The sequence below is a fragment of the Bradyrhizobium sp. SZCCHNR1051 genome, assembly GCF_032489615.1.
GTDB lineage: Bacteria > Pseudomonadota > Alphaproteobacteria > Rhizobiales > Xanthobacteraceae > Bradyrhizobium.
Genome location: NZ_JAUEYJ010000019.1, coordinates 55896 through 169907, shown reverse-complemented (window position 1 = coordinate 169907; position 114012 = coordinate 55896). Strand labels below are relative to the sequence as shown.

Sequence of the window (114012 nt, the reverse complement as noted above, 5' to 3'; positions counted from 1 at the left end):
GGTGCGGAACAGCGGGTGATCGAAGAAGTGCCGGCCGACGGGAAGATCGCGCACGACGGCAAGCCCCATCGCCTGCAGATCCGCCGCGGGGCCGATCCCCGAGCGCAGCAGGATCGCGGGGCTGTGGATGGCGCCGGCGCACAGGACGACCTCGCGCGCCGCGATCTCCTTGACGCCCTCGCCGTCGATATGGACGCGCACGCCGGTGACCTTGAAGTCGCTGATCAGCAGCCGCTCGACCAGGGCCCGGCCGCGGATCTCCAGGTTCGAACGGCCGCGCGCCGGCTCCAGATAGGCCTCGTTGGTGGAGATGCGACGGCCGTTGCGGCTGTTGATCGGATAGCAGGCGACGCCTTCGCCGTCGGGCCCGTTGAGATCGTCGCACCAGGGATAGCCGCTCGCCAGCGCAGCATCGCGCAAGCCGCGGTCGATCGGGCCCCACTTGTCAGGCGGTGCGCGGTAGACCGGAAGCCGGCCGCCGCGACCGTGCCCCTCGCGATCACCGAATGCGAGATCGTCCTCGATCACCGCGAACAGCGGCATGATGTCCTTGGCCGACCATCCCGTGCAGCCATTGGCCGCCCATTCATCGAACGCATCGGCCACGCCGCGGATCGCGATCTGGCCGTTCATCATCGAGCTGCCGCCCAGCCCCTTTCCGCGCCAGTAGAAGCGCATGTCCTGCCCGGCGACGCGGCGGGACATCAGCTGCGGCCACTGCCATTTCTCCTGGAAGGCGCGATCATGGATGATCGGAATCGGATTGGGCGTCACGATCTCCCACGGCGCGTCGTCCGCGCGCCAGTCGGCGCCGGCTTCCAGCAGCAGGACCCGCGTCTGGGAGTCTTCCGACAGGCGCGCAGCGACGGCCGCTCCCGCCGAGCCGCCGCCGACGACAATGACGTCATACATGGACTCAATTCTCGCTGTTCTCAGGCATCGCAACCATGACCACCAGCTTGCGCTGCCGGGAGCGATCCGTGAAGCCCTCGAAAGCTCAAGCCACCAACATGCCGACGCAGAGCTGCGGCACGTCCTCGGGAACGAGACAGGAAGCGACGGCGATCACCTCGCGCGCCGATTTCCAGGCGCCGCCGCCGCCGGCCGGGCCATTGGTGTAGAGCGTCTCGACCTCGTTGCCGATGCGGACCGCCTCCGCCATCGTCTCGGTCCGCCCGGCCACACGAACGCGCACCTCGTAGGGCTCGGCGACTTGTCCGCGATCGTCGCCATGCAGCGCATTCATCCCAATCAGGTCGCAGCGCAGCTCGCTCGTCGCCACGCCGATGAGTGCGAGGCGCTCACGGACGATATCGAGCGCGAGGCGGCCACGCGCGACTGCGCCAGGGCCGGCATAGGAGATCTGCCCCTCGCCGACATAGCTATCGAGATAGCCCACCGAGGTCTTCAACAGTCCCGTCTTCGGCCGGCCGCGGCCGCCGACCACCCTGACCCGGTCCGGACCAAGCTCCTCGACGGTCACCTGCGAGAAATCCGCCACGACGTCGGGTTGGAAATATTGCTCGGGATCGTGGATCTCATAGAGCAGTTGCTCCTTCACGGTCGCCGGCGTGACGCAGCCGCCGGAGCCCGCGACCTTGGTCACGATCAGTTCGCCATCCTCGCGCACCTCGCCGATCGGAAAGCCGAGCCGGGCGAGATCGGGAACATCCTTCACTCCGGGGTCCGCGAAATAACCGCCGGTGATCTGCCCGGCGCATTCGAGCAGATGACCGACGACGGTGCCCTGCCCGAGCCGGTCCCAATCATCCAGGGCCCAGCCGAACTCGTGGATCAGAGGTCCGAGAAACAGCGCCGGGTCGGCGGCGCGCCCGGTGATCACGACATCCGCGCCGGCCGCGAGCGCCTCCGCGATCGCGCCCGCCCCGACATAGGCGTTGGCCGAGACGACCCGATTGCCGAGGGCCCGGATCGTGTCGCCGGTGTCGAGCACGACATCCGCTGTCTTCAACGGCTCAAGAACATCGTCGCCGGTCACGGCCGCGATCTTCAGCCCCGCCAGTCCAAGCCGGCGCGCGATGGTGCGGGTGGCTTCGGCCGCGGCGACCGGATTGGCCGCACCCATGTTGGTGACGATACGGACGTTGTTGGCGCGGCAGATCGGCAGCACGGCCTGCATGCGCGCCGCCAGCAGCGGATCATAGCCGGCGGCCGGATCCTTCATGCGCGCCTGCTGCGCCAGCGCGATCGTGCGCTCCGCCAGGCACTCGAACACGAGATAGTCGAGGCCGCCCTTCGCCGCGAGCTCCACCGCAGGCTCGATCCGGTCGCCGGAATAGCCCGCTCCGGCGCCGATCCTGATGCTCCGCATCGGCCGCTCCTCCTGACATCGTGCGCCGTTCGTCGGCTTCTGCCGGCCACACTAGCGGCCACGGTCCGAGCTTGCCAGGGTTCGCGTGGGGCGGTCAGGCATGCTGCTAGTCCGCCAGCGCCAGCGTCGGCGCCTCGCTGCTCGCCGTGCATGCGACGGCAACGGCCATGTATTCATCGGCCCAGCACCAACGCTGGCCGCCGGCACGCTTGGCCGCATAGAGCGCGCGATCGGCCTGGTCGAGCAGCGCCTCGGTGTCCGCCTGCCGATCCTCGGTGACCAGGATGCCGGCGCTGGCGCCGATCTGAACGCGCGTTCCAGCCAGCGCGAAGGGTTGCGACAGCGCCGTCACCGCCGCTTGCGCGAACGCGAGAGCGGCGTCACGTCCCACCGCAGGCAGCAGCAGCATGAATTCGTCGCCGCCGAACCGCGCCGCCAGGCCCGTTTCGCCGAGGCAATCCTGCAGACGTGCGCCGACCTGGCACAGCAGCTCGTCACCGGCCTGATGGCCGAACCGGTCGTTGACGAGCTTGAAGCCATCGAGATCGACCGCGATGATGGCGACGGGGCGATCGCACCGGCCGAGCGCGGCGATGAACGCGGCGCGGTTCGGCAGGCCGGTGAGGAAATCGCGCAGCGCCTGCCGCGCCAAGGCCTGCTGCGCCGTGATCCGCTCGGTGAAGGCGGCCGTGAGTCGATACGACGTGCCGCGCAGCGTGATCCAGAACAGCACCACCATGCCGGCGCCCATCCGGTACACCGGCTCGGGCTGCATCAGGCAGGCCACCACGGTCGGAATCAGCAGCACCGCCGAGGAGGTCATGACGATCCATGGGCTGACACGCGACACGATGCCGACGCAGAAGGCCATCGACAGGCCGAAGCACATCCAGATGCCGGGCCCGTCGCCGATCTGAAACGCGCGTGCCGACAACGCACCGACGGCCAGACCGAAGGCGGCGGCGCCGAGGCCGTAGAGGCGTTCCCAGCGAATGATGCCATCGTGATCGAGCCGATCGAAGCGCGCGGCGAACATCCGCAGCTTGATCACACGAAGGGCACCGATCACCAGCAGCACCACCGTGATCGCGGCGTAGCCCGGATCGCGCGCAACCCAGGCCATCACGCTGCCGATCACGACGGCGGCGGCCGAGATCGTCCCGACCAGCGGCATCGAGCTGTACAGCAGATGCGCGAGATCGCGACGAATGTCCGGGTCCAATCGATGCATCGCAATTCCAGTTCGCCAGGCGCGCGCACTCTCGTACCCACGCCTTAACGAAATCTCGCTGCACCCGCGAAGGGCTGCCATGCGCGGCGGATGCTTAAGAGAACCTCACCACGACGACGACAATGCGAATGATGGCAAGCGCACGGCGCGCAAGACCGATGCTGGCGCCGGATCAGCTCGCCCAATTGTCTCGGAATTCGCCGAACAGCGTAATGCCGCCGCACGCATAGATCGTCTGCCCGGTGATGTAGCTCGCCTCGGCCGAGGCGAGAAAGGCGAACACGCCGGCGATCTCTTCCGGGCTCGCCACCCGCCCCATCGGAATATGAGACTCGACCGCGGCGCGCTTCACCGGATCCCCGGTCCAGGCCGCGTTGATCGGCGTGTCGACGGCGCCCGGCCCGACCGAATTGACGCGGATGCCGCGCCCGGCGAATTCGAGCGCCAGGGTCCGCGTGAGGCCCGCCATCGCGCTCTTACTGATCGAATAAGCGAGATAGCCGGGCTTCGGAATGATCTGGTGCACGCTCGACGTATTGATGATGTTGCCGCCGCCGCGCGCGACGAAATGCGCCAGCGCATGGCGCGCGCACAGCACCGCGCCGTTGAGATTGACCTCGAGGATCTTGCGATACGCGTCGACATCGAGCGCATCGCTGGGCGATTCCCGCTGGAAGCCGGCATTGTTGACCAGGCAGTCGAGCCTGGGCCAGCGCGTCAGCACCGTCTCGAACATCTCGGCGATCTCGGCCTCGACGCCGATGTCGGCCTTCACGGCGAAATGATCACGTGCGCCGTGACCGTGAGCGGCGGAGGCCGCCTGCACCAGCGCCAGGGTTTCGTCGCCGGACGGCGACGGACCACCGAAATTGATCGCGACATGCGCTCCCTCCTCGGCAAACCGCACCGCGATCGCGCGGCCGATGCCTTGCGTTGCGCCCGTCACCAGCGCGTAGTGTCCGACGAGACGCGACGCCCGTTCGGCTGGTTGGTCAGATGGCTCCATGTCTCGACTCCTTGAAAATGATCTCGCCTCGGCGCGCTGCGATGACTCGCGTTCGGATGACAAGGCTATCAGGAGTCTGGTATCGCTCCACTCCATATCCGTCATTGCGCACGCAGGCGTGAGGCGTCATGTATCTCGGCATCGATCTTGGAACATCCGCGGTCAAGACGATCATCGTCGATGACGCGCAGCGCGTCGTTGCGAGTCGCAGCCACGCCCTGGCGATGGACGTGCCGCGACCGGGCTGGGCCGAGCAGGACCCCGCCGCGTGGATCGCCGCGGTGTTCATCACGCTCGATGCGCTCAAGGTCGATCATCCCGGCGCGGTGGCGGCGGTGGAAGCCATCGGCCTGTCGGGCCAGATGCATGGCCCGGTACTGCTCGATACCGCCATGAATCCGTTGCGGCCGTGCATTCTCTGGAACGATGGCCGGTCGGAGCGCGAATGTGTCGCGCTGGAGCAGCGCTGGCCCGCTTTGCGCAAGATCACCGGCAACAAGGCGATGCCCGGCTTCGCCGCGCCGAAGCTCATGTGGATCGAGGCGCACGAGCCGGAGATTTTCGCGGCCACGCGGCTGGTTCTGCAGCCGAAGGCCTATGTCCGGCTGGTGCTGTCGGGCGAGGCGATCGAGGACATGTCCGATGCGTCCGGCTCGCTCTGGCTCGATGTCACCAGGCGCGACTGGTCGGACGAGGGCCTTGCCGCCACGCGCCTCACGCGTGCGCAGATGCCGCGCCTCGTCGAAGGCTGCGCACCGGCAGGTCGGTTGCGCAGCGACCTCGCGGAACGCTGGGGCATGACGAAGCGCCCAACCATCGCGGGCGGCGCCGGCGACAACCCGGCCGGCGCCGTCGGCATCGGTGCTGTCAGGCCGGGCGCCACGTTCATCACGCTCGGCACGTCCGGCGCCGTGATCACGGCGGTCGACACCGTCACGGCCAATCCCGAGCGGGTCGTTCACACCTTCTGTCATGCGATCCCAGCGATGTGGCTGCAGGCCGGCGCGATGCTGTCGGCGGCCTCATGCCTCGCCTGGGTCGCGCGGCTGCTCGGCGCGAGCGAGACCGAGCTGCTTGCGCCGCTGGGCACCCGGCCCGCCATGCCATCGCCGGTCAGCTTCCTGCCCTATCTTGCGGGCGAGCGGACGCCGCATGACGATCCCCATGTCCGCGGCCTGCTCGACGGCCTGAGCCATGCCACCGACCGCGACGCCATCGTTCAGGCGGTGCTCGAGGGCGTTGCCTTCGCCCTGGCCGACTGCCGCGACGCGTTGACGGAAACCGGCCTTGTGATTGCCGAGGCGGATGCGATCGGCGGCGGATCGCGCTCCGACCTTTGGCTCGCGATCCTGGCGAATGTCCTCGACATTCCCGTTCATCGGCTGGCCGAGGGCGAGACCGGCGCCGCCTTCGGCGCGGCGCGGCTGGCACGTCTTGCCGTCACCGGCGAGGACATCGGCGCGGTCTGCACGCCGCCGGCGCGCGTGCGGACCTTCGCTCCGGACGTCGCGCTGTCGGCAGCCTATGCCGAGCGGCGGCCGCGCTGGCGACAGCTCTATCGTCGGCCGAGCTGAACGCATCTCCGAGCTGCCGTCGCCGCGACGTGTTGCAGCGGCGTCTCTTTCATATTGTATTCGGCAACAGCCTCTAGTTTAATGGCTTCCCGCGCCAGCGATCAACGAGCCGCGGACGACAAGACGACGTGCATTGGGAGGCACGATGAGCGGTCCGATCCTCGAGATGCGCGGGGTGTCGAAGTCATTCTTCACCATCAAGGCCCTGCACAAGGTCGACCTCACCGTCTACGCCGGCGAAGTCCATGCGCTGATGGGCGAAAACGGTGCCGGCAAATCCACGCTGATGAAGATTCTCTCCGGCGCCTATCGCCCGGATCCCGGCGGTGAGATCCGCATCGAGGGCCGGCCGGTGCGCATCGAAGGGCCGATGGGCGGCCGCAACGCCGGCATTTCGATCATCTACCAAGAGTTGTCGCTGGCGCCGAACCTGACGGTCGCCGAAAACATCTATCTCGGACGCGAGCTGTCGCAGAGCGGCCTACTCGCGCGCGGCACCATGCGCGAGGGCGCTGGACCGATCCTGGACCGGCTCGGCGCCGATTTCACAGCCTCCACCCTGGTGGCCGAGTTGTCGATGGGCCAGCGCCAGCTGGTCGAGATTGCCCGCGCGCTGCATGCACGATCCAAGATCCTGATCATGGACGAGCCGACCACCTCGCTGTCAGCCGGCGAAAGCGAGAAGCTGTTCGCGCTGATCCGCCAGCTCCGCGCCGAAGGGCTCGCCATCATCTACATCTCGCATCGCATGGACGAGGTCTATGCGCTCGGCGACCGCGTCACCGTGCTGCGCGATGGCCGGCTGGTCGGCTCGCTGGACAAGCCGGAGATCCGCGCCGACAGCATCGTCCGCATGATGGTCGGCCGCGACGTGTCATCATTCTACAAGAAAGACCACGACCCGCACGCCAAGCGTGATCGCGCGGTGCTCAGCGCCGTCGATCTCGGCGACGGCCGTCGCGTCAAGAACTGCTCGCTGACCGTTCACGCCGGCGAGGTCGTCGGCCTCGCCGGGCTGATCGGCGCCGGGCGCACCGAGCTCGCGCATCTCATCATCGGGTCTGCGCCGAAGACGACGGGACACATCGAGCTCGACGGAGAGAAAGTCAGCATCGCCACGCCGCGCGATGCGCTCGATACCGGCATCGCCTATCTGACCGAAGACAGGAAGGCGCTCGGGCTGTTCCTCGACATGTCCTGCGCCGACAACATCAACCTTGCCGTGATCGGGCGTGACGCGAAGCTCGGCGGCCTTCTCGACCGCGACAAGGCGCGCGCACGCGCCGACGAGGCGTTCAGCGCGCTGGGCATTCGCGCCCCCAATCCGGGCGTCACCGTCGGCGGCCTGTCGGGCGGCAATCAGCAGAAGGTGCTGCTGTCACGCCTGCTCGCGACCGCGCCGAAGGTCCTGATCCTCGACGAGCCGACCCGCGGCGTCGATGTCGGCGCCAAGTCCGAGATCTACTCGATCATCGACAATCTCGCCAAGTCCGGCACCGCAATCCTGGTGATCTCGTCCGACCTGCCGGAGATTCTCGGCATCTGCGACCGCGTGCTGGTGATGCGCGAGGGACATCTGGTCGGCGACCTGCAGCAGAGCACGACATCACCCATCACCCAGGAAGACATCATGGCGCTGGCCACCGGGACGGAGCACGTCGATGCCTGACAACAGCCAAGCTCAAGTCAAGCCCGCGCCAGCGCAGATCAAGGCCGCGCCGGCACCGAGCCTCGCGGCATCGGACAACAAGCAGCAGCGGCTGCGGCTGATGATCCGCGCCGCCGGCATGCTGCCGGTGCTGCTCATCCTCTGCGTCGGCTTCCATATGCTGTCCGAAGGACGCTTCTTCACCGGACAGAATCTCGGAATCGTGCTGCAGCAGGCCGCGGTGAATACCGTGCTCGCCGCCGGCATGACCTTCGTCATCCTGACCGGCGGCATCGATTTGTCGGTCGGCTCGATCCTCGCCGCGGCTGCAATGGCCGGCCTGACACTGTCGAAGATGCCCGATCTCGGCGCGCTGTGGCTGCCGGCCGCGGTGCTGACGGGCCTCGCCTTCGGCGTCGTCAATGGCGCGCTGATCGCGCTGTTGCGGCTGCCGCCCTTCATCGTGACACTCGGCTCGCTCACGGCGGTGCGCGGTCTCGCCCGCCTGATGGGTGGCGACACCACCGTGTTCAACCCATCGATTCCCTACGCCTTCATCGGCAACGCCTCGCTGACGATCATCCCCGGCGTCGTCTCGATCCCCTGGCTGTCGGTGATTGCGCTGCTGGTGATCCTGGGCTCCTGGCTGATCCTGCGCCGGACCGTGCTCGGCGTGCACATCTATGCCGTCGGCGGCAATGAAAGCGCGGCGCGGCTCGCCGGCATCAAGGTCTGGGCCGTGCTGATCTTCGTCTACGGCATGTCCGGCCTGCTCGCGGGCCTCGGCGGCGGCATGCAGGCGGCGCGGCTCTATGCGGCGAACGGCCTGCAACTCGGCCAGTCCTATGAGCTCGACGCCATCACCGCGGTCATTCTCGGCGGCACGTCCTTCGTCGGCGGCATCGGTTCGATCTGGGGCACCTTGGTCGGCGCCCTCATCATCGCCGTGTTGTCGAACGGGCTCATCCTGGTCGGCGTGTCCGACATCTGGCAATACGTCATCAAGGGCCTCGTGATCATCGGCGCCGTCGCGCTCGACCGCTACCGGCTGCAGGGCTCGGCCCGCACCTGAGACAACATGGCGGGCATCACCAGAGCCCGCCGCAACGAATTCTTCCACGGCCACTGGTCCGCCGTGCGTAGACGAACAGGAAGGACCAGGGAGGAAACACATGGTCAAGTCGATGTTATCAGCCGGTGCCGCGCTGGCGCTCGTGATGAGCTCCGCGCCGTCATCGGCCAAGGAGCTGAAATCGATCGGCGTGTCGCTGGGCTCGCTCGGCAACCCGTTCTTCGTCGCGTTGTCGAAGGGCGCCGAGTTCGAGGCCAAGAAGACCAATCCCAACGTCAAGATCACCGCGGTCGGCTTCGAATATGATCTCGGCAAGCAGGTCACCCAGATCGACAATTTCATCGCCGCCGGCGTCGACATGATCCTGCTCAACCCCGGAGATCCCAAGGCGATCGGCCCCGCCATCAAGAAGGCGCAGGCGGCCGGCATCCTCGTCGTCGCGGTCGACACGGCGGCCGAGGGCGCCGATGCCACCGTGACGACCAACAACGTCCAGGCCGGCGAGATCTCGTGCCAGTACATCGTCGACAAGCTCGGCGGCAAAGGCGACGTCATCATCGAGAACGGGCCGCAGGTGTCGGCGGTGATCGACCGCGTCAACGGCTGCAAGAGCGTGTTCGCCAAGGCTCCCGGCATCAAGGTTCTCTCCAGCGACCAGGACGGCAAGGGCTCGCGCGAGGGCGGCCTCACGGTGACGCAGGGCTATCTCACCCGCTTCCCGAAGATCGACGCCATCTTCGCCATCAACGATCCCCAGGCGATCGGCACTGATCTCGCCGCGCGTCAGCAGCAGCGCACCGGCATCATCATCACCGCGGTCGACGGCGCCCCGGACATCGAAGCCGCGCTGAAGGATCCGGCCTCGCAGCAGATCCAGGCCTCGGCCTCGCAGGACCCGTTCTTCATGGCGCGCCGGGCCGTGCAGATCGGCGTCAACATCCTCAACGGCCAGAAGCCGGCCTCGACCGTCGAACTGCTGCCGTCCAAGCTGATCACGCGCGACAATGTCGGCGAGTACAAGGGCTGGACCTCCGAGCGCAAGGAGTAGAAATCGGCCGCTCCGCTTCTACCAAGCCCCCCGGCAACGCCGCCCTCACGGGCGGCGTTCTTCTTGGAACGAACCGCTGGACGCGCTCTATCAGGTTCTGAACGGCGCAGGCCGTCGTCAAACTCGGCGACGACATCAAGGCCGGAACGACGAACCTGCCCTTGAAAGTCCGTCTCAAGGTCGCCAATGCGGTGAATGCTCGACGAGCCCGGCGCAGAGCGCCTGTTCGGCAAGGGCGACCTGCTGTGCGACCTCGGCCGCGGCCTGGTGCGCGCCCAGGGTCTGTTCATTCCCCAAGCGGAATTCCTCGCCGCGCTCGGCCGCAAATAGGCCCGCGCCGTCCACCGGCGTGTCGCGTTTGCGACAACGACCCGCTGTTTGTTGCTGCTTTTCGCTGGTCCGGAATTTGCGTGAGCCTGCCTGACGGCACCAATCAGCAGGCGATCCCATGGCTTTCACCGCAGTCTGTCCGACAAGCGCCATGACCGAAGGCGGCATGGGCCTGTACCAGGTCGGCAAGAAGAGCGTGCTGCTGCTCTGGCCTCACGGCGGCGAGCTGAAGGCCTATCGCGGCCGCTGCCCGCATGCCGACGTGCCGCTGACCGAGGCGACGTTCGACGGCAAGACCATCACCTGCCCGCACCATCAATGGGGCTTCGACGGCGTGAACGGCAAGTGCGTCACGCATCTCGTCCGCAACGCGCTGCACGGCTACCCGCTGCAGGTCGAAGGCGGCGAGATTCAGGTCGACGTCGGTCCGGTCAAGCAGGCCCGGTCGCCGGCTTGATCGGCCCATCGAAGATGGGAACAAACGCCGGGCACTCCCCTGTCCGCGCTGCGGAGGGAGGCCGTATCGACGAGTTCAGCAGCATGACGAGCGCCGCCGAATGGGTGATCTGGAATGGGTCGATAGGGATCGTCGACACGGTCCGGCTCGGCTCCATCACCGACGGCGCAACGGGACGGCTCGCACGGCTCGCGCCACCCTATGACGTCGTCGGGCCGTTCAGCCTCGACGAATTGGAGACCCACGGCCGCATCGTCTTCGGCTCCTGCCTCGTCATGTCGCAACGACGCTGGCGCGAGGATCAGGATGCGTTGCGGATCGAGGCGCGGGCCGCGCGTCGCGCCCTGTGGGATCGGCTCGCGCGCGACCAGAACGACGACGCCTTTCGCGCAATCCTCGAACTACCCCTGCAGGGTATGCTGACGGCTACACACATCAAAGCTGCGTTCCGCCGGCTGGCCAAGTCCGCGCATCCCGACGCCGGCGGCAGCAATGAACTTTATCGACGCATTTCCGAGGCACGCGATGCGCTGCTGGCGCGGTTGGAGTGACGATCGCGAGCGATGACGTGACCGACAGCCACGAAATGGCCAAGCGGAGCGAACCAGGAGCGGGATCCGAGCCGGCGCCCGAGCCAGCCGGACGCTCTCGTGCGACCGGCTGACATGCAGTCAAAAAGAGCAAGCCGGTCGGGGCGCTCATGCCCGACCGGCCCGGCTCCCAGCCTTTAGAAGAAGCCGAGCTTCTTCGGGCTGTAGCTGACCAGCATGTTCTTGGTCTGCTGGTAGTGGTCGAGCATGACCTTGTGGGTCTCGCGACCGACGCCGGACTGCTTGTAGCCGCCGAACGCCGCATGCGCCGGATAGGCGTGATAGCAATTGGTCCAGACACGCCCCGCCTGGATATTGCGGCCGAAGCGGTAGCAGGTGTTGGCGTCGCGGCTCCACACGCCGGCGCCGAGGCCGTAGAGCGTGTCGTTGGCGATCGCCAGCGCCTCGTCCTCGGTCTTGAAGGTCGTGACCGAGACCACGGGGCCGAAGATCTCCTCCTGGAACACGCGCATCTTGTTGTGCCCCTTGAACACCGTCGGCTTGACGTAGTAGCCGCCGGCGAGATCGCCGCCGAGCACGTTGCGCTCGCCACCGATCAGGAGCTGCGCGCCCTCGTTCTTGCCGATGTCGATGTAGGACAGTATCTTGGACATCTGCTCGGCGGAGGCCTGCGCGCCGATCATGGTCGCCGGATCGAGCGGGCTGCCCTGCACGATCGCGCCGACACGCTGCAGCGCGCGCTCCATGAAGCGCTCATAGATCGATTCGTGGATCAGCGCGCGGCTCGGGCAGGTGCAGACCTCGCCCTGGTTGAGCGCGAACATCACGAAGCCCTCGATCGCCTTGTCGAGGAAGTCGTCGTCCTCGGCGCAGACGTCCTTGAAGAAGATATTGGGCGACTTGCCGCCGAGCTCGAGCGTGACCGGGATCAGGTTCTGCGAGGCGTATTGCATGATCAGCCGCCCCGTCGAGGTCTCACCGGTGAAGGCGATCTTGGCGATGCGGTTGGAGGAGGCCAGCGGCTTGCCCGCCTCTAAGCCGAACCCGTTGACGACGTTGAGCACGCCCGGCGGCAGCAGGTCGCCGACGATCTCCATCAGCACGAGGATCGAGGCCGGGGTCTGCTCGGCCGGCTTGAGCACGACGCAGTTGCCCGCGGCGAGCGCGGGCGCGAGCTTCCACGCCGCCATCAGGATCGGGAAATTCCACGGAATGATCTGGCCGACGACGCCGAGCGGCTCATGGAAGTGATAGGCGATGGTGTCGTGGTCGATCTCGGCGATCGAGCCTTCCTGCGCGCGGATCACGCCGGCGAAATAGCGGAAGTGATCGATGGCGAGCGGGATGTCGGCGGCGGTCGTCTCGCGGATCGGCTTGCCATTGTCCCAGGTCTCGGCGAGCGCCAGCCTGTCGAGATTGGCCTCCATGCGGTCGGCGATCCTGTTGAGGACCATCGCGCGCTCGGTGACGCTGGTGCGCGCCCAGCCGTCCTTGGCGGCATGCGCGGCGTCGAGCGCGGCCTCGATATCGGAGGCATCGGAGCGCGCGATCTCGCACACCGGCTGGCCGGTGATCGGCGAGATGTTGTCGAAATATTTGCCGGCGTTGGGGGCCTTCCAGGCACCGCCGATGAAGTTGTCGTAACGCGCAGCGAAAGGCGGCTTGAACGCCGCATTGACGTCAACCTTGGTCATCTCTCTCTCCCATTCACGCCGATGCACACGGCGTTGGAGAGAGGCTCGATCAAACAGGCGCGACAGACCAGAGGCCGCAACGAGCGCGTCCGAGGAAGTGTCGCAGTTCTGCGACATGTTGGCTGCGATTCGACAGCCGCGGCGCGTTCACCGCTCGAGCCCGAGCCGCTTCATCTTCCGGTGCAGGGTGGCGCGCGACATGTCGAGCTCCTTCGCCGCCTTCGAGACGTTGCCGCCGGCGCGCGCCAGCGCGCGCTTCAGAACGGCACGCTCGGCGGCGTCAATGTCGTCGCCCCCGGTGGTTGCATCCTTGATCAGGTCGCCGGCCGGCACCGGACGCGCCAGCGCGGACGGAGAGAGGTTGAGCGCACGGCGCGCCGCCCGTGTGGCACCGACGACGAGGTCGTTGCGATCGACCGCCAGCAATGAGTTGATCTCGCGCTCGCTGTCCGGCGTGAGCACGATGCGGGCATGCGGAAAGGCCTGGCGGAAATTCTCCGCCTCGATCAGGCGCGCGGCATCCGCGACGGTGGTCGCGATCAGCCGACTGAAGCCTTCGGTCAGATCGGCGCGACAGGAGGAGACGTCGAGCGCGGCCTTGAGCTGGCCGTGCTCGTCGAAGATCGGCGCCGTGGTGCAGAACAGCCGCGCGTTGCGTGACAGGTAGTGCTGATCGCGGTCGATGGTCAGCGGCCGCTTCTCGACCAGGCAGGTGCCGATAGCATTGGTGCCCTCGTGCCGCTCGCTCCACACCGCGCCGGTCCACAGGCCCCAGGATTCGAAGGTGGCGTCGTCCCCGCGGGCGCCGCGGCGCTCGAGCACCGTGCCCTCGGCATCGGCGAGCAGCACCGAGCAGCCGACGCCCCCGACCGCCAGGAACAGCCGGTCGAGGCTCGCCTGCGCGATCGCGAGCAGCCGCCCGAGCCGGGCGCGCGCGTCCGCGATCTCGGCGGCCGTCAGGCGGGCCGGCAGCTTCGGCGTGGCGGGATCGAGCGCATGGAGATAGCCGGAGCGGCGCCATGATGCCGCCAGCGCCGAGACCGCCGGCGCACCTCGGTCGGCTCGGCTATCGGCTCTGCCGTCAGCCTTGGCATCCCCCTTGGCCAAGGCCTCCAGGACGCGATCCGAATGGGCATTCCCGGGCGAACGCCCCATGTCCCTCCTCCCGGCTTTCCCCGCGTTGGCACGGCTTGTTGCTAGACTAGCGCAACTACAGCACCGCGGTTTGACCGGCGTCAAGGAACGCTGACCAAGCTGTCATCGGTCACCCACCTGTCGCGTGACAGTAGCCGCCTGAGGGAGGACGTCGGCAAGTTCCTCAGCTCGGTGCGCGCGAGCTGAGCACCAGCCCACAAAACCGAAAAGGCCGCCTGGACGAACCAGGCGGCCTTGCCGCGTTGCGTGACCGGCGGCGTGGCGTCCGCCGCGGGCCTCAGCGGGCGCCGCGCGACAGCATCTCGAAGCGGTAGTTGACACCGATCATCGCCGTGTGGAGCTGGGTCTTCTGGCTGACGACGTTCGGTCCTCCTGTGATCGCGGCGGCGCCCGGCAGCGTGCCGGTCGCGGTGCCGAAATCGGCGTAGTCATATTCGGCGAAGGCCGACCAGTTGCGGGCGAACATCCACTCGACGCCGGCGCCGACCGTCCAGCCGCTGCGGTTGAACGCCACGCTGGCGGACTGTCCGGTGGCGGTGTTGACGACCGAAACGTTGGTCCGCGTCCACGCCGCGCCACCGCGCACATAGGCCAGGATCTCAGGCGTCACCAGATAGCCTGCGCGCACCGTGGCGGTGTAGAGGTTGCTGGTCCGCGTGTTCATCGTCAGCGCCGGCCCCAGCGGGCTCGACGCGTTGATGATGCCGAGATCGGCCATCGCCTGGATGCCGACGACGAAGCGGTCCATCTGGTAATCGCAACCGAGCTGCAGGCCGCCGACGACGTCGCTGCCATTGCTGGAGACGGCGGTCGGAATCTGCACGGCCGCGACGGGCAGCGGCGCCACGTTGCCGCCGCCGGTCACCGGCGGGTTCTGCGCCGGCGGATTGCCATTGTTGCCCTGCGGCGGCGGGTTCGGCTGGCCGCCGCCATTGTTCGGGGGTGGATTTTTCGGCGGCCAGCCGGGCTTGTCCGGATGATGCGGCCATCCGCCATGATTGTAGTTGCCGCCGTGCTGCTGCTGCCAGTGGTCCTTGTCGGGCTGCTTGTCGCCATAGCCGCCCTTGCCGTCATCATTGTCGTGCGGCTTGCCGCCCCAGCCGTAGCCGCCATGCTTGTCGTCGTTCCGGTCATCCGGCTTCAGCCAGGCGTAGCTGTCACGTTCGCTCTTCAGCGGCTGCTTCGACCACCCGAAGCCAAGCGGCTTGTCGTAGCCGTCGTCCTTCTTCGCGCCCCAGCCGGTGGCCGGCTTGTCATGATCGTTCTGCTGGTCATGTCGCAGCCAAGTATATTTGTCGGAGTAACCGTTCGAATGGAGCTGCGACCAGCCGCTCGACTTGCCATGGTCATCGTCGTGAGGCTTGTCGAACCAGCCGCTGCCATATTTGACGTCGTTGTAGTTGTCGTCCTTGGTCTTGGATGGCGCCGACGGCCAGGAAGACTTGTTGTCGCCGCCTTTCGATCCAACCTGTGGCCAATGATGACCGCCGTCGTGATCGGGCTTGTAGGACGGCTTGTCGTGCGGCCAGCCGTGATCCTTGTCGCCATGATACTGCTTGCCGGGCTGCCACCAGCCCTTGTCGTTGCGCTCACAGATCGGGGGCTTGCCCGGCGGCTTATGCGGCGGCGGCTTCCATCCGCCGTTGTTCCCGCCGGGGTTGTTCGGCGGCGGCGGGTTTGGCGCTGGATTTGCGACCACGGGCGGCTTGACCACAGGCGGGTTGTTTGCATTGCCGACCGGCTGCTGCACAGGCTGAACGGGCGCGGCGGCGGCATTGGCGACCTGGGTCCACGTCTGCTGCTGGCGTGACCAAGCCATCCCGGCGTTCGCGCCGGCATGGCAGCCACTCCACCTGTAGGCGAAGACGTCAGGCGGCGGGAGCGGGGGAGGCAGGGCGAGATCAGTCGCCCAGACCGATGTCGTACTTCCTGCGAAAGTAGATAGGCAAAGGCATACGCCAAATACGCGACGCATCGAACTCACAACTCCTGAACACGTGCCGCAACAAACGGCGGCCGCATCAGGAGGGTGAGATTGTGTCGCGAACTGAATTGAAAAATGTCATTCGGAAGGAATGCAGATCGCGACGCCGACGCGATCGAAGTTCAGCTTTGACTGTTGCACGCAAGATGCAGGATTCCGGCGAAAAGAAGCAGCGCGCGACACGATTGCGACAAACAGCGCAATGCGCGATGCCGCCGCGGCTCATGAGTTCATTAGTAGATGAATGTGCGCACCGAACTCACTGGATGCGCAGCGCGTCGGCGTCGCGCTCGACGGCATGCTTCCTGATCGCTCGCACCTCGCGATCGTCGGCCTTCGCATCGACAACACGCCCTGATTGCATCACGTCGAACATGGCGGCACATCGGCTACACGGCCGCCACCGCCTTCGACGCGCCGACGCTCGGCTGTCCACGCGTGTCGACAACCCCTGCTCTTGGTTTCGCCGTTATCGCGCGGCTTGTGCGACGTCATCGATCGGGAGAGAAAGCGGCGAATGCCGTCGCAATCGCGCTGAATGAGGCCGGGCTTCGTCAACGTTGCGGCAACTCATCGGGATCGCGCGCCGCGAAGCATCCATAATTGCGGCCGGTTGTGTCGTGCTCGCTCGCCGGGCTCGAAGGCCCGACCGTATCCATCGATCCGATCCTGCACTCCGCACAGATGCACCCCATTCCCGTTCGTTCTGGATTGCGATCAGGATGGAACGAAGCTAGGTCACGGCCGATCGCGACCGGAAATACGGATTTGAGCTCGCCGCCAAATCGTCCGGTCATCGGCACAAGCGCCGCCCGCGGCGCGCAGCATCATGGCTGGGCTCGCCTCGGCCACGACGACGGACTGAGGCCCGTCGGGCGGATCAGCGCAGCCTGATCCGCCGCACCGCGCGTCGCGCGTCACGTCATCATCACGGATTGCGCCGGGAGAACGAGATGGCGTAGGCGCCGTTGCGGATGTCGATCATCGGATCATCCGACGCCTCGACGCCGTCGGTGAGCTGGCCGGGCAGGAACAGCAGCTTCTTCTGCGCCCCGTCGCTGTCTTCGACCGCCTTGTCGATCGTCAGCACGCCGAGCTCGACCAGCTTGCGATCGCCAGGCCACGGCTTGGCCGGATCCTTGGTGTCGTCGCCGGCCGCAGCGAGCTGCGCCTTGAAGCGGAACGTCACCGGCCCCTGCTTCAGCCGCGCCGGCAGCTCGGACATCAGGAAGTCCGGCGCGCGTTTCGCCGCGTCCTCCTTGTCGATATGCACGACCTTCTCCGGCAGCATCTGCCAGCGCACCGCCTGCTTTTCGCCGGCCTTGTTGACGAGCACGAAGGCGTTGACGCCGAAATAGGCCTCGTCGGCAAGACTGTCCGGCGTCGCGATGGTACCGAGCGCCGCCGGCACCGAGGGATGGCTGGCGATGAACTGCTCGAGCCTGGTCGGCTTGGCCGCGTTCGGTCCAGAGTCCGCGATCGCCAGGAACAAATCGCGCAGCTCCGCGCCGGTCGAGACGGGGAAGAATTTCAGCGAGTTGATCACGAGGTCCATGTCGCTGCCGTCGGCGAGATGAAACTTCACCGCCATGCCATGCGGATTGGCGTCGCCGGAGCCGTCCGGCAGGTTCGGCACGCCGGTGGAGTCCGAGAACCGCACCGTCACCGGAATCTCGCCGCCGCTGAACAGCGACGCCTTGCTCAAGGTCGCCGCCTCGGCCGACGGCTTGAACTTGCCCTCGACCACGACGCCCTTGGCGTGATTGGCGCGAAAGCCGGCGTGCACGCCGAACACCTTGTTCATTGCATTGACGAGCTGCTCCTCGACCGGCGGTTCCTGCGCGAGGGCAGCGGCGGGCAACGCGAGGGCAATCCCGGCCAGCGCGGCAACGAGCGTGCGTGTCGTCATGAGCGGCGTCCTCCTGTATGAGCGGTGCAGCATAGCAGCATGAATTGACGCGCAAGCGACTTTCGTGCGCGACCGATGGGGCGCCCATCACAGTCGCATGATTCACCTTGCCGTCTGACAGGAGACATTCCGCCCCGTCACCCGCTCCTTGCGGCGAGATGGCGAATGTCTCTATTGTAGCCGCGCGTGCCCGGTCTGCCTCCGCTCCGCGCTGCCGTGCGGATCGGGGGATCGTGCCCCCTCCGACCCTGGCGCTGGACGGCGCGCGCCCACGACGGAGTTTCGACTGTGTCCGCACCGGAAAGCTTCCCCATCGACAAGATCCACGTCCCCGACAGGAAGCGCAAGGCGCTGAAGCAGGACGCGGTCGACGCGCTGGCCGAAAGCATTTTGGAGGTCGGCCAGCGCGAGCCGATCCTCGTCCGCCGCGACAAGGACCATTTTGTCCTGATCGAAGGTCTGCACCGCCTCGAAGCCTGCAAGGCCCTCGGCGAAAGCGCCATCATGGGTCTGCTGATCTCCGCCGAGGAAGCCCGCCAGCGCGAGCTGCCACCGCCGCCCGTCGATCCGGAGCGCGAGAAGATGGAGCGGCTGCGCAAGCTGCGGCTGGAGAAGGAGGAAGCGGAGAAGCTCGCCACGGCGCCGAGAGGCGTCCCGGGCGCCCATGCCGCGACGCATCCGCGCGGGCCGACGGAGACGACGAACCGGAGCAACAGGACTGCCACCGCGAAACCATCGCGCCCCGGACAGGGATCGACGCCCCGAACCCTGTCGGATTGGATCAAGCAACAAGAGCGCAGCGGCGGGCGATACTGACGGTTTCGACGCGCGATTGCCCCCGGCCAAGGTTTGATTGAGCGGCAGTCCGTAGGGCGGATCAGCGCAGCGTGATCCGCCGCCACGCGCCGCATCCGCTGCGCAAATGGCGTGACCGACTGGACGGCGGCGAGGTCGCGATCGCTGGCGGGCACATCTTCATCCCTCCACTCGTCCGGCCGTCAGCACCAGTTTATGCGAGGTCCGCCTTCATCAGGTCGCGCAGCGCTCTCGGTATCGGCTGCGCCCTGCCGCCGCTGATGAACGCGACTCTCACGTCGGCCTTGACGAGCACCTCCTCGCCGCGCCTGACCTCCTGCGCCAGCGTGATCGACGCGCCCTTCACCGCCACGGGCCAGGTGACGACGTCGAGCACGTCGTCCATGCGCGCCGGCCGCAGGAAGTCGAGCGTCATCGAACGCACGACGAAAGCGAAGCCCGGCATCTCGCTTTCTGCCTCTGCGAACAGCGCGTGCTGCTCGGCGCCCATCAGCCGCAGATGATTGGTGCGGCCGCGCTCCATGAAGCGGAGGTAGTTGGCGTGATAGACGATTCCGGAGAACCCCGGATTGGCGCTATCGCTACAGCGCCGCCGCCCCATCTTGATCGGACGATGGAAGCAGGCATTGGCTTAATCCGCCGTGGCCTTCAAGTCTTTGCGTGGCGCAGTACGCCGTTCGCTTTGCTCTCTTTCTTGGTCTGCTCTGTACTGCTGGCGTGCCATCATGCGACCGATGGCTTCCGCCAATATCGACCATGCCTCCTGAAATTCAGGCCGGATGAAGATGTTCTGCGGATCGTCATCCCCGAGCGGCCGGATGATGCCCGTTAATCGCCTTCTTGCGTATCTGCCTCTTGGCATCGAGCACCTTCCTGGTGATCAATGATAATCGCTGATCTTATCGTTTTTCAATAACCCCATTGTAAAACGACAATTTTGACGGAATGTCAATACCTTAGTAGACATCGCGCATGTCGCCAGAACAGTGTCGGGCAGCGCGAGCGTGGTTGAATTGGTCCCAGGAACAACTGGCGGCTAAAGCACAGGTTTCGAGCAGTACGCTGCGAGATTTTGAAGCCGGTCGCCGAGTGCCTATCGCCAACAACTTGGCAGCGATCCGGCGAACACTAGAGGATGCTGGGATCGAATTCTTATCGGGCTCGGAAGGCCGGCCCTTCGGGGTCGGTAAGCGCGACTGACGGGAACACACAAGGGCAGATGATCCAGTGGTCAAGCACTCCCTTGGAGCAGTCCGTCAAACCGACCGCACAGTTTGCTTTGAGGCGAGACAAGAAGCCTACCACTTCTTTCTTGCAGAAGTTGTTATCTATACGTTAGCACCTTCTTGATTTAATTGCGCAGCGGCATTTCCGATGAACCCTACGATACTGCAACTGAGACAGCGCCTCGCACTGCAAACGCGAATGCTGAGGGATGTGGTCAACGAGATAAACCGCGAGCCGCCACCGCCAGGCTACAAGCAGGCGATCCTGGACCTAATCAAAAAACACCCCAATACTCGCCCTCGGAGCCTCGACGCGTCATTCAAGTACGACTGTCATGGACTCACGTTTGCCGCACGAAGAACCAACATCGGCAGCGATCAAGTGAGCTGGATGAGAGACGAAGACGACTACGAAGAGGTCTCTCAGAACAATGTTCTTCCAGGAGACATTGTAATCTACAAATCGCCGAAAGGAGAATTGCACCATTCAGGCATCGTGGTCAGCGAAAACAAGTCGATCGGCGGACCGTGGATCGTAAGCAAATGGGGCGAATGCCATGAGGTTCTACACCTACTCTATGATTGCCCCTACACTCCGAGCACTGTTAACTTCTATAGAGTAAGGCCATGACTTCAGAAAAGTTGGATTTGACCGAAGCTCGGATACATTATGCGGTCGCCAATGGCCCGATTTTTCTCATGGAAAAATTGAAAACCGACCCAACAACTGTCGGCCTATCCAAACGCACCTCGCGCGAACTGATTAAAAGAATTCAAAACGATCTGACCGTCAAACCACGATCGCTTAATCAACTAACTAGGCCGTACGTTCATCTTGTAGCGCTCGGCCTGACCAGAGACATACAGTCGATGCGCAAAGTCGCAAAACTTGGTTCAGAGAATTACAAGTGGTTCTCGACCATAGCCAACATGCTGCTCGACGAGACATCACCAGCAACCATCGTGAAACTCGCGAACGTTAAGCAACCGACTGTAAGGATCGAGACATCCGCAGGTCCAACTTCAGCGAAGCTTCCGTAGGTCATCATGCATGTATCCTTCGTAGTACTTTCCTCGTCCGCATCAATTGATCAAGCGAGCAATCAGCTTAGTATATTTGGTATTCTTGAGGACGTGGGATCAGCTACGTTTCCGGCATTTGTATCAGGCGTACTTTGCGCTCATGTTATTCGCACAAAAGACGAGCCTAACGTTCTACCATTCACAATTTGCGCAGCAATGGAGGGCCAGAACGACATTCTATTCGAGTCGCCAGAAGTGCAGTTGCAATTTTCCGGAATGCTGAAGGCCCGCCTCGTGGCACACTTACCTCCTTTCGCAATACCTCATCCAGGTAAACTCAGCCTTTCTCTAAGAGCAAAGAAGAAGGTAATTGGAACTTGGGAAATGACCGTGAAAACTATCAACACCGATCCAAGGATCGAGGTGAACACGGAAGCAACTTCTCCGCCAAGAAAAATGGGATCGAAGAAGAGCAAGAAGAAGAAAACAAAACAGACCTAGGAGCGCTCCCCAAGTTCCATAGCCTGTCGTAGCGATCTTGGAATTCGCTGCGCTCTGCCGCCCGAAATGAAAGCAACCTTCACACGGGCACGCGCGAGCAATACCTCTCCTCGTCGACATTCCTGCAACAAGCTGATCGACGCTCCACTTACCACTTCTGGGACAGTCTCAACGTCGAGAACGTCATCTAGAATCGCCGGCTTTAGGAAATCGATACTCATCGACCTGACCACAAACGCGAAGCCAGGAACATCGGCGCTCACTGATTGGATTAATGCGCCCTGAGCAGTTCCGAGCAGCCGCATGTAGTTGGTACGACCGCGCTCCATAAAACGAAGATAGCTGGCGTGGTATACAATTTGACCAGCGTCAGTATCCTCGAAATAGACGCGAACCTTCATACGATGCCGTCCACTTTGGATCTGTCCATCCTCAAACATCATGCGTCTCGCCAACCGTTGGTCGATTATGACTTAAAGTAGACAATGTAAATCAAATCCGTGTCCTCGTAGTAGACCCGCACCTGCATGTGGTGGCGGCCGTCGCGGATCTCGCCGTCGAGATGTTGGTGGGTCAAGGGAAGCCCTCGATCGTCGGAAATGGCGATCGTTTCGCCCAGTTCAACGGCCAGCGCAAGAGCAGGCTAGCAAGAGCAGGCTAGCAAGAGCAGGCTACGACGTCACCTCCACAGGTTCCCTGCCGACGGTGACCAGCACGATCTCCGGCGGCATGCCGATCCGGACTGGCATGATGCTGCAGCCGAGGCCGCCGGAAACGATCACGTCGCATTGGGTGCGGATGTGGCCGTAGGCCAGATTGACGCCATTGCGCGCGGGAACGGCCGGCGACCAGCCGAGCACACGAACCTGCCCGCCATGCGTATGCCCGGAGAGCTGCAGCGCCACCCGCGACGGCACCCGGAGCGCAACGTCGGGCTCATGCGCCAGCAGGATCACCGGCGCGCTGTCCGTCACCTTGCGCAGCGTGCCCGCGAGATCATCGATGCCGATCCGCGGCACGGACCGGAAGCGCCTGGCCGGCATGTAGGCCAGCTGATCGCCGAGGCCGGCGAGCCAGAAGGCATGACCATTCTTGCTGAGCCGCACCACATCGTTCTCATAGACGGGAATGCCGGCGGCCTCGAGCGCCTTCTGGGCATACGGCGCGCCGCGGCCATCGCGCTGCACGGTTCGATCATCCCAGTAATCATGATTGCCCAGGATGGCGTGCACGCCCAGCGGCGCCTTGAGGCCGCCGAGCACCGGCGCCCACTCCGAAGCGTCGATGCGTCCGATGTGATGCCGATGACCAGCGACGTAGTCGCCGAGCAGGACGATCAGATCCGGCTGCAGCGCGTTGGTCCGCTGGACGATCCCGTCGATATGCGCCAGCGACATCCAGGGATCGCAAGCGTGGATGTCGGCGATCGCCGCGATCTTCAGTCTTAGACCAGCCGGCCAGTTGTGCGGATGGACGTGATAGTCGGTGACGCCGAGGCGCAGCGGCTCGACGCCGACGCCATAGGTCGCAGTCGAAAAACCGGTCGCGGCAAGACCGCCTGAGAATGACAGAAAGCGACGGCGTGACAGCATGGACGAACTCCTCGCACGCAATCCTTCTTCGATCATTGCAACCGATTTCGGGTGCGTCCGTGCAGATTGTCAGCAGATTCGTTAAGCATCGTCCTCACTGCCGAACAGGCCGAACTGGCTGGGATCGCGGTTCGGCTCGGCCATGCCGAGATGCCGGAACGCATGCGAGGTCAACAGCCGGCCGCGCGGCGTGCGCTGCAGATAGCCGCACTGGATCAGATAGGGCTCGATGATGTCCTCGATCGCGTCGCGCGGCTCCGACAGCGCCGCCGCCATGGTCTCGACGCCGACCGGCCCGCCGCCGTAGTTCAGGGCGATGGTCGAGAGATAGCGCCGGTCCATTGCATCGAGCCCGGCGGCATCGACCTCGAGCGCGCTCAGGGCGTGATCGGCGATGGCGCGATCAATCGCGCTGGCGTTCGCCGCCGAGGCGAAGTCACGCACCCGGCGCAACAGCCGGCCGGCGATGCGCGGAGTGCCGCGGGCGCGGCGCGCGATTTCGTTGGCGCCGTCGGCGGTCATGCCAACGCCGAGCACGCGGGCACCGCGCGTCACGATGCCCTCCAGCTCCTCGACCGTGTAGAAGTTCAGCCGGATCGGGATGCCGAAACGATCACGCAGCGGATTTGTCAGCAGGCCTGCGCGCGTCGTCGCGCCGACCAGCGTGAACTTCGACAAGTCGATCTTCACCGAGCGCGCCGCCGGCCCCTCGCCGATGATGAGATCGAGCTGGAAATCCTCCATCGCGGGATAAAGTACTTCTTCGACCGCCGGGCTGAGACGATGGATCTCGTCGATGAACAACACGTCGCGCTCTTCGAGGTTCGTCAGCAGCGCCGCCAGATCGCCGGCCTTGGCGATGACCGGGCCCGACGTGGCGCGGAAGCCGACGCCGAGCTCGCGCGCGACGATCTGGGCCAAGGTGGTTTTGCCAAGACCGGGAGGACCGACGAACAGCACATGGTCAAGCGCCTCGCCGCGCTTGCGCGCCGCCTCGATGAAGATCGACAGATTGGCGCGCGCCTGCTGCTGGCCGACGAACTCGGAGAGCTGCTGCGGACGCAGCGCAGTGTCACCGACATCGTCGGAGCGCCGCTCAGGACTGACCATGCGCGCAGGCGGCTTCATTCGTTGCCGCGCCTGTATTTGTTCGGCAGCAGCTCGCCGATCGTCACCGCCGCAGGCCCCTTACCGTTCGACGGCACGATGACACGCGCCTTCGCATCGTAGTCATGGATCAGCTCGCGGCAGGTGCCGCAGGGCGAAACCACGGCGACCTCGCCCGGCTCACCCGGCTTGGGATGACGCACCGCGACGATGGTCTCGATGCCGTGATCGCCGTGCTCGGTGATGGCGCGGCCGATCGCGATCGCCTCGGCGCAGACGGCGTTGCGGCCGAGATAGGCGTCGATGTTGACGCCGGTGATGATGCGGCCGTCGCGGGTGCGCATGGCGGCGCCGACCTCCTGCCAGTCGTTGCGGTAGCGGCTCTTGACCGCTGATGCCGCCGCCTCGATCAGCTCCTTGTCCTTCTTGCTCACCATGGGGGAAATGATTGTCCTTCTGCTCGCCCGGCCGAGCGACGATAGCCTATTTCGCCAGCTCCTTGAGGCCGAGGCGGATGAGTTGCGCGGTCTCGGCCTTGTCGCCGGCCGCGCGAGATGCTGCCGCGATCGCGGCGGCCGCCTGCGGCTGGCCATAGCCGAGATTGATGAGTGCGGAGATGGCATCCGCGATGGGCTGCGGCGCGCGCTGCTCCTCGATCGCACCAGACAGCCTGACCACGCCGGGATCGACATCGGCGAAGGCCGGCGCCTTGTCCTTCAGCTCGGTCACGATGCGCTCGGCGACCTTGGGGCCGACGCCCGGCGTGCGCGCCACCGCCGCCTTGTCGCGCAGCGCGATGGCGTTGGCGAGATCGGCCGGCGGCAACGTGCCGAGCACGGCGAGGGCGACCTTGGCGCCGACGCCCTGCACCGTCTGCAAAAGGCGAAACCATTCCCGTTCGACATCCGAGCGAAAACCGAACAGCTTGATCTGGTCCTCGCGCACATAGGTCTCGATCGACAATGTGGCGGCTTCACCCGGCGACGGCAAGGCCTGCAACGTCCGCGCCGAGCAGTGCACCTGATAGCCGACGCCGCCGACGTCGAGGATGACGAAATCCTCGGTGGTGGAATCGATCAGCCCCTTGAGCTTGCCGATCATAGCCCGGCCACCTTCATGCGCAGCGCCTGGCCCTGGCGGTGATGGGCGTGGGTGATGGCGATGGCGAGCGCGTCCGCTGCGTCCGCCGACGGCGGCTCGGCCTTGGGCAGCAGGATCTTCAGCATCACCGCGATCTGGCCCTTGTCGGCATGGCCAGCGCCCACCACGGTCTTCTTGACCTGGTTGGGGGCGTATTCGGCCACCGAAATCCCGAACATGGCCGGCGCCAGCATGGCGATGCCGCGGGCCTGGCCGAGCTTCAGGGTCGCAACACCATCCTTGTTGACGAAGGTCTGCTCGACCGCGGCTTCCATCGGGGCAAAGCGGCCGAGCACGGCCGAAAGCCCCTCATGGATCGCCAGCAGCCGGCTCGCCAGCGGCAGGTCGTCGGGCGGCTCCACCGAGCCGCAACCGACATAGATCAGCCGGTTGCCTTCGCTCTCGATCACCCCCCAGCCGGTGCGGCGGAGGCCGGGATCGATCCCAATGATACGGACGGCTGCGCGAATCGGCTGGGCTTTCATGGGATAGAGATAGCCTTGCGCCACACCGATGGAAACATAAACGGAACGGACGAACGACGTGGTTAAGCGTCCGTCAACCGCCCATCTTCGCCATCAGCGCGTCCGAGATCTCGAAATTGGCATAGACGTTCTGGACGTCGTCGTGCTCGTTCAGCAGATCCATCAGCTTCAGCAGCTTCTCGGCGGTCTCGTCGTCGACCGCCACGGTGTTCTGCGGCTTCCAGGTCAGCGCCGCCTTGCGCGGCTCGCCGAACTTGGCCTCGAGATTCTTGGCGACCTCGCGCAGGCTCTCCGGCGAGGCATAGATCTCGTGCCCCCCCTCGCCCGAGATCACGTCGTCGGCGCCAGCCTCGATGGCGGCGTCCAGCACCGCGTCATCCGAGGCGACGCTGCGGTCGTATTCGATGATGCCGACGCGGTCGAACATGAACGACACCGAGCCGGTCTCGCCGAGATTGCCGCCGGATTTGGTGAAGTAGGAGCGGATGTCGGAGGCGGCGCGGTTGCGGTTGTCGGTCAACGCCTCGACGATGACGGCGACGCCGCCCGGGCCATAGCCCTCGTAGCGGATCTCGTCGTAATTGTCGCCTTCGCCGCCGAGCGCCTTCTTGATGGCGCGCTCGATGTTGTCCTTGGGCATGTTCTCGGCCCGGGCGGCGACCACCGCGGCCCGCAGCCGCGGGTTCATCGCCGGGTCCGGCGTGCCGAGCTTGGCGGCGACGGTGATTTCGCGCGCCAGCTTGCCGAACAGCTTGGACTTCATCGCATCCTGCCGGCCCTTGCGATGCATGATGTTCTTGAATTGGGAATGGCCGGCCATGCGAGGTCTCTTGAAATCGTAGGGGATCAGGTGGGGGAAGCGCGGCCTTATAGGCCGGGAATCGTCAAAATCAAAGATTTGAGGTGGATTCAGGGTGGCCGCCCCCTTCGAAGAGCCGGTTGGCTGCCCTGCACCATAAGCCAAATGTTAACCACGGCTTCACAGTCAAGTGCAACGATGCCGCCCCTCTGCACCTTTTCACCGCACCGGGGCCGCCCCATGGCGTTTGGTTTCCTTGCAAGACGACCCTCTGCGCCCGATCCGGTGGCTGAACCGAAACCGGTGGCCGCGCCGGAGCCGCCGGCGTCGTCGGATGCCGATTCGGCCAAGGCCATCCTCGACCTGCTGGAGCTGGAACTCGGCGGCATGATTCGCCAGCTCGAGCGCGCCGCCGATGCGGTCGCCAGCGGCGCCGAGGCGACGGCGGGGACGCTGACGGACATTCGCCAGCGCGCCGATGCGCTGAGCGGCCGCAGCAGCGCCGCGCAAGGAACGGCGGCGACGTTCGCCCACGCCGCAGAGAAGGTGACCCAGTCCGCCCACGGTATCCGTGCCCAGGTCCAGGACGGCGGCCAGCTCGCCGACCAGGCCAGCGCCGCCGCCACGGAAGCCCGGGCCAACGTCGACCGCCTGCGCGAATCCTCGGCGGCGATCGGCAACGTCGTCAACCTGATCTCCCAGATCGCGCGCCAGACCACCCTGCTCGCGCTCAACTCGACCATCGAGGCCGCTCGCGCCGGCGAAGCCGGCCGCGGCTTCGCGGTGGTGGCGACCGAGGTCAAGGCGCTTGCCGTCCAGACCCAGAACGCGACCGAGGAGATCACCCGCAAGATCGAGGCACTGCAGAAGGACGCCGCCGGCTCGGCCGACGCCGTCCACCGCATCGCCCAGGCGATCGAGGCGATCCGCCCGGTCTTCACCAACGTCAACGGCGCCGTCGCCGAGCAGAACCAGACCACCGGCGAGATGTCGAACAATGCGGCGCAGGCCTCGCAGTTCATATCCTCGGTGGTCGACAGCGCCGCTGACATCAGCAGCGCCACCCAGCAGGCCGAGAGCTATGGCGAGCGCGTCACGAACGCCGGGCGCGCCGTAACCATGTACGCCCAGAAGCTGAAGGCGCGCTGTGCCGTGCTGCTGCGCCAGGGCGATCGGCCCGTACGCAGCGGCAGCGAGCGCCTGCCTTGCCATCTCAAGCTCGAGATCAAATCCGGCGCCCGCACGATCACGGCCGCGGTCTACGAGATTGCCAACGACGGCGTGCTGATCACCGGCCCCGACGCGAGCCGTCTCGCCGTGAACGAGGGGGTCGACGCCGTGCTGGAGGACGTCGGCCCGTGCCGCCTGCGCGTCACCGAGCAGGTGAAGGCCGGCGCCCAGGCGCGGTTCGATGCGCCCAATGCCGAGCTGCGCGAGAAGATCGAGGACAAGCTCTGGGCGCTGCACGAGGAGAACAACGAGTTCGTCACCCGCGCCATGGAAGCCGGCACCGAGCTGAACCGGATGTTCGAAAGCGCCGTCGCGCGCGGCGAGATCACGCTCGAGGACATGTTCGATACCAACTATGTCGAGATCCCCGGCACCAATCCGCAGCAGCACCGCAGCCGGATTCTCGACTGGGCCGAGCGCGTGCTGCCTTCGTTCCAGGAGGCCTTCCTCGCCAAGGACCAGCGCATGGCGTTCTGCGTCGCGATCGATCGCAACGGCTATCTGCCGGTGCACAACCGGATCTATTCGCATCCGCAGCGGCCGGGCGACGCAGCCTTCAACACCGCCAACAGCCGCAACCGCCGCATCTTCAACGATCCGGCCGGGCTCGCCGCGGGCCGCAACCAGCGGCCCTATCTGATCCAGAGCTACGCGCGCGACATGGGCAACGGCAACACCGTCATGATGCGCGAAATCGACGTACCGATCCGGGTCCGCGGCCGGCACTGGGGCGGCTTCCGCACCGCCTACAAATTGTGAGTCGAGCGGTGATTTTCTGATCCTTTCAAGCCCTGGAGCCTGGACATGTCGTTCGCGCAACGCGCCATTCTGGAAAGTCACGACGCGCGCACCGGCGCCGAGCGGCTGATCGACGAGATCGCCGACCGCATCGGCGGCCTCGGCGTCGAGCTTGCCGACGTCGCCGGCAACGTCCAGGAGGTCGCCGCCCGCGTCAGCTACCAGTCGCAGCGGTTCGGGCATCTGCAGGCCACCGCCAAGACCATGGTCGCGGCCAATCACGACATCGCCACCGCCTCGCAGGCGGTGCAATCGGCCACGACCGCCGCAGTGGGCGACATCGCCCAGTCGCGCAGCGTGGTCGACACCGCGGTGCGGCACATCGCCGAATTGGTCGACTCCGTCGAGCGGATCGAGCAGCGGCTCGGCTCGGTCGGCGATGCGCTGTCGCAGGTCGCCAAGGTCTCGGTCGCGATCGAGGCGATCGCCAAGCAGACCAACCTGCTGGCGCTGAACGCCACCATCGAGGCGGCCCGTGCCGGCAGCGCCGGCCGGGGCTTCGCTGTCGTCGCCAGCGAGGTGAAGTCGCTCGCCGAGGCGACTCGCCAGGCCACGCAGCAGATCGGCGACACCCTGCGCGGGCTCGACTCGCAGGTGAAGAGCCTGCTCGGCGAGAGCGGCCAGGCCTCGTCGCGCGCCAAGACCGCGGGTGAAGGCGCCCAGCAGATCGGCGGCATCATCGTCCGCGTCCAGGACGGCTTCACCAGCGTCGGCCAGGAGATCGACGGCGTGGCGAAGGCCGCGACCTCCAACCTCGCGCATTGCGACACGGTCATCACCGAGCTCAACGAGCTCGCCAAGGGCGTCGACCAGTCCTCGGTCGAGCTCAAGCAGGCCGACAGCCGGATCGCCAAGCTGCTCGATCATTCCGAGGCGCTGATCGGGCTGATCGCCGAGAGCGGCGTACAGACCACGGACGCGCCGCTGATCCAGTCCGTCGTCGACACCGCCCGGCAGATCTCGGCGACCTTCGAGGCGGCGATCGACCGCGGCGAGATCACGCTCGCCGACCTGATGGACGAGAGCTATCGCGAGATCCCCGGCACCAATCCCAAGCAGTACATGACGCGCTACGTCGAGTTCACCGACCGCGTCCTGCCGGCGATCCAGGACCCGATCCAGGGCAGCGACCCGCGCATCGTGTTCTGCGTCGCCTGGGCGCGCGGCGGCTATCTGCCGACGCACAATCCGAACTACCGCAAGCCGCAGGGGCCCGATCCGGTCTGGAACAACGCCAACTGCCGCAACCGCCGGCTGTTCGACGACCGCGCGGTGAAGAAGGTGGCCGCCGCCAGCAACAAGCCGTTTCTGCTCCAGACCTACCGCCGCGACATGGGCGGCGGGCAGTTCGTGCTGATGAAGGACCTGTCCGCGCCGATTGTCATCAAGGGCCGCCATTGGGGCGCGTTCCGGATGGGTTTTCGCCTCAAGGCCTGACGCAGGCTCTCATTCTCCCCAGAACGCCGGCCTCGTCTGCGACAGCCGGCCGCCGATGCGCACCGGCGCGACCTTGATCGCAAGCCCGGTGCCGTTGTCGGTCTCGACCGCCACACCGCTCAACGTCGCCTCGCCGGAGGCCGGCTCGAAGCGCGCCGACGGGATGCCCGACTGGAAGCGGCGCAGCGGCTCGTCCTTCTGCATGCCGATAATGGAGTCGTAATCGCCGGTCATGCCGGCATCGGTCATGTAGGCGGTGCCGCCGGGCAGGATCCGGTGATCGGCCGTCGGCACATGCGTATGGGTGCCGACGACGAGGCTGGCGCGGCCGTCGCAAAAATAGCCCAGGCCCTGCTTCTCGCTGGAGGCCTCGCAATGCACGTCGACCACGATCGCATCCGCCGCCTCGCGCAGCGGGCAGGCGCCGAGCTCGCGGCCGACCGCCGCGAACGGATCGTCGAACGGCGTCATGAACACGCGCCCGAGCACGTTGACCACCAGCGCGCGGGCACCGTTCTTGGCGTCGATCAGCGCGGCGCCACGGCCGGGCGTGCCTGCCGGATAGTTCGCAGGGCGCACCAGGCGCGGCGCGCGCTCGATGAACACCAGTGCCTCGCGCTGATCCCAGGAGTGGTTGCCGAGCGTGACCGCGTCGGCGCCGGCATCGACGAGCTCCTGATAGATCGCCTCGGTGATGCCGAATCCGCCGGCCGCGTTCTCGCCATTGACGATGACGAGATCGAGCGCCCAATCGCGGATCAAGCCTGGAAGGTGGTCCGAGACGGCGCTGCGGCCGGCCCGGCCGACGACGTCGCCGACGAAGAGAATTCGCAACTCAATTGCTCCGGAAATCCAAGGTCTCGCGCTCGGTTAGCACATAATCCAGCGCCGCGTCGTGGGCCAAGGCCGGGATGGCCTCGGTTTCCTGAATGGCGAAGCCGAGGCCGACGCCGATGACGTGATGCATCTTCCGCAGGTGCGAAAAGGTGTAGTCGTAGTAGCCCCCGCCGTAACCGATGCGGTGGCCGGTGCGGTCGAAGGCGGCGAGCGGCACCAGCATCACATCGGGCACCAGCTCGGCGGCTGCCGGCGACGGCTCGGGGATGCCGAGCGACCCGAGCGTCAGCCGGTCGCCCGGCGCGAAGGCGCGGAACGAGAGCGAATGGCCGCGCGCCAGCACGACCGGCAGCGCCAGCCGCGCCCCCTGCCCCGCCAGCTCACGCAGCAACGGCATCGGATCGAGCTCGTTGCGGACCGGCGCATAGCCGGAGACGACCGTGCCGGGCTCGAATGCGAAGGGGAGCCCGCGCGCGGCGATCGCCTGCGCGGCCGCGCTCCGCGTCTCGTCGCTCAACGCGTCGCGCGCGACAAGGGCTGCGGCTCGGAGCTGCTGCTTGGTGTGCTGAGCGGCCTTCATCGGCATGCGACGTGACCTCCGTGACGGGCGGGCGGACGCGGGCACGCAAACGTTACAGAAACGCAGCAGGTCGGCAACCGAAGGGGAGAGGAGAGACGGAAAACAAGCGCGAAGCCGCAATCGCCGTTGAAACGCTCGATCCCGGAGTTCCCTACGAAAGTAGGTGGGCACCATATGTCCAGGTCCACAGACCTGGCCAGGGACAGTTCCCTAAAGGATCGATAAGGCCCCGGGGATATGTTGGTTCCGGACGCGCGTCGCAGCCTCGCAGTTGCAATGTAACCATCACGGGATGATTTTGCCAGCGGTGGAAGCGGATCGAGGCGCGACACGGTTGCCAACAGTCGGCGTCGTCGCCCGGCCCGACCGGGCGCGCAGTACGCCGTGACGGCGATGGCGAAGTCGAGGGACCGCGGCGCACACTGCGCCGGCGATGACAGCGATGGGGCGGCGGCAACACAACAGAACATGCCATGGGCTCGCGTCCTCGCGACGCGTTGCGTCCGAGCTGTTGATCTCGATCGCCCCCCTCAAGACAGAGGGCACAGGGAAGGCCGGGCGTCGGCTGACGCCCGTGGCCCGCCTGCTCAAAAAAATGCAGGCGGCAGGTACCACAGGTGCAGCCGGAAACACCCGGCCTTCCCTGCGCGACGGTTTGAACGGCTGCTTCGCGATCTCCTTGGTGCGCCGGGCTTGTTGGCCACCATGCGCGACAACGCGCTTGCGCGCATTGCGCGGGACACCAGCATCGGGGTGTCAGGACCACGCGACTTGACCGTACGTGCATCGCCGTTCGTCCGCGTGAAGTAGCTCACGCTGCGGCAATCCACGCCCATCGCATCCCACTGCCAACGGTCCGTGACGGTCGCGAAACGCCCCTCATGCGGCAGCAGGACGGGCGAAAAGATCGACCTGATTTGCCCGACGAGGCTGGGCAAGAATCCGAATTAGGGGGGTGAGAGGGCTCGGCGCGGTGCAATTTCGAGCCATGACTGCATCATGGTCCAGAATCGGATCAGGGCAAGCGAAACCGCCTCCGATGCGCCCCTCGCTTCGCCGGAAGTGGCATGTAGAGCTGCAAGAGCCCATTCGGCGATGCGGGCGAGGAAGTCGTCGAAGCCGAGAATGTTGAGGGCGCGGGTGAGATTGTAGCAGAGCGCCATGAGGCTCCATTCCCCGCGAACCTTGTCGAAGCCGCGGACAAGGAAGTGCTGATAGCCGGCGCGGCACTTGAGCGTGCCGAACGGGTGCTCGACGATGGCCGAGCGGCGGCGCATCAATTGGCCGGCCTGTTCGCTCGCCATCCTCTGGCGGTGACGATCCAGCACCTCTTCGTGCTCCCATCGAGAGACGCGGCGGCTTTTTTCCTTCGCAGAGAGACAAGACGCCTTGAGGGGGCAGATGCCGCAAGTCGCCACGGAGGCCAGGTAGCGGCGTTCCATCCTGCCGCTCGTATTCTTCCAGAGCTTCTTTGTTGGATGCAGCGCTTGGTCTGCGGGACACTGGTAGGTGTCGGTCGCGGAATTGTAGGTGAAGTCACCTCGCGTGAAGCGACCGTGCTTCTTGCCATTGCCGTGATGCAGCGGGACATAGGCGGTGACGCCGTCATCCTCGCAAGCCTTGATATCCTCGCTGTTGTAATAGCCGACATCTGCCAGTATCTGCAGCGCCTCGACCTGGAGGCCCTCCTTGGCCGCCTTCGCCATCATATGAAGGTGTCCTGTATCGCTGCGATTGACGACCTCGCTGGCGATGATCAGCTTATGCTTGTCGTCGACGACGCTCTGGACATTGTAGCCTGCGATCGTCTGGTCGCCCTTGCTCAGCAGTCGCGCATCGGAATCGGTCTTCGACACCTGTCCCTTGTCGCCCTTGTCCAGGTTCTCCAGATCGGACTGTGCGCGTTCACGCCTGGCCATCAGCTCCTTGATCTTGTCCCCGACATCGCCGCCATCCTTGTTGCCATCCTTGCCGTCGTCGGGCTGCTTGGCTTCCGCCGCGTCGTTGGTGTCGAGAGACTTGCCGTACGCCTCAATCTCCTCATCGAGCTTGGCGATCTGTTTGGCGAGCTTCCCGCGCGTGAAGATGCTGTCCTTGCTGGCATTGCCGTGGAACAGCGCGCCGTCGACCGCGACCAGGGTCCCGCCGATCAACCCGATCTCCTGCAGCAACAGGACGAAGCTACGGTTCGCCGCCTTCAAGGCAGCCCAGTTCTCCTTGCGGAAGTTCGCAATCGTCCGATAGCCGGGCTTCAGGTTCCTCAACAACCAGATCAGCTCCAGATTGCGGCCGGCTTCACGCTCGAGCCGGCGCGACGATCTGATCTGGTTCAGATAACCATAGAGATAAAGCTTCAGCAGGTCCGCCGGATCGTACGGCGGCTGCCCGACACCCGATCCCCTCCGCTTGGCGTGGCGGAAGCCAAGCTTGGCCAGATCGAGAGCGTTGACGTAGCTGTCAATCGCACGAACCGGATTGTCCGGCCCGACATAATCCTCAATCCGAGGCGGAAGCAGGCTCTTTTGATCGCGGCTCTCGCCGCTCTTGAACGGCCGATTCGTCATGCCCCCAAATCTTACCGTGAACACTGAGTTCTTGCCCAGCCTCGACGTGACAAGCCGCGCAGCCTGCGACATCGTAACGCGACGGGCAGTTTGCGCATGATGGATATGTGCGGATTGCCCGTCATGCAGTTTACGACGTGCATCTGCTCGCGTGCCGCCAGCCCAGCATTCCGCCGTCGTCCCGGACTAGCGCGCCCTTGCGCCGAAGCAATCCAGGATCTCTCCGCAGATGCAGTCTTGATTGCTTCGCTGCGCTCGCAATGACGCCGTGGCGATGACGGCGCTCCCGCGGCAGCGCCGTGTCGGCAGCGCATAGTGTCGCCACGATTGGGGCTCATCGGTCGAAGCTGAGGTTGTGGCAGATCATGCCCACATCCCAATGCCGTGTATCGTACATTGGAGTCCTGGCATGCGCTTCGATCTCAAAACTGTCACGGCCGCCTGCGCGCTGCTGATCGCGTCGGCTGCTGCGAGCCTCGCCGCCGACGTCAAGATTCATCGCGTCTCGATCCAGGTCGATCAGAACGATCCGGCGATCATGAATCTGGCGCTGAACAACGTCACCAACATCATGGAGACGTTCAAGGAGAAGGGCGAGGAGGTCGAGATCGAGCTCGTCACCTATGGACCCGGGCTGAACATGCTGCGCGAGGATACCTCGCCGGTGAAGGACCGGCTCAAGCAGATCGCAGAGCTCAGCTTTCCCGCCAAGATCAGGTTCTCCGCCTGCAACATCACCAAACGCGGCATGGAGAAACGCGAAGGACATCCGATTGCGATCGTCGCCGAAGCGAGCCTGGTGCCCTCGGGCGCAGTGAGGCTGATGGAATTGCAGGAGAGCGGCTGGAGCTACCTGAAACCTTAGGTAGTTTTTGCCCCAAAACTGCCAGGTTTAGGGCTCATTGAGATACGATCTTGGATTGATCTGTGTCATCAGTCTGCTCGGGGGAATGGCGAGCAGACGCGATCGGGGACTAGTCACATGCACAGAGTACTCGCCCGGCCAGCGCTGCTGGTGCTGGCAACGCTTTCGGCTGCCTTGCTCACCCCCGTCGGCGCGGTGCGGGCGCAAGAGCAGTCCGCCGCTCCGCTCTCGATCAAGCCTGCGCGCGCGTCCGAACGGCGGGCCGTCCAGCGTCGGGTCTCCGAGACCCGCGCGCCCGAGCCACGGAGCACCTCGGATGAAGCCGCCATCAAGACGCGTATGAACCAATGGACCGTCGGCCTGGCCGCGGGCCTGCCCGACGGCGGCTTCGTCCGCCTCGCCAGCGAGATGGCGCGGACGATGGACGATGGCGACAACATGCGCCTGATCCCGATGGTGACGCGCGGCACCACCTCGAACATCGCCGATCTCCTGTATCTGCGCGGCGTCGACGTCGCCGTCACCTACGCCGATGCGTTCGACTTCTACGCCAAGCAGGCCGGCCTTTCCAACATCAACGACCGCATCCGCTACGTGCTGCGCTTCTTCATCTCCGACGTGCACATCTATGCGCGCGAGGAGTTCAAGTCGCTGCAGGATCTGAAGGGCCAGAAGATCGCGGTTGGAACGGCCGGCGTTGCCGCCGCGCATACGGGGCAGCTGATCTTCCGGCGCCTCGGCATCGACATTGAGCCTGTCGCCATCGGTGGTCCTGTTGCGCTGGAGAAGCTGCACAAGGGCGAGATCGCCGCGATGGTCTATGTCGCCTCCAAGCCCGGCGAGCTGTTCAGCGGCAAGAAGGCGGATCCTGGATTCCACTTCGTGCCGGTGCCGTACACGCAGCAATTCTCGGATTTCTACTATCCGACCAGCATCAAGGCCGACACCTATCCGGGACTGGTCGCACCTGACACCGCCGTGGAAACCATCGCTGTGCCGTCGGTGCTGGCCGTCTACAACTGGAAGCCGGGCAGCGACCGCGCCGACCGCGTCAATCGCTTCGTCGATGCGCTGTTCACCAACCTCGCGCGGCTGCAGCAGCCGCCGTTCCATCCGGGCTGGAAGGATCTCAATCTCGAGGCCCAGGTGCCGGGCTGGCAGCGCTATCCCTATGTCGACGCCGTGCTGGAGCGGATGAAGAACGAGGCCAATGTCGGCCTGCCGCCCGCCGCGACCGGCAGTCTGTCGCAGCAGGAGCGCTTCGAGGCCTTTCTCGAATCGCAGGCCAAGGCGCCGACGTCGAAGGCGGAGAAGGAGGAGCTGTATCGCTCGTTCTTGGACTGGAGCCGCAAGCGGCAGGGGAGGTGAGGCGATCGGGCTCACAGCGATCGCCTCTACGCCGGATGACGTCATTGCGTGGTGGCACGCAGGCTGAGCGGGATCAGCTCAACAACAACGCCATGCCCGGGTCCCCCTTGGCCATGGCGCGCTGATAGGCCGGGCGGGCGCCGATGCGCGCGAGGTAGGCGCGGATGTTCGGGAACGGCGCGAGGTCGTAGGGCAGGAAGTAGCGCATGGTGGTGAGTGAAAACACCGTCATGATGTCGGCGGCGGTAAGCGCGCCGCCTGCCAGATAGTCCGCCTCGCCGCAGCGCGTCTCGACGGCTGCAAAGGCGCGGTCGAGCCGCCCCCTGATAGCGCCGAGCACGGGATTGTCGTCCGGCAGATTGAGCCGGTTGAGGATCATGAGCCGGCCCATCGCGGCTTGCAGGGTGCCGTTGGCGAAATGAAGCCAGTAGAGGAACGGCGCGAAGCTCGGATCGTCCGGCCTGGGCCGCAACCGACCGTGGCCGTATTTGGCGATGATGTACTCGACGACCGCGCCGGACTCGGCGAGCACCAGCTCGCCGTCGGTGATCACGGGCGCCGCGCCGATCGGATGCAGCGCCTTGTACTCGGGCGGCGCCAGCATCGTCCGGGCGTCGCGCGTGTAGCATTTCAGTTCGTACGAAATTTCCAGCTCCTCGCAGAGCCAGACGATACGTTCGGACTGCGACTTGCCGAGGTGATGAACCGTGAGCATGCGCTATTTCACCATCGCGCCATAGACGATGTCCTGCACCTGCTCCCGATAATATTTGCGCAAGTCCCCAGGCGCCGCCGTGCCGACCACCACGACCAACCGCTCCTTGGGATCGCAGAAAAACTGGGTGCCGAAGGCGCCGTTCCAGCTGAACTCGCCGGGATTGCCGGGCACCGCCGACAGGCCCTCGCTGACGCGCACGGCGACGCTGAGGCCGAAGCCGAAGCCGGCGCGATGCGGCTCGACAGTGGCGACGGTGTTCTTGATCTCCGGGCCGAGATGATTGGAGGTCATGTGGTGCACCGTCTTCGGGCTCAGGATCCGCACGCCATCGAGCTCGCCGCCATTGAGCAGCATCTGGCCGAAGCGGACGTAGTCGCCGATCGTGGCGAACGAGCAGGCGCCGCCGCAGTCCGACCTGGTCGGCGTGTCCAGGAGCTTGATCGCCTGCGGCTTGCCGGTCAGCGGATTGTTCGGAAACGGATGCGCCAGCCGCGGGCGTTGTGCGTCGGTCGGCGCGAAGGTCGCGTCCTGCATGCTGAGCGGCTTCCAGACATTGGTTGAAAGATATTCACCGAGCCGCTGCTCGCTGACCTTCTCGATCACGGCTCCGAGCACGTCGATGGAGAAGCCGTATTCGAACTGCGTGCCCGGCTGATGCGCCAGCGGCAGCTTGGTGATGCGCTCGATGAAGGCCTGGGTGTCGCCTTCGATCGCAGGCGCGGTGCCGTCGGGATAGAGCCGCGCCACCGGGCTGGAGCTGTCCGGCCTCCCGCCATACATCAGGCCCGAGGTGTGGCGGTAGAGATCATGGATCAGGATGGGGCGGGCCTGCGGCATCAGCAGCAGCGCGCCGTTCTCCTGGGTGACGCCGACCTTCATGTCGGCGAATGCCGGATAGTAGTCGGCGAGCTTGGCCTGCAGCGGCAGCCGCCCCTGCTCCATCAGCATCAGCCCGCCGACCGCAGTCATCGGCTTGGTCATCGAGGCCAGGGCGAATATCGCGTCGAGCGGCATCGGCGTGCCCTTGACCGGATCGAGCTGGCCGTAGGCCTTGTAATGCACGAGCTTGCCGTCACGCGCGATCGCCACGACCGCGCCGGGCACGCGCTTGGCGGCGATCTCGCGGGCGAAGAAATCGTCCATGCGCGCGAGACCCGCCGGCGAGAAGCCGACCTCGTCGGGCTTGGCTTCCGGCAAGGGCGCGGCAGCGACCGGCGCAATGATCGTTGTGAGCGCGACGGCCGCTGCCGCGAGGATCAGCTTGTTCAAGTGCACCTCCCTGATGTGCGGACGATCCCGCTTATGGCTTGCGAGATTCGATAGCTCCGCGCATCGAGGCTAGGTCAGCCAGCGGAGAACGACAAGCGCTCGCAAAGCGGATCGCATCGCGATGAATTGATCGGCTTCGCTGCTGCACAATGGGCAGTGGTGAGACGTATGAAGAAGGGGACGGGCGAGATCGTGGAGGCTGCGAGGCCACTCATGCTGAGCAAGATCAAGCTCGTCATCCAGATCCTGTGGACCAGCAGCATGCTGATCCTGTGCACCGCAATCGGCGCCAGCTACGGCTTCAGCCAGCACGGCATCAGCGGCGCCATCGCGCTCGGCTTCGTCGGCCTGTGCATCGGCGCGCTGGCAGCGGCAGCGCCGGACGTCGCGCTGGAGATCTTGGTTTCGGGGATCTGGTAGTCCGGTCGTGGAGAGTGGGCAAAGGTGCGCTGGCACGCTGGCTCGGCTTGCACCATTGCTCGGCGCGCCGTGCCCACCATTGCCACCGCGCGTGATAGCGGTGGGCACAGCGCGCGGGAATCTGCGTATGACGCAGCAGCATTGCACGCGCGCCTTTGCCCACCCTACTACTACCGCACCTTATGAAGGAGAATGCGGTTTGATCAAGATCTCACGATCTGGCGCAAATCGATCGCCGGTGGTCATAGTTGGACCATGGGCCTTCAAGTTCGCGCGCAACAAATACGGGCGACGCTGCAATCAGTTCGAAGCGGACTTGTATGCGAGCTGCACCGAACAACAGCGAAGATCGCTGTGCACCGCAGTCTGGGTATCGTCAGGCGGGCTGCTGTTAGTCATGGCTGCAGCCAAACCACTAACTTCGCCACTGTCGCTCTCACAACTCAACGAGCTTTATCGCGATTGGGCTGAATGTCCGTTCGAACCAGGCGCACGGAATTGGGGCATCTACAAGGGTCGACACGTTGCTATCGACTATTCGGCAACCGTCCTCGAAGAGTGAATCAATAAATGCTAAAAAACTCCCACGGCGCTGGTTGAGCACCTCATGGAGTACGCCCTCACCCGATCGCCACACCACCGCCGATGGTGCGGTTGAGCACCTGCGTGGTGCGCTCGATGCGCTCGGCGGCAGCGTTCAGCGCTTTCGCCACCGCGACCTGAGTCGCACGAGCGCGGTCGGCGGACTGGTTGCGCACGTTGCGCAGGCCTTCGAGCTCCTGCTCCAGCACCTGCACGCGCTGATTGGCGTCGATCAGCTCATCGCAGACGGTGAGCGCCGCCATCACCGTGAGCCGGGCGTCGCCGATCTCGCCGAACTTGCCGCGCAGATTGGTAATGCGCGATTCGAGACTCTCGGCGAGCTTGAGCAGCCTGAGCTCCTGGCCTTCCTCGCAGGCCATGCGATATTGGCGGCCGTTGATGGTGACGTTGATGTGGCTCATTCCTCGTCCTCATCGTCTTCAGCGGCGTCCTGCCCGTCGCCGCCAGCGAGCACGGTGCGGATGGTGCCGATCGCGGTGTCCAGACGTTCGGCGATCTCGCGATTGGTGCGCTCGAGCCGGCGCGTTTTCATCAACGAGCCGTCGAGCTCGTCGGCGAGACGCGAGCGGTCGGCGCCGAGCGCCTGGATGCGCGTGGCGAGCTCGTCCTCGTCACGATCCGCCTCGCGCCGCCGCTCGACCGCGCTCTCCAGCGCGTCGAGCGCCGTCATCAGTCGCCGCGTCGCCGCCTCGAGATCGGCGGCGCCGGGTTCCACCTGGCCGGTAAGATTGGCAGGGTGATCGTTCATGGCACGGATGCGAGGCCCTCGGAGCCAGCGGGATGCGACAAAAGCGCTGTCCGGCAAGCGGTTACGGGCAAAATCTTACGTGCTGGGCGAGCCAAGCGCAACGCTCGGCCGAAACTATGCACTACTAAGCAACTTTTGGGAGGTTCCCGGCGTTGCAGAACCTTTGATTCCCGGAACCGAGGTGCTAATCAGCCCGCAAAATCCCGGCCCGCCAGCAATACCGGCGGCGCTCCTGTCATCAGCATTTCACGTTTGGACGGATTCCAGCATGACGCAGGTCGATCATTCCCGCATGGCCAACGCCATCCGCGGGCTCGCAATGGACGCCGTCGAGAAGGCCAAATCGGGCCATCCGGGCCTGCCGATGGGCGCGGCGGACGTCGCCACCGTGCTGTTCACCCGCGTGCTGAAATACGATGCCGCAGCGCCCGCTTGGCCGGACCGCGACCGCTTCGTGCTCTCCGCCGGCCACGGCTCGATGCTGCTCTATGCGTTGTTGTATCTCACCGGCAACGAGGAGATGACGCTCGACCAGATCAAGCGCTTCCGCCAAGTCGATTCGCTGACGCCGGGCCACCCGGAGAATTTCCGCACCAAGGGGATCGAGACCACCACCGGCCCGCTCGGCCAGGGCATCTCCACGGCGGTCGGCATGGCGCTGGCCGAGAAGATGCTGCAGGCCGAATACGGCAAGAAGATCGTCGACCACCACACCTATGTGCTGGCGTCCGACGGCGACCTGATGGAGGGCATCTCCCAGGAAGCGATCGCGATGGCCGGGCACTGGAAGCTCAACAAGCTGATCGTGCTGTGGGACGACAACGGCATCTCGATCGACGGCCCGCTGTCGATTGCCGACTCGGTCGACCAGGTGAAGCGCTTCAAGGCGTGCGGCTGGGCCGCCGAGCTGATCGACGGCCATGATCCCGAGGCGATTGCGGCCGCGATCGCGCGGGCGCAGAAGTCGTCAAAGCCGTCGCTGATCGCCTGCAAGACCACCATCGGCTACGGCGCGCCGACCAAGGCCGGGACCTCCAAGGTGCATGGCGAGGCGCTCGGGGCAGAGGAGCTGAAGGGCGCCAAGGAGAAGCTCGGCATTTCGCAGGAGCCGTTCTCGGTGCCCGACGACGTGCTCGCCGCCTGGCGCGAGGCCGGCCGCCGCGGCGCGGCTGCGCGCGGCGAATGGGAGACCCGGCTTGGCGAGATGGGCCCGCGCAAGCGCGCCGAGTTCGAGCGCCGGCTGCGCCACGAGCGGCCCGCGGCGCTGGCGAAGGCGCTGAAGGACCACAAGAAGGCGCTGCTGGAGACCCCGCTCAACGTCGCCACCCGCAAATCGTCGGAGGCCGCGATCGAGGTGATCGCAGCCGCAATGCCGTTCGAGTTCGTGGCCGGCTCGGCCGACCTCACCGGCTCCAACAACAACAAGGCGAAGTCGGCTGTCTCGTTCTCGGCCAAGACGCCGAAGGGGCGCTTCATCCATTACGGCATCCGTGAGCACGGCATGGCCGCCTGCATGAACGGCATCTTCCTGCATGGCGGCTTCGCGCCCAACGGCGCCACCTTCCTGGTGTTCTCGGACTATGCGCGCGGCGCTATCAGGCTGTCGGCGCTGATGGGCGCCGGCGTCGTCTACGTGCTGACGCATGATTCGATCGGCCTCGGCGAGGACGGCCCGACGCACCAGCCGGTCGAGCATCTGGCCGCGCTGCGCGCGATCCCCAACATGCGGGTGTTCCGGCCGTGCGATGCGGTCGAGACCGCCGAATGCTGGGAGCTGGCGCTGAACCGCACCAACGGTCCGACCGTGCTGGCGCTGACGCGGCAGAACCTGCCGCAGCTGCGCACCTCAGCGCCGTCGGATAATCCGTGCAGCCGGGGCGGCTACGAGCTCGTCGCCGCGCAAGGCGAGGCCAAGGTGTCGCTGTTCGCGACCGGCTCCGAGGTCGAGATCGCGGTGGCCGCGCAGAAGCAGCTCGCTGAGCGTGGCATCCCAGCCCGCGTCGTCTCGGTGCCGTCGCTGGAGCTGCTGCTGGAGCAGCCGGCCGAGACCAGGGCAAAGATCGTCGGCAACGCGCCGGTCAAGATCGCCGTCGAAGCCGCAGTGCGCTGGGGCTGGGACGCGGTCATCGGCCAGGACGGCATCTTCATCGGCATGCATTCGTTCGGCGAAAGCGGCCCGGCCAAGGAGCTCTACAAGCATTTCGGCATCACCGCCGAGGCGGCTGTCGCGGCGGCCGTACAGCGGCTGGGGTAAAGGCCCGCTCGATCCTGCGCGGCGGTTCACCAAATCAGGAGCGCCGCACGAACGTGATTCGCGACGGTTGAGCGATCGCAAAAAAAGGACTACGAAAGGACCATATCGTCCGCTCCCGCCCGGCAGAACCGGGCGGCAACAGTTCCAAAACCCTCGTGGGGCCCGTGAGAAGGCTGCCGACGGGGATGAGAAACGTCATTGAAGGAGACGAAAATGGCAGTCCGGGTCGGGATCAACGGGTTTGGCCGCATCGGCCGCAACGTTCTGCGTGCCATCGCGGAATCGGGCCGCAAGGACATCGTGGTGGTCGGCATCAACGATCTCGGCCCGGTCGAGACCAATGCCCATCTGCTGCGCTTCGACAGCGTACACGGCCGCTTCCCCCACACCGTGACCGTCGACGGTGACAGCATCGACATCGGCAACGGCAAGATCAAGGTGACGGCCGAGCGTGATCCGTCGAAGCTGCCCTGGAAGGATCTCGGCGTCGACATCGCGCTGGAATGCACCGGCATCTTCACCTCCAAGGACAAGGCCTCAGCACACCTGACCGCCGGCGCCAAGCGCGTGCTGGTCTCCGCGCCGGCCGACGGCGCCGACGCCACCATCGTCTACGGCGTCAACCACACCGCGCTGACCAAGGAGCACCTCGTCGTCTCCAACGGCTCCTGCACCACCAACTGCCTGGCCCCGATCGCCAAGGTCTTGAACGACACGGTCGGCATCGAGACCGGCTTCATGACCACGATCCACGCCTACACCGGCGACCAGCCGACGCTGGACACCATGCACAAGGATCTCTATCGCGGCCGCGCGGCGGCGATGTCGATGATCCCGACCTCGACCGGTGCGGCCAAGGCGATCGGCCTAGTGCTGCCCGAGCTCAAGGGCAAGCTCGACGGCGTCGCGATCCGGGTGCCGACGCCGAACGTGTCGGTGGTGGATCTCAAGATCGTCGCCAAGCGTAACACCGATCCGAAGGAGATCAACGAGGCGATGAAGCGCGCCAGCGAGCAGGAGCTGAAGGGCATTCTCGGCTACACCACCGCGCCAAACGTCTCGATCGACTTCAACCACGATCCGCACTCCTCGACGTTCCACATGGACCAGACCAAGGTCATGAACGGCAACCTCGTGCGCGTGATGTCCTGGTACGACAACGAGTGGGGCTTCTCCAACCGCATGGCCGACACCGCCGTGGCGATGGGCAAGCTGCTGTAACCATCTGCCAGTCATTCCGGGGCGCCTCGCAGAGAAGCCCCCGGAATCTCGAGTTCCGGGTGCGGTCCCGCGGACCGCCCCGGAATGACGACTGAGGAAGCGTCATGACCCTTCCCAACTGGCTCGGTATCCCCGGTGCGATGTTGTTGATCGGCCTGATCGCTTATGGCTTCCGCCAAGGCATGCGGGTGACGGCGAAGCAGGAAGGCAATCCGCCGGAAAACACCGACGGATATAATCACCACTGATTAGTCCCTCGTTTTACGGTGGCTTCAATGAAACAATTCCGCACCCTCGACGACGTCGACGTCAAAGGCAAGCGCGTGCTGCTGCGCGTCGACCTCAACGTGCCCATGGAGAATGGTCACGTCACCGATGCCACGCGCCTGGAGCGCGTCGCGCCGACCATCAATGAGATCGCGACCAAGGGCGGCAAGGTCATCCTGCTCGCCCATTTCGGCCGGCCCAAGGGGCGTGATCCGAAGGAGTCGCTGAAGCCGGTCGCCGCCGCTTTGTCCGCGGTGATCAAGCGCCCGGTCGCCTTTGCCGATGACTGCATCGGCGCGCCGGCCGCGAGCGCCATTGCCGCCATGAAGGACGGCGACGTGCTGTGCCTGGAGAACACGCGCTTCCACAAGGAGGAAGAGAAGAACGATCCGGCCTTCGTCGCCGAGCTCGCCAAGCTCGGCGACATCTGGGTCAACGACGCCTTCTCCGCAGCGCACCGCGCCCATGCCTCGACCGAGGGCCTCGGCCACAAGCTGCCGGCCTATGCCGGCCGCACCATGCAGGCCGAGCTCGACGCGCTCGACAAGGCGCTGGGACGGCCGGCCAAGCCCGTGATCGCGGTCGTCGGCGGCGCCAAGGTCTCGACCAAGATCGACCTATTGGAAAACCTCGTCACCAAGGTCGATGCGCTGGTGATCGGCGGCGGCATGGCCAATACCTTCCTGCATGCCCAGGGCGTGCAGATCGGCAAGTCGCTGGCCGAGAAGGATCTCGCCGCCACCGCTCTTCGGATCATGGAGAAGGCGGAAGCCTCGAACTGCGCCATCATCCTGCCGGTGGATGCCACCGTCTCCTATCACTTCGCGGCGAACTCGCCGTCCTTCGCCTATGGGCTCGACGCGATCCCGCCGGACAGCATGATTCTCGACGTCGGCCCGCAATCGACCGCGCGCATCCATGCCGCGATCGACGATGCGGCGACGCTGGTCTGGAACGGTCCGCTCGGCGCCTTCGAGCTGACGCCGTTCGACCGCGGCACCATGGTCGCCGCGAAGCATGCCGCCGAACGCACCAAGGCCAAGAAGCTGGTCTCGGTGGCCGGCGGCGGCGATACCGTCGCCGCGCTCAATCAGGCCGGAGTTGCCTCGGACTTCAGCTATGTCTCGACCGCCGGTGGCGCCTTCCTGGAGTGGATGGAAGGCAAGCCACTGCCGGGCGTCGAGGTGCTGAAGATCTGATTTCTCGGACCTTGTCGGCCATGGATGTTTCTGTTATGTTCCATCCATGGTCGAGACTCCGACAAACGCTGTCCATTCGATCCTGATCAAGATCCAGGAGAGCATTGCTGCGCTCCGGACAGAGGTCGGACAGTTCAGGCTGGATAATCGAACCGAGCACGAGCGCATGGAAGCCTTGATCCGCAAGCAGCGTCGGGACTCTGCCGGCCATGCTGGTGATGATGCGCGCGGCCGCCAGTGACTTCGACGAGCGTGTCACCGAGGTCGAGGAGCGCATCGCTGCTCTTGAAGCCAGGAAGACCTGATCTCCCATCGTTGAGCTACCGGCAAGGCGCCAGCCCTACGCGCTAACCCTAGACATATCCTGATCGCCTCCTCCTCCGGGCTGCGTCGCCACTGCCCTTGGAATCCGCCCACCACCGCGTTATGCACGGTGCAGCAGTTTCGACGCGTGCGTCAGCCGCCGCACGGTCCAATCCTTAATCTCAGGGAGTTCCAGCCATGGCTCGTATCACGTTGCGTCAATTGCTCGACCACGCGGCGGAAAATGACTACGGCGTCCCGGCCTTCAACATCAACAACATGGAGCAGGCGCTGGCGATCATGGAGGCGGCCAATGCGGTCGACGCGCCCGTCATCATCCAGGCCTCGCGCGGCGCCCGCTCCTACGCCAACGACGTGATGCTCAAGCACATGATGGACGCGGTCACCGAGATCTATCCGCACATTCCGGTCTGCGTGCATCTCGACCATGGCAACGAGCCCGCGACCTGCATGACCGCGATCCAGGCCGGCTTCACCTCCGTCATGATGGACGGCTCGCTGAAGGCCGACGGCAAGACCCCCGGCGACTGGGACTACAATGTCGGGGTGACCAAGGCCGTCACCAACATGGCGCATCTCGGCGGCATCTCGGTCGAGGGCGAGCTCGGCGTGCTCGGCTCGCTCGAGACCGGCATGGGCGACAAGGAGGATGGCCACGGCGCCGAGGGCAAGCTGTCGCACGATCAGCTGCTGACCAATCCCGACGAGGCGGTGAAGTTCGTGCGTGAGACCAAGGTCGACGCGCTCGCGATCGCGATGGGCACCTCGCATGGCGCCTACAAGTTCACGCGCAAGCCGGACGGCGACATCCTCGCCATGAACGTGATCGAGGAGATCCACCGCAAGCTGCCGAACACGCATCTGGTGATGCACGGCTCATCGTCGGTGCCGCAGGACCTTCAGGAGATCATCAATTCCTTCGGCGGTAAGATGAAGCCGACCTGGGGCGTGCCGGTCAGCGAAATCCAGCGCGGCATCAAGAACGGCGTGCGCAAGATCAACATCGACACCGACAACCGCATGGCGATGACCGGCCAGATCCGCAAGGTGCTCTCGGAGCACCCGGAAGAGTTCGATCCGCGCAAGTACCTGAAGCCGGCGATGGAGGCGATGGCCAAGCTGTGCAAGCAGCGCCTGCAGGAGTTCAACACCGCCGGCCAGGCTTCCAAGATCAAGCGCGTGCTGACGACCGCCGAGATGGCCAAGCGCTACGCCAAGGGCGAGCTCGATCCGAAGGTGGCGTGAGCCGGCGTTTACAGCCCCTCGGCCCGCTGAGCTTGCTAGACCTCGGTGGTCACCGCGACGGCAGTGAGCTCCCCTCCCCCTTGCGGGGAGGGGTCGGGGGTGGGGGTCTCCGAGTGATCCTATCAGTGATGGGCTCGAGAGCACGTGTCGGCGATCTTGCAGTTATGAGCGACACAGCGAAGGCCTGACCGCGCGCCCCCCCATAGCGATTGACGAGGGACGATTGTAGACGCAACTCACTGAATTCAGCGCGCGTGGACCCCCACCCCCAACCCCTCCCCGCAAGGGGGAGGGGAGTCGGCTGCCTTTGACGCGACAGGTCGTCTGATCAGCAATCTCTCCTTCACCTCTGCGAGAGCCTGCCTTGGCTGCGGCCAATGTTTGCTCGGCATCCGCCCGAGAACCGTCTATTTTGATGGGCAGGGCAGGTGCGTCTGGAGCCAAGCATGAACCTCTCCGCACTGAACAGCACGGCCCTTGCCATGGTCACGCCGGGCAAGGGCATCCTCGCCGCCGATGAATCGACCGGGACGATCAAGAAGCGCTTCGATGCCATCAAGGTCGAATCGACCGAACAGAACCGCCGCGACTATCGCGAGATGCTGTTTCGCAGCGCAGGCATGTCGTTCATCTCCGGCGTCATCCTCTATGACGAAACCGTCCGCCAGAACGCCGCCGACGGCACCCCGCTGGTGAAGCTGATCGAGGCGGCCGGCGGCATTCCGGGCATCAAGGTCGATGAGGGAACGCAGCCGCTACCCGGCTGCCCCGGCGAGCGGGTCACGGTCGGCGTCGACAGGCTTGCGGATCGGCTGGCGACGTACTACGCGCTGGGTGCGCGCTTCGCCAAATGGCGGGCCGTGATCGATATCGACAAGGACAATATCCCTTCGATGACAGCGATCCATGTCAACGCGCATGCGCTCGGCCGCTATGCCGCCCTGTGCCAGGCCGCGAACATCGTGCCGATTGTCGAACCGGAGGTGCTGATGGACGGCGATCATGACATCGGTCGCTGCTTCGACGTCACGCGCCGCGTCCTGAACGAGGTGTTTCGTGAATTACGCATCCAGCGCGTCGCGTTGGAGGGCATGATCCTGAAGCCCAACATGGCGGTGCCCGGCAAGCAGTCGCCGGACCAGGCCGGGGTGCAGGAGGTCGCCGAAAGGACCGTCCAATTGCTGAAGGAATGCGTGCCCGCGGCGGTGCCCGGCATCGCCTTCCTGTCCGGCGGACAATCGGACGAGAGTGCCACCGCGCATCTCGACGCGATGAACCGGCTCGGGCCGCTGCCCTGGAGGCTGACCTTCTCCTATGGCCGCGCGCTGCAGGCGGCGCCGCAACAGGCATGGGCCGGCAAGGCGGCGAACGTCCCCGCCGGCCAGCGGGCCTTCACCCACCGCGCCCGCATGAACGCGCTTGCAAGCCGCGGCCAGTGGACCGCAGCGCTCGAGAAAGAGGCCGCATAGTGTCCGGCAAGACGACTTCCGCGCGGCCCGCACCGCGCCTCTATCTGGCAACGCCGGTCGTGACCGATGCGGCGGCGCTTGCCGCCGACCTGCCGGCGATCCTCGCCAACGCAGATGTCGCGGCGGTGCTGGTGCGGCTGAAGGACAGCGATCCGCGCAGCATGATCACGGCGGTCAAGACGCTGGCGCCGGCGATCCAGGGCGCCGGTGCGGCGCTGCTGATCGACGGCCATCCCGACATCGTGGCCCGCGCCGGCGCCGATGGCGCGCATCTGACCGGCGTCGCGGCGCTGGAGGAGGCGCTGCCTGGGCTGAAGCCGGACCGCATCGCCGGCGGCGGCGGCCTGTCGACACGCCATGATTCGATGCGTGCGGGCGAACTCGGCGCCGACTATGTGCTGTTCGGCGAGCGCGATGCGCAGGGACGGCGGCCCTCGCCGGATGCCGTCAACGAGCGCCTCGCCTGGTGGGCGGAGCTGTTCGAGCCGCCCTGCGTCGGCTATGCGATCTCGCTCAAGGAAGCCACCGACTTCGTCGCGGCCGGAGCCGATTTCGTGCTGGTCGACGACCTCGTCTGGAACGACGCCCGCGGTCCCGCCGCGGCGCTTGCAGAGGTCAGCACCGCGATCCGGAGCGCATATGCGGCCGCGCCGGCCGACGCGCCGGGACAGAGCTGAACGGGGCCGATGACGATCCTGCGCCTGACATGTGTTGTTGCTGCGCTCGCCATGGCGATGACGGGCGCGGCCGCGCAGATCTCGTTGACGCCGCCGGCTCTGCAGCCGCCGACGGAAAAGCCCAAGCCGATCGAACGGCCGGCGGAGAAGGCGGCTGAGAAGCCCAGGCCGCCGGCACCGCCCGCGGCAAAGAAGCCGGCCCCTTCCCCCTCCGGCAAGCCGGCGGCTCCTGCACCGGCCACGACGCCGCAGCCCGCCGCCAATGATCCCAATGTCGACCTGGTCTACGGCGCCTATCAGCGCGGCCAGTACAAGACCGCGTTCGATCTGGCGTCGCCGCGCGCCCAGGCCGGCGATCCCAAGGCCATGGCGATGCTCGGCCAGCTCTACGAAAACGCCATGGGCATCCGCCGCGACTACGACAAGGCGGCGACCTGGTACAAGCGCGCCGCCGAGGCCGGCGACCGCGAGGCGATGTTCGCGCTGGCGATGATGCGGCTGGCCGGGCGCGGCGGCCCGATCGACAAGCCAGAGGCGGTGAAGCTGCTCGCTTCCGCCGCCAAGCTCGGCGAGCCCAAGGCTGCCTACAATCTCGCTTTGCTCTATCTCGACGGCCAGACCCTGCCGCAGGACCTCAAGCGCTCGGCCGAACTGCTGCGCATGGCGGCCGACGCCGGCAGTCCCGAGGCGCAATATGCGCTGGCGACGTTCTACAAATCGGGCACCGGCGTCCCGCAGGACCCGGAGAAGGCCGCCCGCCTGCTGCAGGCCGCCGCGATCGCCGACAATGTCGACGCCGAGGTCGAATACGCCATCGCGCTGTTCAACGGCACCGGCGTGCCGAAGGACCAGCCCGCGGCCATCGCGCTGCTGCGCCGGGCCGCGCGGCAGAACAGCCCGGTCGCCCAGAACCGGCTGGCATGGGTGCTGCTGTATGGAATCGCCACCCAGATGGACAAGGTCGAGGCCTACAAATGGCACCTGGTGGCCAAGACGGCCGGCAAGGGCGATCCCAAGCTCGACGAGAAATTCGCCGACATGCCCCCCGAGGACCGTGCCAAGGGCGAGCAGGCCGCCAAGCGCTGGCTGGGCACCATCAAGTGATCGGCCGCTGATCCGGCCTTGACGCGGCGGCCCCGGCAGGGCACCCACAGCCAGCCATTTCACCCGCCTTCGTCCGCTTCCGGGGAAGGCGCGCACCGCAAGGTGCGGTCAGCCCAGCGCATCGAGCTCATGATCCATTCCGCCCTCATCAACGTCATGGTCAAGGCCGCGCGCCGCGCGGGCCGCAACCTCAAGCGCGATCTCGGCGAGATCGAGCACCTGCAGGTGTCGCTGAAGGGGCCAGCGAACTTCGTCTCGCGCGCCGACAAGAAGGCCGAGGAGATGCTGTACGAGGATCTCTCCAAGGCCCGTCCCGGCTACGGCTTCATCGGCGAGGAAGGCGGCAAGCGGGAAGGCAGCGACAAGTCGCACACCTGGATCGTCGACCCGCTCGACGGCACCACCAATTTCCTGCACGGCATCCCGCAATTCGCGATCTCGATCGCGCTTCAGCGCGAGGACACCGTGATCGCCGGTGTGATCTACAATCCCGCCAATGACGAGCTCTACATCGCCGAGCGTGGCAAGGGCGCGTTCCTCAACGACCAGCGGCTGCGCGTCGCCGCACGGCGCCAGCTCCACGAATGCGTCATCGCCTGCGGCCTGCCGCATATCGGCCGCGGCGACCACCAGCTGTTCCTGCGCGAGATGACCTCGCTGCAGGTCAAGGTCGCCGGTCTCCGCCGCTTCGGCGCCGCCTCGCTCGACCTCGCCTTCGTCGCGGCGGGGCGCTTCGACGCCTATTGGGAGCGCGATCTGCAACCCTGGGACATCGCCGCCGGCTTGATCATGGTGCGTGAGGCCGGTGGCACCGTTTCCGGTATCGACGGCAAGGAGGACGCGCTGGCCACCGGCCACGTCGTGTGCGGCAACGAGGTCATTCACCGCGAGCTGGTGAAGGTGCTGAAGGCGGCGGCGTAGTTCGAGCCTACGATCGGGTCTCAGTCTGCACTCTGCGGGCCTGGCGCGAGCTCTGGCCTCACACATGGTGTCCGTCCCGGCCTTGAGCCGGGACCCCAGCCACCGGCTCTCGTGCCTGAGCAAGACTGGTCGACCAGTGTGCCTCAAACCTCTCCCTGGGGGTATGGGTCCCGGATCGGCGCGCGCGTACCGCGCGCTTGTCCGGGACGACACCGAGGGTGTCGTTTGGTTGCCGGGCTCTACCGCCGCCCGCTGGTGAACGCCTGGGGCGTAGCACCTGGCAGCGCCGGCGAGTTGATGTCGCTGTCGACGCGGTCGGACGACTGGCCGGCGTAGCTGAAGCCGAGCGACAGGCTGACATTGGACGTCGGCTTGAACTCGACGCCGCCATTGATGGCGTAGGCCGGAGTCGAGGTGGAGCGCGAATCGAACGTCGCGAACGGGCCGCCGAGGCCGGGATTGTATTTCAGCGTGTCGAAGCCGCCGTAGACACTGACGCCGCTCTTGAAGGTGTAGCCGTATTGCGCGCCTTCGGTCGTGTACGAGCCGAGCGAGCCGTAGCGATTGACGATGTTCGAGCTCAGGCCGACTCCCGAAAGCGCCGCCCAATTGTTCGTCACGCTGTAGCGCCGCGAGAAGAAGCCGCTGTCGCTGCCGTTCGTCGTGAAGCTCGGAAAGTTGCCGTAGGAGTCGAGGCTGCCGGCATCGCTGAAGCCGACCGGCCAGCCCGGCAGCCAGTATTTCACGGGGCCAGACTGGGCGTGAGCCCCGGGAGCGCCGAGGCAGAGGCCAGCCAGCAGAAACGCGAAAGCCAATTTGCGTGGGAACATCGACATGCCGTTACCGCTTCACGTCGGCGGATCATACACGCGGAGAGTGGCGAACTCCAGACAGAGAGGGGATTTCGAGCGCGGCCGCGAAGCCGGTGCGCTCCCCTCCCCCTTGCGGGGAGGGGAGCAGACCGGCCGCGCGGCAGGATGTCGGCACAATCCTCCGGACAGACCATTCATGATCGCCTACGACTTCGCCGGCGCCGGTGGCCCATAGGCCTCACGCTCCGCCACCGGCTCCGTCTTCTCCCGATCGCCTGCGAGCACGCGCTGCACCGAGACGAAGAACACCGGCACCATCAGCAGCGCCAGGATCACCACCGCGATCATGCCGCCCATCACGTTGGTGCCGAGCGCCTGCTGGCTCGCGCCGCCGGCGCCCGTCGCCATCGACATCGGCAGCACGCCGCAGACGAAGGCGAGGCCGGTCATGATGATCGGGCGGAAGCGCAAGGAGCAGGCCTCGATCGTCGCCGCGACCAGCGGCTTGCCGTGGGCGCGCAGGTCCTTGGCGAACTCGATGATCAGGATCGCGTCCTTGGCGGCGAGTCCGATGATGGTGATCAGCGCCACCGTGAAGTACACGTCGTTGGACAGGCCGCGCAGATTGGCGGCGACGACGGCGCCGAGGATGCCGAGCGGCACGGTCAAGAGCACCGCGAGCGGGATCGTCCAGCTTTCGTAGAGCGCGGCCAGGCACAGGAACACCACCAGGGCCGACAGGCCCAGCAGCAGCGGCGCCTGCGAGCCCGACAGCTTCTCCTGCAGCGACTGTCCGGTCCATTCATAGCCGAAGCCGCGCGGCAGCTTGCCGGCGAGCCGCTCCATCTCCTTGAGGGCATCGCCCGAGGTGTAGCCCGGCTTAGCCTCGCCGGAGATGCGGATCGCCGGATAGTAGTTGAAGCCGGCGATCTGGCTCGGTCCCTTGGCCCATTGGATCGTCGCGAACGACGAGAACGGCACCAGCTGCCCCTTGGCGTTCTTGACGCTGTAGTTGAGGATATCGTCTGCGTTCATGCGGCTGATGCGATCGGCCTGCACCACGACGCGCTGCATGCGGCCGCGGTTGGGGAAGTCGTTCACGTAAGTCGAGCCGAGATTGGTCGAGATCGTGTTGTTGATGTCCTCGAAGGTGACGCCGAAGGCGCCGGCCTTCTCGCGGTCGATCATCAGATTGACCTGGGGTCCCGGCGGCAGGCCTTCGACATAGACCTTCTGCAGCACGGGGCTGGCATTGGCCTCCGCGATCAGCTGATCTGCGGCCGCGGTCAGCGCGGCGTAGCCCTTCTGGCCGCGGTCCTGCAGGCGGAAGCTGAAGCCCGAGGAGTTGCCGAGATTGTCGATCGGCGGCGGCTGCAGCGCCGTGATCTTGGCGTCGCGCAAGCCGGCGAGATCGCGGTTGATGTCGGCGACCAGCGCCGCGGCGCCGTCACGCTTGCTGCGCTCCGACCAGTCCTTCAGCGAGATGAAGGCCTGGGCGGTGTTGACGCCCTGGCCGGCATAGCTGAAGCCGGTCAGGAAGGTGACGTTCTCGATCCCTTCGCGCTTGGCGAGATACTTCTCGACCGCCTCCACCGCGGCCTGCGTCCGCGCGTAGGAGGAGTCCGCCGGTGTCTGCACGTCGGTGGTGATGAAGCCCTGGTCATCGACCGGCAGGAAGCCGCCCGGCAGCCGGATGAAGGCGAAGGTCAACCCGACCAGGAAGATCGCATAGATCAGCATCAACCGTCCGGTGCGCTTCAGCGCACCGCCGACCACGCCGGCGTAGCGGTTGCGGCTGTTGTCCATGAAGCGGTTGAACCGGCCGAACACGCCCTTCTTCGCATGGCCGTGGCCGGCCGCGACGGGCTTCAGCAGGGTCGCGCACAGCGCCGGAGTCAGCGACAGCGCCAGCAGCGCCGAGAAGCCGATCGCGGCGACCATGGTGACCGAGAACTGCCGGTAGATGATGCCGACCGAGCCGGGGAAGAATGCCATCGGCACGAACACCGCCATCAGCACCAGGGTGATGCCGATGATGGCGCCGGTGATCTGGCCCATCGCCTTGCGCGTCGCCTCCTTCGGCGACAGCCCCTCCTCGGTCATGATGCGCTCGACGTTCTCGACCACGACGATGGCGTCGTCGACGAGGATGCCGACCGCGAGCACCATGCCGAACATCGTCAGCATGTTGATGGAGTAGCCGACCAGCATCAGCGTCGCGCAGGTGCCGAGCAGCGCCACGGGGACGACGATGGTCGGGATGATGGTGTAGCGGATGTTCTGCAGGAACAGGAACATCACCACGAACACCAGCACGACGGCTTCGACCAGGGTCATCAGCACCCGCTTGATCGAGGCTTTGACGACCGGCGTGATGTCGTAGGGGATTTCATAGCTGATGTTGGACGGGAAGAAGCGCGACAGCTCCTTCATCTTGGCCTCGACCGCGCTCGCGGTCGCCAGCGCATTGCCGGTCGGCGACAGCAGCACCGAGAGACCCGCGGTCGGCTTGCCGTTGAGGCGGGTGTTGAACTGATAGCTCAGGCCCCCGATCTCGATGCGGGCGACGTCGCGCAGCCGGACCGTCGAGCCGTCGGCATTGGCGCGCAGGATGATCGATCCGAACTCGTCGGGCGAATCGAGCTGGCCCTTGACCAGCACCAGCGCCGAGGTGCGCTGCGAGGTCGTCGCGGGCTCGGCGCCGATGCTGCCCGAGGCGACCTGCGCGTTCTGCGCGCCGATCGCCTTGGTGACGTCGTCGGCGGTGAGGCCGTAGCCGACCAGCTTGGCCGGATCGAGCCAGACGCGCAGCGAGCGCTCGGTCGAATACAGCGTGGCGCGGCCGACGCCGGGAATGCGCCGGATTTCGCCGAGCACGTTGCGGATCATGAAGTCGCCGAGGCCGACCTCGTCGAGGCTGCCGTCGGTCGACTGCAGCGTGATGATCTGCAGCACCGCGGCGGAGGCTTCCTCGACCAGGATGCCCTGCTGGATGACGGCGCGCGGCAGCCGCGCCTCGACACGCTTGAGGCGGTTCTGCACCTCGACCGAGGCGTCGTTGGTCGACGTGCCCGGCACGAAGTTCGCGGTGATCTCGACCTGGCCTAGCGAATCGCTGGTGGATTCGAAATTGAGAATGCCGGAAGCGCCGTTGAGCTCCTCCTCGATGAGCCGCGTCACGCTGTTGTAGAGGTTCTCCGGCGATGCGCCGGGATAGCTCGTCGAGATCGAGATCGAGGGCGGCGCGATGATCGGATATTGCGCCACCGCCAGCAGCGGAATCGCGATCGCGCCGATCAGGCAGATGAACAGCGCGACGACCCAGGCGAAGATAGGCCGGTCGATGAAGAAGCTCGGCATGCGACTTACCGCGTCGCCGACTTCGATTCGAGCTGCGTCGCGGCGCTGACCTCGGTCCAGACCTGCGGCGCGACCCTGTCGCCGGCGGCGAACTTCTGGAAGCCGTCGACCACAACCTTGTCGCCGGCGCGCAGACCGTCGGTGATCAGCACCAGGCCATCCTGGGTCGGACCGATGCGGACCGGCCTGGCGATCGCGCGGTTGTCGTCGCGGATGACGTAGACCTCGGCCCCCCCGGCCGCGTTGCGCTGCACCGCCTGCTGCGGCACGCCGACGGAGTCGCTGTCGATGCCCTGCTCGATGCGGACGCGGACATACATGCCCGGCAGGAGCTCGCGCTTCGGATTGGCGAACTCGCCGCGCAGCGTGACCTGACCGGTGGCGGCATCGACCTTGGCGTCGGAGAACAAGAGCTTGCCCGGGATCGAATACGGCGTGCCGTCGTCGAGCACGAGACGGACCTTGATCGCGTCGGGCGAGATCTGGTCGAGGTCGCCCGACTCGAACGCCCGGCGCAGGCGGTTGAGCTCGCTCACCGACTGGGTGAAGTCGGCATAGATCGGATCGAGCTGCTGGATCGTGACCAGCGAGGTCTCGTTCTGGACCGCGATGGCGCCCTCGCTGACCTGGGCCGCGCCGACGATGCCGTCGATCGGCGCGCGCACGGTCGCATAGTCGAGATTGAGCTGGGCGCGCGCGAGATCGGCCTTGCGGGCCTCGATGTCGGCCGCGGCTTCGCGCTCGCTCGCGACCGCCTTCTCCTGCTCGACCTCGGGCGCAGCGCGCTCCTTGAACAGCAGGGCGATGCGGCGCGCCTGCTGCACCGCGCGCTCATGCACCGCCTCGGCCTTGGCCAGCGCCGCCCGGCTCGACAGGATCTCCACCTCGAACGGCTTCGGATCGATGCGATAGAGCGGATCGCCCGCCTTGACCTCGCTGCCCTGGCGGAACAGCCGCTCGACGATGATGCCCGAGACGCGCGGACGGACGTCGGAGACGCGCGTCGGCGCGATGCGGCCGGGCAGCTCGCGCACGATCGCTCGCGCCTTCTGCTCGACGGTCACGATGCCGACGTCGGGGATGACGATCTGCTCATTGGCGGAGGCCTGAGCCTGGATGGGGTCGTTACAGCCGGCCAGCAGCGGCGCGGCGGCCGCGAGCATCAATGCACTGCTGACCAGCGACGCGCGAAAACGAAACATGGGTGGAGGAGCCCCTCGATGATGATGAAAACCGGTCGACCGGATGGCCCAGTCATGGCGCCATTCTGGCGCTCGCCTTGCCTGCAACATAGAAAAGAGCTGCTGCGACGCAACGCGGAACCCGGGCGGCTTGATGTCACACGAACTACGTGACTGATAGATCAAGATTTTTTTGGACTCACCTAATTGTGAGTGCTTTGTGGCAGCAGGTTCCCCGCAGAATCCGCACAGCGAAACGCGAATCTCCTTCGGAGCTGCGGCATCCCGCCGCAGCGAACAAATTAGTTCGCCGGCCGCAGGCGGTAGTGACTGACGCCCCATTCACGGCCTTCGTCGTGCCCGAACAGACCCGCGGTGGCGAGGAAGAACCAGCGCCAGCGGCGCATCCACAGCGCCGTGTCGTCGCCATAGACGGGCTGCAGCACCTGCAGGATGCGGTTGTAGTCGGCATCGAAATTGGCGAGCCAGTCCCGTGCCGTGCGCTGATAATGCGTGCCGCTCCAGCACCATTCCTTCTCGACCGCGAACAGATCCGCGTACTGCCGGATCAAGGTGTGGCTCGGCATGATGCCGCCGGTGAAGAAGTGCTGCGCAATCCAGTCCTCGCGATCGTTGCGGTCGAACAGGTAGGATCCGGTGCGGTGGGTGAAGATGTGCATGAACAGGCGGCCGTCCGGCGCGAGCCATGATCTGACCCGCGACAGCAGCTCGCGCCAGTTCATCATGTGCTCGAACATCTCCACCGAGACGATGCGATCAAACCGCGCGTCGGGAGCGAACCCGTTCATGTCGGCGGTGACGACCCGCAAATTGAGCAGGCCGCGCGCGGCCGCCATCTCCTCGATCGCGCGGCGCTGCGAGTGCGAGTTGGACACCGCCGTGATCTTCGCATGCGGGAACTGCCGGGCCATGAACAGCGACAGCGAGCCCCAGCCGCAGCCGAGCTCGAGAACGCTCTGGCCGTCCTGCAGATCGGCATTGGCGACGGTCTGGCGCAGCGCCTCCTCCTCCGCCTCCTGCAGGGTGGAGACCGGCTCCTTGTAGAAGCAGCAGGAATATTTGCGGTTCGGCCCGAGCACGCGGGCGAAGAACGCCGCCGGCACCTCGTAGTGCTGGCTGTTCGCCGCGTCGGTATGCTCGGCGATGGGGCGCGTCGTCAGCACGCGGGCGAACTCTGCATCACCCATTGCATCGGCCCCGCCCAGCCGCGCCGCGGTGCGTGCGCACAATTCGGAGATCGCCGAGCGGATGACGGCGTCGGGCAGCGGCACACGCTCGGCGGCGCCGATGATGGTCGAGATGAAGCTCATGCGGTGGCTCCGTTACTTCGTCAAAGGATTTGGCGGCAGGGGAAAGAACGCGCTGGTGCGCGCCTGATAGGCCCGGTAGCGATCGCCGCGCGAGCGCAGCATCTGCTGCTCCAGCGGCGGGATGCCGGTGACGTGGACCAGGATCCAGTACATGAACAACGGCGCGAGCAGGCTGGCGAAGCCCCACGGATGGTCGAACGACAGCGCGATGACCGGATAGGACAGCCAGCACATCCACTCGAAGAAATAGTTGGGATGGCGCGACCAGCGCCACAGGCCGACGTCGCACACCTTGCCCTTGTTGGCGGGATCGGCGCGGAACGCCTTGAGCTGGGCATCGGCCAGTCCCTCGCCGGCGATGCCTGCGAACAGCACGAAGATGCCGAGATAGTCCTGCAGACGCAGCTCGGCGGCCGGCGCATGGGCCGCGACGAACATCGCGAACACCAGCGGGATCGAGCCCCAGGCCTGCTGCTGCAGGAACAGGAACATGCGCCGCGGTGCGGCCGCGCCCCATTGCCGGGCAAACTCCGCATAGCGCGGGTCGTCTGACATGCCGCGGCTGCGTGCCGCGACATGGCCGCCGAGCCGCAGCGACCAGATCGCCACCAGCACCGCGACCAGCCACTGCCGCGCGTTGGGGGCCGCGCCGCCGGCGGACCAGATCGCGCCGACGGCGCCGACCAGCCCGACGGAAAATGTCCAGATCGTGTCGACCCAGCCGGAGTTGCCGCTGCGCTGCTGCACGACCCAGGCGAGCCCCATCAGCACCGACATCGCCGCGGCCATCGCCAGGAGCGCTTGCAGATATTCAACGACGGTCATGACAAAGCCAGGGCGTTCCCGCTAGATATGAGCCACGGGACTAACTACGCCGCGGGTGCCCGCCGGTTTCAGCCATAGTTCCGCGCAGGGGACGGGGATTGCGCCGATCGCGGCTTTTTTCCCGCTGCTGCTGTGCCATAGTGGATTTTAGGGACCGGTCCCCGCAACGGATGTCATCGACAATGCCTCAAGGCTCCCCTTCCCGCTCCGCGATGGACGTCGAAATGACCAAATTGTCCTCGCCCCGGATCTTCCTGGTGCGGATGCTGGTCTTCCTGGTGCTGTGCGCGCTGGTCGGCGTCGTGCTCTACAAGCAGATCATCATGGCGTTCTTCGCCAATCCCGGCCTCAACGCCCTGATCGGGGCGGTGCTGCTGATCGGCGTCATCCTGTCGTTCCGACAGGTGGTCCGGCTCTATCCCGAAGTGTCCTGGGTCAACAATTTCCGCATCGCCGATCCCGGCCTGGCGGTGCCTCGTCACCCGGTCCTGCTGGCGCCGATGGCCGCCATCCTCGGCCGCGAGCGCTCGGGGCGGATGTCGATCTCACAGCAGACCATGCGCCATCTGCTCGACTCGATCGCCACCCGGCTTGACGAGGCCCGCGACATCTCGCGCTACATGACCGGCCTGCTGGTGTTCCTCGGCCTGCTCGGCACGTTCTGGGGCCTGATCGAGACGGTCGGCTCGGTCGGCAAGGTGATCGAGGGCCTCAAGGTCGGTGGCGACGCCGGGGCGCTGTTCGACACGCTGAAGGGCGGCCTTGCCGCGCCGCTGGGCGGCATGGGCATCTCATTCTCGTCCTCGCTGTTCGGCCTTGCCGGCTCGCTGATCCTCGGCTTCCTCGACCTGCAGTCGAGCCAGGCGCAGAACCGCTTCTATACCGACCTGGAAGACTGGCTCGCGGGCACCGTGCGCGAATATGGCGGGACGGGCGATACCGGGGCCGATCTCTCGGTCGCCATCGAGCGGCTGCGCACCGCCATGGAGGACGGCTCGAACCGCGGCGCCACCGCGGCGATGGCCAACCTCGCCGAGGCGATCCAGGGGCTGGTCGGGCACATGCGCACCGAGCAGCAGATGATCCGCGAATGGGCCGACGGCCAGGGCGAGCAGAACCGCGAGATCAAGCGGCTGTTGGAGCGGCTCGCGCGGCAGACGGAGAAGAGTTGAGCTGCCCCACCGGCCGGCCGAAGACGAACTAGGAGACGCTGAATGGCGCTTGCCCGTACCCGCCGTGGAGATTCCGGCCTCAACTACTGGCCGGGCTTCGTCGATGCGCTGTCGACGCTGGTGCTGTCGATCGTGTTCCTGCTGACCGTGTTCCTGGTGGTGCAGTTCTTCCTGTCGCAGGAGGTCACCGGCAAGGACAAGGCGCTGGAGCAGCTCAACGCCAAGATCGCACAGCTCAACGAGATGCTGTCCCTGGAGAAGCTCGGCAAGCTCTCGCTGGATGACCAGGTCGCGCAACTGCGCGCCGGGCTCGCAAGCGCCGAAGCCGAGCGCGACCGCGTCAAGGGTCTCTATGACGGGCTCGCCAATGCCGGCAGCAATGCCGCCGGCCGCGCCAACGAGCTCAACCGGGCGCTCGACTCCGAGAAGCAGGTCACGGCGCGGGCGCTGGCCCAGATCGAGGTGCTCAACCAGCAGATCAGCGCACTGCGCCGCCAGCTCGCCGCGCTCGAGGATGCGCTCGATGCCTCGGAGAAGCGCGACAAGGAATCGCAGAGCCGCATCGCCGATCTCGGCTCGCGCCTCAACGTCGCGCTGGCACAGCGGGTGCAGGAGCTGACCCGGTACCGCTCGGAGTTCTTCGGCCGGCTGCGCGCCATCCTCGGCAACCGTCCCGACATTCGCGTCGTCGGCGACCGCTTCGTGTTCCAGTCCGAGGTGTTCTTCGACACGGGGCAAGCCACCCTGCTGCCTGAGGGCCAGCAGGAGCTGAACTCGGTGGCGACGGCGCTGGTCGATCTCGACAAGCAGATCCCCGCCGAGATCTCCTGGGTGCTGCGGGTCGATGGCCACACCGACGTTCGTCCGATCAACAGCCCGGTGTTCAAGTCGAACTGGGAATTGTCCTCGGCGCGCGCCATCTCGGTGGTGCAGTATCTGATCTCGCTCGGCGTCCCTGCGCAGCGCCTGGTCGCGGCCGGCTTCGCCGAATTCCAGCCGCTCGACCCCGCGAATACCGAGGAGGCCTTCCGCCGCAACCGGCGCATCGAGCTGAAGCTGACGGAGCGGTGACGTCGACCTCCACCCTGCGCCCCTATCGCGCCGAGGACGAGGACGCGGCGATCGCGTTGTGGCAGGAGACGTGGCAGCTCGCCTATCCCGCCATCGATTTTGCCGCGCGCGTTCCATGGTGGCGTGAGCGCTGGCGAAATGAGCTGGTGCCGAAGGCGGACGTGATCGTCGCCGAGACGGAGGGGGCACTTGCCGGCTTTGTCACGATCGATGCGTCGGGCTATCTCGATCAGCTCGTGGTCTCGCCCCGGCACTGGGGCTCGCCGCTCGCCACGCAGCTGGTCGACGCCGCCAAGCGGCGCTCTCCGGGCGGCATCACGCTGCTGGTGAACAAGGACAACGCCCGCGCGATCAGCTTCTACAAGCGCAACGGCTTCCTGGAGGCCGGCGAGGACGTCAATCCGACCTCAGGGCGTCCGGTGCTGCGGATGGCGTGGACGCCTTAGGCACTGCCACCCCGGATCGCGGCCATATCCACCACTGTCGTCCCGGACGACCGAGCGCAGCGAGGGCAGATCCGGGACCCATACGCCGCGGCAGAGGTTTTGCGACGAGTGGGTGTCCCTGGCATTCGGGCGCCAAACATCGGTCTGTGGTTATGGGCCCCTGCGTTCGCAGGGGCGACACCGAGGGTGCAGCGATCAGCAACTACACGCCGCGAAACAGCACGCCGATCGTCAACACCACGAACGCAATCGCCAGCGCATCGAAGGCGTGCGCGGCCGACAGCAGCGGCACCGAAGCGTGCATGTAGTGCGCGAGCATCGCGACGAGGGCGAGCACCAGCGCGATTGCGAAGATCACAAAGGAGGGCGGCGTGAGGGCAAAACTGCCACGACGATAAGGCATGTCCGTTGCTCCTGTTAGGACCAGGCACGCCTGCTACGAGCGGCGCGCCATCCGTTCCGGCAGGGAACGTACAAGGCGGGAGAAAGGTTGCAGGGTCGGGAACGAGAATTCGAGGGTGTTGCCGGCCGTCCACGGTGTTGCAGGAACTACACGCCCTCGAACTGCAGCCGGGCCAGCCGCGCATAGAGACCGTTGGCCGCAACCAGCGACGTGTGGGTGCCCTGCTCGACGATGCGGCCGCGGTCCATGACCAGGATGCGGTCGCAGGACAGCACCGTGGCGAGTCGATGCGCGATCACCAGGGTGGTGCGGTCCTTCATCAGCCCCTCGAGCGCAGTCTGTACCAGCGTCTCGCTCTCGGCGTCGAGCGCCGAGGTCGCCTCGTCGAGCAGCAGCAGCGGCGCATCGCGCAGGATGGCGCGCGCGATGGCGATGCGCTGGCGCTGGCCGCCCGAGAGCGTGACGCCGCGCTCGCCGAGCGAGGTGTCGAAGCCGTTCGGCAAGCGGCGGATGAATTCGCTGGCATGAGCGAGATCGGCGGCGCGCTCGACCTCGGCGTCGGTCGCCTCGGGCCGGCCGAAGCGGATGTTCTCACGCGCACTGGCGGCGAACACCACGGATTCCTGCGGCACCAGCGCGATGCGCTCGCGCATCTTGCGCGGGTCAGCCGCGCGCACCGGCACACCGTCGAATGAGATCGAGCCGGACGCGGGATCGTAGAAGCGCAGAAGCAGATGGAACAGCGTGCTCTTGCCGGCGCCGGAGGGGCCGACGATTGCGACCTTCTCACCGGCGCGGATCACAAACGAGACATCGTCGAGAACGCAGACGTCTGGGCGACCCGGATAGGCGAAGCTGACCCGCTCGAAGCCGAGGTCGCCACGCGCCGGCTCCGGCATCGGGCGCGGTTGCGCGGGCGCCGTGATTTCCGGCTGCACGTGCAACAGCTCGAACAGCCGCTCGGCCGCGCCGGACGCCGCCGACACTTCGCCCCAGACCTCCGAGAGCTGGCCGAGCCCGGCGGCCGCGAAGGCCGCGTAGAGCACGAACTGACCGAGCCGTCCGGCGCTGATCGCACCGGTCAGCACGTCGTGCGAGCCGACCCAGAGGATCGCGACGACGCTGGAGAACACGATGAAGATGATGATCGCGGTGAGCACGCCGCGCGCCTGGGTCGAGACCCGCGCCGCCTCATAGGCCTGCTCGACCTCGCCGCCGAAGCGCGCCGCCGCGAGCCTCTCGCTGGTATAGGCCTGCACCGTCCTGATCGAACCGATCAGCTCGGACGCATAGGCCGAGGCGTCGGCGAGCGTGTCCTGGGCGTTGCGCGACAGCCGCCGGACCCAGCGCCCGAACGCCACCAGCGGCAGCACGATCAGCGGGATCGCCAGCAGCACGAAGCCGGACAGCTTCGGGCTCGTGATCACCATCATTGCGGTGGCCCCGATGAACAGCAGCAGATTGCGCAGCGCGATGGACACGGAGGCGCCCGCCGCCGATTTGATCTGGGTGGTGTCGGCGGTGAGCCGCGACACCAGCTCGCCGGAGCGCGCGGAATCGAAGAACGACGGCGACAGCGACATCAGATGCGCGAACACGTCGCGCCGGAGATCGGCGACGATGCGCTCGCCGATCGTCATGACGAGGTAGTAGCGGGCCGCGCTTGCCAGCGCGAGCACCGCCACCACGGCGATCATGACGCTGAAATAGCTGTTGATCAGTTCGATGCCTTTCGGCGTGAAGCCGAAATCGATCATGCGGCGGACCGCGATCGGGACCAGCAGCGTGGTCAGCGCCGCGACCGTGAGCGCGATCAGCGCCAGGAGGGCGCGGCCGCGATAGCGCAGGACATAGGGAGACAGCGCCAGCAGCGGGCGCAGCTTCGAGCGCCGCACAGGGCTTGCCGGCTCGGCCAATGCCTCGACGGCCGCAACGGCATCTCCGACCGGATCCTGCCCTGGGGCAGCGCCCTGCCGCTCGTCAAGCCGTTCCACTACGCTCATGGGCCACCTGAGAATTGTTCCAAATACCGATCTGCCGTCCTGATAGGCCTGCCGGGCCGGGCTTGGCAAATCCGGAAACGTACCAAGGTGTTCATCCGCGACCTTGGCTTGTTTTGGGCAGAACCTTGGGCTATAGAGCCCGCCAATTGTCCCCCTTCAGTGACGACAGGATCAGGCGCGGCCGCGCCGCATCATGTCTTCGCATCGTGCCGTAGGATCAGCCATGAAAGCCGACATTCACCCGAATTATCATACGATTACGGTCGTGATGACCGATGGCACCGAGTACCAGACCCGCTCGACCTGGGGCAAAGAGGGCGACAAGCTCAACCTCGACATCGACCCCAAGTCGCACCCGGCCTGGACCGGCGGCACCCAGCAGTTGATGGATCGCGGCGGCCGCGTCTCCCGCTTCCAGAAGAAGTTCCAGGGCTTCCTCAAGAAGGATTGATGCCTTCTTGCCCCGGTACCGGCCTTCCTGGCCTGCGCCTGATGGACAGCTCACAGCAAAACGCCCCCGGAGACGGGGGCGTTTTTGTTTCTGGGCTGGTCGCAACGAGACCTTCGGCTGGGGGAGCGGCCCGGCGGGGCCGCCCGATGCCGGGGCCTACTGCTCGAACGCGGCCTTCAGCCGGTTGAGATGCGGCACCAGCGGATTGCCGATCGCGCTCTGGTCCGGCGGCGGGGAATGAATGGTCGAGTCGAGCCGGCGGACCCGCACCTGCAGGCTCATCGAGCGCGAGATCAGGCTCTGCAGCTGCTGCGGCAGCTTCTCCAGCAGATCATCCGGCCCGGGATCTGCAGCGGTCAGCTTGACCTTGGTCTTCTCGCGGTTGGCCTGGCTCAGGGTCATCTCGCCCTCCTTCACCGCGCGGTGCAGGAGCAGCCAGGACGCCAGTTGCATCAGGCGGGTGGTGAGACGCATGCTCTCGGTCGCGTAGGTCAGGCTGACGGCGCGGTCGAGCGCCTTGGCCTCGTTGCGGCCGTCGCCATCGAGATAGGCGGCGGTCTCCTCGACCAGATCCATGCCTTCCCGGAACAGCGCGCCGAATGCAGCAGAATTGGTGAGCCGCTCGTTGAACTGAACCAGAGCGCCATCGCCCAGCAAACGGTCCGACATGGTTAACGCCTCTTAAACGCGACTGTTTACGCAACCCGGCAACGACGCCGGTATGATGAACAAATCATTGCGCGGCCGGTTTCGAGAGTCCAGCAGCAACGCCTTTTATGGTTTCCACGGCGTGGGCCATGCCGTGCCCTCGTACCATTTGCGACTGCAACACGGCCGATCGCGGCCGAGTCGCACGATCAGCTCAACTAGCAACCATGATCACGGCAATAGTTTGCAGTCGTCGAACGAGGGTCGTCACGCCTGCCGCGGCGCACAGGATTTTCGCGCGCGACCTGCTGGCGACCGAAGACCGGCACGGGCGCAATGAGCAGACACGACGTTCGTTCCACGATCGCCGCCTGCGCATGGGGGAGCGCGCCAAGGACGACCGCCCGGTTCGCCCGGCTCGGCGCGGGCGCAAAAAAAAAAGAGCCGCCGTTTCCGGCGGCTTTGAAGTTGATAACAGGGAGGCGTCAAACAGAGTGGACAGGAGCCACTCGGTGTCCAAACGAGGACGGTTTCGGTTGTAAACGCGAAAGCTTAATCAACCGTAAATGGCGAAAATTTTTCAATCTTCGTTAGCCATGTCGGCCACTGGCCGACCGTGTTTCTACGGCCGCGAGGTTCACGACTTGAAGATGCTGGCGGCGGCATCACGCGAGGCGCGCTTTTTCGCCACCGCCTGCTCGATGCGCTCGATCTCGGCGCGGAGCAGCGCCACCCGGCTGGTCAGCTCCTCGACCGACAGCATCGACAGATCCTGCCCGATCTCGTGCGAAACGGCCTTGCGCGGCCGATCGTCGTCCTCGTTCGCCATCTCACCCTCCTCCCGGTTGCCAGCCATGCCCCGGCTGGCTTAAGCACGCGGCAAAACCCGCTTTCAGCCCTCGCCGAAGGATTTCTCATGGAACAGCTGCCCGCGCAAATGACCGTGGTCGCCATCAGCCAGCCGGGCGGACCCGAGGTGCTCAAGCCGGAAACCCGGCCCGTGCCCAAGCCCGGCCCCGGCGAGATCCTGATCAAGGTGAAGGCCGCCGGCGTTAACCGTCCCGACGTCGCCCAGCGCTCCGGCAGCTATCCGCCGCCGCCCGGCGCCAGCGACCTGCCGGGGCTGGAAGTGGCCGGGGAGGTCGTGGCCCTCGGCGAGGGCGCCGTCCGGCACAAGCTCGGCGACACCGTGATGTCCCTGGTCGCCGGCGGCGGCTATGCGCAATATTGCATCGCACAAGATGCGCAGGCGATGGCAGTCCCCTCCGCGCTCTCAATTCTGGAAGCCGGCGCTCTGCCCGAGACCCTGATGACGGTCTGGCACAACGTGTTCGAGCGCGGCGGCCTCAAGCAGGGCGAGACCCTGCTGGTGCATGGCGGCTCTTCCGGCATCGGCACCATGGCGGTCCAGCTCGGCAAGGCGTTCGGCGGCAAGGTGCTGGTCACCGTCGGCTCGCAGGACAAGGCCGACGCCTGCGTCAAGCTCGGCGCCGACCGCGCCATCAACTACAAGACCGAGGATTTCGTCGCCGTGGTCAAGGAGGCGACCGGCGGCAAGGGCGCCAACGTCATCCTCGACATGGTCGGCGGCGACTACATCGAGCGCAACTACGACGCCGCGGCCACCGATGGCCGCATCGTCCAGATCGCCTTCCTGGGTAGCCCGAAGGCGACCGTCAATTTCGTCAAGCTGATGGTCAAGCGCCTGACCCATACCGGATCCACGCTGCGCCCGCGCAGCAACGCCGACAAGGCGGCGATGGTGGCGGCGATCGAGGCCAAGGTGATGCCGTTCCTGCGCGAGGGCCGCATCAAGCCGCTGATGGACTCGACCTTTCCCCTCGTGGATGCAGCGAAAGCGCATGCACGCATGGAGACGAGCCAACATATTGGCAAAATTGTGTTGGAAATCTAGGTGCAGTCTAAACAGAGCGTGTTTGGAAACTCTTTGATTCTCCTCGCTTTCGTGCCAATGATCGCGCACATCTAAACCGTGCCTGGAACGGCTCCAATTAGCCCGGCGACGACCTCTTTCGATTTGGCTTGTTTCGCTTTGGATTGGTGTCGAACGCGGAGATTTGACATTGCGTCTGATCAGGTGCCTCGCGTCGTTGGCGGCGCTGGGCCTCGTGATGTGTGGTGCCGCTGCCCCCGCTCAGGCCGTTGACGCCGTCAGCGTTCGCAGCGACGCGCCTGCGATTGACCTCACGGGCATCCTCGATCATCAGCGCAGCGAGAACGACCGCATCCAGGTCTCGACCGCGCCCGGCACCGACGGCATCGTCCGCCGCATTGAGGTGCGGGCGCGCGAGGGCGGCCAGAACTGGATCGTGTTCGCACTGGCCAACAATACCGACGACCAGCTCGACCGCCTGATCGTGGCACCGCACTACCGCGTGGTCGGCTCCGGCGTGCTCTGGCCCGATCTCGGCCTGTCGCGCATCGCCACCATCACGCCCTCGGTCGGCGACCTGCCGGAGCGGCAGGAGAGCCCGACCGCCGACGTCTTCCGCGTCACCCTCGATCCCGGCTCGGTCGTCACCTTCGTGGCCGAGCTGCGCACCGACAAGCTGCCGCAGCTCTATCTGTGGGAGCCCGAGGCCTACAAGGACAAGGTCAACTCGTTCACGCTGTACCAGGGCATCGTGATCGGCATCTCCGGGCTTCTCGCGCTCGTGCTCACGATCCTGTTCGTGGTCAAGGGCAGCATCATGTTCCCGGCGGCCGCGGCGCTGGCCTGGGCGGTGCTGGTCTATATCGGCGTCGATTTCGGCTTCTGGGGCAAGGTCCTGGACATGTCGAACAATGCCGAGCGCGTCTGGCGCGCCGCGGGCGAGGCGATCCTGGCGGCGACCCTGCTGGTGTTCCTGTTCGCCTATCTCAATCTGTCGCGCTGGCACGTCCGCTACTCGCACATCACGCTGGGCTGGCTGTTCTTCCTCGGCTCGCTGGTCGCGGTGGCGCTGTTCGATCCGGCGGTCGCCTCGGGCATCGCACGGATGTCGCTGCTGCTGATCGCGGTCCTTGGCTTCGCACTGATCGTCTATCTCTCCAGCCACGGCTTCGACCGCGCGGTGCTGCTGATCCCGACCTGGTTCCTGCTCACGGTGTGGGTCGCCGCCGCCGGCATGACGGTCGCAGGTCAGGTCACCAACGACATCGTCGGCCCGGCCCTGCTCGGCGGCCTCGTGCTGATCGTGATGCTGATCGGCTTCACCGTGATGCAGCACGCCTTCGCCGGCGGCGGCGCCACCACCGGCATCGTCTCCGACGTCGAGCGCCGCGCGCTGGCGCTCGCCGGCTCCGGCGACCTGATCTGGGACTGGGACGTCTCCGCCGACAAGGTGTTCACGAGCCCGGAGACCGAGAGCCTGCTCGGCCTCAAGCGCGGCACGCTGGAAGGCCCGGCCGCGAAATGGCTCGAGGTGCTGCATCCGCTCGATCAGGACCGCTTCCGCGCCGCGCTCGACAGTGTCCTCGACCAACGCCGCGGCCGCCTGGTGCAGGACTTCCGGCTGCGCACGCCCGACGGCCATTTCATGTGGTTCGCGCTCAAGGCGCGCCCCGTGGTCGGCTCGGACGGCGAGGTCTCGCGCGTGGTCGGCACGCTCACCGACGTGACCGAGTTCAAGAATGCCGAGGAGCGCCTGCTCCACGATTCCGTGCACGACAATCTGACCGGGCTGCCCAACCGCAAGCTGTTCATCGACCGTCTCGCCGCCGTCGCCAATTTCGCCAAGTCGATGCCGGCGATGCGGCCCACCCTGATGGTGATCGATCTCGACCGCTTCAAGCAGGTCAACGATTCCGTCGGCATCGCGGTCGGCGATTCCATCCTGCTGACCCTGGCGCGGCGGCTGTCGCGCATCCTGAAACCCCAGGACACGCTGGCGCGGCTCGCCGGCGATCAGTTCGGCCTGATCCTGCTGTCCGAGCAGGACCCCGCCCGCATCACCGCGTTTGCCGAGACCATCCGCAAGACCATCCGCGCGCCGATCGCCTTCAACGAGCGCGAGATCTTCCTGACCGCCTCGATCGGCCTTGCTCTGTCCGACCCGCAGACGCAGCTGTCGGAGGACATCATCAAGGATGCGGAGCTTGCGATGTATCACTCCAAGCGCATCGGCGGCGACCGCATCGACGTCTACAAGCCGGCGATGCGGGCGCGCAAGAACGACCGCCTGACCTTGGAGAGCGAGCTGCGCCGCTCGATCGAGCGCCAGGAGATCACGATCCTGTACCAGCCGATCGTGCGGCTGGAGGATCGCTCGATCGCCGGCTTCGAGGCCTTGGCGCGCTGGGATCATCCGAAGCTCGGGCGGATGTCACCGATCGAGTTCATCACCATCGCCGAGGAGATCGGCCTGATCGTCGATCTCGGCACCTTCGTACTCGACCAGACCGCGCGCCAGCTCTCGGTGTGGCAGCGCGCGACGCGGCTGCGCGAGCCGATCTTCGCCAGCGTCAACGTCTCCTCGCGCCAGCTCCTGCGCCACGACCTGATCCACGACATCCGCTCGGTGCTGGCCCGCTCCTCGGTCGCGCGCGGCTCGCTCAAGATCGAGCTGACGGAATCGCTGGTGATGGAGAACCCGGAGCACGCCGCGCAGATGCTGACGCGCATCCGCGAGCTCGGCGTCGGCCTGTCGATCGACGATTTCGGCACCGGCCATTCCTCGCTCGCCTATCTTCAGCGCTTCCCGTTCGACACCTTGAAGATCGACCAGTCGTTCGTGCGCACCACCGCGCGCGGCACGCGGCCGGTGATCCTCAAATCGATCATCGCGCTGGCGCACGACCTCGGCATGGACGTGGTGGCGGAAGGCGCGGAGACCGACTCCGATGCCGTCGAGCTCTATCAGCTCGGCTGCGAATACGCCCAGGGCTATGCCTTCGGCGAGCCGATGGACGCCGACGCCGCGATGCGGCTTCTCACGGAAGAGCGGCTGGAAGCGGCGAGCTGAGAGCTGCAATGCATCCAGCATGGCAACAGCCTCAGGATGCATCTTTCATTTTGCTTCGTTTGAGGTAGAGTTACCGCGGTACCGCGTAAAGGGTGCCGTGTGAGTGATGACCAATGCGTGCTTGCGGGGCAGAAGGCTCGCGACATGGCCCGTTCGCGACGAGCCTAGTCCGTCTCGAACTGCGACAGCGCCGTGAGCGCGCGGCGATAATTGTCGCCCCGGAGCCGGCGTGCCACCCGCTTCTCGTGCGCGGCGACCAGTGCATTGGCCTTCTTGAGAATCAGGCGACCACGCGGCGTCAGGCCGAGCGCATGGGCCCTGCGGTCGTGCTCGGAGCGTTCGCGCACGATCAGCCCGGCCTGCTGCAGGTCGTCGAGCAGCGCGACCATGCGCGCGCGCTCGATGCCCAGCGCGCCGGCGATCGCGATCTGCGCGGCGCCGGGATTGGCCGCGATCGTCTCCAGGATCGAATAGAGGATGACGTCGAGGTCGACGGCCGCGAGCGCGGCGTTGACGTCGCGGAAGATCCAGTGCTGCAGGCGGCGGACGAAATAGCCGAGATGGCTCTCGAGCTCACCGAGACCGATCCCGGAAACCCGGCTGGCTGCGTCTCGCTGCGCTCCGGCGCTCGCGCTCTTGGGCATGCTGGCTCGCTGACATGAAGCATCCCTGCCTAGACCGATGCCGTCGCAAGGGCAAGCCGCCGCAATTGGTCACATCCACAATAATTGCAAAATACAACCATTCTGTTAGTCTCGCGATCAACGACTACAACATGGGAGGGAGACGCATGCCGTCATTCATGGCGACGGCTGCCTGCATTGCGACCGCAATGCGGCGGCACATTGCACCCGATCGCAGCGCCTGTTGCGCAGCATTCTCCTTCCCCACGCCCTCCCGCATTGCATCGTCCGCAATCACGGCCCGCAGCGCGGAGACGCGCCATGGTTGATGCAGAACGCCGCCCATCCGGGCCTGCGATGTTCGCCGAGCCGTCGATCGAGGCCGTCAGGCGTGACGACGGCGCGATCATCCTGCGCTCGCGCATGCCGTTGCAGCCGGCCGCGCGATGCACCGGCGAATGGCTGGAGCATTGGGGCCACCATTTCCCGGATCGCACGTTCCTGGCCGAACGCCGTGGCGACAACTGGACCTGGCTGACCTACGGCGAAACATTGATGCAGGTCCGCGCCGCCGCGGCCTGGATGCTCGCGCAGGGCCTTGGTCCGGAGCGTCCGCTCGCGATCCTGTCCGACAACAGCATCGCCCATGCCGTGCTGGCGCTCGCAGCGCAGCATGTCGGCATCCCCGTCTGCGCGATCTCGCCGGCCTATTCGCTGATGTCGACGGATCACGAGAAGCTGCGCGCGATGATCCGTCTGCTCGATCCGGGCGCCATCTTCGTCGCGCAGCGCGAGCCGTTCGCGCGCGCGCTCGCGGCCGTCGACGGCCTGCATCGGGCAACGATCATTGCCGGCGACGGCGATGGAACGAGCGCGGTGCCGCTGCAGACGCTGCTCGCGACGAAGCCCGGCGCCGAGGTCGACCGCGCCTTCGCCGCGGTCACGCCGGACACGGTGGCCAAGCTGCTGTTCACCTCCGGCTCGACCGGGCAGCCGAAAGCGGTGATCAACACGCACCGGATGCTGACCATGAGCCAGCAGGCCAAGGCGCAGCTCTGGACCTTCCTGCGCGAGGTCGAGGGCGGCCCCGTCATCGTCGACTGGCTGCCATGGAGTCACACCTTCGGCGCCAACCACAATTTCAACCTGGTGCTGAGCCACGGCGGGTCGATCTACATCGACGGCGGCAAGCCGGCGCCCGGCCTGTTCGAGACCTCGCTCGCCAATTTGCGCAGCCTGGTGCCGACGATCTATTTCAACGTGCCGCGCGGCTTCGACATGCTGGTCGCGGCACTCAGGGCCGATGACGATCTGCGCCGCAGATTTTTCTCCGGCGTCAGGTGCATCCTCTATGCGGCCGCGGCCCTGCCGCAAAATCTGTGGGATGCGCTCAACGAAATGAGCCGGGCCACGATCGGCCGTCCTGCACCGCTGGTGTCGGCGTGGGGCGCCACCGAGACATCGCCGCTCGCGACCGACTGCCACTTCTTCGCCGAGCGCGCCGGCAACATCGGCGTGCCCATCCCCGGCACCGAGCTCAAGCTGGTGCCGACCGGCGAGAAGCTCGAGGTTCGCGTGCGCGGGCCGAACGTGATGCCGGGCTATTGGAAGGCGCCCGAGCTCACGGCCGCGGCTTTCGACGAGGAGGGCTTCTACAAGATCGGCGACGCCGTGAAGCTCGCAGATCCCGAGCATCCGGAGCGCGGCCTGTTCTTCGACGGCCGCATCACCGAGGATTTCAAGCTCAGCTCCGGGACATGGGTGAACGTCGGCGCGCTGCGCATTGCCGGCATCGCGGCGCTGGCGCCGTTGGCGCAGGATATCGTGATCGCCGGCCACGGCACCGACGAGGTGCACTTTCTCATCGTGCCCAACATCGCAGCGTGCCGCGGCGCCGCTGGGCTGACCGAGACGGCCGCGGCCAGCGACGTTCTGGCGCATCCGTCGGTGCGCACTGCCATCGCGCGAGGATTGGCCAAGCTTCGCACTGAGGCGGTCGGCTCGTCGCGCTATGCGACCCGTGCGCTATTGATGGCCGAGCCGCCCTTGCTCGATGCCGGCGAGATCACTGACAAGGGCTATGTCAACCAGCGCGCGGTGCTCACCCGCCGCGCTGATCTGGTCGCACGACTGAAGGATGAAACCGCGACCGAGCTGATCAGGCCTGACATGTCCTGACCCAGAACTACGCAACTACTCAACACTCACAAACTGGCGTCCGTACAACTACGGAAGCGCCCCCGCGCGTACGGCAACTAGTTGCCATCCGCACTTAACCGGGCATCAACTGCGAATCCTCAAAATTGCTCGCATCTAGATTCCTCACATGTCCCGACCGCCCCATGGCTCAGCCGCGTTGAGGTCTCGCGCGAGGCCAGCGAGGCCGGCCGGCGCTCGACCGACATCCGCGACGGCTCGACTGTTGTCGCCGACAAGGTGCAGCGACTGCGCACCGAACTGGTGCGGGTGATCCGGACCTCGACTGCCGACGTCGATCGCCGGCTGTCGACGCGGCTCAACATCAACCGCGCCGGCACGCTGCAGGTGAATGGCGAAGCGATCCCTGTCACCGTGCGCAACCTCTCGCTCGGCGGTGCGCTGCTCGAAGCCGTTCCGGTTCGTCTGACGATGAACACGTCGGTGACCTTGCCGTCACCGGCATGGTGTCCGATCTGCCGGGGACCGTGACCCGCGTCGGCGACCGCACCGTGTTGGTCCAGTTCGCACTGGACCCGGAGCAATCGGTGCGGCTGACGGCGCTGGTCTCGGACCGTCAGGCGGCGTAACGCGCCGCCCCCTGCCTCAACGGAAATGGCAGGCGACGAGATGCCCCTCGGCGCTTGCCTTCAATGGCGGCACTTCCTTGCTGCAGACGTCCTTGGCGATCGGGCAGCGGGTGTGAAAGTGACAGCCCGACGGTGGATTGATCGGGCTCGGCACCTCGCCCTTGAGCCGCACGCGCTTGCGCTTGACGCTCGGATCCGGGATCGGCACAGCCGACAGCAGCGCCTCGGTGTAGGGATGCTTCGGCGTCGAATAGAGCTGGCGTGACGGCGCGGTCTCGACGATGCGGCCAAGATACATCACCGCGACGCGGCGGCTGATGTGCTCGACGACCGAGAGGTCGTGGGCGACGAACAGATAGGCGATGCCGAACTTCTGCTGCAGATCCTCGAGCAGGTTGATGACCTGAGCCTGGATCGACACGTCGAGCGCCGATACCGGCTCGTCGCAGATGATCAGCTTGGGCTCGACCGCGATGGCACGCGCAATGCCGATGCGCTGGCGCTGGCCGCCGGAGAATTCATGCGGATAGCGGGTCATGTGGTCGGCCTGCAGGCCGACGGTCTCCAAGAGATGAACGATGCGCGCCTCATATTGCTGGCGTGAGGTCGCCAGCCCATGGATCGTCAGCGCCTCGCCGATGATGGCGCCGATGGTCATGCGCGGGTTGAGCGAAGCATAGGGATCCTGGAAGATGATCTGGATGTCGCGGCGCAACGCGCGCAGCCTGTCGCCGGACAGCGCGATGACGTCCTTGCCCTCGAAGCTCAGCTCGCCCGAGCTCGGCTCGATCAGCCTGAGCACGCAGCGCCCGGTGGTCGACTTGCCGCAGCCGGACTCGCCGACGAGGCCGAAGGTCTCGCTCGGCTCGATGTGGAAGTTGACGCCGTCGACCGCGCGCACACTGCCGATCTGGCGCTTCAATAGTCCACCGCGGATCGGAAACGCCTTGGTCAGGTTGCGCACGCTGAGCAGCGGCGCGGGTGCGGCGGGCGTGGCAATCGCAGCTTCGGTCATCACAGCAATGTCTCTTCGGCGCGGATGCACGCCACCTTGTGGCCGGGCTCGATCTCGCGCAGCTCCGGCTGCGCGCGCTTGCAATCGGGAATGGCGAAGCGGCAGCGGGAAGCGAAGCGGCAGCCCTCCGGCGGATTGACCAGCTTCGGCACGCTGCCGGGGATGCTCTCCAGCCGGCTCTTCCTGACCGCCGCGAGATCGATACGCGGGATCGAGCGGATCAGGCCCTGCGTATAGGGATGGCGCGGATTGGCAAACAACCGCTCGACCGGCGCCTCCTCCGCTACCCGGCCGGCATACATCACCACGACCCGCTGCGCGACCTCGGCCACCACGCCCATCGCGTGGGTGATCAGCATGATCGACATGCCGAGCCGCTCCTTCATATCGAGCAGCAGATCGAGGATCTGCGCCTGGATCGTGACGTCGAGCGCGGTGGTCGGCTCGTCGGCGATCAGGAGCTTGGGATTGCACGACAGCGCCATCGCGATCATCACCCGCTGGCGCATGCCGCCGGAGAAATGATGCGGATAGTCGTTCACGCGGGCTTTCGGATTGGGGATCTGCACCAGCGCCAGCATCTCGGCCGCCCGATCCATCGCCGCCTTTTTCGACAGGCCCTGATGCAGCCGGATCACCTCGGCGATCTGGTCGCCGACGGTGTAGACCGGGTTGAGCGAGGTCATCGGCTCCTGGAACACGATCGCGATCTCGCTGGCGCGGATCTTGTTCATCTCGGACGAGCCGAGCGGTACCAGGTCACGGCCCCGCCACAGGATCTGGCCGCCGGCGATGCGACCGGGCGGCATCGCGATCAGCTTCAGCACCGACATGGCCGTCACGGTCTTGCCGGAGCCGGACTCGCCGACCACGCACAGGGTCTCGCCGCTGCCGATCGAGATGTCGACGCCGTCGACGGCCTGGACCTCGCCCTCGTCGCTGTTGAAATAGGTCTTCAGCCCCTTGATTTCGAGGAGCGGAGCTACGCGGGCATCCATCACATCACCTTCCGCGGATCGAGCGCGTCACGCAGGCCATCGCCGATGAAGTTGATCGCGATCACGGTAAGGAAGATCGCGCCGCCGGCGAACAGCGCCCAATGCGGCGCGATGTCGAGATAGTCCTTGGCGTCGAACAGCAGCCGGCCCCAGGTCGGAATGTCCGGCGGGAAGCCGAGACCGAGGAACGACAGCGTCGATTCCGCGATGATCGCGGCCGCGACGTCGATGGTGCCGGCGACGATCACCGGCCCCAGCGCGTTCGGCAGGATGTGGCGGACGACGAGACGGGAGTTGGAGGCGCCGAGCGCGCGCGCGGCCTCGACGAATTCCTTCTCGCGCAGCGACAGGAACTGCGCGCGGACCAGACGCGCCACATGCATCCAGCGAAAGCCGCCGATCACGAGCACGATGAGCACGAACACGCCGCCTTCCGGGCCGAGCCAGCCCTTCAGGAAATCGCGGAACAAATAGATGATCAGGAGCAGCAGCGGCAGCTGCGGCAGCGACAGGAACAGATCGGTCAGCCACATCAGCGCGGCATCCACCGGTCCCTTGGCCGAGCCGGCGATCGCACCGACGAGAATGCCGACGAACAGCGCCACGCCCATCGCGGCAAAGCCGACCGCAAGCGAGATGCGGCCGCCATAGATCATGCGCGCCAGCAGATCCTGGCCGAGATCGTCCGTGCCGAACGGATGCTCCCAGGACGGCGGCGCGAGGCGTGCCGTGAAGTCGATCTCGTTGATCGGAATCCGCCACAGCCACGGGCCGAGCAGGATCGAGAGCGCGAGCAGCAGCAGCACGACGATGCTGGCGGCCGCGAGGCGGTGACGGAGGAAGCGGCGGAGCGCGTCGCGGCCCGGCGAGAAACGCCGTTTGGGCGATGCGGCGACCGGCGCCGTCTCAACGGAAGGAGATGCGTGGGTCAAGCCAGCCATACAGAATGTCTGCGATGAGGTTGAAGAGGACGACGAGGCAGGCGAACACGAAAGTCACCGCCATGATGACCGGCGTATCGTTGGCGAGGATCGCGCTGATCAGGAGCGAGCCGATGCCGGGAATGCGGAAGATCTGCTCGGTGACGATGGCGCCGCCGAACACGGTCGGCATCTGCAGCGCCACCAGCGTAACCACCGGGATCAGCGCGTTGCGCACGACGTGCTTGACGATCACCTTGCGCTCGTCGAGGCCCTTGGAACGCGCGGTCGTGACGTAGTCGAGCTTGATGACGTCGAGCACGGCCGAACGAACATAGCGGGTGTAGGACGCCGCCTGATAGAGGCCGAGCACCGTGACCGGCATGATCGCCTGCTTGATGCTCTCCCACCACCATTGCCAGCCGGTGGCGCTGAGGTCGGCGCGATAGACGAACGGCAGCCAGCCGAGATTGACGCTGAAGATCAGGATCAGCAGCAGGCCGGTGAAGAAGGTGGGCAGCGAGAAGCCGATGAAGGCGAAGGTGTTGGCGATCTGGTCGAAGATCGAATAGGGCCGCCGCGCCGCGAGCACGCCCACCGGCAGCGCCACCGCCAGCGCCAGGATCTGCGCGGTGCCGACCACGTAGAGCGTGGTCGGTATCCGCTGCAGGATCAGCGTGTCGACGTTGACGCGGCTGGCGAAGGAGAAGCCCCAGTCGCCCTGGAACATGGCGACCAGCCAGTGGACATAGCGCAACAGCACGGGATCGTTCATCCCGAACTTGATGCGCAGCGCCTCGCGCACCTCGGGCGGCACGTTCGGGTTGCTCGCGAGCTCGCCGAATGGATCGCCCGGTGCCAGCGCGAGCAGCACGAACAGAATGAGACTGATGCCGAGCAGGCTCGGCACAGCGACGATGAGGCGCCTGAGAAGATAGTTTCCCATCGCTCCACCCCTACGATGTCTGGCTGGTCATGCTGGCCGCGCGTCAGCTCGCCCGATACCAGGTGGCGATGAACGCCAGATCGTTGTCCCAGCCGCTCTTGTACAGCACCATGCCGTTCTTCACGCCGATCGCATTGAGCCGGTTGATCTCCGGCAGGACGTAGTTGTCGCGCACGACGAGATCGTTGAGCTTGATGAACAGCGCGGCGCGCTTGACCGGATCGAGCTCGCTCTGGGCCAGCTTGTAGGTCTCGTCATACTCCTTGTTCTGCCAGCGGCAGATGTTGCGGCCCTGCCACTTGTTCTCCTTGGTCGCGGCCTCGGTGGACACGAACTGGTTCATGAAGAACTGCGGATCCGCCTGCGGCATCGTGGTCTGATACATCTGCATGTCGCAGTAGAAATGCGAGTAGGTGTCGGGGTTCGCGACGTCCGAGGAGAAGAACACCGACGCTACCACCGACTTCAGCTCGACCTCGATGCCGGCCTTCTGGAACGCCTGCTTGATGATCGCCTGGTTCTTCTGACGCGGGCCGTTGATCGAGGTCTGGAATACGAATTTGAGCGGCTTGCCGTCCTTCTCGCGGATGCCGGAGGCGCCCTTCTTCCAGCCGGCCGCATCGAGGATCTGGCTGGCCTTTTCGATCGAGAACTCGAAGCTGTTGTTCTTCGAACGGAAGCGTTCGGGATTGTTGAGGAAGTTCGGCGTCGCGACGCCGGCGCGTCCATAGATGAACTTCTGCACCGACGCACGGTCGATCAGCAGATTGATCGCCTTGCGCACCTCGGGATCGGAGAACAGCGGGTGCTTCGTCCTCAGGCTGGCGCGCTCGCCGTCGACCTCGACATTGGGATCGGTGACGTTGAGGCCGATATATTCGATGTGGCCGGTCAGCGTCAGCTCGGTCTTGCCCTGGCCGCCCGCCTCGAGCTTGGTCAGGATCTCGTCCTCGACCTGCAGATTGTAGGCGTAATCGTATTCACCGGTCTGCAGCACCGCGCGCGCAGCGGAGACGGCATCGCCGCCGCCCTTGATCTCGACCGTGTCGAAATAGGGCTGCGTCGGCACGTGATAGTCCGGGAAGCGCTTGCCGGCGACGGTGTCGCCCGGCTTGAAGTCCACGAACATGTACGGACCGGTACCGACCGGCTTCAGGTTCGCCGGCGCCTCGCGCGACTTCGCGCCGATATAATCCGCAAAGTGATGCTTGGGGATGATGCAGCCGAACGAGGCGACGAAGGCATCGGCCCAGAACGGCGTCGGCTGCGGAAAGATCAGCTTCACGGTCAGATCGTCGATCTTCTCGATCGACTTGACGTTCTTGTAGCTGCCGATCGAGACCGCCGAGGTCTCGGGGTTGTTGGCGTATTCCCAATTGAAGATGACGTCGTCGGCGGTGAACGGCTTGCCGTCGTGCCATTTGACGCCCTTCTTCAGCTTCCAGGTCACCGACAAACCGTCGGCCGCAAGACCGCCATTCTCCTTGCTCGGAATCTCCGCGGCGAGAATCGGCACCAGATTGCCGTCCTTGTCCCATCCGGCCAGCGGTTCGTAGAACAGGCGGCTGGCCTCCTGGTCCTTGGTGCCGATGGCGAAATGCGGATTGAGCAGCGTCGGCGCCTGCCAGAGCAGCAGCTTGAGCGGACCGCCGCCACCGGCCTTGGTCGGCTTGTAGGCGATGGCTTGGGCGGCCACGGCGACGCCGGAATGGGCGAGCATCGCGCCGGCCATCGGCGCGGTCAGCCCCACGGCAATCATCCGCTGCACAAATTCGCGCCGTGACAGGCGTCCTGCTTTGACATCAGCGATCTGGCTACGGAGATCACGCTCGTTCATCAATCGACTCCAAAGGTGGTGCTGAATGCCAAAAAACGCGTCCCCGTCTTGCATCGATCGGGAACTGCATAAAATTGGATCAGCCTTCGAAGCGACTGTCAAAGCAGAATCCGGGCCAATTCCGCAATAAAGAACGGATCGATTGTCGCACTTCGCAGATGCGGAAAGATTGACTGCGAGTCACATCCCGGAAAATGGAACTACGTCGCTGGCGACGGTCGCCACACACCGGAATGTTCTGCTTCGGCATGAACGCTCTCGATGTGCGCTCAGCTCTCGCGACACCAGTTCGGCAACTGCCAGAGGTCGTTGTCCCATTCCGAGGAACGGCTCTACAAACCTTTGCGGATGCCGCTGACGCGCGTACCCGGCGACGCCATCGTGATCATCAGCATCTCCATGTCGCAGTAGACGTGCGTGTAGGTGTCGGAATTGGCGACGTCGCTGGAGAAGAACGCCGAGCCACCACCGACTTCGGCTCGAGCTCGATGGCCGCCTTCTGGCAGGCCTGCGTGACGATGACATGGTTCTTCGGCCGCGGGCCGTTGGTGGAGGTCTGGACTACGAGCTCGAGCGGCTTGCCGCCCTTCTCGCGAATGCCGCTCGCGCCCTCCTTCCAGCCGGCGTTCTCCAAAATCTCGATCGCCTCGTCGACGTTGAACTCGAAGCGCGTCACCGCCTGGAAAGCAGGATGCAGGCCAATTGCCACGGGCACGGATGCAGCTCAGCGCTCCGGCTTCAGCTTGCGGAAGCGGACACCCTTGCCATCCGGCAGCCGGGTCGCGACATAGCCTGCCGCCAGGCAGGCCTCGCGCTGCGGCATTTTCTCCTGCGGGCTCCGCAGGCTGTCCCACCACGAGGCGCGCTGCGCGGCGCGCGGCAGGCTGTCGCCGATCAACTCCTCGATCTCGTCGAGGCTGAGCACCAGCTCGGGGCGGGTCTGCCGCTTGAGGTAATCTCGAAGCGCATCATAGTCCGGCAAGTCTCGACTCCATCGTACCAGCGCGTGTGCGGCCGCCTTGACGACAGGCACCGCGAACGCAACGACTCGTTAACCTAACATGCGTTACTTCGGCTTTATCCGTCAGTCTACGGATGGGACTCCACGGGGACGGGACGATCCGATGCGCTGGAAACGCCGAACGGGCCGGGCGACGCAGCCCTGGCGGGTCTCGGCGCGCACGCTGATCACCTGCTCCATCTCGACCATCATCGGTTTCTCCGCCATCTGCGCCAGCGTCATGATCGACCTGCGCCGGAGCGAGGAGGTCCGCGCCCGGCAGGCGCTGGAGAACATGGCCGCCAGCATCGGCGCCGACATCAGCCGCAACGTCGAGCTCTACGATCTCTCGCTGCGGGCGGTGGCCAGCAACATGTTGCTGCCCGAAATCAACGAGGTCAGCAAGCCGGTCCGCCAACTGATCCTGTTCGACCGTTCGTCCACCGCGAAGAATTTCGGCACCATCCAGGTGTTCGATGCCCGCGGACGGCTGTCGCTCGAGTCGTCGACGCTCGACCCGGTGCCGGAGGACCGCAGCGACGCCGATTTCTTCCAGGTGCATCGCGACCGGCCCGACACCGGACTCTATGTCGGGCGGCCCGCCCAGCATCATGGCCAATACTCCATCGTTCTCAGCCGCCGCATCTCGACGCCGGACGGACGCTTCGCCGGCGTCGTCGCCGGCTCGATCCGCCTCGGCTATTTCCGCGACCTGTTCGCACGGCTCACGCTCGGGTCGGGCGACAACATCACGGTGCTCCGGCGCGACGGCACCGTCGTCGTCGGCGCGCCGTTCGATTCCGCCGCGATCGGCCGCAATCTGGCGCGGGCGCCGGCCGTGACCCGCGCGCTCACCGAGCCGTCCGGCTGGTCGAGCAGCTATGGCGCGCTGGACGATCTGCCGCGGCTCCTGGTCTGGCGCAACGGCAATGAGCCGCTGGTCGTGATCGCCAGCAAGTCGTGGGACAGCGTCTACGCATACTGGCGCAATGAGGCTGCAGAGATCGGGGCAATGATGCTGGCGCTGATCGTGTTCGTCCTGGCCGCGACGCAGGTCGCCGCGCGCGAGATCCAGCTCCGGGCGAAGATCGAATCCAGGCTGGAGCAGCTCGCGACCACGGATCCGCTGACGGGCCTGAAGAATCGGCGCAAGTTCGACGAGACGATCGAGCTCGAATGGTGGCGGGCGCAGCGCACCGGCGCGCCGCTGGGGCTGCTGATGATCGATGCCGATCACTTCAAGAGCTACAACGACACCCATGGGCACCAGGCCGGCGATCAGGTGCTGGTCGGCATTGCCGTGTGCATCTCCGATTCGGTGCGGCGCGCCGGCGACTGCGCCGCGCGCTATGGCGGCGAGGAGTTCGCGGTGCTGCTGCCGGGGACCTCGGAAGCGGATGCGCTGCGCGTCGCGGAGACGATCCGCAGCAAGGTCAAGCTGTGGGCGGGAGAAGCGTGCACCACCTCGATCAGCATCGGCGCCGCCAGCGTCACGCCGTCGCGCGACACCGATTGGACCGGCCTGCTGAACGCCGCCGACCGCGCCCTCTACATGGCCAAGGCCGCGGGCCGTAACCGCTGCGCCAGCGCGGTGGTGCGTCACCCGTCACCCGCGGCCTCGCTGGCGGCGTGATGCCGCCAACCGCCTCGAAGGCGCGGCATTTCTCGCCGGCTTGGCCTCAGCCCTTGCCTTCGAGATAGCGCTTCATGTCCTCGCGCAGGCCATCGCGCAGGTCGGCCCGCGCCATGCCGAAGGCGATGTTGGCGCGCAGGAAGCCGGACTTCGAGCCGCAATCGTGCCGCTCGCCGTCGAAATCCACGCCATAGAATTTCTGTGTCTTCGACAATCCGATCATCGCATCGGTAAGCTGGATCTCGCCGCCGGCGCCGCGCTCCTGAGTCGCCAGGATCTGGAAGATCTCCGGCTGCAGGATGTAGCGCCCGGTGATCGAGAAGTTCGACGGCGCGGTGCCCTTGGCCGGCTTCTCGACCATGCCGTCGACCTCGAAGATCTTGCCGTCGCGCTTGCCGACGCCGCAGATGCCGTATTGATGGGTCTGGTCGGCGGGCACTTCCTGCACCGCCAGCACGTTGCTCTTCTCCGGAAGCTTGCTCGCCGCCGCGATCATCTGCGCCAGGCACCCCGGCGAGTTCAGCACCAGCTCGTCCGGCAGCACCACCGCGAACGGCTCGTCACCGACGATGTCGCGCGCGCACCACACGGCATGGCCGAGGCCGAGCGGCGCCTGCTGACGGGTGAAGCTGACCGCGCCGGCCTCCGGCTGGTCGCGCGCCAGGATCTCGATCTCGGTCTTCTTGCCGCGCGCCGCGAGCGTCGCGTCGAGCTCGTACATGCGGTCGAAATGATCCTCGATCGCGGTCTTGTTGCGCCCGGTCACGAACACGAAATGCTCGATGCCCGCCTCCTTGGCTTCGTCGAAGACGTATTGAATGAGCGGCCTGTCGACGATCGTCAGCATTTCCTTCGGCATCGCCTTGGTGGCGGGAAGGACGCGGGTGCCGAGACCGGCGACCGGAAAAACGGCTTTGCGGATCTTCATGGGGATGACTAGACCTTGTGGCGATATGAATGCGAAATCGATCGCATTTTAGGTAGCTCGTTTGCAGCCGAGAACAAAGGCGGATGTTGGGTCCAGTGTTCCGCTCGACACGGACCGAACGGCTAAATTTCGCTGCGGAAATCGTTAACCTTGTTAATCTCCCGTTAAGCAGGACCGGGCCTCGTGGAGCCCGATCTTCCATGCGATCTGGATCGAGACATGATGCGACGGAACGTGATGCTGACAGCTCTGAAGGCCGGTGCTGGCGCGGCGGTTCTGGTCACGGCGTTGACGGTGGTGTCTGGTTCCGCTGTCGCGCAATCCGGCGGCGGGCCGCTGAACTTTCTCGACGGCCTGTTCACGGGCACCCCGACCAAGGGCAACCCCGCCCCCAACCAGCCCCCCGCCGCCGGCGGGCCGCAGCCGTGGAGCGGCGAGGACGGCGCCTCCGGCCATCCGCTGATGACGGCGGCCGCAATCCGCGAAGCCGCCGGCAATTTCGACAATTGCGTCGCCGGCATGTGGCCAGATGCCGCACGGCGCAACATCACGCAGGACAACTTCCAGCGCTTCACCGCCGGCCTGTCGCCGGACCTGCGCATCATGGACCTGCTCGACGCGCAGCCCGAATTTACCAAGTCGATCTGGGACTATCTCGACATCCTGGTGAACGACAACCGGCTGGCGAAGGGCCGCGAGGTGCTGGCGACGTACAAGCCGCAGTTCGATGCGGCCGAGCGCGCCTATGGCGTCGACCGTTACATTATCGCTTCGATCTGGGGCATCGAGTCCAACTACTCGACCCAGATCGGCGACCGCAGCGTGCTTCAGTCGACCGCGACGCTCGCCTGCATCGGCCGCCGCCAGGCCTATTTCAAGGACGAGTTCCTCTCCGCCCTGGAGATCCTCAATCGCGGCGATTTGCGCCCCGAGCAGATGCGCGGCTCGTGGGCAGGCGCCTTCGGCCCGACCCAGTTCATGCCGACCGCGTTCAAGCGCTTCGCCGTCGATGCGGACGGCGATGGCCGCCGCGACGTCGTCGACAATCCGGCCGACCTGATCGCCTCGACCGCCAACAATCTGAAGAAGGACGGCTGGCAGAGCGGCCAGAGCTGGGGCTACGAGGTCGTGGTGCCCCAGGGCTTCAACTACATGCTCGCTGACCGCGCCAAGAGCATGAGCTTCGGCCAGTGGGAACAGCTCGGCCTGCGGCGAGCCAACGGTCAGCCGTTCCCGGCCAGCGCCGAAAAGGCCTATCTGCTGGCACCGGCCGGCGCCCAGGGCCCCGGCTTCCTGATGCTGCAGAACTTCCGCGTCATCATGAAATACAACCCGGCGGAAGCCTATGCGCTGGCGATTGGCCACTTCGCCGACCGTCTGCGGGGCGGACCGCCGTTCGTTCAGGCCTGGCCGCGCGAGGAACGGACGCTGTCGCGCGGCGAGCGGCTGGAGCTGCAGCAATTGCTCGCCGAGCGCGGATTTTACCGCGGAACGCCGGACGGCCAGTTCGGTGGCCAGACGCGCGAGGCGCTGCGGAACTTCCAGGCCTCGATCGGGGCGCCGGCGGACGGATTTGCCACCTCGGATGTGCTCAAACGGCTGCGGGCGCGCTGATCACAGCCCAATCTGCCCTGCCGGTAACCGTGTGGGGCGATTACCGATGCCATCAACACCATCCGGTGAATGCCCGTTTGCGGCCTGATTCGCGTCCTATTATATGGATCGTCACGATCTCGCCGCGCGACGGGTGCGCATGTCAAAGCTGAAGTCCATCCTCAAGCTGTTGAACGAGCCCGGCCCGCTGGTCGTGCTGGCGGTCGTCATCGCCATGCTCGTCGGCATCGCCGGCCCCGCCTCGGCCCAGTTCTTCAACTTCAACCCGTTCGCCTCGCCCCGCCCGGCGCCGCGCGGCGGTGGAGGTGGCGGAGGTTGGTTCGGCGGCGACTTCTTTACTCCGTTCCCGCAGCAACAGCCGAAGAGGGTGATCCAGGACTATTCCAAGGCGCCGCCGCCGGAGAAGCGTGACGGCGCGCCGGACCGCTATGTGCTGGTGCTCGGCGACGCCATGGCCGACTGGCTCGCCTATGGCCTGGAAGAGGCCTATTCCGAGCAGCCCGACATGGGCGTGACCCGCAAGATCAGGACCACTTCGGGCCTCATCAAGTACCAGCCCAAGGGCGAGCCGGCCGACTGGGCCGCCGCCGCCAAGGGCATCCTGGCGACCGAGCGCGCCGACGCCATCGTCATCATGCTCGGCCTCAACGACCGCATCTCGCTGCGCGAGCCCGCGATGGAGAAGACCGAGAAGCCCGACGACAAGAAGGGCGACAAGGCCAAGAAGGATGCCAAGGCCAAGCCTGGTGAGACAAAGCCCGGTGAGGCCAAGCCGGGCGAAGCCAAGCCGGATGGCAAGGCCGACACGGCGGCCAAGCCCGACGACAAGGCTGCCGATACCGATCTGCCGCAGGACGAGGCCGACAACGACACGCCTGTGGTCGCGGCACCGGAGAAGGCCGTCCGCTCGCCGGGCGGCCTCTATGAGTTCCGGGACGAGCGCTGGGTCGAGCTCTACACGAAGAAGATCGAGGAGATGATCGCGATCGCCAAGAGCAAGGGGGTGCCCGTGCTCTGGGTCGGCCTGCCCGCGGTTCGCGGTCCCAAGGGGACGGCGGACACGCTGTTCCTCGACTCGCTGTATCGCGATGCGGCCGGCAAGGCTGGCATCACCTATGTCGACGTCTGGGACGGCTTTGTCGACGAGTCCGGCCGCTTCCTGCAGAAGGGGCCGGACTTCGAAGGCCAGATCCGGCAGCTGCGCTCCTATGACGGCGTGTATTTCACCAAGCCGGGCGCACGCAAGCTCGCCCACTATGCCGAGCGTGAGATCAACCGGCTGCTCGCGGCCCGTTCAGCGCCGCTCGAATTGCCGAACGAGCCGGCGACGCCGGACGCCAATGCCGTGCCCGGCCAGCCGGCGCCGCGGCCGGTCGCCGGCCCGATCCTGCCGCTGGTGGCGTCATCCGTCGGCACCGACCAGTTGCTGGGCGGCCCCGGCTCCCGACCTGCGGCGGTCGATGCGCTGGCGGCCCGGACCCTGGTCAAGGGCGAGGCGTTGAGCCCGCCCGCCGGCCGTGCCGACGATTTCGCCTGGCCCCGCCGCGAGGTTGGGCGCGAGCAGGCCAAGGAGCCGCCGAAGGAGTTCACCCGGCCCGAGGCGCCGATGGCCGCGACCACGCCGGCGGAAGCAACTCCGGCCGCACAGGGACCGGCGCCGCCGCAGCCGAGGCAGAAGCGGCTGACGACGCCGGCGGCGCCCGCTCAGCAGCCGCCAGCCCAAACGCAGCAGCCGAATCAGGGCGTCCGCGACTTCTTTGGCTTCGGCGCGCCTCAGCAGCCGGCGCGGCCGCCCGCCGCGCGCAATCCGAACGCGCCGCCGCGGCCGCCAGGATTGGTCGGCCGCTCGGCAGCAGCGCTGGAGACCCAGGGCCGCTGATCGTGACCGCATTTCGGCGCTGAGGGTGATCGACGCGGATCATTCCGGAACAAGATGCCCCATGACAAATCGGCCCGCATTCGAGAACGAATGCGGGCCGATTTTCATCTGATCGTCCGTCAGCGGGGCTGTTGCAGCCTCAGTAGCGCCAGCGCTGCGGCGGCTGCGGCCGGCTCGGCGAGCGCATCAGCATCGCCAGCAGGAAGCCGATGCCGCCGGCGACCAGGAGTGCACCTATCGGATTGTCCTGAACCCGCTTGGTCAGGGCCTGCGTGCCGTCACGGAGCGTTTCGGAGCCGTTGCCGAACGTATCCTTGGCGAAATCCATCGCCGCATCGCCGGCCTCGCGCGCCGCGTCCTTGGCCTGGCCATACATGTTCTGCACGACGCCCGAAGCCTCGCGTGCACGACCCGACGCCTGCGTGCTCTTGTCGCCCAACATCTCGCCGACGCCGCCTTCGATCTTGCCTGCGACATCCTTGGCCGTACCGGTCAGCCGATCCTGATCCATTGCCGCTCTCCTTCTCTGCATTGTGCGGGATTGCTGGCCTGCTAACCGGCCAGCACGGCGCAGGTTCCGGACCACTACAAAATCAGGCCGCCGTCGACGACGAGGGTCTGGCCGATGATGTAGGACGACAGCAGCGAGGCCAGGAACAGCGCCGCACCGGCCATGTCCTGCGGCGTGCCCAACCGCCGCAGCGGGATCCGCTGCAGCGCGCTCTCGAGACGCTTCGGATTGGCGGTCGTCACCTTGGTCATCTTGGTGTCGACGAGACCGGGCGCGATCCCGTTGACGCGGATGCCGTCCTCCGCCCACGCCTCCGCCAGGGTTCGCGTCAATCCCATCGCACCGGTCTTCGAGGCGTTGTAGGCCGGGTTGCCCATGGTGGAATGATAGGCCGCGGTCGACGAGACGATGATGAGCGCGCCCTTGGCATCGCGCAGCCGGCCGTGAAATTTCGTCGCACAGGCCATCAGGCTGATGAGGTTGACCTCGACCACCTTGCGGAAGCCGTCCATGGCGAACTCGCCGCGCCGGTACAGCACCGCGCCTTGCGCCAGCACGAGCACGTCGAGACGATCGAGTTGCGGTGCGAAGCTCTCGATCGCGCCGGGATCGCTCACATCGAGCTGATGGTAGTTCAACCCCACGAGATCGGAGCCCTCGTCTGCGGCATAATCGGCAGCACTCGGTCGCGTGCCGCTGATATCGACGCGCGCGCCCTGCGCGCGAAACGCCTGCGCAATGCCGTTGCCGATGCCGCTCGAGCCGCCGATCACCAGCACCGAGCGTCCCGTGAAATCGAGCGCGTTCATCTCCCCACTCCTTCTATTGTTATTTGTCGGATGGTGTGGAGATCAGCGCAGGCCCTGTCAACGGCATCGCGGCTGTGGCGACACCGGCATCGGCGCCTTCGCATCAATGCTGCTGCGCAGCTACTTCATCGGTGTCAGCCGCAGCAGGCGGCCGGGCGAGTCGTCCTCGATCACCCAGACGGCGCCGTCCGGCGCCACGGCGACATCGCGGATGCGCTCGCCCATGTCCCAGCGCTCGGCCTCGTCAGGCTGACCATCGGGCCGGAAGGCGACGCGGACCAGCGCTTGAACCCGCAAGCCCCCGATCAGCGCCGATCCCTTCCATTGCGGAAACATCGGACCATCATAGAAGACCAGGCCGGCCGGCGCGATCACAGGATCCCAATAGAGCGGCGGCGACGTGAGGTCCGGCCGCGTCGCATGACGCGGGATCGGCGTGCCGTCGTAATTGTCGCCGTTCGACACCAGTGGCCAGCCGTAGTTCTTGCCAGGCTCGATCAGGTTCAGCTCGTCGCCGCCGCGCGGCCCCATCTCGTGCAGCCAGAGCTTGCCATCGGGCGCGAAGGCGAGCCCGTAGGGATTGCGGTGGCCGGTGGTCCATGTCTGCGCCGGCACGCCCTTGTCCTCGGCCATGGGATTGTCCGACGGCGTCGCGCCGTCGAGATTGAGCCTGAGCACCTTGCCGCGCGCCTGCCGCGGATCCTGGGCGCTGTTCGGCTGCATGCGGTCGCCGACGGTCAGGAATAGATGCGCTCCCGAGGGATCGAACGCGACGATGCCGCCGGGCTGCCCGCCGCCGCCGGCCGGCGTCTGGCGCCAGATCACAGTGCGGTCGGTCAGCGTGGCGCTATCGTTCGCGAACGACAGCACGGCGCGGGTCAGTACGAGTCGGCTGCCCTCGCCGCTCGGCTCGGTGTAGGTGAGATAGATCTGCGACGTCGTCGCGAAGCTCGGCGACACCGCGATATCGAGGAGACCGTTCTGTCCGCGCGCAGCGACCGCGGGCACGTTGCCGATCTGGATCTTCTTCCCACCTTGCGTGACCAGAAAGATCCGACCCGGCTTCTCCGTGACCAGCATCCGCCCATCGGGCAGGAAGGCGATGGCCCAGGGCGTATCGAACTCGGCAACGCTCCGCGCGTCGAACGGCCGCAACGCGCTGGCCTTGCGGCCGCCGGCATTGATGCCGTCGGCATGCGCTGCCGTGGTTGCTATCAGTCCCACCACCAACGCCAAGCGCATGAAGATCTTGGAGAGCGCCATGATCACTCCGGTTTGTTGATCCCTGTCGTAGGCAACGCAAATTCGGCCACGCCGGATGAGTGCCTACCGAATGCGTCCGATCAGTGTTAATCCCGACGGCGCGCATGCGATGCGCATTTTTCCGTGAGCCGCAAATATGCACCAGCACAGGCAACTCAGCCGCTCGGTCAAGGGATTGACCGTCCTGATCACCGGCGCGGCGTCGGGGATGGGGCGCATTTCGGCGGGCTCGACATCCTCGTCAACAATGCCGGCATCTCGGTCCGTGTCGCGATCGACGACGAGGCTTACGACGAGGCCTGGGCGAGAGGGCTTGCGATCATGCTGACGGCGCAGCAGCGCGTCATCCGCGCCGCGCTTCCGCATCTGCGCCGCTCATCCAGCCCGCGCATCGTCAACATCGCCTCGACCGAGGCGCTCGGCGCAACGGCGCTGCACAGCGCCTATTCCGCGGCGAAAGCAGGCGTGACTGGATTGACGCGCTCGCTCGCCGTCGAGCTCGGCCGCGACGGCATCACCGTCAACTGCATCTGCCCGGGCCCGATCACGACCGCGATGACCGCGCGCATTCCTGACGAGCAGAAGGCGGTCTACGCGCGGCGCCGCACCGCGCTTGGCCGCTATGGCGATCCCGAAGAAGTCGCGCACATGACCTTGAGCCTGTGCCTGCCGGCCGCCTCGTTCGTCACCGGAGCGGTGATCCCGGTGGACGGCGGGCTGATGGCCCGCAACGCATGACGTCTGACGCGCCGGCATGACAGCCGTGCGCGCGGCGCTCCGCGCCTTGCGTTGACTTCGCGCATCGCCGGCGTAGCCTCGTCGCTCAGAAGAAGCGGACAGGAGTCCGCCGTCATGAGGACGCGAGGAGGACACCATGGCGATCGCCATCCGGCAGCTGCATCCGCATTTCGTCGGCGAAGTGTCCGGTGTCGATCTGCGCAAGCCTCTTGCTCGGGACGAGGTCGCGCAATTGCAGGCCGCGATCGATCACTACGCCGTTCTCGTATTTCACGATCAGGACGTCACCGACGAGCAGCAGCTCGCCTTCGCGCTCAGCTTCGGCGACCGCGAGCAGGCGCGCGGCGGCACGGTCACCAAGAAGGAGGATTACCGCCTCACCACCGGCCTCAACGACGTCTCCAATCTCGGCAAGGATGGCAAGCCGCTGCCATCAGACCATCGCACGCATCTGTTCAATCTCGGCAACTGCCTGTGGCACTCCGACAGCTCGTTCCGGCCGATCCCGGCGAAGTACTCGATCCTGTCGGCGCGAATCGTGAACCCGAAGGGCGGCAACACCGAATTCGCCGACATGCGCGCCGCCTATGACGCGCTCGACCAGGACACCAAGGACGAGATCGAGGATCTCGTCTGCGAACATTCGCTGATGTATTCGCGCGGCTCGCTCGGCTTCCTCGACTACACCGATGAGGAGAAGGAGATGTTCAAGCCGGTCAGGCAGCGGCTGGTCCGCACCCATCCGGCGCATGGCCGCAAGTCGCTGTATCTGTCGTCGCATGCCGGCGCCGTGCTCGGCATGAGCATGCCGGAAGGGCGGCTGCTGTTGCGCGACCTCACAGAGCATGCGACGCAGCCCGAGTTCGTCTACGTCCACAAATGGACGCTGCACGATCTGATCATGTGGGACAACAGGCAGACCATGCACCGCGTGCGCCGCTACGATCAGTCGCAACCGCGCGACATGCGCCGCGCCACCGTGGCCGGCACCGAGCCGACGGTGGCGCAGCAGGCGGCGGAGTAGTTCTGCCTTCAGCAGAGATGCGCGGCTTCTTCCGTCTCCATGTCGTCATTGCGAGCAGCGAAGCGCAGAGGCAATCCAGACTGCATCCGCGGTGGACATTCTGGATTGCTTCGCTGCGCTCGCAATGACGACGGAGAGGCAGAGCGCCCCATTAAGCCTTCTCTGATCCCAGCGAGCGCGGGGGCTCCAACCGGACGATAAGGCCTATGCGTGCCCCGCGGCGTTGGACAGCATGCCGGGGTCGATGCCGATCTTGCGCAGCGCGAGATCGTATTTGGCGTCGACATTGTCGCCGAAGATCAGCTCCGGATCGGCGTCGCAGTGCAGCCAGCCATTGTCCTGGATCTCTTCCTCCAGCTGGCCGGCGCGCCAGCCGGCATAGCCGAGGGCGAGGATGGCGTGCTTCGGACCGTCGCCCTTGGCGATCGCCTTGAGGATGTCGATGGTCGTCGTCAGGCAGACGCCGTCGTTGATCTTCAAGGTCGCGTTGGCGATGAAGTAGTCGCTCGAATGCAGCACGAAGCCGCGTCCGGTATCGACCGGGCCGCCGCTCAGCACCTTCATCGTCTCGGCGCTGTCGGGCAGGCTGATCTGATCGCTCTTCTCGATGATATTCAGTTGCATCAACAGCTGAGGGAAGTCGATGCTGCCCGCCGGCCGGTTCACCATGATACCCATGGCGCCCTCAGCCGAGTGCGCGCAGAGATAGATCACCGAGCGCTCGAAACGGGAATCGCCCATCACGGGCATTGCAACCAGCAGCTGGCCGTCGAGGTAACCACCGTGAGAGGTGTGATCCCCGATCCCTGTCACTTTGCGGCGAATGTCGCCCAGCCTTTTTGCCTCAGGATTCATCCGCAAGGACTCTCATGATCATTGATATCCTGATATTGGGATGCGCATCTGTCAATCAAGGTTCAGGTCCTCGCGAGGAAATCTGCTCACAAGCATTTCAATGGTTTGCGCCCGAACCGCACTCTAAAGACGTCTCATGTCCGCCTTGGTTCCTCACCACTCTGCCACACTGCTCGTCGCGACCGTCGTATCATCCTGCCTTGCGTTCGGTGCGCAGGCGCAGGATTCCTCGCCCTGGCAGCGCGACAGCCACTCCGCGGTGCGCCTGCTCGCGGGCTCGCGCAGCGGTCCGGTCATGCTGGGCGGCATCGCCCTTGCGCTGCAGCCGGGATGGAAGACCTATTGGCGAACGCCCGGCGATTCAGGCGTGCCGCCGCGGTTCGACTTTTCCAAGTCGGAGAACGTCGAAGCGGTGACGGTTCTGTGGCCCGCGCCGACAAAGTTCGACGACGGCGCCGGCGGACACTCGCTCGGCTATCATGATCAGGTCGTGCTGCCGCTGCGCATCGTCGCCAAGAACGCCGACAAGCCGATGACCCTGCGCGCCGACATCAGCTACGCGGTCTGCGAGAAGATCTGCATTCCCGTCGAAGCGAAGGCCGAGCTCGCCTTCACCAGCGTCGCCAGCACCGAGGATACGGCACTCTCGGCGGCCCTCGACACTGTGCCGAAGCCGGCCACCGTCGGCGATGCCAATCCCTTGACGATCCGCGACGTCAAGCGCGACGGCCAGAAGGACGTCATCGTCGACGTGGCCGTCGCCGATCCGCGCAGCGTCCAGCTCTATGTCGAGGGGCCGACGCCGGACTGGGCGCTGCCGATCCCGACCGTGCGCGACAGCGGCATGCCGGGCATCAAGCGCTTCGCCTTCGAGCTCGACGGCGTTCCGCCGGGTGTGAAGCCGGACGGCGCGGCCCTGAAATTCACGCTGGTCGGCCCCGACAAGGCCTACGAGTTCAACTTCAATCTGCCTTGACGGCTGTAGCGCCGGGCGAGCGAGGCGGGGCCGGTCCAACTCAATCTTAACGTTGCGTTGATAGGGAGGACCATCGCCGCCATCCGCGCGGCCGTGGAGACGGACCCCGCCGTGGCCGTGATGGATGCCCGCAACGCCCCCGCATCGACCGGCCTCGCAGGCCGGCTGAAGGCGCGCTTGGCTGCGCTCGGCGGCAGCGGCGAGGCGTCGCTGACGCGCCGCCTGGCCGGCACCATCTTCCTGATCCGCGTGCTCAGCGCGGGCCTCGCCTATCTCAGCCAGATCCTGCTCGCGCGATGGATGGGCGGCTCGGACTACGGCACCTACGTCTATGTCTGGACCTGGGTGCTGCTGCTCGGCAGCATGCTGGATGTCGGCATCGCCTCCTCGGCGCAGAAGATCATTCCGGACTACCGCACCGCGGGCCAGCAGGCGCTGCTGCGCGGCTTCCTCTCCGGCGGACGCTGGCTGACGCTGGCGACGTCCACCGCTGCGGCGCTGCTGCTCGCCGGCCTGATCGCGCTGCTGTCGCCCTGGATCGACACCGGCGAGCGCGTGCCGCTCTATCTCGGCTGCCTGACCCTGCCCGCCTTCGTCGTTGCCAACACCCAGGACGGCATCGCCCGCTCGCACGACTGGATGACGCTCGGGCTGATGCCGCAATTCATCATCCGCCAGACGCTGATCATCGGCTTCACGGCGGGCGCCTTCGTGCTCGGCCTCGATCTCGGCGCGACCGCGGCGATGGCCGCGAGCGCGGCCGCGGTGTGGCTCGCGATGCTCGGCCAGATGCTGGTGCTGAACCATAGGCTCGGCCGCCACATCGAGCCGGGCCCCAGACAATATGATCTCCGCGGCTGGCTCGCGATCTCGCTGCCGATCCTCTTGGTCGAGAGCTTCTATCTGCTGTTGTCCTACACCGACGTGCTGGTGCTGCAGCAATTCCGCTCCTCGGAGGAGGTCGGGATCTATTTCGCCGTGGTGAAGACGCTCGCGCTGGTGTCGTTCATCCACTACGCGATGTCGGCGACGACGGCGCATCGCTTCGCCGAGTACCACGCGCTCGGCGACAAAGCGCGGCTGTCGGCCTATGTCGCGCATGCGATCAAGTGGACATTCTGGCCGTCGCTCGCGGCGACCCTGGTGCTGCTCGCGCTCGGCAAGCCGCTGCTGTTTCTGTTCGGCGCGCAGTTCACCGCCGGCTACGACATCATGTTCATCGCCGCGATCGGCCTCGTCGTGCGGTCGGCGATCGGTCCGGTGGAGCGACTGTTGAACATGCTGGGCCAGCAGCGCGCCTGCGCCATGGCCTATGCGGCGGCCTTCGTCATGAACCTCGTGCTCTGCATCCTGCTGGTTCCGCAGTTCGGCGGCTACGGCGCCGCGGCCGCAACCTCGCTGTCGCTGGCCTTCGAGACCGTGCTGCTGTTCCGCATCGTCAAGCAGCGGCTCGGGCTGCACGTCCTCGCCTTCGGCAAGGCATCTTGAGGGAACCAAGTTGACGCATCTGTTGCGTCATCTTGGCCTCGCCTTGGCGGAACTGCGGGCGCGGTGCCGCCACACCTCGTCCCGCGCGGCGATCACGCAAGTGTTGGGTGCAACGCCTTGATATTGGCGCGATCCTCCGGGCAGGTGACTTGATCGCGCGCTGGGGGAGAATGAGATGTCGAGACTGGGGGTCGCACTCTCGCTGGCCGGAACCCTGATGCTGGCCGGCTGCATGGAAGCGACGCTGTCGCCATCGACCGATGCGGCGTTGACGCCGCGCGACCGCCAGTTGCTTGCGCACGCCCCCTATGCCGAGGCGCAGATCCCGCAACAGTTCCAGCGCCACATCGTCGAATACACCCGGCAGGAACAGCCGGGCACGATCGTCGTCGATACCGACGCGCGGTTCCTGTACTACGTGCTGCCCGACCGCAAGGCGGTCCGCTACGGCGTCGCCGTCGGCGAGGAGGCGATGGCCTTCTCCGGCGTCGCCACGGTCGGCAAGCTCGCGGAATGGCCGGACTGGGTTCCGACCGCCGACATCCAGGCGCGCCTCGGGCCGTATCCGAAGCGCGTCGCCGGCGGCCCGGCCAATCCGCTCGGCGCCCGCGCGATCTATCTCTACGAGGGCAACAAGGACACCCTGTACCGCATCCACGGCACCAACCAGCCCGAATATATCGGCCAGGCGATCTCATCCGGCTGCATCCGCATGACCAACACCGACGTCGCCGACCTCTACAACCACGTCCAGCTCGGATCGACCGTGGTCGTGCTGCCGCCGGGACAGAGCGTCGCGTCCACCACCGCGAGCGTGTTCGCGCGCCGCAGCTGATATCGCGACGTTCTGCGACGCGCGCGCGGGTTACGGCGCGGGGTCGACGCTCAGGTACTCCGGAGGCACGTGGTCGGTCAGCCAGACGCCGTTGTCCGCAACGAAGAACTTCAAGCGATCCCGATGCATCGCTGCGGCATCGACGCGCAGCACGATGGGCTCGCCGTGCCGGCGCCCGACATTGACGGCCGTCGCCTCATCCAAAGACAGATGCACCTGCTGGCGTGACTGCGGCCTCAAGCCTTCTGCCATGATCGCTTCGACGAAGCGCGTCGCCGTTCCGTGATACAGCACGGCGGGCGGCTCGCGCGGGGTCAAGCCAAGCTCCACCGCCACCGAATGTCCCTGCGCCGCCCGAATGCGCTGCCCGTCCTGCGAGACCGTGAAGCGCTTCTTGTCGCTGGTCGCAACCACCTGCTCCAGATCGGCCCGGCTGAGGACGGTCCCCGCCGCCGCCGCGCGCGCGATCAGGTCATCGATGATCGCCCAGCCCTGCGCATCCAGCACCAAGCCGATTGCATCTGGCTGGTGGCGCAGCACGAGACTGAGGAACTTGCTCAAGCGGACCGGATCGAAGGCCATCGTCTGCATCCTAGCCGTAGCGCAGCTTCAGGCCGAGGATCGCGGCCACCAAGCCCAGCGTGATCGCGTTGGCGACGACCAGCGGCAGGTCGCTGATCAGCGCGCCGTAGAGCAGCCACATCGAGTTGCCGGTGGTCTGCAGCACGAACATGCCCATCGAGATGTCATGGGTCGAGCGCGACCGCCAGGCCTTGATGACCTGGGGCAGGAACGAGCTCGTGGTGCAGATGGCGGCGCCGAGGCCGATGATCGTGGTCAGCAAGGTCAGGGGTCCGTGCGCTGGTCGTGGAAACGCACGCTTGTAGAATGGACCGCGCCGAAGCGAAACCCGCCTCGGCGCGAAACTGGTGCCTCGTTCAGCGCTCTCTGCGATCGTTACGCCGCAGTCCAACCGCCGTCGATCGAGAGGTTGGTGCCGGTGATCTGCGCCGCATCGTCGCCGCACAGGAACAGCGCCAGCGCCGCGACCTGCTCGGAGGTCACGAACTCCTTGGTCGGCTGCGCCGCCAGCAGCACATCGTTGATGACCTGCTCCTTGGTGAGGTTGCGCGCCTTCATGGTGTCCGGAATCTGCTTCTCCACCAGCGGCGTCCAGACATAGCCCGGCGAGATGCAGTTGCAGGTGATCTTGAAGGTCGCGAGCTCGAGCGCCACGGTCTTGGTGAGGCCGGCGATGCCGTGCTTGGCCGAGACATAGGCCGACTTGAACGGAGATGCGACCAGCGAGTGTGCCGAGGCGGTGTTGATGATGCGGCCCCAGCCGCGCTTCTTCATGCCGGGCACGGCGGCACGGATGCCGTAGAACGCGGACGACAGATTGATCGCGATGATCTGCTCCCACTTCTCCGGCGGAAAGTCCTCGACCGGCGAGACGAACTGGATGCCGGCATTGTTGACGAGGATGTCGACCGAGCCGAACGTGGTCTCACCGAGCGCGATCATGCCGGCGATCTCGGCCGGCTTGCTCATGTCGGCCGGCGAGTGCACCGCCTTGACCTTGTAGTCGCTCTCGATCGCCGCGCGCTCCTTCTCGATGTCGGCGGGGGCGCCGAAGCCGTTGAGGACGATGTTGGCGCCGGCGGACGCGAAGGCGCGGGCATAAGCGAGCCCGATGCCGCTGGTGGAGCCGGTCACGACCGCGGTCTTGCCCTTGAGGTTCGTCGTCATTGCTTCACTCCTTCTTGGCGGCAGCGAGACTGCCGTCCTGCGTGAGATCGTAGGTGACCATGGTCTCGCCGGACTGCGGCCGCTCCAGCCAGTCCTTATGATGCATCGACTGGTGGACGTCGCGAACGCCCGCCTCCCAATGCTCGACCATCGCAACATGGGAGAAGTCGTAGTCCTTCGACGAGGTCTCGTAGCTCTTGCTGCGGTAGATCAGGTGTACCACCGTGACGGTGTTCTCCTGTGCTGCCTTGCACAGGATCTCGAGCGACGGATCGTTGCGCAGCTCGTCCGGCAGCCTGGCATAGAGCTCGCGCAGCGCTTTGCGCGTGTTGTGGATCATTCGGTTCTTGTCGGTGTTCATCCGCGTCCGGCTGGAATAGCGGATGTCCTTCTCGCGCTCGGCGGCCTCCAGCAGCGTCCTCGGCAGATCGCCGCGTGCGGAGAACAGATCGACCTGGAAGATCAGGAGATCACGATCGGTCTCGGTGTCGAGCACGTAGTCCAGCGGCGTATTGGAGGCGATGCCGCCGTCCCAATAATGCTCGCCGTCGATCTCGACCGGCGGGAAGCCCGGCGGCAGCGCGCCAGACGCCATGATGTGCTCGGGTCCGATCCGCTTGCCCTGCTTCTTGAATTCGACATTGTCGAAATAGGTGAAATTGCCGGTGGTGACGCCGACTGCGCCGACGGAGAGGCGTGTCTTCAGATCGTTGATGCGGTCGAAATCGACCAGTCGCTCCAGGGTCCGCTTGAGCGGCGCGGTGTCGTAATAGCTGACCGATTGCGGCGTGCCGGACGGCCACAGCGGCGCCGGCGGAAAGCGCGGCGTGAAGAAGCCGGGCACGCCGAAGGCAGCGATCAGCCCGGCGCTGACCTCATTGAAGGCCGAGCGGTGATGATCGCCATTGAGCAGCGGCTTCCACGGCACCGGCGACGACACCATCTCCCAGAATTCCTTGAGACGGCCGATGCGTTTGTCCCGGTCGTTGCCGGCGATGATCGCGGCGTTGATGGCGCCGATCGAGATACCGGCGACCCATTCGGGCTCGAAATCGAAATGACACAGCGCCTGATAGGCGCCGGCCTGATAGGAGCCGAGCGCGCCGCCGCCCTGCAGGACGAGGACACGTTGCGATTCGCTGGGGGTTGCAGGCAGCGGGGGAAATGGATGTTGCGTCATTACTGCGGTCATTAGCAAAGCAAGGCGCCAACGTGGCGTCACTTCGCGGTGACGTCAATCCACCCCAAGGGCTAGGTCGGCCCTGACTCGCGCGCGAGCGCCGCGCACGCGGCCTGCGCAGGGCGGCGGCAGCCCTGCCTGTCAGGAGGGCTTCTTGCCGTCCGGCGCGGCCAGGATCATGGTCCAGAACACTTTGTACTTGGTATTCGGAGCATAGCTCGCTGCGATGCCTATTTTTGTGACACCATTTTTCAGCATGTTGGCGCGATGCGGCGGCGAGTCGCGCCAGCCCGAGAAGGCCTCCGCCAGCGTGTGGTAGCCCGCCGAGACGTTCTCGACCGCGACCGCCGCATCATATCCCGCGCCGGTCAAGCGCTTCGCCAGCGGGGCGCGCACGTCATGATCCAGCTTGTTCTTGTCGGCCATCGCCTGCGACTGCGATTCCGCAAGCCGCATCAGCTCGGGATCGACCTCGACCATACCGAGCCCGTTGTTCTGGCGGTATTGCGAGATCATCGTCGCGGCAGCGACGGCATCGAGCTTCGCGCCCGCGACCGCCATGTCGGCATACATGGTCGGCGCCTGCACCACCGGCGTCTCGGCCGCGCAGCCGGCGAGCAGGAATGCAACGGAGAGAGCGAGTGCCAGATGCTTCAATGAACCAGTCCCTATGCCAACGAGAGAGGCGGGTTGTTGCACATCAACCGTGGCTGAAAGGTGAATCGGAGGTAAGTTCCATCGCGACAATTGCGGCCATTCCTGCCGGCAACGGTTCGTCAACCATAACGTCCGCCCGGTCAAGCGCTGTGGGGCGCGGACCCTCCGAGTGATCAAGCCAAGGACGGCGCCACAACTTTAGTGTCGCACCGGGACCCAGACGCCGTGGCGGTCGTGGCGAGACGCGATGCCGGTCGAGCGGGCTCAACAACGGGCGTCACGGCGTATGGGTCCCGGATCGGCGCCCGCCAACGCTACGCGTTGTCGGGCTTGTCCGGGACGACACTGTTTTTTTGGTTGAGGTCTACGGCTCAGAGCTGCAAGTGCTCGGAGCTCGCGGCATACATCGCCGGATCGAGCTGGCCGCGACCCACGCGGCCACGTGCCCTCACCCCGCAAAGATCCGATAATGCCGCGGCTTCAGTCCGACCCGCTCGCCGATCCTGAGCTCGCGGTCACGCGGGGCGTCGATCTCGATCGTCGCGACGCCCTCCGCCAGCGCGATTTCGGCGCGCTGCACCGGGCCGAAGCTGCGGACATGAGTGATGTCGCCGTCCAGCGTTCCGCTGCCGGCCGGACCGATCACCATGTCATGGCGGCGCACGAACAAGGTGGAGGCCCCGGCCGCCGCGCCCTCGGCCGCGAGATCGAGCGGGCGTCCCTTGAGGTGCACCGCGCCGCCGGTGATCTCGACCGGCAACATGATCGACTCGCCGATGAAGCCGTGGACGAACGCCGTCGCCGGCGCGTCGTAGACGTCGCTCGGCGAGCCGACCTGCTCGATCCGGCCCTTGTCCATCACCACCACGCGATGCGCGACCTCGAGCGCCTCCTCCTGGTCGTGGGTGACGAAGATCGAGGTGACGTTGATGGAGTGATGCAAGGTGCGCAGCCATTGCCGCAGCTCCTTGCGCACCTTGGCGTCGAGCGCGCCGAACGGCTCGTCGAGCAAGAGGATGCGCGGCTCGATGGCGAGCGCACGCGCCAGCGCGATGCGCTGGCGCTGGCCGCCGGAGAGCTGGCTCGGATAGCGATCGGCGAGCCAGTCGAGCTGGACGAGATCCAGCAGCTCCTTCACGCGCGCGCGGATCTCCGCCTCGCTCTTGCGGACGCGGCGCGGCTGCACGCGCAGGCCGAAGGCGACGTTCTCGAACACGTTCATGTGCCGGAACAGAGCGTAGTGCTGAAACACGAAGCCGACATGGCGCTCGCGCGCGCCGCGATCGAGCGCGCTCTCGCCGTCGAACAGGATCTCGCCGGCATCAGGCCAATCCAGCCCGGCGATGATCCGCAGCAAGGTCGTCTTGCCCGACCCGGACGGGCCCAGCAGCGCCAGCAATTCGCCGTCGGCGACCTTGAGATCGACGCCGTCGAGCGCCTTGAACGTGCCGAACGTCTTGACGACACCCCTGACTTCAATGGTCATGCTGACCTCCCTCATCGAGTTGCCGTTCGAGGACGGTTTTGACGACCAGCGTGATCAGCGCGAGCATCGCCAATAGCGAGGCGATCGCGAACGAGGCGACCATCTGGTATTCGTTGTAGAGGATCTCGACCAGCAGCGGCATCGTATTGGTCTCGCCGCGGATATGGCCGGACACCACCGAGACGGCGCCGAACTCGCCCATCGCGCGCGCGTTGCAGAGCAGCACGCCATACAGCACGCCCCATTTGATGTTCGGCAAGGTGACGCGGAAGAACGTCTGCAGGCCGGACGCGCCGAGCGAAATCGCCGCCTCCTCCTCTTGCGTGCCCTGCTCCTGCATCAGCGGGATCAGCGCGCGCGCGACGAACGGGAAGGTCACGAACACGGTGGCCAGCGCTATGCCGGGAAATGCGAACAGGATCTGCAGGCCATGGCTCTGCATCCACGGACCGAAGAACCCCTGCGCGCCGAACAGCAGCACGAACACGAGGCCCGATATCACCGGGCTCACCGAAAACGGCAGATCGATCAGGGTGATCAGGAACGTCTTGCCCGGAAAGTCGAACTTGGCGATCGACCAGGCGGCGCACAGGCCGAACACGAGATTGGTGCCGACCGAGACCAGCGCCACCAGCAACGTCAGGCGGATCGCGTCCCACGCCTCGGCGTCGGCAAGCGCGGTAAAATAGGCAGCGATGCCCTTGCCGAACGCTTCCACGAACACGACGATCAGCGGCAGCACCACGAACACCGACAGGAACGCCAATGCCAACGTCGTGATGACGATGCGGACCAGGCGCGGCTCGGTGCGCGGATCGGGGCGGCCGGCCTGCGCCAGGCGCGGGCTGGTCGCGGACGATGCCACGGACGGCGCCTGCAGGGTCATCTCCACGCTCATGTCGGGTCCTAGTTCAAGGGCGCCCGGCTCTGCGCCCAGCGCTGCAACCGGTTCACGGCAAAGATGATCAGGAACGCCACGACGAGCATGACCACCGCGATCGCGGTGGCATCGGCGTAGCGGAATTCGGACAGCCGGATCACGATCAGCAGCGGCGCGATCTCGGAGACGTTCGGCAGATTGCCGGCAATGAAGATCACCGATCCGTACTCGCCGACCGCGCGCGCAAAGGCGAGTGCGAAGCCTGTGAGCAGCGCCGGCGTCAGGCTCGGCAGGATCACGCGGGTCACGATCTGCCAGCGCCCGGCGCCGAGGCTCGCCGCCGCCTCCTCGATCTCCGGATCGAGATCGATCAGCACCGGCTGCACCGTGCGGACGACGAAGGGGATGCCGATGAAGATCATCGCGACGAAGATGCCGAGCGGCGTGAACGCCACCTTGATCCCCATCGCGGCGAGCGGCGCGCCGAGCCAGCCCTTCTGGGTGAACAGCGCAGTCAGTGCCACGCCGGCCACTGCCGTCGGCAGCGCGAACGGAACGTCGACGATCGCGTCGAACAGTCGGCGCCCCGGAAAGCGGTAGCGCACCAGCGCCCACACGACGATGGTGCCCATCACGAGATTCACGCAGGCTGCGGCGAAGGCGAGGCCGAACGAGATCTTGAGTGCGCTCAACGTGCGCCGGCTGGTGACGATGTCCCAGAACTGGTCGAGGCTGAGATCGGTCGAGCGGACGAACAGCCCCGCAAGCGGAATCAGGACGATCAGAGACAGCCAGGTCAGCGTCAGTCCCATGGTGAGACCAAAGCCCGGCAAGGTGCTGCGACGTGGTGCAAGTACGTTCAAAAAAAGGCCTGGTCCGTTGATGATCGGTGTCGATGGGCTTGAATCGATTGTGGTGTCCGCCCGCCGCCCCCAGCCTCGTCTCGGCAAATCGAGATCGGGGACAGCGTCTCATGCGTAATGTCGCAGATCGCCGCAACGCCAGCTTGTTGCCTTACTGTCTCGAAGCCGTATCAGATCGGCTGCCCAACTCGTTCCTTCCGATTCGATCAATTCTTGTAGATTTGATCGAAGATACCGCCTTCCGCAAAATGCTCCTTCTGGGCCTTGGTCCAGCCGCCGAACACCTCGTCGATGGTGAACAGCTCGACCTTGGCGAAGGCCGCCTCGTACTTCTTGGCGACCTCAGGATCCCGCGGACGGTAGGAGTTGCGTGCGGCAATTTCCTGACCTTCCTTTGTATACCAGTATTTCAGGTAGGATTCAGCCACACTCCGCGTGCCCTTCCTATCGGCCACCGAATCGACCACCGCAACTGGTGGTTCGGCCAGGATCGACAGCTGCGGGGCGACGATCTCGAACTTGTCCTTGCCAAACTCGCGCAGCGCCAGATAGGCCTCGTTCTCCCAGGCGAGCAGGACGTCGCCGACACCGCGCTCCACGAAGGTCACGGTGGCGCCGCGGGCGCCGGTGTCGAGCACAGGGACGTGCTGGTAGAGGTCGCCGACGAACTGCTTGGCCTTGTCGACCGAGCCGAACTTCTTCAGCGCATAGCCCCAGGCGGCGAGATAGTTCCAGCGCGCGCCGCCGGACGTCTTCGGATTGGGCGTGATCACCTCGACGCCCTTCTTGAGCAGATCGTCCCAATCCTTGATGCCCTTGGGATTGCCCTTCCGGACCAGGAAGACAATGGTCGACGTATAGGGCGAGGCATTCTGCGGCAGCCGCTTCTGCCACTCCTTGTCGAGCAGACCCTTGCCCGCGATCGCGTCGATGTCATAGGCGAGCGCCAGCGTCACGACATCGGCCTGCAGGCCGTCGATCACGCTGCGGGCCTGTGCACCGGAGCCGCCATGGGACTGCTTGACCTCGACGCTCTTGCCGGTCTCCTTCTGGTAGGCGGCTGAAAACGCCTTGTTGAACTCGACATAGAGTTCGCGGGTCGGGTCGTAGGACACGTTGAGCAGGTTTACGTCGGCAGCAACGGCCGACCCCGCCCATGCCAGGCCCGCGACTACAGCCAGAACACGCCACATCATCCAAGCTCTCCATTCCGAGGCCCGCAATGCTGCAGGCGCGCATTGCAGATCGCCGGATGTACGGCGCAGAGTCAACGAAACCGGATTCTCTTGTTTCCGGCGGGACATCGGCATTTTGCTACGGAGCGAGGCGCTACGGGATAGCTGTTCTTCGCCGCGACGCATTGTCGTCGTGAGGGCGCGAAGCACAGCGAATGGGCCTGATCCAACTCGCATGACACCCGATCGCGCTTGACTTTGTTCATCGCTTGTTCTCGCCACGGAATGCACCCCCTGAGTGGGAGCGTGTGGCGATGTTGAAGACGCGCGGCTGGAGTGCCGTCGGCAGAGGTGGTCCGGGCCTCATCCTTCGAGACACCCGCCTCGGGGCGGGCTCCTCAGGATGAGGGGTGGAAGCAGTCCGCGAGGCCAAGGACGTCGTTCGATATCCGCGCTGTCCTTCTCCACGAACACGATGTTCATGGCCGCATGCAGCCTACACCGACGACGTCGCCACCGTGTGGATGCCGCACTCCGTCTTGCCGCGGCCGCGCCATCGCCCGGCACGGTCGTCCTCGCCGGAGTCCGAACGGCTGGTGCAGGGCATGCAGCCGATCGAGCGGAAGCCGGAGGCGACCAGCGGATGCTGCGGCAGGTTGGCCGAGCGGTAGATTTCGGCGATGTCCTCTCGCGTCACGTTCGCAAACGGATTGAACTTCACGCGCGCGCCGTCCTGCTCGACGACCGGGATGGCCGCACGTAGTCCGCCCTGGAAACGCTTGCGGCCATTGATCCAGGCCGCGAACGGCGCCAGCGCGCGTGCCAGCGGCTCGACTTTGCGGATGCGGCAGCAGGCGTCGGGATCGGAGAACCACAACTCGTTGTCGGCATCCTCGCGCGCCAGCGCCGCGGCGTCGGGCTTGATCGAGCGTACGTCCCGCAGGCCGAGAATCTCGATGAGCTGGTCGCGATAGGCCAGCGTCTCCGCGAACATGTGCCCGGTGTCGAGGAAGATCACCGGGATCGCCGGATCAACGTCGGCCGTCACCTTCAGGAGCGCCGCCGACTCCGTTCCAAACGACGACACCACCGCCAGCCGCTCGCGACCGATCGCCTCGAGAGCAGCGGCAATGACCTCATGTGGTGCGGCCGTGCGCAGCGTGGCGTCGAGCGCCGCGACCGGGATCTCCGCAACCGAAGGCGATGCAGCCAGCGTGCTCACAGCCCGGCACTCTCCGAATGGCGCAGTTGCAGGCGCTGATGCAGCGCCGAGATACGGCCGTCGCCGGTCGGCTGGTAGAACACCGAATAGCGTTTCACGGTCTCGGTGAAGGCCTCGGCATCCGTCTGCTTCTTGACCTCGAAGGCATCGAAGCCGGCGCGCAGCATGAACACGAACTGGTCACGCAGCACCTGCCCGGTCGCGCGCAGCTCGCCGCGATAGCCGTAGCGCTCACGCAAGAGACGCGCCTGGGTGTAGGCGCGACCGTCACGGAAGCTCGGAAACACCAGCGCGACCAGCGCGAGCCGGTCGAGATACGGCACGAGATCGTCGACATCGCGATTGTTCGGCCAGATCACGCCGAGCTTGCCACCGCTGCGGCTGACCAGCGCGTCAGGGCCGGCGAGGAAGCGCGTCTCCGAGACCAGGACGGCCCCCTGCGCCGGCAGCTCGGCATCGTCGGTGAGGCGGACGAACACGTCCGCGATGATGTGTCCGCCCTTAACGAGTGGCATAAACCCGCTCCCTGAATGGTTCGACCCCGAGCCGCTTCACCGTATCGACGAACAGCTCCTCAGGGCTCGCGCGCAGCGCAAGATAGGCCTCGACGATGTCCTCGACGACGTCGGCGACCTCGGCATAGGGCACCGCGGGTCCGATCAGGGTGCCGAGCACGGCGCCCTCATCGGCGCGGCCGCCGATCGTGATCTGATAGAATTCCTCGTTGTTCTTCTCGACGCCGAGGATGCCGATGTGGCCGACATGGTGGTGGCCGCAGGCATTGATGCAGCCGGAGATGTTGATGTGCAGCCGGCCGATCAGGTTGGCCGTGTCGTGATTGGCGAAGCGGCGCGTGATCTCCTGCGCGATCGGGATCGAGCGCGCGTTCGCCAGCGAGCAGTAGTCGAGCCCCGGGCAGGCGATGATGTCGGAAACGAGATTGACGTTGGGGATGGCGAGGCCGATCGCCTCGAGCGCCTTCCACACCGCCGGCAGATCACGCTTGCGCACATGCGGCAACGCAAGGTTCTGCTCATGACCGACGCGGATCTCGCTGGACGAATATTTGTCGGCGATCTCGGCAAGCGCATCCATCTGGTCGGCGGTCGCATCGCCCGGCGGCTTGCCGACCGGCTTCAGCGACACGACCACGATCGCATAGCCCTGCGCCTTGTGCGGGAAGACCGCGTTCTTGCGCCAGGCCTCGAACTTCTGATCGTGCGCGGCCTGCTTCAGCTCCTCCGGCATGTGCGGCAGCGCCTCGTAGGCCGGATAGAAGAAGCGCGAGCGGATATCCTCGATGATCCCCTGATCGAGCTTGAGCACGCCGTCGCGGATCTGCTGCCACTCCTCCTCGACCTCGGACGCGAACTTCTCGATGCCGAGCTCGTGCACCAGGATCTTGATGCGCGCCTTGTAGATGTTGTCGCGGCGGCCGTACTGGTTGTAGACGCGCAGGATGGCCTCGACATAGCTGAGGATGTCGTGGCCGTGGACGAACGGCTTGATGGTCTTGGCGATGAAGGGCGAGCGGCCGAGACCGCCGCCGACCAGCACCTCGAAGCCGGTCTCGCCCTGCGCGTTCTTGAGCAGACGCAGGCCGATGTCGTGGATCTTGATCGCGGCGCGGTCATGCTCGGACGCCGTGATCGCGATCTTGAACTTGCGCGGCAGGAACGAGAATTCCGGATGCAGGGTCGTGAACTGGCGCAAGAGCTCGGCCCAGATGCGCGGATCCTCGATCTCGCCCGGCGCCACGCCGGCCCACTGGTCGGAGGTGACGTTGCGCATGTTGTTGCCGGAGGTCTGCATCGACTGGATGCCCACTTCCGCAAGGTCGGCCATCGCATCGGGCAGCTCGGCGAGCTTGATCCAGTTGAACTGGATGTTCTGCCGGGTCGTGAAGTGGCCGTAGCCGCGGTCGTAGCGGCGCGCGACATGGGCCAGCCGGCGCAACTGGTTCGACGACAGCGTGCCGTAGGGAATGGCGATGCGGTACATGTAGGCGTGGAGCTGCAGATAGACGCCGTTCTGCAGCCGCAGCATCTTGAACTCGTCTTCGGAGAGTTCGCCCGACAGGCGCCGCTTCACCTGGTCGCGGAATTCGGCGACGCGCTCGTTGACCAGGGTCCGATCGATTTCGTCATAAGCGTACATGAGAGAGCCTTCAGGCTTGAGCCGGGAGCGCGATGGTGGCGCCCGTCAGCCGGATGTGTTCGCGCATATTGCCGGGCTTGACCGCACCGTCGGTGCCAACCTCGACCGGCGCGATATAGGGACCGATCGCGCCGAGATCGTCGGCCACCGCCTCCGACAACAGCGTACGTGCCTCGTCGGCGGTGCGCACGATCGCAGCATCGCTCAGCTCATCCGACCAGCTCTTGGTGCCGGTGCGGTAGATCACCGCGCCGTCCCAGGTCCGGTTCGCGGTGATGATCGAGGGACCGGTGATCTTGATCTTCTGTTGCAGCGGAGAGGTCATTCAGACGGGTTCCAGGAGTTTTGCGATCACGCCACTGAGGTTCTGCTGACGCCACGGCGCCGAATGCGCCACGACATCACCGATGATGAGAATGGCCGGACCGCCATCGATCTTGGCCACGAGGTCAGGCAGTTGATCCAAGGTGCCGACCACGGCCTGCGCGTCGGGGCGCGTGACCTTGGCGAACACACCGACCGGCGTCTGCGGCGAGCGGCCGGCGGCGAGGAGCCCGGTGCGCACGGCAGGCGCGGCCGTCATGCCCATGTAGACCACGACCGTCATCTTGGTGTCCGTCAGCGCCGACCAGTCCACCGCCTCGGCATCGCGCTCCTTGTGCGCGGTGAGGAAGGTGATGCGCAGCGCCTTGCTGCGGAAGGTCAGCGGCACCTCGAACTGCGCGGCGGCACCGAGGCCGGCGGTGATGCCGGGCACGATCGTGTAGGACACGCCGGCGTTGCGCAGCGCGTCGACCTCCTCGCCGCCGCGGCCGAACACGTAGGCATCGCCACCCTTGAGACGCACCGCGCGCTTGCCGTCGCGCGCCGCCTCGATCAGCAGCCTGTTGACGGCATCCTGGCCGATGCCGGGCTTGCCGACGCGGCGGCCGACCGGCACGCGCGAAGCGTCGCGGCGAATGCGGTCGAGAATCTCGGGCGTGACCAGCTCGTCATAGAACACGACGTCGGCATCCTGCAGCGCGCGCAGCGCCTTGATCGTCAGCAGGTCCGGATCACCGGGGCCGGCACCGACCAGGGTCACATGGCCTTCGCTGCGGCCCGCATGATCCGCGCCCGCGAACGCGGTCGGATCGGCGATGCCATGCAGCGCCGCCGCGGCCTCGTGCTTGCGCCCCGCCAGTACCAGCGCGCCGATCGGGCCGTCGACGATGCGCTCCCAGAAGCGGCGGCGCAGCGGCATCTCGGTGATCAGCGGATTGATGGTCCTGCGGAAGTCGCCGATGAAGCTCGCGAGCTCGCCGATCCGCGCCGGCAGCAGCGCCTCGATGCGCTCGCGCACGCGGCGTGCCACCACGGGCGAGGAGCCGCCGGTGCCGATCGCCACCACGACGTCGCCGCGATCGACGATCGCCGGAAAGATGAAGCTGGAATGCGCGAGGTCGTCCATCACGTTGACGGGCAGACCAACGCTGCGTGCCCGCGCCGACATCGCAACGCCGATGTCGCCGGCGCCGGCGCACAGCACCGCGATGACGCCGGTGAGATCGGCGCTCAGCGGATCGCCGTCCGCACGCGCGATCTGGCGATGCTCATCGTTCAGGCCGCCGAGTTCGAAATCGCCGTCGGTCGCGAACCAGCGGATATCAGCGCCCGCCGACAGCAACACCCGCAGCTTGGCGCGCACGAGTTCACCCGCGCCAATCAGCAGCACGGGGCCGGTCTTCAGATCGAGAAACACCGGCAGATATTGCATTGCGTTCTTCGGCTTCGGCACTTCGGGGTTGACTGGAATTATTTTCTATATAAGTGTCACATCGCACACGTAAAGAGAAAATTATTCCTTGGCTTCGCCATAGAATTTTCTCCCAAGCAGGCGATGGCTGATAGCATGCACATTCTCACCAACGACGTTTCCAGAGATCGGTTGCCCTCTTCCGAGATCGAGCAAGCATCTTCCATGCCGCGCGTCCTCAGCGCCGCACCGACCATGGATCATCTCGACCAGCTCGAGGCGCAGAGCATTTACATTCTCCGCGAGGCCTTTGCACGGCTGAAGAAGCTGGCGCTGCTCTGGTCGCTCGGAAAAGATTCCAACGTCATGATCTGGCTGGCGCGCAAGGCGTTCTTCGGCCGCGTGCCGTTTCCGGCCATGCATGTCGACACGGCCAAGAAGTTTCCGGAGATGTACGCCTTCCGCGACACCTACGCGAAGGAATGGGGCCTCGATCTCAAGGTCGAGCCGTGCCCGCCGATCGACGCGGTGGATCCGACCCTGCCCCCCGCGGCGCGCTCGGCTGCGCGGAAAACCGAAGGCCTGAAGATGGCGCTCGCCAAGCACGGCTTCGACGGCCTGATCGCCGGCATCCGCCGCGACGAGGAAGCGACGCGCGCCAAGGAGCGCGTGTTCTCGCCGCGCGGCGCCGAAGGCCATTGGGACGTGCGCGACCAGCCGCCGGAGTTCTGGGATCATTTCAACGCGTCGCCGCCGCAGGGCGCGCACTTGCGCATCCATCCGATCCTGCATTGGACCGAGGCCGACATCTGGGCCTACACCGCGCGCGAGAACATCCCGATCATTCCGCTCTATCTGTCCAGGAACGGCAAGCGCTACCGCTCGCTCGGCGATCAGGACATCACCTTCCCGGTGGCGTCCAACGCCTCCAACATCCCCGAGATTCTCGCCGAGCTCGAAAGCACCAAGGTGCCGGAGCGCGCCGGCCGCGCGCTCGACCACGAGACCGAGGACGCCTTCGAGCGGCTTCGCGTCGCCGGCTATCTGTGAGCGGGGACGAGGCGATGAACATGCGAGTCCCGTCAGCCGCCCCCGCCACGCCGAACGGCACCACCCGTCCGCAGGTCCGCATCGTGATCGTCGGCCATGTCGACCACGGCAAGTCGACCCTGGTCGGCCGCCTGCTGCATGAGACCGGCAGCCTGCCCGAGGGCAAGCTCGAAATGCTGCAGGCCGTCTCGGCCCGCCGCGGCATGCCGTTCGAATGGTCGTTCCTGCTCGATGCGCTGCAGACCGAGCGCGACCAGGGCATCACCATCGACACCACCCAGATCCGCTTCCGCACCAATGCGCGCGAGGTCGTGCTGATCGACGCGCCGGGACACGCCGAATTCCTGCGCAACATGATCACCGGCGCCTCGCAGGCCGACGGCGCGGTGCTGATCATCGACGCGCTCGAAGGCGTGCGCGACCAGACCCGGCGCCACGGCTATCTGCTGCATCTGCTCGGCGTGAAGCAGGTGGCGGTCGTCGTCAACAAGATGGACCGCGTCGATTTCAGCGAGGAGCGCTTCGACACGATCAAGGCCGAGATCTCCGCGCATCTCGAGGGCCTCGGCGTCGAGCCGGTCGCGATCATTCCGATCTCGGCGCGCGACGGCGACGGCGTCGCCCAGCTGACCTCGCGGATCGGCTGGTATGGCGGCCCGACCGTGGTCGAGGCGCTCGATGGCCTGGAGCCGGCAAAGCCGCTGTCGAGCCTGCCGCTGCGCCTGCCGGTGCAGGCGATCTACAAGTTCGACGACCGTCGCATCGTCGCCGGCCGCGTCGAGGCTGGCGAGCTCAAGACCGGCGACGAGATCGTGATCATGCCGGCCGGCAAGATCGCCAAGATCAAGACCGTCGAGGGCTGGCCGCAGACGCCGGTGACGGCGCCGCAGGGCGCCGGCCGCTCGGTCGGCATCACGCTCGACCGCGAGCTGTTCATCGAGCGCGGCGACGTCATCGCCCATGTCGGCCGCGAGCCGCAGGCGGCTCGACGCCTGCACGCGCGCATCTTCTGGCTGCACGACCAGCCGCTCGCCAAGGGCGACAGCATCCTGGTGCGGCTCGGCACCCGCGAGGCGCGCGGCAGCGTGGTCGCGATCGAGAAGGCGGTCGATCCGGGCTCGCTGTCCAACGAGCAGAATGCCGCGATCGCGCGCAACCATGTCGGCGAGATCGAGATCGCGCTGACCCAACCGGTCGCCATCGATCCCTACGCCGAGAACGCGCGCACCGGCCGCCTCGTCATCGAGGTCCAGGGCCGCATTGCAGGCGGCGGTCTGGTGCTCACGGTCGACGCCGGCAAGCGCGCCGCGCCGGTCGACATCATGCCGGTGGAATCGGCGCTGCAGCCGCAGGAGCGCGCCGACCGCTACCGCCACAAGGGCGCGGTGGTGTGGATGACCGGCCTGCCCGGCGCCGGCAAGTCGACGCTGGCGCGTGCGCTGGAGCGGCGGCTGTTCGGCCGCGGCGGCGCGCCCGTGCTGCTCGACGGCGACACCGTCCGCGCCGGCCTCAACAAGGATCTCGGCTTCACGCCGGAGGACCGCGCCGAGAACATCCGTCGCCTCGCCGAGGTCGCGACCCATCTCGCTCGCAACGGCCACATCGCGATCGTGGCCGCCGTGTCGCCCGCGCGCGAGGACCGCGCGGCCGCCCGTCGCGTCGCCGGCGACCTGTTCCGTGAGGTCTATGTCGCGACGGCCGCCGAGATCTGCGAGAGCCGCGACCCCAAGGGCCACTACGCCAAGGCCCGCGCCGGCAATCTGCAGAACTTCACCGGCATCGGCACCGACTACGAGCCGCCGCTCGATGCGGAGCTGGTGATCGACACCGCGACGCGCGGGATTGCGGACGCCACCGACGAGCTCGAGTCGCTGCTGTCGCGGACGGGTGTGCTGTTCGACGATATCGCGGATCTCGGCGCCAACATCTGATTGCGTCGTCACTGCATGATCATGGACCGCGCGCACGCGCGGTCCATGACAGGGTTGGCAGATAATCAAGCCTCTCACGTTTGCCTGTCAGGCTCGTGATACGCACTGTCATTCCCGGGCAAGGCCGCAGGCCTTGAACCCGGAATCTCGACATTATCTTGCGTCCATTCTTAACAAGCTCGAGATTCCGGGTTCGATTGGCAATGCGAAGCCGCTTCGCGCCTTCGCATTGCCAATCGCCCGGAATAACGGTGAAGACGCGACCGCCAGCTTCTTGTCGGTGCCACGCTACAGCGCCCCAACATAGGCGGTGAGATCGTCGAGCTCGGCGTCGGTCGGCAGCCGCGAATCCATCTTTTTGGCATAGACCTCCCACATCAGCTTGACCGCGTCGCGCAGCGAGGCGGTGCGGCCGTCGTGGAAATACGGCGCCGTCGACGCCACCGCGTGCAGGGTCGGCACCTTGAACTTGCCGCCGGTGCCGATGTCGTCGCGGCTCTTCTTGTCGAAGCTCGGCAGCACGTGGCAGGTGCCGCAGCCGCCATCGCCGATATAGAGCTCATAGCCGCGCTTCACGGCCGCGCTGGCATCGTCCCTCGGCGTGCCGTCGTCCTTGACCTGCCAGTTCGCCGGATAGTTCAGCGTCCGCACATAGGCGACCAGCGCCGCCAGCTTCTCCTTCGACGGCTCCGGCCCCTTCATGCGGTTGACGATGATGCCGCGAATGCTGTCCTCCAGCGTCGCCGCCTGCCCGGCCCAGCCGAACACCGAGCGCTCGCCGACGCCCCACAGGGTCGGCGTATTCCTGCCGTTGGGGTCGCCGTCGGCGACGACGTCGAGCCCGACATAGGTCTTGTTGTTGGTATGCCCGGTCGAGAAGTGGCAGGTGGCGCAGGACGCCTTGCCGCCGTCCGACAGGCTCACGTCGTTGAACAGCGCCAGCCCCTTCGCGGCGGGGTCTGCCTCGGAGAGGGGTGCAGGTGGAGTCGCGGCGGCGCCGACCGTGGTGGGCGGCGCCACGGCCGGCTCCATCGCTGCAGCGGCGGGCGAGGCCTTCCGCTTCCTTGCTGCCGTGGCAACGTGCCTGACCCTGGGCCTGTGCGCCGTCTCGGCCGCGTGGACGGATTTCGGCTTCAACGCAGCTACGAGCATCTGAAGCAAGGTCGGCTTTCTCTCAACCGCGCGTCCCTCGGTCGCGTGCAGGTACGGTGCTGTCGACTTGTCGGCTGCGAGGGCGGGCAGAGCGAGCAGGCCGAGACACAGGACGACCGACCGCAGCCCAGTGAACGACATGATGCGCCTCCCCCACCCCTGCTAGATGCAAGTCGTTATCGATAGCTTTTACGTCCGAAGTGGGACTGTGCGGGGGCAATGAATCGGCGCGGGCGGGATTGAGCGACAGCATCGTGCCGGCCTGACCACGTCTCATGGCGAGCAGGTCGCGCTATCTTGCGCGAGAGGGACATCGACCCGGCTTGATCGACATCGTCGACCGCACACGCCTCACCCGATGTGCCGCCCGCAGCCTGGCTCAAATTCGGCCTCGTGACGTCACGCGCAACATCGGCGAGCAGAGCGACAGCCGCAGCCAAGCGTGGTCACCTTCTGCCCGAAGAACTACGGAGGAGTGCGCCGGTTCGCTCTTGGACGCCAAGCCTGCCCATGGGGCCGCCGTACGATCTGCAAGCAGAAATTAGCACTTGATCCGCACAGTTCACGGCACGCGCAGCAACGCTGTCGAGGCGCAGGATGGAGCATCTGGCGGCCTATTGGTCGAGGGCAGAACTGGAGACGAACGGGATTCTGCTGCTGCACCTGATGGGTGCAGCAGCCGTCGGCCTGCTGCTGGGCTACGAGCGCACCTATCACGGACGCGCGGCCGGCATGCGGACCTACGCGCTGGTTTGCGTCGCATCGACCTTGCTGACGGCGATCAACGGCTTTCCCGGAAGCTGGTATGGCGGCATGGCGGTGTCGCCGACCGTCTCCGATCCGACGCGCGTGATCCAGGGCCTGATGACCGGCATCGGCTTCCTCGGCGCCGGCGTCATCATCAAGGACGGCTTCACCATCCGCGGCGTGTCGACGGCCGCCTCGATCTGGATGACGTCGGCGATCGGCATCATCATCGGCATCGGCTTCTACGGCACCGCGCTTTGCGCCACGGCATTGTCCCTGGCCGCGATGACCCTGCTCGGCAAGGTCGAACAATGGCTGCCGCATCAGACCACGCTGTCGCTGTCGGTCGTCTATCGCCATGGCCTGCAGCCGAGCGAGGCCGAACTGCGCGAATGCATGCGGGCCTATGGCTTCGACGTGCTGGACTGGTGCTACGAATACAGCGAGGCGAAGCGGCAATTCCATTTCGAGCTCGTGCTGCAGGCCGCCGGCCGGTTCGAGACCGCAGAGATGGCACGCGACCTCTCGGGCGCCGAAGACGTCGTCGAATTCCGCTTGGCGCCATCAAGAGCGTGAGGGTCGCGCGTAGCCGGGATGAGCTCGGCGAGATCCGGGACCAGTCCCGCGTATCGCGGCACGCTCAAGCAAGACGCCTGCGTCACATTCGGCAATGCGATCCCTCAATGCCGCTTTATGGTCCCATCGGGCCGCCACCTTTTCGGCTTCAATGTTCAGTGCTATGTTCCCATCATGACAACCGCCGAAGATATCGAAAAGGCCGTCCAACAGCTCAATCCAGACGAACTTGCGCGCTTTCGCGCATGGTTCGAACGGTTCGATGCTGCGTCATTCGATGCTGCGATCGAGCGTGACGCTCGTACCGGGAAACTCGACGCATTAGCGGACGAAGCTCTTGCGGCGCATCGGGCCGGCCGCTCCCGGCCATTGTGACCCATTTCGCATCCCCGAAATTCTGGGCGGCCTACGAGTTGCTGCCTGAAGCCATCAAAAGGCTCGCCGATCAGAATTTCGAGCTTCTGAAACGCGATCCACGTCACCCTTCGCTCCAGTTCAAGAAGGTCGGACGGTTCTGGTCCGCTCGGGTCGGACTACGCTACCGAGCCCTCGCGACCGAGATCGATGACGGCTACTTATGGTTCTGGATCGGCTCCCATGCCGACTACGACAAGCTCGTTGGATAGCCTTCGCGCGGACGAAGGAAAGATGGCTTGCCATTCATTCAGCGAAAAACCTGCGATCTCTTGCGTCCGTAGGGCGGACAACGCGGTGCGGGCAGGCGGCGCGTGCCCACCATCTCAAACCGGCGAAACATGGTGGGCACTCATGCTATATTGAAGGGTGCTTGGCCTACCTTGCATGCGGAGCGGATCGATGTGGAAAACGCTATGGCGGAGATGGACGATCGACAAGCCTGCCCTCCTCGGCGACTGGTTGTGGGACGTTTTCGTTGTCCAGCTGGCCGCCTTCCTGGACCGGCTGACGCTGAGGCGGATCATTGCGTTCCTGCCGGTCATCGTCCTCGGTCTGGCCTATTATCACAGCATCCCGATCCCGCCCGAATTGATGCTCGTCGGCGATATCCTGGCCTATATCGACATCTTCTCGGTCTTGCTGCTGGTCGGCATCCTCAGCCGCGTTACGACGATCCTGTTCGTCCTCAAGCAGGCGACCGCACGCATCGGACGCCTTGCGAACTGCATCATGACAGCGGCGAGGCGTTTAGATGACCGGCATCGGCGCGAAGGCGGCGTGAGGGTCCCGAAACGCCTTCCTCGGCGATCAAGCAACAAGGACAGCGATAGTCCACCCATCGTGATTGGTGCGGCTTGGGCGTAACTGCTTTGCCTCGCAAGGCAAAGCGGCG

General features: G+C 65.8%; 107 protein-coding genes, 1 other RNA gene and 2 pseudogenes (1 of these 110 cut by a window edge). 48 read left to right on the top strand and 62 right to left on the bottom strand.

From position 1 onward, the window contains the following. From QW868_RS23440 to QW868_RS23425, 4 genes are all read right to left on the bottom strand, one after another. Positions 1–912, bottom strand: partial view of a GMC family oxidoreductase gene (locus QW868_RS23440; protein WP_316231618.1) — the 5' portion only. The gene continues 639 nt to the left of window position 1, outside the view; the window shows 912 of its 1551 coding nt (coding positions 1–912); its start codon is at positions 910–912; its stop codon lies beyond the left edge, outside the window. A gap of 85 nt (positions 913–997) precedes the next feature. After that, entirely contained in the window at positions 998–2332 is a 1335-nt protein-coding gene (locus tag QW868_RS23435) for an acyclic terpene utilization AtuA family protein (RefSeq protein WP_316231617.1), read from the bottom strand. A gap of 106 nt (positions 2333–2438) precedes the next feature. Beyond that, positions 2439–3563 (bottom strand): GGDEF domain-containing protein, encoded by a 1125-nt coding sequence (locus QW868_RS23430; RefSeq protein ID WP_316231616.1) that lies wholly within the window; start codon positions 3561–3563, stop codon positions 2439–2441. 172 nt (positions 3564–3735) lie between these two features. Then, a complete protein-coding gene (locus QW868_RS23425) occupies positions 3736–4569 on the bottom strand; it encodes an SDR family oxidoreductase (RefSeq protein WP_316231615.1) in 834 nt (277 codons plus the stop codon). A gap of 128 nt (positions 4570–4697) precedes the next feature. Between QW868_RS23425 and xylB the strand changes: the two genes are divergently transcribed. The 7 genes from xylB to QW868_RS23390 all read left to right on the top strand — a co-directional run bounded on the left by xylB (position 4698) and on the right by QW868_RS23390 (position 11249). Then, positions 4698–6143 carry a xylulokinase gene (xylB, locus tag QW868_RS23420; protein ID WP_316231614.1) on the top strand — a complete coding sequence of 482 codons (1446 nt, stop codon included), beginning with the start codon at positions 4698–4700 and terminating at the stop codon, positions 6141–6143. A 145-nt stretch (positions 6144–6288) separates the two neighbouring features. After that, a complete protein-coding gene (locus QW868_RS23415) occupies positions 6289–7812 on the top strand; it encodes a sugar ABC transporter ATP-binding protein (RefSeq protein WP_316231613.1) in 1524 nt (507 codons plus the stop codon). Beyond that, positions 7805–8863: an ABC transporter permease subunit gene (locus QW868_RS23410; RefSeq protein ID WP_316231612.1), complete on the top strand. Its 1059-nt coding sequence runs from the start codon at positions 7805–7807 to the stop codon at positions 8861–8863. The genes QW868_RS23415 and QW868_RS23410 overlap by 8 nt, the downstream gene beginning before the upstream one ends. A gap of 100 nt (positions 8864–8963) precedes the next feature. Next, complete coding sequence (locus QW868_RS23405; RefSeq protein WP_315734349.1) at positions 8964–9911, top strand: ABC transporter substrate-binding protein; 948 nt, start codon at positions 8964–8966, stop codon at positions 9909–9911. 195 nt (positions 9912–10106) lie between these two features. After that, the gene (locus tag QW868_RS23400; RefSeq protein ID WP_315759613.1) at positions 10107–10241 is read left to right on the top strand and encodes a hypothetical protein; all 135 of its coding nucleotides are present in this window, start codon (positions 10107–10109) and stop codon (positions 10239–10241) included. 118 nt (positions 10242–10359) lie between these two features. Next, on the top strand, positions 10360–10698 hold the full coding sequence (locus QW868_RS23395) for a Rieske 2Fe-2S domain-containing protein (protein WP_315734353.1): 339 nt from the start codon (positions 10360–10362) through the stop codon (positions 10696–10698). An 83-nt stretch (positions 10699–10781) separates the two neighbouring features. Beyond that, positions 10782–11249 (top strand): J domain-containing protein, encoded by a 468-nt coding sequence (locus QW868_RS23390; RefSeq protein ID WP_315771754.1) that lies wholly within the window; start codon positions 10782–10784, stop codon positions 11247–11249. Positions 11250–11425: 176 nt separating this feature from the next. Here the strand turns inward: QW868_RS23390 and adh are convergent, their stop codons facing one another. The 4 genes from adh to QW868_RS23370 all read right to left on the bottom strand — a co-directional run bounded on the left by adh (position 11426) and on the right by QW868_RS23370 (position 17991). Continuing rightward, the gene (gene adh, locus QW868_RS23385) at positions 11426–12943 is read right to left on the bottom strand and encodes an aldehyde dehydrogenase (RefSeq protein ID WP_315775397.1); all 1518 of its coding nucleotides are present in this window, start codon (positions 12941–12943) and stop codon (positions 11426–11428) included. Between the two features lie 147 nt (positions 12944–13090). Further along, the gene (locus tag QW868_RS23380) at positions 13091–14098 is read right to left on the bottom strand and encodes a helix-turn-helix domain-containing protein (RefSeq protein ID WP_315797012.1); all 1008 of its coding nucleotides are present in this window, start codon (positions 14096–14098) and stop codon (positions 13091–13093) included. A 277-nt stretch (positions 14099–14375) separates the two neighbouring features. Next, positions 14376–15917, bottom strand: a complete 1542-nt coding sequence (locus QW868_RS23375) for an outer membrane protein (RefSeq protein ID WP_315775399.1) — start codon at positions 15915–15917, stop codon at positions 14376–14378. Between the two features lie 1093 nt (positions 15918–17010). Continuing rightward, positions 17011–17991 (bottom strand): catalase family peroxidase, encoded by a 981-nt coding sequence (locus QW868_RS23370; protein WP_316231611.1) that lies wholly within the window; start codon positions 17989–17991, stop codon positions 17011–17013. Positions 17992–18279: 288 nt separating this feature from the next. Between QW868_RS23370 and QW868_RS23365 the strand changes: the two genes are divergently transcribed. Continuing rightward, positions 18280–18807 carry a ParB N-terminal domain-containing protein gene (locus tag QW868_RS23365; protein ID WP_315775402.1) on the top strand — a complete coding sequence of 176 codons (528 nt, stop codon included), beginning with the start codon at positions 18280–18282 and terminating at the stop codon, positions 18805–18807. A 193-nt stretch (positions 18808–19000) separates the two neighbouring features. On the opposite strand, the gene QW868_RS23360 is transcribed toward QW868_RS23365, so the two are convergent. Then, a complete protein-coding gene (locus tag QW868_RS23360) occupies positions 19001–19408 on the bottom strand; it encodes a YbgC/FadM family acyl-CoA thioesterase (RefSeq protein ID WP_316231610.1) in 408 nt (135 codons plus the stop codon). A gap of 371 nt (positions 19409–19779) precedes the next feature. Here QW868_RS23360 and QW868_RS23355 point away from each other — a divergent pair, with 371 nt between their 5' ends. From QW868_RS23355 to QW868_RS23345, 3 genes are all read left to right on the top strand, one after another. Next, positions 19780–20007, top strand: a complete 228-nt coding sequence (locus QW868_RS23355) for a helix-turn-helix transcriptional regulator (RefSeq protein WP_316231609.1) — start codon at positions 19780–19782, stop codon at positions 20005–20007. A 653-nt stretch (positions 20008–20660) separates the two neighbouring features. Further along, positions 20661–21074, top strand: a complete 414-nt coding sequence (locus QW868_RS23350) for a hypothetical protein (RefSeq protein WP_316231608.1) — start codon at positions 20661–20663, stop codon at positions 21072–21074. Positions 21075–21080: 6 nt separating this feature from the next. Then, on the top strand, positions 21081–21557 hold the full coding sequence (locus tag QW868_RS23345) for a hypothetical protein (RefSeq protein WP_316231607.1): 477 nt from the start codon (positions 21081–21083) through the stop codon (positions 21555–21557). Here the strand turns inward: QW868_RS23345 and QW868_RS23340 are convergent. The 7 genes from QW868_RS23340 to QW868_RS23305 form a co-directional block, all read right to left on the bottom strand. Continuing rightward, positions 21554–22000 carry a YbgC/FadM family acyl-CoA thioesterase gene (locus tag QW868_RS23340; RefSeq protein WP_316231606.1) on the bottom strand — a complete coding sequence of 149 codons (447 nt, stop codon included), beginning with the start codon at positions 21998–22000 and terminating at the stop codon, positions 21554–21556. The two genes, QW868_RS23345 and QW868_RS23340, sit on opposite strands and share 4 nt — an antisense overlap. Before the next feature lie 228 nt (positions 22001–22228). Further along, positions 22229–23149, bottom strand: coding sequence for a metallophosphoesterase (locus QW868_RS23330; protein WP_316231605.1), 921 nt, complete (start codon positions 23147–23149; stop codon positions 22229–22231). Between the two features lie 81 nt (positions 23150–23230). Next, the gene (gene ruvB / locus QW868_RS23325) at positions 23231–24277 is read right to left on the bottom strand and encodes a Holliday junction branch migration DNA helicase RuvB (protein ID WP_315753251.1); all 1047 of its coding nucleotides are present in this window, start codon (positions 24275–24277) and stop codon (positions 23231–23233) included. Continuing rightward, a complete protein-coding gene (locus QW868_RS23320) occupies positions 24274–24693 on the bottom strand; it encodes a cytidine deaminase (RefSeq protein WP_015664393.1) in 420 nt (139 codons plus the stop codon). Before QW868_RS23320 ends, ruvB begins: the two co-directional genes overlap by 4 nt. A gap of 46 nt (positions 24694–24739) precedes the next feature. After that, entirely contained in the window at positions 24740–25357 is a 618-nt protein-coding gene (ruvA, locus tag QW868_RS23315) for a Holliday junction branch migration protein RuvA (RefSeq protein ID WP_315775404.1), read from the bottom strand. Beyond that, positions 25354–25881: a crossover junction endodeoxyribonuclease RuvC gene (gene ruvC / locus QW868_RS23310; protein WP_315775405.1), complete on the bottom strand. Its 528-nt coding sequence runs from the start codon at positions 25879–25881 to the stop codon at positions 25354–25356. Before ruvC ends, ruvA begins: the two co-directional genes overlap by 4 nt. Positions 25882–25954: 73 nt before the next feature. Continuing rightward, the gene (locus tag QW868_RS23305; RefSeq protein ID WP_315734381.1) at positions 25955–26701 is read right to left on the bottom strand and encodes a YebC/PmpR family DNA-binding transcriptional regulator; all 747 of its coding nucleotides are present in this window, start codon (positions 26699–26701) and stop codon (positions 25955–25957) included. 219 nt (positions 26702–26920) lie between these two features. Here QW868_RS23305 and QW868_RS23300 point away from each other — a divergent pair, with 219 nt between their 5' ends. Together QW868_RS23300 and QW868_RS23295 are read left to right on the top strand one after the other, a co-directional pair. Beyond that, entirely contained in the window at positions 26921–28669 is a 1749-nt protein-coding gene (locus QW868_RS23300; RefSeq protein WP_316231604.1) for a methyl-accepting chemotaxis protein, read from the top strand. 45 nt (positions 28670–28714) lie between these two features. Further along, on the top strand, positions 28715–30145 hold the full coding sequence (locus QW868_RS23295) for a methyl-accepting chemotaxis protein (protein ID WP_316231603.1): 1431 nt from the start codon (positions 28715–28717) through the stop codon (positions 30143–30145). A 9-nt stretch (positions 30146–30154) separates the two neighbouring features. On the opposite strand, the gene QW868_RS23290 is transcribed toward QW868_RS23295, so the two are convergent. From QW868_RS23290 to QW868_RS23270, 5 genes are all read right to left on the bottom strand, one after another. Further along, positions 30155–30979, bottom strand: a complete 825-nt coding sequence (locus tag QW868_RS23290) for a TIGR00282 family metallophosphoesterase (RefSeq protein ID WP_316231602.1) — start codon at positions 30977–30979, stop codon at positions 30155–30157. Position 30980: 1 nt separating this feature from the next. Then, positions 30981–31562: a 5-formyltetrahydrofolate cyclo-ligase gene (locus QW868_RS23285; protein ID WP_315735678.1), complete on the bottom strand. Its 582-nt coding sequence runs from the start codon at positions 31560–31562 to the stop codon at positions 30981–30983. A 107-nt stretch (positions 31563–31669) separates the two neighbouring features. Then, positions 31670–31831, bottom strand: a non-coding RNA gene (ssrS, locus tag QW868_RS23280) — 6S RNA. A gap of 318 nt (positions 31832–32149) precedes the next feature. Continuing rightward, a complete protein-coding gene (locus tag QW868_RS23275) occupies positions 32150–32500 on the bottom strand; it encodes a hypothetical protein (protein WP_316231601.1) in 351 nt (116 codons plus the stop codon). A 9-nt stretch (positions 32501–32509) separates the two neighbouring features. Continuing rightward, positions 32510–34126 (bottom strand): IS1182 family transposase, encoded by a 1617-nt coding sequence (locus tag QW868_RS23270; protein ID WP_316231441.1) that lies wholly within the window; start codon positions 34124–34126, stop codon positions 32510–32512. Positions 34127–34535: 409 nt separating this feature from the next. Between QW868_RS23270 and QW868_RS23265 the strand changes: the two genes are divergently transcribed. Further along, positions 34536–34991 (top strand): DsrE family protein, encoded by a 456-nt coding sequence (locus QW868_RS23265; protein WP_316182171.1) that lies wholly within the window; start codon positions 34536–34538, stop codon positions 34989–34991. Positions 34992–35108: 117 nt separating this feature from the next. Next, a complete protein-coding gene (locus tag QW868_RS23260) occupies positions 35109–36359 on the top strand; it encodes a TAXI family TRAP transporter solute-binding subunit (protein WP_315775410.1) in 1251 nt (416 codons plus the stop codon). 73 nt (positions 36360–36432) lie between these two features. Here the strand turns inward: QW868_RS23260 and QW868_RS23255 are convergent, their stop codons facing one another. Further along, the gene (locus tag QW868_RS23255) at positions 36433–37074 is read right to left on the bottom strand and encodes a glutathione S-transferase family protein (RefSeq protein WP_315797022.1); all 642 of its coding nucleotides are present in this window, start codon (positions 37072–37074) and stop codon (positions 36433–36435) included. A gap of 3 nt (positions 37075–37077) precedes the next feature. Beyond that, positions 37078–38346, bottom strand: coding sequence for a serine hydrolase domain-containing protein (locus QW868_RS23250; protein WP_410051318.1), 1269 nt, complete (start codon positions 38344–38346; stop codon positions 37078–37080). Positions 38347–38559: 213 nt separating this feature from the next. Between QW868_RS23250 and QW868_RS23245 the strand changes: the two genes are divergently transcribed. Then, the gene (locus tag QW868_RS23245) at positions 38560–38766 is read left to right on the top strand and encodes a hypothetical protein (RefSeq protein WP_315775413.1); all 207 of its coding nucleotides are present in this window, start codon (positions 38560–38562) and stop codon (positions 38764–38766) included. Positions 38767–38893: 127 nt separating this feature from the next. Continuing rightward, the gene (locus tag QW868_RS23240) at positions 38894–39328 is read left to right on the top strand and encodes a hypothetical protein (protein WP_315775414.1); all 435 of its coding nucleotides are present in this window, start codon (positions 38894–38896) and stop codon (positions 39326–39328) included. 58 nt (positions 39329–39386) lie between these two features. On the opposite strand, the gene QW868_RS23235 is transcribed toward QW868_RS23240, so the two are convergent. Continuing rightward, positions 39387–39770: a cell division protein ZapA gene (locus QW868_RS23235; RefSeq protein ID WP_315753275.1), complete on the bottom strand. Its 384-nt coding sequence runs from the start codon at positions 39768–39770 to the stop codon at positions 39387–39389. Further along, positions 39767–40117: a DUF4164 domain-containing protein gene (locus tag QW868_RS23230; RefSeq protein WP_315734406.1), complete on the bottom strand. Its 351-nt coding sequence runs from the start codon at positions 40115–40117 to the stop codon at positions 39767–39769. The genes QW868_RS23235 and QW868_RS23230 overlap by 4 nt, the downstream gene beginning before the upstream one ends. A gap of 268 nt (positions 40118–40385) precedes the next feature. Here QW868_RS23230 and tkt point away from each other — a divergent pair, with 268 nt between their 5' ends. From tkt to QW868_RS23185, 9 genes are all read left to right on the top strand, one after another. After that, on the top strand, positions 40386–42371 hold the full coding sequence (gene tkt, locus QW868_RS23225) for a transketolase (protein ID WP_316231600.1): 1986 nt from the start codon (positions 40386–40388) through the stop codon (positions 42369–42371). A gap of 213 nt (positions 42372–42584) precedes the next feature. Next, positions 42585–43592, top strand: coding sequence for a type I glyceraldehyde-3-phosphate dehydrogenase (gene gap, locus QW868_RS23220; protein ID WP_315734410.1), 1008 nt, complete (start codon positions 42585–42587; stop codon positions 43590–43592). Between the two features lie 104 nt (positions 43593–43696). Further along, positions 43697–43840: a hypothetical protein gene (locus tag QW868_RS23215; protein WP_315734412.1), complete on the top strand. Its 144-nt coding sequence runs from the start codon at positions 43697–43699 to the stop codon at positions 43838–43840. A 27-nt stretch (positions 43841–43867) separates the two neighbouring features. Next, positions 43868–45058, top strand: a complete 1191-nt coding sequence (locus QW868_RS23210) for a phosphoglycerate kinase (RefSeq protein WP_316231599.1) — start codon at positions 43868–43870, stop codon at positions 45056–45058. Between the two features lie 501 nt (positions 45059–45559). Then, positions 45560–46627 carry a class II fructose-bisphosphate aldolase gene (gene fba / locus QW868_RS23205; protein WP_315771738.1) on the top strand — a complete coding sequence of 356 codons (1068 nt, stop codon included), beginning with the start codon at positions 45560–45562 and terminating at the stop codon, positions 46625–46627. A 446-nt stretch (positions 46628–47073) separates the two neighbouring features. Next, positions 47074–48096 carry a class I fructose-bisphosphate aldolase gene (locus QW868_RS23200; RefSeq protein ID WP_316231598.1) on the top strand — a complete coding sequence of 341 codons (1023 nt, stop codon included), beginning with the start codon at positions 47074–47076 and terminating at the stop codon, positions 48094–48096. Next, positions 48096–48773, top strand: a complete 678-nt coding sequence (locus tag QW868_RS23195) for a thiamine phosphate synthase (RefSeq protein WP_315775421.1) — start codon at positions 48096–48098, stop codon at positions 48771–48773. Before QW868_RS23200 ends, QW868_RS23195 begins: the two co-directional genes overlap by 1 nt. Before the next feature lie 9 nt (positions 48774–48782). Then, positions 48783–49877 carry a tetratricopeptide repeat protein gene (locus tag QW868_RS23190; protein WP_315797028.1) on the top strand — a complete coding sequence of 365 codons (1095 nt, stop codon included), beginning with the start codon at positions 48783–48785 and terminating at the stop codon, positions 49875–49877. A gap of 129 nt (positions 49878–50006) precedes the next feature. Then, positions 50007–50798 (top strand): inositol monophosphatase family protein, encoded by a 792-nt coding sequence (locus QW868_RS23185; protein ID WP_315734428.1) that lies wholly within the window; start codon positions 50007–50009, stop codon positions 50796–50798. A gap of 239 nt (positions 50799–51037) precedes the next feature. On the opposite strand, the gene QW868_RS23180 is transcribed toward QW868_RS23185, so the two are convergent. The 5 genes from QW868_RS23180 to QW868_RS23160 all read right to left on the bottom strand — a co-directional run bounded on the left by QW868_RS23180 (position 51038) and on the right by QW868_RS23160 (position 58307). Then, positions 51038–51634, bottom strand: coding sequence for a hypothetical protein (locus tag QW868_RS23180; protein WP_316231597.1), 597 nt, complete (start codon positions 51632–51634; stop codon positions 51038–51040). Between the two features lie 180 nt (positions 51635–51814). Next, a complete protein-coding gene (locus tag QW868_RS23175; RefSeq protein WP_316231596.1) occupies positions 51815–54970 on the bottom strand; it encodes a multidrug efflux RND transporter permease subunit in 3156 nt (1051 codons plus the stop codon). A gap of 5 nt (positions 54971–54975) precedes the next feature. Further along, positions 54976–56172, bottom strand: coding sequence for an efflux RND transporter periplasmic adaptor subunit (locus QW868_RS23170; protein ID WP_316231595.1), 1197 nt, complete (start codon positions 56170–56172; stop codon positions 54976–54978). A 281-nt stretch (positions 56173–56453) separates the two neighbouring features. Beyond that, positions 56454–57482 (bottom strand): cyclopropane-fatty-acyl-phospholipid synthase family protein, encoded by a 1029-nt coding sequence (locus tag QW868_RS23165; protein WP_316231594.1) that lies wholly within the window; start codon positions 57480–57482, stop codon positions 56454–56456. 12 nt (positions 57483–57494) lie between these two features. Next, positions 57495–58307, bottom strand: coding sequence for a DUF1295 domain-containing protein (locus QW868_RS23160; protein ID WP_316231593.1), 813 nt, complete (start codon positions 58305–58307; stop codon positions 57495–57497). Positions 58308–58489: 182 nt separating this feature from the next. On the opposite strand from QW868_RS23160, the gene QW868_RS23155 reads away from it, so the two are divergent. Genes QW868_RS23155 through QW868_RS23145 form a run of 3 tightly spaced genes read left to right on the top strand, consistent with a single transcriptional unit; the run spans position 58490 to position 60996 of the window. Then, positions 58490–59479 (top strand): flagellar motor protein MotA, encoded by a 990-nt coding sequence (locus tag QW868_RS23155; RefSeq protein ID WP_315734443.1) that lies wholly within the window; start codon positions 58490–58492, stop codon positions 59477–59479. A gap of 42 nt (positions 59480–59521) precedes the next feature. Next, positions 59522–60550 (top strand): peptidoglycan -binding protein, encoded by a 1029-nt coding sequence (locus QW868_RS23150; RefSeq protein WP_315753304.1) that lies wholly within the window; start codon positions 59522–59524, stop codon positions 60548–60550. Then, on the top strand, positions 60547–60996 hold the full coding sequence (locus QW868_RS23145; protein ID WP_315813646.1) for a GNAT family N-acetyltransferase: 450 nt from the start codon (positions 60547–60549) through the stop codon (positions 60994–60996). The genes QW868_RS23150 and QW868_RS23145 overlap by 4 nt, the downstream gene beginning before the upstream one ends. 202 nt (positions 60997–61198) lie before the next feature. Here QW868_RS23145 and QW868_RS23140 read toward each other — a convergent pair whose 3' ends face one another. Next, entirely contained in the window at positions 61199–61399 is a 201-nt protein-coding gene (locus QW868_RS23140) for a hypothetical protein (protein ID WP_006614616.1), read from the bottom strand. 146 nt (positions 61400–61545) lie between these two features. Continuing rightward, positions 61546–63402 (bottom strand): ABC transporter ATP-binding protein/permease, encoded by a 1857-nt coding sequence (locus QW868_RS23135; protein ID WP_315813647.1) that lies wholly within the window; start codon positions 63400–63402, stop codon positions 61546–61548. 223 nt (positions 63403–63625) lie between these two features. Here QW868_RS23135 and rpmE point away from each other — a divergent pair, with 223 nt between their 5' ends. Continuing rightward, positions 63626–63853 carry a 50S ribosomal protein L31 gene (gene rpmE, locus QW868_RS23130; protein ID WP_015664357.1) on the top strand — a complete coding sequence of 76 codons (228 nt, stop codon included), beginning with the start codon at positions 63626–63628 and terminating at the stop codon, positions 63851–63853. 156 nt (positions 63854–64009) lie between these two features. Here rpmE and QW868_RS23125 read toward each other — a convergent pair whose 3' ends face one another. After that, complete coding sequence (locus tag QW868_RS23125) at positions 64010–64522, bottom strand: DUF1465 family protein (RefSeq protein ID WP_315713893.1); 513 nt, start codon at positions 64520–64522, stop codon at positions 64010–64012. Between the two features lie 616 nt (positions 64523–65138). Beyond that, positions 65139–65330 (bottom strand): DUF1192 domain-containing protein, encoded by a 192-nt coding sequence (locus tag QW868_RS23120; protein ID WP_315713892.1) that lies wholly within the window; start codon positions 65328–65330, stop codon positions 65139–65141. 87 nt (positions 65331–65417) lie between these two features. Between QW868_RS23120 and QW868_RS23115 the strand changes: the two genes are divergently transcribed. Both QW868_RS23115 and QW868_RS23110 read left to right on the top strand, forming a co-directional pair. Beyond that, complete coding sequence (locus tag QW868_RS23115) at positions 65418–66416, top strand: NAD(P)H-quinone oxidoreductase (RefSeq protein WP_316231592.1); 999 nt, start codon at positions 65418–65420, stop codon at positions 66414–66416. A gap of 169 nt (positions 66417–66585) precedes the next feature. Further along, positions 66586–69465 (top strand): EAL domain-containing protein, encoded by a 2880-nt coding sequence (locus QW868_RS23110; protein ID WP_315734456.1) that lies wholly within the window; start codon positions 66586–66588, stop codon positions 69463–69465. 164 nt (positions 69466–69629) lie between these two features. Here the strand turns inward: QW868_RS23110 and QW868_RS23105 are convergent, their stop codons facing one another. Next, the gene (locus tag QW868_RS23105; protein WP_316231591.1) at positions 69630–70109 is read right to left on the bottom strand and encodes a MarR family winged helix-turn-helix transcriptional regulator; all 480 of its coding nucleotides are present in this window, start codon (positions 70107–70109) and stop codon (positions 69630–69632) included. Positions 70110–70409: 300 nt separating this feature from the next. Here QW868_RS23105 and QW868_RS23100 point away from each other — a divergent pair, with 300 nt between their 5' ends. Next, positions 70410–72266 carry a feruloyl-CoA synthase gene (locus QW868_RS23100; protein ID WP_315813649.1) on the top strand — a complete coding sequence of 619 codons (1857 nt, stop codon included), beginning with the start codon at positions 70410–70412 and terminating at the stop codon, positions 72264–72266. A 258-nt stretch (positions 72267–72524) separates the two neighbouring features. Next, positions 72525–72776 carry a PilZ domain-containing protein gene (locus QW868_RS23095; RefSeq protein WP_316231590.1) on the top strand — a complete coding sequence of 84 codons (252 nt, stop codon included), beginning with the start codon at positions 72525–72527 and terminating at the stop codon, positions 72774–72776. Positions 72777–72890: 114 nt separating this feature from the next. On the opposite strand, the gene QW868_RS23090 is transcribed toward QW868_RS23095, so the two are convergent. From QW868_RS23090 to QW868_RS23060, 7 genes and pseudogenes are all read right to left on the bottom strand, one after another. Next, positions 72891–73889 carry a dipeptide ABC transporter ATP-binding protein gene (locus tag QW868_RS23090; RefSeq protein WP_315753319.1) on the bottom strand — a complete coding sequence of 333 codons (999 nt, stop codon included), beginning with the start codon at positions 73887–73889 and terminating at the stop codon, positions 72891–72893. Then, the gene (locus QW868_RS23085; RefSeq protein WP_315775437.1) at positions 73889–74887 is read right to left on the bottom strand and encodes an ABC transporter ATP-binding protein; all 999 of its coding nucleotides are present in this window, start codon (positions 74885–74887) and stop codon (positions 73889–73891) included. Before QW868_RS23085 ends, QW868_RS23090 begins: the two co-directional genes overlap by 1 nt. Further along, positions 74887–75828, bottom strand: coding sequence for an ABC transporter permease (locus QW868_RS23080; protein WP_315813653.1), 942 nt, complete (start codon positions 75826–75828; stop codon positions 74887–74889). The genes QW868_RS23085 and QW868_RS23080 overlap by 1 nt, the downstream gene beginning before the upstream one ends. After that, positions 75794–76753 (bottom strand): ABC transporter permease, encoded by a 960-nt coding sequence (locus QW868_RS23075; RefSeq protein WP_315734473.1) that lies wholly within the window; start codon positions 76751–76753, stop codon positions 75794–75796. Before QW868_RS23075 ends, QW868_RS23080 begins: the two co-directional genes overlap by 35 nt. Positions 76754–76796: 43 nt before the next feature. Continuing rightward, positions 76797–78590: a peptide ABC transporter substrate-binding protein gene (locus tag QW868_RS23070; RefSeq protein WP_316231589.1), complete on the bottom strand. Its 1794-nt coding sequence runs from the start codon at positions 78588–78590 to the stop codon at positions 76797–76799. 269 nt (positions 78591–78859) lie between these two features. Continuing rightward, positions 78860–79260, bottom strand: a pseudogene (locus QW868_RS23065) (peptide ABC transporter substrate-binding protein); the annotation flags it as partial. 54 nt (positions 79261–79314) lie between these two features. Beyond that, entirely contained in the window at positions 79315–79572 is a 258-nt protein-coding gene (locus tag QW868_RS23060) for a hypothetical protein (RefSeq protein WP_315734477.1), read from the bottom strand. A 142-nt stretch (positions 79573–79714) separates the two neighbouring features. On the opposite strand from QW868_RS23060, the gene QW868_RS23055 reads away from it, so the two are divergent. Then, a complete protein-coding gene (locus QW868_RS23055) occupies positions 79715–81223 on the top strand; it encodes a diguanylate cyclase (protein ID WP_316231588.1) in 1509 nt (502 codons plus the stop codon). A gap of 46 nt (positions 81224–81269) precedes the next feature. Here QW868_RS23055 and QW868_RS23050 read toward each other — a convergent pair whose 3' ends face one another. Further along, a complete protein-coding gene (locus QW868_RS23050; RefSeq protein WP_315734482.1) occupies positions 81270–82151 on the bottom strand; it encodes a UTP--glucose-1-phosphate uridylyltransferase in 882 nt (293 codons plus the stop codon). A gap of 219 nt (positions 82152–82370) precedes the next feature. On the opposite strand from QW868_RS23050, the gene QW868_RS23045 reads away from it, so the two are divergent. Continuing rightward, entirely contained in the window at positions 82371–83765 is a 1395-nt protein-coding gene (locus QW868_RS23045; RefSeq protein ID WP_316231587.1) for a lytic murein transglycosylase, read from the top strand. 139 nt (positions 83766–83904) lie between these two features. Then, the gene (locus QW868_RS23040; protein ID WP_316231586.1) at positions 83905–85644 is read left to right on the top strand and encodes a DUF459 domain-containing protein; all 1740 of its coding nucleotides are present in this window, start codon (positions 83905–83907) and stop codon (positions 85642–85644) included. 139 nt (positions 85645–85783) lie between these two features. On the opposite strand, the gene QW868_RS23035 is transcribed toward QW868_RS23040, so the two are convergent. The 3 genes from QW868_RS23035 to QW868_RS23025 all read right to left on the bottom strand — a co-directional run bounded on the left by QW868_RS23035 (position 85784) and on the right by QW868_RS23025 (position 88227). Next, entirely contained in the window at positions 85784–86155 is a 372-nt protein-coding gene (locus tag QW868_RS23035) for a CsbD family protein (RefSeq protein WP_315783615.1), read from the bottom strand. A gap of 74 nt (positions 86156–86229) precedes the next feature. After that, positions 86230–86964: an SDR family oxidoreductase gene (locus tag QW868_RS23030; protein WP_316231585.1), complete on the bottom strand. Its 735-nt coding sequence runs from the start codon at positions 86962–86964 to the stop codon at positions 86230–86232. 120 nt (positions 86965–87084) lie between these two features. Next, positions 87085–88227 carry a PQQ-dependent sugar dehydrogenase gene (locus QW868_RS23025; RefSeq protein ID WP_316231584.1) on the bottom strand — a complete coding sequence of 381 codons (1143 nt, stop codon included), beginning with the start codon at positions 88225–88227 and terminating at the stop codon, positions 87085–87087. 195 nt (positions 88228–88422) lie between these two features. On the opposite strand from QW868_RS23025, the pseudogene QW868_RS23020 reads away from it, so the two are divergent. Both QW868_RS23020 and QW868_RS23015 read left to right on the top strand, forming a co-directional pair. Then, positions 88423–88965 (top strand): annotated as a pseudogene (locus QW868_RS23020) (SDR family NAD(P)-dependent oxidoreductase); the annotation flags it as partial. A gap of 136 nt (positions 88966–89101) precedes the next feature. Continuing rightward, positions 89102–89989, top strand: a complete 888-nt coding sequence (locus QW868_RS23015; protein WP_315753341.1) for a TauD/TfdA family dioxygenase — start codon at positions 89102–89104, stop codon at positions 89987–89989. Between the two features lie 204 nt (positions 89990–90193). Here the strand turns inward: QW868_RS23015 and QW868_RS23010 are convergent, their stop codons facing one another. Further along, on the bottom strand, positions 90194–90844 hold the full coding sequence (locus QW868_RS23010; protein ID WP_315713870.1) for a YqgE/AlgH family protein: 651 nt from the start codon (positions 90842–90844) through the stop codon (positions 90194–90196). A gap of 136 nt (positions 90845–90980) precedes the next feature. Here QW868_RS23010 and QW868_RS23005 point away from each other — a divergent pair, with 136 nt between their 5' ends. The 3 genes from QW868_RS23005 (at position 90981) to QW868_RS22995 (ending at position 94143) form a co-directional block, all read left to right on the top strand. Continuing rightward, on the top strand, positions 90981–91820 hold the full coding sequence (locus QW868_RS23005; RefSeq protein WP_315797044.1) for a protein-disulfide reductase DsbD domain-containing protein: 840 nt from the start codon (positions 90981–90983) through the stop codon (positions 91818–91820). Between the two features lie 111 nt (positions 91821–91931). Beyond that, the gene (locus QW868_RS23000; protein ID WP_316231583.1) at positions 91932–93308 is read left to right on the top strand and encodes a lipopolysaccharide biosynthesis protein; all 1377 of its coding nucleotides are present in this window, start codon (positions 91932–91934) and stop codon (positions 93306–93308) included. Between the two features lie 175 nt (positions 93309–93483). Next, positions 93484–94143 (top strand): L,D-transpeptidase, encoded by a 660-nt coding sequence (locus tag QW868_RS22995; protein ID WP_315734502.1) that lies wholly within the window; start codon positions 93484–93486, stop codon positions 94141–94143. Between the two features lie 30 nt (positions 94144–94173). Here QW868_RS22995 and QW868_RS22990 read toward each other — a convergent pair whose 3' ends face one another. The 14 genes from QW868_RS22990 to cysG all read right to left on the bottom strand — a co-directional run bounded on the left by QW868_RS22990 (position 94174) and on the right by cysG (position 107268). Beyond that, on the bottom strand, positions 94174–94725 hold the full coding sequence (locus QW868_RS22990) for an RNA 2'-phosphotransferase (RefSeq protein WP_315772582.1): 552 nt from the start codon (positions 94723–94725) through the stop codon (positions 94174–94176). Between the two features lie 10 nt (positions 94726–94735). After that, positions 94736–94987, bottom strand: coding sequence for a SemiSWEET transporter (locus tag QW868_RS22985; protein ID WP_315713865.1), 252 nt, complete (start codon positions 94985–94987; stop codon positions 94736–94738). A 113-nt stretch (positions 94988–95100) separates the two neighbouring features. Next, entirely contained in the window at positions 95101–95892 is a 792-nt protein-coding gene (locus QW868_RS22980; protein WP_315772584.1) for a 3-hydroxybutyrate dehydrogenase, read from the bottom strand. Between the two features lie 4 nt (positions 95893–95896). After that, complete coding sequence (locus QW868_RS22975) at positions 95897–97072, bottom strand: patatin-like phospholipase family protein (protein ID WP_315772585.1); 1176 nt, start codon at positions 97070–97072, stop codon at positions 95897–95899. Between the two features lie 141 nt (positions 97073–97213). Then, complete coding sequence (locus QW868_RS22970) at positions 97214–97729, bottom strand: CAP domain-containing protein (protein ID WP_315753355.1); 516 nt, start codon at positions 97727–97729, stop codon at positions 97214–97216. A 448-nt stretch (positions 97730–98177) separates the two neighbouring features. Continuing rightward, positions 98178–99215, bottom strand: a complete 1038-nt coding sequence (locus tag QW868_RS22965) for a sulfate ABC transporter ATP-binding protein (RefSeq protein ID WP_315734512.1) — start codon at positions 99213–99215, stop codon at positions 98178–98180. Next, positions 99205–100113: a sulfate ABC transporter permease subunit CysW gene (gene cysW, locus QW868_RS22960; RefSeq protein ID WP_315783634.1), complete on the bottom strand. Its 909-nt coding sequence runs from the start codon at positions 100111–100113 to the stop codon at positions 99205–99207. The genes QW868_RS22965 and cysW overlap by 11 nt, the downstream gene beginning before the upstream one ends. Positions 100114–100121: 8 nt before the next feature. Further along, on the bottom strand, positions 100122–100958 hold the full coding sequence (gene cysT / locus QW868_RS22955; RefSeq protein WP_315734516.1) for a sulfate ABC transporter permease subunit CysT: 837 nt from the start codon (positions 100956–100958) through the stop codon (positions 100122–100124). 206 nt (positions 100959–101164) lie between these two features. Continuing rightward, the gene (locus QW868_RS22950) at positions 101165–102154 is read right to left on the bottom strand and encodes a sulfate ABC transporter substrate-binding protein (RefSeq protein ID WP_316231582.1); all 990 of its coding nucleotides are present in this window, start codon (positions 102152–102154) and stop codon (positions 101165–101167) included. 475 nt (positions 102155–102629) lie between these two features. Further along, complete coding sequence (locus QW868_RS22945; protein WP_316163348.1) at positions 102630–103355, bottom strand: phosphoadenylyl-sulfate reductase; 726 nt, start codon at positions 103353–103355, stop codon at positions 102630–102632. Continuing rightward, on the bottom strand, positions 103352–103870 hold the full coding sequence (locus tag QW868_RS22940; protein ID WP_316231581.1) for a DUF934 domain-containing protein: 519 nt from the start codon (positions 103868–103870) through the stop codon (positions 103352–103354). The genes QW868_RS22945 and QW868_RS22940 overlap by 4 nt, the downstream gene beginning before the upstream one ends. Next, positions 103857–105512, bottom strand: a complete 1656-nt coding sequence (locus QW868_RS22935; protein ID WP_316231580.1) for a nitrite/sulfite reductase — start codon at positions 105510–105512, stop codon at positions 103857–103859. The genes QW868_RS22940 and QW868_RS22935 overlap by 14 nt, the downstream gene beginning before the upstream one ends. Before the next feature lie 10 nt (positions 105513–105522). Further along, positions 105523–105837, bottom strand: a complete 315-nt coding sequence (locus QW868_RS22930; RefSeq protein WP_315734528.1) for a DUF2849 domain-containing protein — start codon at positions 105835–105837, stop codon at positions 105523–105525. Then, on the bottom strand, positions 105838–107268 hold the full coding sequence (gene cysG / locus QW868_RS22925) for a siroheme synthase CysG (protein ID WP_316231579.1): 1431 nt from the start codon (positions 107266–107268) through the stop codon (positions 105838–105840). Between the two features lie 234 nt (positions 107269–107502). On the opposite strand from cysG, the gene cysD reads away from it, so the two are divergent. Further along, on the top strand, positions 107503–108297 hold the full coding sequence (gene cysD / locus QW868_RS22920) for a sulfate adenylyltransferase subunit CysD (protein WP_315735681.1): 795 nt from the start codon (positions 107503–107505) through the stop codon (positions 108295–108297). 14 nt (positions 108298–108311) lie between these two features. After that, positions 108312–110228, top strand: coding sequence for an adenylyl-sulfate kinase (cysC, locus tag QW868_RS22915; protein WP_316231578.1), 1917 nt, complete (start codon positions 108312–108314; stop codon positions 110226–110228). Between the two features lie 288 nt (positions 110229–110516). Here cysC and QW868_RS22910 read toward each other — a convergent pair whose 3' ends face one another. Next, positions 110517–111521, bottom strand: coding sequence for a cytochrome-c peroxidase (locus QW868_RS22910; RefSeq protein ID WP_316231577.1), 1005 nt, complete (start codon positions 111519–111521; stop codon positions 110517–110519). A gap of 456 nt (positions 111522–111977) precedes the next feature. On the opposite strand from QW868_RS22910, the gene QW868_RS22905 reads away from it, so the two are divergent. The 4 genes from QW868_RS22905 to QW868_RS22890 all read left to right on the top strand — a co-directional run bounded on the left by QW868_RS22905 (position 111978) and on the right by QW868_RS22890 (position 113984). Beyond that, a complete protein-coding gene (locus tag QW868_RS22905) occupies positions 111978–112703 on the top strand; it encodes an MgtC/SapB family protein (protein WP_316231576.1) in 726 nt (241 codons plus the stop codon). Between the two features lie 174 nt (positions 112704–112877). Beyond that, positions 112878–113078 (top strand): hypothetical protein, encoded by a 201-nt coding sequence (locus tag QW868_RS22900; RefSeq protein WP_316231575.1) that lies wholly within the window; start codon positions 112878–112880, stop codon positions 113076–113078. Next, positions 113075–113329, top strand: coding sequence for a hypothetical protein (locus QW868_RS22895; RefSeq protein ID WP_316231574.1), 255 nt, complete (start codon positions 113075–113077; stop codon positions 113327–113329). The genes QW868_RS22900 and QW868_RS22895 overlap by 4 nt, the downstream gene beginning before the upstream one ends. Positions 113330–113519: 190 nt before the next feature. After that, positions 113520–113984 carry a hypothetical protein gene (locus QW868_RS22890; protein WP_316231573.1) on the top strand — a complete coding sequence of 155 codons (465 nt, stop codon included), beginning with the start codon at positions 113520–113522 and terminating at the stop codon, positions 113982–113984. The last annotated feature ends 28 nt before the right edge of the window (positions 113985–114012 follow it).

Bases quoted from the DNA above. Each gene is read 5' to 3' on its own strand.
- QW868_RS23435 (WP_316231617.1), bottom strand. From the start codon at position 2,332: ATGCGGAGCATCAGGATCGGCGCCGGAGCGGGCTATTCCGGCGACCGG.
- QW868_RS23430 (WP_316231616.1), bottom strand. From the start codon at position 3,563: ATGCATCGATTGGACCCGGACATTCGTCGCGATCTCGCGCATCTGCTG.
- QW868_RS23425 (WP_316231615.1), bottom strand. From the start codon at position 4,569: ATGGAGCCATCTGACCAACCAGCCGAACGGGCGTCGCGTCTCGTCGGA.
- xylB (WP_316231614.1), top strand. From the start codon at position 4,698: ATGTATCTCGGCATCGATCTTGGAACATCCGCGGTCAAGACGATCATC.
- QW868_RS23415 (WP_316231613.1), top strand. From the start codon at position 6,289: ATGAGCGGTCCGATCCTCGAGATGCGCGGGGTGTCGAAGTCATTCTTC.
- QW868_RS23410 (WP_316231612.1), top strand. From the start codon at position 7,805: ATGCCTGACAACAGCCAAGCTCAAGTCAAGCCCGCGCCAGCGCAGATC.
- QW868_RS23405 (WP_315734349.1), top strand. From the start codon at position 8,964: ATGGTCAAGTCGATGTTATCAGCCGGTGCCGCGCTGGCGCTCGTGATG.
- QW868_RS23400 (WP_315759613.1), top strand. From the start codon at position 10,107: ATGCTCGACGAGCCCGGCGCAGAGCGCCTGTTCGGCAAGGGCGACCTG.
- QW868_RS23395 (WP_315734353.1), top strand. From the start codon at position 10,360: ATGGCTTTCACCGCAGTCTGTCCGACAAGCGCCATGACCGAAGGCGGC.
- QW868_RS23390 (WP_315771754.1), top strand. From the start codon at position 10,782: ATGACGAGCGCCGCCGAATGGGTGATCTGGAATGGGTCGATAGGGATC.
- adh (WP_315775397.1), bottom strand. From the start codon at position 12,943: ATGACCAAGGTTGACGTCAATGCGGCGTTCAAGCCGCCTTTCGCTGCG.
- QW868_RS23380 (WP_315797012.1), bottom strand. From the start codon at position 14,098: ATGGGGCGTTCGCCCGGGAATGCCCATTCGGATCGCGTCCTGGAGGCC.
- QW868_RS23375 (WP_315775399.1), bottom strand. From the start codon at position 15,917: ATGGCTTGGTCACGCCAGCAGCAGACGTGGACCCAGGTCGCCAATGCC.
- QW868_RS23370 (WP_316231611.1), bottom strand. From the start codon at position 17,991: ATGACGACACGCACGCTCGTTGCCGCGCTGGCCGGGATTGCCCTCGCG.
- QW868_RS23360 (WP_316231610.1), bottom strand. From the start codon at position 19,408: ATGGGGCGGCGGCGCTGTAGCGATAGCGCCAATCCGGGGTTCTCCGGA.
- QW868_RS23355 (WP_316231609.1), top strand. From the start codon at position 19,780: ATGTCGCCAGAACAGTGTCGGGCAGCGCGAGCGTGGTTGAATTGGTCC.
- QW868_RS23350 (WP_316231608.1), top strand. From the start codon at position 20,661: ATGACTTCAGAAAAGTTGGATTTGACCGAAGCTCGGATACATTATGCG.
- QW868_RS23345 (WP_316231607.1), top strand. From the start codon at position 21,081: ATGCATGTATCCTTCGTAGTACTTTCCTCGTCCGCATCAATTGATCAA.
- QW868_RS23340 (WP_316231606.1), bottom strand. From the start codon at position 22,000: ATGATGTTTGAGGATGGACAGATCCAAAGTGGACGGCATCGTATGAAG.
- QW868_RS23330 (WP_316231605.1), bottom strand. From the start codon at position 23,149: ATGCTGTCACGCCGTCGCTTTCTGTCATTCTCAGGCGGTCTTGCCGCG.
- ruvB (WP_315753251.1), bottom strand. From the start codon at position 24,277: ATGAAGCCGCCTGCGCGCATGGTCAGTCCTGAGCGGCGCTCCGACGAT.
- QW868_RS23320 (WP_015664393.1), bottom strand. From the start codon at position 24,693: ATGGTGAGCAAGAAGGACAAGGAGCTGATCGAGGCGGCGGCATCAGCG.
- ruvA (WP_315775404.1), bottom strand. From the start codon at position 25,357: ATGATCGGCAAGCTCAAGGGGCTGATCGATTCCACCACCGAGGATTTC.
- ruvC (WP_315775405.1), bottom strand. From the start codon at position 25,881: ATGAAAGCCCAGCCGATTCGCGCAGCCGTCCGTATCATTGGGATCGAT.
- QW868_RS23305 (WP_315734381.1), bottom strand. From the start codon at position 26,701: ATGGCCGGCCATTCCCAATTCAAGAACATCATGCATCGCAAGGGCCGG.
- QW868_RS23300 (WP_316231604.1), top strand. From the start codon at position 26,921: ATGGCGTTTGGTTTCCTTGCAAGACGACCCTCTGCGCCCGATCCGGTG.
- QW868_RS23295 (WP_316231603.1), top strand. From the start codon at position 28,715: ATGTCGTTCGCGCAACGCGCCATTCTGGAAAGTCACGACGCGCGCACC.
- QW868_RS23285 (WP_315735678.1), bottom strand. From the start codon at position 31,562: ATGAAGGCCGCTCAGCACACCAAGCAGCAGCTCCGAGCCGCAGCCCTT.
- QW868_RS23270 (WP_316231441.1), bottom strand. From the start codon at position 34,126: ATGACGAATCGGCCGTTCAAGAGCGGCGAGAGCCGCGATCAAAAGAGC.
- QW868_RS23265 (WP_316182171.1), top strand. From the start codon at position 34,536: ATGCGCTTCGATCTCAAAACTGTCACGGCCGCCTGCGCGCTGCTGATC.
- QW868_RS23260 (WP_315775410.1), top strand. From the start codon at position 35,109: ATGCACAGAGTACTCGCCCGGCCAGCGCTGCTGGTGCTGGCAACGCTT.
- QW868_RS23255 (WP_315797022.1), bottom strand. From the start codon at position 37,074: ATGCTCACGGTTCATCACCTCGGCAAGTCGCAGTCCGAACGTATCGTC.
- QW868_RS23245 (WP_315775413.1), top strand. From the start codon at position 38,560: ATGCTGAGCAAGATCAAGCTCGTCATCCAGATCCTGTGGACCAGCAGC.
- QW868_RS23240 (WP_315775414.1), top strand. From the start codon at position 38,894: ATGACGCAGCAGCATTGCACGCGCGCCTTTGCCCACCCTACTACTACC.
- QW868_RS23235 (WP_315753275.1), bottom strand. From the start codon at position 39,770: ATGAGCCACATCAACGTCACCATCAACGGCCGCCAATATCGCATGGCC.
- QW868_RS23230 (WP_315734406.1), bottom strand. From the start codon at position 40,117: ATGAACGATCACCCTGCCAATCTTACCGGCCAGGTGGAACCCGGCGCC.
- tkt (WP_316231600.1), top strand. From the start codon at position 40,386: ATGACGCAGGTCGATCATTCCCGCATGGCCAACGCCATCCGCGGGCTC.
- gap (WP_315734410.1), top strand. From the start codon at position 42,585: ATGGCAGTCCGGGTCGGGATCAACGGGTTTGGCCGCATCGGCCGCAAC.
- QW868_RS23215 (WP_315734412.1), top strand. From the start codon at position 43,697: ATGACCCTTCCCAACTGGCTCGGTATCCCCGGTGCGATGTTGTTGATC.
- QW868_RS23210 (WP_316231599.1), top strand. From the start codon at position 43,868: ATGAAACAATTCCGCACCCTCGACGACGTCGACGTCAAAGGCAAGCGC.
- fba (WP_315771738.1), top strand. From the start codon at position 45,560: ATGGCTCGTATCACGTTGCGTCAATTGCTCGACCACGCGGCGGAAAAT.
- QW868_RS23200 (WP_316231598.1), top strand. From the start codon at position 47,074: ATGAACCTCTCCGCACTGAACAGCACGGCCCTTGCCATGGTCACGCCG.
- QW868_RS23190 (WP_315797028.1), top strand. From the start codon at position 48,783: ATGACGATCCTGCGCCTGACATGTGTTGTTGCTGCGCTCGCCATGGCG.
- QW868_RS23185 (WP_315734428.1), top strand. From the start codon at position 50,007: ATGATCCATTCCGCCCTCATCAACGTCATGGTCAAGGCCGCGCGCCGC.
- QW868_RS23180 (WP_316231597.1), bottom strand. From the start codon at position 51,634: ATGTCGATGTTCCCACGCAAATTGGCTTTCGCGTTTCTGCTGGCTGGC.
- QW868_RS23175 (WP_316231596.1), bottom strand. From the start codon at position 54,970: ATGCCGAGCTTCTTCATCGACCGGCCTATCTTCGCCTGGGTCGTCGCG.
- QW868_RS23170 (WP_316231595.1), bottom strand. From the start codon at position 56,172: ATGTTTCGTTTTCGCGCGTCGCTGGTCAGCAGTGCATTGATGCTCGCG.
- QW868_RS23165 (WP_316231594.1), bottom strand. From the start codon at position 57,482: ATGAGCTTCATCTCGACCATCATCGGCGCCGCCGAGCGTGTGCCGCTG.
- QW868_RS23160 (WP_316231593.1), bottom strand. From the start codon at position 58,307: ATGACCGTCGTTGAATATCTGCAAGCGCTCCTGGCGATGGCCGCGGCG.
- QW868_RS23155 (WP_315734443.1), top strand. From the start codon at position 58,490: ATGCCTCAAGGCTCCCCTTCCCGCTCCGCGATGGACGTCGAAATGACC.
- QW868_RS23150 (WP_315753304.1), top strand. From the start codon at position 59,522: ATGGCGCTTGCCCGTACCCGCCGTGGAGATTCCGGCCTCAACTACTGG.
- QW868_RS23140 (WP_006614616.1), bottom strand. From the start codon at position 61,399: ATGCCTTATCGTCGTGGCAGTTTTGCCCTCACGCCGCCCTCCTTTGTG.
- QW868_RS23135 (WP_315813647.1), bottom strand. From the start codon at position 63,402: ATGAGCGTAGTGGAACGGCTTGACGAGCGGCAGGGCGCTGCCCCAGGG.
- rpmE (WP_015664357.1), top strand. From the start codon at position 63,626: ATGAAAGCCGACATTCACCCGAATTATCATACGATTACGGTCGTGATG.
- QW868_RS23125 (WP_315713893.1), bottom strand. From the start codon at position 64,522: ATGTCGGACCGTTTGCTGGGCGATGGCGCTCTGGTTCAGTTCAACGAG.
- QW868_RS23120 (WP_315713892.1), bottom strand. From the start codon at position 65,330: ATGGCGAACGAGGACGACGATCGGCCGCGCAAGGCCGTTTCGCACGAG.
- QW868_RS23115 (WP_316231592.1), top strand. From the start codon at position 65,418: ATGGAACAGCTGCCCGCGCAAATGACCGTGGTCGCCATCAGCCAGCCG.
- QW868_RS23105 (WP_316231591.1), bottom strand. From the start codon at position 70,109: ATGCCCAAGAGCGCGAGCGCCGGAGCGCAGCGAGACGCAGCCAGCCGG.
- QW868_RS23100 (WP_315813649.1), top strand. From the start codon at position 70,410: ATGGTTGATGCAGAACGCCGCCCATCCGGGCCTGCGATGTTCGCCGAG.
- QW868_RS23090 (WP_315753319.1), bottom strand. From the start codon at position 73,889: ATGACCGAAGCTGCGATTGCCACGCCCGCCGCACCCGCGCCGCTGCTC.
- QW868_RS23085 (WP_315775437.1), bottom strand. From the start codon at position 74,887: ATGGATGCCCGCGTAGCTCCGCTCCTCGAAATCAAGGGGCTGAAGACC.
- QW868_RS23080 (WP_315813653.1), bottom strand. From the start codon at position 75,828: ATGGCTGGCTTGACCCACGCATCTCCTTCCGTTGAGACGGCGCCGGTC.
- QW868_RS23075 (WP_315734473.1), bottom strand. From the start codon at position 76,753: ATGGGAAACTATCTTCTCAGGCGCCTCATCGTCGCTGTGCCGAGCCTG.
- QW868_RS23070 (WP_316231589.1), bottom strand. From the start codon at position 78,590: ATGAACGAGCGTGATCTCCGTAGCCAGATCGCTGATGTCAAAGCAGGA.
- QW868_RS23055 (WP_316231588.1), top strand. From the start codon at position 79,715: ATGCGCTGGAAACGCCGAACGGGCCGGGCGACGCAGCCCTGGCGGGTC.
- QW868_RS23050 (WP_315734482.1), bottom strand. From the start codon at position 82,151: ATGAAGATCCGCAAAGCCGTTTTTCCGGTCGCCGGTCTCGGCACCCGC.
- QW868_RS23045 (WP_316231587.1), top strand. From the start codon at position 82,371: ATGATGCGACGGAACGTGATGCTGACAGCTCTGAAGGCCGGTGCTGGC.
- QW868_RS23040 (WP_316231586.1), top strand. From the start codon at position 83,905: ATGTCAAAGCTGAAGTCCATCCTCAAGCTGTTGAACGAGCCCGGCCCG.
- QW868_RS23035 (WP_315783615.1), bottom strand. From the start codon at position 86,155: ATGGATCAGGATCGGCTGACCGGTACGGCCAAGGATGTCGCAGGCAAG.
- QW868_RS23030 (WP_316231585.1), bottom strand. From the start codon at position 86,964: ATGAACGCGCTCGATTTCACGGGACGCTCGGTGCTGGTGATCGGCGGC.
- QW868_RS23025 (WP_316231584.1), bottom strand. From the start codon at position 88,227: ATGGCGCTCTCCAAGATCTTCATGCGCTTGGCGTTGGTGGTGGGACTG.
- QW868_RS23015 (WP_315753341.1), top strand. From the start codon at position 89,102: ATGGCGATCGCCATCCGGCAGCTGCATCCGCATTTCGTCGGCGAAGTG.
- QW868_RS23010 (WP_315713870.1), bottom strand. From the start codon at position 90,844: ATGAATCCTGAGGCAAAAAGGCTGGGCGACATTCGCCGCAAAGTGACA.
- QW868_RS23005 (WP_315797044.1), top strand. From the start codon at position 90,981: ATGTCCGCCTTGGTTCCTCACCACTCTGCCACACTGCTCGTCGCGACC.
- QW868_RS22995 (WP_315734502.1), top strand. From the start codon at position 93,484: ATGTCGAGACTGGGGGTCGCACTCTCGCTGGCCGGAACCCTGATGCTG.
- QW868_RS22990 (WP_315772582.1), bottom strand. From the start codon at position 94,725: ATGGCCTTCGATCCGGTCCGCTTGAGCAAGTTCCTCAGTCTCGTGCTG.
- QW868_RS22980 (WP_315772584.1), bottom strand. From the start codon at position 95,892: ATGACGACGAACCTCAAGGGCAAGACCGCGGTCGTGACCGGCTCCACC.
- QW868_RS22975 (WP_315772585.1), bottom strand. From the start codon at position 97,072: ATGACGCAACATCCATTTCCCCCGCTGCCTGCAACCCCCAGCGAATCG.
- QW868_RS22965 (WP_315734512.1), bottom strand. From the start codon at position 99,215: ATGACCATTGAAGTCAGGGGTGTCGTCAAGACGTTCGGCACGTTCAAG.
- cysW (WP_315783634.1), bottom strand. From the start codon at position 100,113: ATGAGCGTGGAGATGACCCTGCAGGCGCCGTCCGTGGCATCGTCCGCG.
- QW868_RS22950 (WP_316231582.1), bottom strand. From the start codon at position 102,154: ATGATGTGGCGTGTTCTGGCTGTAGTCGCGGGCCTGGCATGGGCGGGG.
- QW868_RS22940 (WP_316231581.1), bottom strand. From the start codon at position 103,870: ATGCCACTCGTTAAGGGCGGACACATCATCGCGGACGTGTTCGTCCGC.
- QW868_RS22935 (WP_316231580.1), bottom strand. From the start codon at position 105,512: ATGTACGCTTATGACGAAATCGATCGGACCCTGGTCAACGAGCGCGTC.
- QW868_RS22930 (WP_315734528.1), bottom strand. From the start codon at position 105,837: ATGACCTCTCCGCTGCAACAGAAGATCAAGATCACCGGTCCCTCGATC.
- cysG (WP_316231579.1), bottom strand. From the start codon at position 107,268: ATGCAATATCTGCCGGTGTTTCTCGATCTGAAGACCGGCCCCGTGCTG.
- cysD (WP_315735681.1), top strand. From the start codon at position 107,503: ATGGATCATCTCGACCAGCTCGAGGCGCAGAGCATTTACATTCTCCGC.
- cysC (WP_316231578.1), top strand. From the start codon at position 108,312: ATGAACATGCGAGTCCCGTCAGCCGCCCCCGCCACGCCGAACGGCACC.
- QW868_RS22910 (WP_316231577.1), bottom strand. From the start codon at position 111,521: ATGTCGTTCACTGGGCTGCGGTCGGTCGTCCTGTGTCTCGGCCTGCTC.
- QW868_RS22905 (WP_316231576.1), top strand. From the start codon at position 111,978: ATGGAGCATCTGGCGGCCTATTGGTCGAGGGCAGAACTGGAGACGAAC.
- QW868_RS22900 (WP_316231575.1), top strand. From the start codon at position 112,878: ATGACAACCGCCGAAGATATCGAAAAGGCCGTCCAACAGCTCAATCCA.
- QW868_RS22890 (WP_316231573.1), top strand. From the start codon at position 113,520: ATGTGGAAAACGCTATGGCGGAGATGGACGATCGACAAGCCTGCCCTC.